Source organism: Nonomuraea sp. NPDC047897, assembly GCF_043204415.1.
In the GTDB taxonomy this organism is placed as follows: domain Bacteria; phylum Actinomycetota; class Actinomycetes; order Streptosporangiales; family Streptosporangiaceae; genus Nonomuraea.
The window spans coordinates 83041-196651 of record NZ_JBIDCC010000012.1 but is presented as its reverse complement, the minus strand read 5'-3'; the positions used below and the strand labels follow the sequence as shown (position 1 = coordinate 196651).

100 protein-coding genes (1 of these 100 cut by a window edge) are annotated in these 113611 nt (G+C 72.4%); 55 read left to right on the top strand and 45 right to left on the bottom strand.

Annotated features, from left to right (window positions below):
• From ACGF0J_RS26655 to ACGF0J_RS26635, 5 genes are all read right to left on the bottom strand, one after another.
• On the bottom strand, positions 1-4246 hold the 5' portion of the coding sequence (locus ACGF0J_RS26655; RefSeq protein ID WP_393149813.1) for a hypothetical protein. It extends 6974 nt beyond the left edge of the window; only the first 4246 of its 11220 coding nucleotides appear in the window; its start codon is at positions 4244-4246; its stop codon lies beyond the left edge, outside the window.
• Positions 4247-4312: 66 nt separating this feature from the next.
• A complete protein-coding gene (locus tag ACGF0J_RS26650) occupies positions 4313-4648 on the bottom strand; it encodes a hypothetical protein (protein ID WP_393149811.1) in 336 nt (111 codons plus the stop codon).
• Positions 4649-4653: 5 nt separating this feature from the next.
• Entirely contained in the window at positions 4654-5055 is a 402-nt protein-coding gene (locus ACGF0J_RS26645) for a YbaB/EbfC family nucleoid-associated protein (RefSeq protein WP_393149809.1), read from the bottom strand.
• Positions 5056-5153: 98 nt separating this feature from the next.
• On the bottom strand, positions 5154-5537 hold the full coding sequence (locus ACGF0J_RS26640) for a hypothetical protein (protein WP_393149807.1): 384 nt from the start codon (positions 5535-5537) through the stop codon (positions 5154-5156).
• On the bottom strand, positions 5534-6418 hold the full coding sequence (locus ACGF0J_RS26635; protein WP_393149805.1) for an SseB family protein: 885 nt from the start codon (positions 6416-6418) through the stop codon (positions 5534-5536). Before ACGF0J_RS26635 ends, ACGF0J_RS26640 begins: the two co-directional genes overlap by 4 nt.
• A 77-nt stretch (positions 6419-6495) precedes the next feature.
• On the opposite strand from ACGF0J_RS26635, the gene ACGF0J_RS26630 reads away from it, so the two are divergent.
• Positions 6496-7161, top strand: coding sequence for a peptidyl-tRNA hydrolase (locus tag ACGF0J_RS26630; RefSeq protein WP_393149803.1), 666 nt, complete (start codon positions 6496-6498; stop codon positions 7159-7161).
• 12 nt (positions 7162-7173) lie between these two features.
• Here the strand turns inward: ACGF0J_RS26630 and ACGF0J_RS26625 are convergent, their stop codons facing one another.
• Positions 7174-7278, bottom strand: coding sequence for a DUF3616 domain-containing protein (locus tag ACGF0J_RS26625; RefSeq protein WP_393149801.1), 105 nt, complete (start codon positions 7276-7278; stop codon positions 7174-7176).
• A 162-nt stretch (positions 7279-7440) separates the two neighbouring features.
• Between ACGF0J_RS26625 and ACGF0J_RS26620 the strand changes: the two genes are divergently transcribed.
• From ACGF0J_RS26620 to ACGF0J_RS26595, 6 genes are all read left to right on the top strand, one after another.
• The gene (locus ACGF0J_RS26620) at positions 7441-8316 is read left to right on the top strand and encodes a hypothetical protein (protein WP_393149799.1); all 876 of its coding nucleotides are present in this window, start codon (positions 7441-7443) and stop codon (positions 8314-8316) included.
• Positions 8317-8351: 35 nt separating this feature from the next.
• Positions 8352-10313: an ATP-dependent zinc metalloprotease FtsH gene (ftsH, locus tag ACGF0J_RS26615; RefSeq protein WP_393149797.1), complete on the top strand. Its 1962-nt coding sequence runs from the start codon at positions 8352-8354 to the stop codon at positions 10311-10313.
• A 142-nt stretch (positions 10314-10455) separates the two neighbouring features.
• Positions 10456-11076 carry a DUF937 domain-containing protein gene (locus tag ACGF0J_RS26610; RefSeq protein ID WP_393149796.1) on the top strand — a complete coding sequence of 207 codons (621 nt, stop codon included), beginning with the start codon at positions 10456-10458 and terminating at the stop codon, positions 11074-11076.
• Between the two features lie 90 nt (positions 11077-11166).
• A complete protein-coding gene (locus ACGF0J_RS26605) occupies positions 11167-11748 on the top strand; it encodes a Maf family protein (protein ID WP_393149794.1) in 582 nt (193 codons plus the stop codon).
• A 10-nt stretch (positions 11749-11758) separates the two neighbouring features.
• Entirely contained in the window at positions 11759-12499 is a 741-nt protein-coding gene (locus tag ACGF0J_RS26600; protein ID WP_393149792.1) for an EI24 domain-containing protein, read from the top strand.
• Positions 12500-12718: 219 nt separating this feature from the next.
• Positions 12719-13939 (top strand): DUF4192 domain-containing protein, encoded by a 1221-nt coding sequence (locus ACGF0J_RS26595; protein ID WP_393149790.1) that lies wholly within the window; start codon positions 12719-12721, stop codon positions 13937-13939.
• Here the strand turns inward: ACGF0J_RS26595 and ACGF0J_RS26590 are convergent.
• Complete coding sequence (locus ACGF0J_RS26590; protein ID WP_393149789.1) at positions 13915-14352, bottom strand: GNAT family N-acetyltransferase; 438 nt, start codon at positions 14350-14352, stop codon at positions 13915-13917. The two genes, ACGF0J_RS26595 and ACGF0J_RS26590, sit on opposite strands and share 25 nt — an antisense overlap.
• Positions 14353-14425: 73 nt before the next feature.
• The gene (locus ACGF0J_RS26585; protein WP_393149787.1) at positions 14426-14770 is read right to left on the bottom strand and encodes a hypothetical protein; all 345 of its coding nucleotides are present in this window, start codon (positions 14768-14770) and stop codon (positions 14426-14428) included.
• A 142-nt stretch (positions 14771-14912) separates the two neighbouring features.
• Between ACGF0J_RS26585 and ACGF0J_RS26580 the strand changes: the two genes are divergently transcribed.
• A complete protein-coding gene (locus ACGF0J_RS26580; protein WP_393149785.1) occupies positions 14913-15500 on the top strand; it encodes a DUF1707 and DUF4870 domain-containing protein in 588 nt (195 codons plus the stop codon).
• 70 nt (positions 15501-15570) lie between these two features.
• Here the strand turns inward: ACGF0J_RS26580 and ACGF0J_RS26575 are convergent, their stop codons facing one another.
• Positions 15571-16197: a septal ring lytic transglycosylase RlpA family protein gene (locus ACGF0J_RS26575; protein WP_393149783.1), complete on the bottom strand. Its 627-nt coding sequence runs from the start codon at positions 16195-16197 to the stop codon at positions 15571-15573.
• A gap of 399 nt (positions 16198-16596) precedes the next feature.
• Here ACGF0J_RS26575 and ACGF0J_RS26570 point away from each other — a divergent pair, with 399 nt between their 5' ends.
• Together ACGF0J_RS26570 and ACGF0J_RS26565 are read left to right on the top strand one after the other, a co-directional pair.
• Positions 16597-16737, top strand: a complete 141-nt coding sequence (locus ACGF0J_RS26570; protein WP_393149781.1) for a hypothetical protein — start codon at positions 16597-16599, stop codon at positions 16735-16737.
• 82 nt (positions 16738-16819) lie between these two features.
• Entirely contained in the window at positions 16820-17083 is a 264-nt protein-coding gene (locus ACGF0J_RS26565) for a hypothetical protein (RefSeq protein WP_393149779.1), read from the top strand.
• 76 nt (positions 17084-17159) lie between these two features.
• Here the strand turns inward: ACGF0J_RS26565 and ACGF0J_RS26560 are convergent, their stop codons facing one another.
• The 3 genes from ACGF0J_RS26560 to ACGF0J_RS26550 form a co-directional block, all read right to left on the bottom strand.
• Complete coding sequence (locus ACGF0J_RS26560) at positions 17160-17495, bottom strand: hypothetical protein (RefSeq protein ID WP_393149777.1); 336 nt, start codon at positions 17493-17495, stop codon at positions 17160-17162.
• Between the two features lie 421 nt (positions 17496-17916).
• A complete protein-coding gene (locus ACGF0J_RS26555) occupies positions 17917-19443 on the bottom strand; it encodes an ATP-dependent DNA ligase (protein ID WP_393149775.1) in 1527 nt (508 codons plus the stop codon).
• A 100-nt stretch (positions 19444-19543) separates the two neighbouring features.
• Positions 19544-19918, bottom strand: a complete 375-nt coding sequence (locus ACGF0J_RS26550) for an FKBP-type peptidyl-prolyl cis-trans isomerase (RefSeq protein ID WP_393149773.1) — start codon at positions 19916-19918, stop codon at positions 19544-19546.
• Positions 19919-19985: 67 nt separating this feature from the next.
• Here ACGF0J_RS26550 and ACGF0J_RS26545 point away from each other — a divergent pair, with 67 nt between their 5' ends.
• The gene (locus tag ACGF0J_RS26545; RefSeq protein WP_393149771.1) at positions 19986-20756 is read left to right on the top strand and encodes an SDR family NAD(P)-dependent oxidoreductase; all 771 of its coding nucleotides are present in this window, start codon (positions 19986-19988) and stop codon (positions 20754-20756) included.
• 62 nt (positions 20757-20818) lie between these two features.
• Here the strand turns inward: ACGF0J_RS26545 and ACGF0J_RS26540 are convergent, their stop codons facing one another.
• On the bottom strand, positions 20819-22258 hold the full coding sequence (locus ACGF0J_RS26540; protein WP_393149769.1) for a GuaB1 family IMP dehydrogenase-related protein: 1440 nt from the start codon (positions 22256-22258) through the stop codon (positions 20819-20821).
• 97 nt (positions 22259-22355) lie between these two features.
• Here ACGF0J_RS26540 and ACGF0J_RS26535 point away from each other — a divergent pair, with 97 nt between their 5' ends.
• On the top strand, positions 22356-22808 hold the full coding sequence (locus ACGF0J_RS26535) for a GyrI-like domain-containing protein (RefSeq protein WP_393149768.1): 453 nt from the start codon (positions 22356-22358) through the stop codon (positions 22806-22808).
• A 174-nt stretch (positions 22809-22982) separates the two neighbouring features.
• Here ACGF0J_RS26535 and ACGF0J_RS26530 read toward each other — a convergent pair whose 3' ends face one another.
• Positions 22983-23537, bottom strand: a complete 555-nt coding sequence (locus ACGF0J_RS26530) for a TetR/AcrR family transcriptional regulator (protein ID WP_393149766.1) — start codon at positions 23535-23537, stop codon at positions 22983-22985.
• Between the two features lie 90 nt (positions 23538-23627).
• On the opposite strand from ACGF0J_RS26530, the gene ACGF0J_RS26525 reads away from it, so the two are divergent.
• Positions 23628-24884 (top strand): FAD-dependent oxidoreductase, encoded by a 1257-nt coding sequence (locus ACGF0J_RS26525; protein ID WP_393149764.1) that lies wholly within the window; start codon positions 23628-23630, stop codon positions 24882-24884.
• On the opposite strand, the gene ACGF0J_RS26520 is transcribed toward ACGF0J_RS26525, so the two are convergent.
• Entirely contained in the window at positions 24837-25958 is a 1122-nt protein-coding gene (locus tag ACGF0J_RS26520; protein ID WP_393149762.1) for a CaiB/BaiF CoA transferase family protein, read from the bottom strand. The two genes, ACGF0J_RS26525 and ACGF0J_RS26520, sit on opposite strands and share 48 nt — an antisense overlap.
• Before the next feature lie 149 nt (positions 25959-26107).
• Between ACGF0J_RS26520 and ACGF0J_RS26515 the strand changes: the two genes are divergently transcribed.
• From ACGF0J_RS26515 to ACGF0J_RS26505, 3 genes are all read left to right on the top strand, one after another.
• Positions 26108-27655 carry a serine/threonine-protein kinase gene (locus ACGF0J_RS26515; protein WP_393149760.1) on the top strand — a complete coding sequence of 516 codons (1548 nt, stop codon included), beginning with the start codon at positions 26108-26110 and terminating at the stop codon, positions 27653-27655.
• A 250-nt stretch (positions 27656-27905) separates the two neighbouring features.
• Positions 27906-29255 (top strand): FAD-binding oxidoreductase, encoded by a 1350-nt coding sequence (locus ACGF0J_RS26510; RefSeq protein ID WP_393149758.1) that lies wholly within the window; start codon positions 27906-27908, stop codon positions 29253-29255.
• A gap of 4 nt (positions 29256-29259) precedes the next feature.
• Positions 29260-30516: a class I SAM-dependent methyltransferase gene (locus ACGF0J_RS26505; RefSeq protein WP_393149756.1), complete on the top strand. Its 1257-nt coding sequence runs from the start codon at positions 29260-29262 to the stop codon at positions 30514-30516.
• Between the two features lie 60 nt (positions 30517-30576).
• On the opposite strand, the gene ACGF0J_RS26500 is transcribed toward ACGF0J_RS26505, so the two are convergent.
• Positions 30577-31023: a MarR family winged helix-turn-helix transcriptional regulator gene (locus tag ACGF0J_RS26500; RefSeq protein WP_393149754.1), complete on the bottom strand. Its 447-nt coding sequence runs from the start codon at positions 31021-31023 to the stop codon at positions 30577-30579.
• 93 nt (positions 31024-31116) lie between these two features.
• Between ACGF0J_RS26500 and ACGF0J_RS26495 the strand changes: the two genes are divergently transcribed.
• On the top strand, positions 31117-31584 hold the full coding sequence (locus ACGF0J_RS26495) for an SgcJ/EcaC family oxidoreductase (protein ID WP_393149752.1): 468 nt from the start codon (positions 31117-31119) through the stop codon (positions 31582-31584).
• On the opposite strand, the gene ACGF0J_RS26490 is transcribed toward ACGF0J_RS26495, so the two are convergent.
• On the bottom strand, positions 31565-33100 hold the full coding sequence (locus tag ACGF0J_RS26490) for a long-chain fatty acid--CoA ligase (protein WP_393149750.1): 1536 nt from the start codon (positions 33098-33100) through the stop codon (positions 31565-31567). The two genes, ACGF0J_RS26495 and ACGF0J_RS26490, sit on opposite strands and share 20 nt — an antisense overlap.
• A gap of 147 nt (positions 33101-33247) precedes the next feature.
• Between ACGF0J_RS26490 and ACGF0J_RS26485 the strand changes: the two genes are divergently transcribed.
• From ACGF0J_RS26485 to ACGF0J_RS26470, 4 genes are all read left to right on the top strand, one after another.
• A complete protein-coding gene (locus ACGF0J_RS26485; protein ID WP_393149748.1) occupies positions 33248-34804 on the top strand; it encodes a GMC family oxidoreductase in 1557 nt (518 codons plus the stop codon).
• 31 nt (positions 34805-34835) lie between these two features.
• Positions 34836-36089, top strand: a complete 1254-nt coding sequence (locus tag ACGF0J_RS26480; RefSeq protein WP_393149746.1) for a cytochrome P450 — start codon at positions 34836-34838, stop codon at positions 36087-36089.
• A gap of 53 nt (positions 36090-36142) precedes the next feature.
• Positions 36143-36982 (top strand): alpha/beta fold hydrolase, encoded by an 840-nt coding sequence (locus tag ACGF0J_RS26475; protein ID WP_393149744.1) that lies wholly within the window; start codon positions 36143-36145, stop codon positions 36980-36982.
• 66 nt (positions 36983-37048) lie between these two features.
• On the top strand, positions 37049-38290 hold the full coding sequence (locus tag ACGF0J_RS26470) for a cytochrome P450 (RefSeq protein ID WP_393149742.1): 1242 nt from the start codon (positions 37049-37051) through the stop codon (positions 38288-38290).
• A gap of 3 nt (positions 38291-38293) precedes the next feature.
• Here the strand turns inward: ACGF0J_RS26470 and ACGF0J_RS26465 are convergent, their stop codons facing one another.
• Complete coding sequence (locus ACGF0J_RS26465; RefSeq protein WP_393149740.1) at positions 38294-39553, bottom strand: hypothetical protein; 1260 nt, start codon at positions 39551-39553, stop codon at positions 38294-38296.
• A 764-nt stretch (positions 39554-40317) separates the two neighbouring features.
• On the opposite strand from ACGF0J_RS26465, the gene leuS reads away from it, so the two are divergent.
• Positions 40318-42801, top strand: a complete 2484-nt coding sequence (leuS, locus tag ACGF0J_RS26460; protein ID WP_393149738.1) for a leucine--tRNA ligase — start codon at positions 40318-40320, stop codon at positions 42799-42801.
• A 27-nt stretch (positions 42802-42828) separates the two neighbouring features.
• Here leuS and ACGF0J_RS26455 read toward each other — a convergent pair whose 3' ends face one another.
• Together ACGF0J_RS26455 and ACGF0J_RS26450 are read right to left on the bottom strand one after the other, a co-directional pair.
• A complete protein-coding gene (locus tag ACGF0J_RS26455; RefSeq protein ID WP_393149736.1) occupies positions 42829-43794 on the bottom strand; it encodes an LLM class F420-dependent oxidoreductase in 966 nt (321 codons plus the stop codon).
• A gap of 46 nt (positions 43795-43840) precedes the next feature.
• A complete protein-coding gene (locus tag ACGF0J_RS26450) occupies positions 43841-44260 on the bottom strand; it encodes a hypothetical protein (RefSeq protein ID WP_393149734.1) in 420 nt (139 codons plus the stop codon).
• Between the two features lie 125 nt (positions 44261-44385).
• On the opposite strand from ACGF0J_RS26450, the gene ACGF0J_RS26445 reads away from it, so the two are divergent.
• Positions 44386-47538: a PDZ domain-containing protein gene (locus ACGF0J_RS26445; RefSeq protein ID WP_393149732.1), complete on the top strand. Its 3153-nt coding sequence runs from the start codon at positions 44386-44388 to the stop codon at positions 47536-47538.
• A 438-nt stretch (positions 47539-47976) separates the two neighbouring features.
• On the top strand, positions 47977-48879 hold the full coding sequence (locus ACGF0J_RS26440; RefSeq protein ID WP_393149730.1) for a GNAT family N-acetyltransferase: 903 nt from the start codon (positions 47977-47979) through the stop codon (positions 48877-48879).
• Positions 48880-48946: 67 nt separating this feature from the next.
• On the opposite strand, the gene ACGF0J_RS26435 is transcribed toward ACGF0J_RS26440, so the two are convergent.
• From ACGF0J_RS26435 to lexA, 3 genes are all read right to left on the bottom strand, one after another.
• Complete coding sequence (locus tag ACGF0J_RS26435) at positions 48947-49513, bottom strand: hemerythrin domain-containing protein (RefSeq protein WP_393149728.1); 567 nt, start codon at positions 49511-49513, stop codon at positions 48947-48949.
• Positions 49514-49998: 485 nt separating this feature from the next.
• On the bottom strand, positions 49999-51102 hold the full coding sequence (locus tag ACGF0J_RS26430; protein WP_393149726.1) for a MalY/PatB family protein: 1104 nt from the start codon (positions 51100-51102) through the stop codon (positions 49999-50001).
• Between the two features lie 159 nt (positions 51103-51261).
• Positions 51262-51969 (bottom strand): transcriptional repressor LexA, encoded by a 708-nt coding sequence (gene lexA, locus ACGF0J_RS26425; RefSeq protein WP_393149724.1) that lies wholly within the window; start codon positions 51967-51969, stop codon positions 51262-51264.
• A gap of 2897 nt (positions 51970-54866) precedes the next feature.
• Between lexA and nrdR the strand changes: the two genes are divergently transcribed.
• Entirely contained in the window at positions 54867-55322 is a 456-nt protein-coding gene (nrdR, locus tag ACGF0J_RS26420; RefSeq protein ID WP_357685486.1) for a transcriptional regulator NrdR, read from the top strand.
• Entirely contained in the window at positions 55319-58138 is a 2820-nt protein-coding gene (locus ACGF0J_RS26415) for a vitamin B12-dependent ribonucleotide reductase (protein ID WP_393149722.1), read from the top strand. Before nrdR ends, ACGF0J_RS26415 begins: the two co-directional genes overlap by 4 nt.
• 262 nt (positions 58139-58400) lie before the next feature.
• Here the strand turns inward: ACGF0J_RS26415 and ACGF0J_RS26410 are convergent, their stop codons facing one another.
• The 3 genes from ACGF0J_RS26410 to ACGF0J_RS26400 form a co-directional block, all read right to left on the bottom strand.
• Positions 58401-59297 (bottom strand): alpha/beta fold hydrolase, encoded by an 897-nt coding sequence (locus ACGF0J_RS26410; RefSeq protein ID WP_393149720.1) that lies wholly within the window; start codon positions 59295-59297, stop codon positions 58401-58403.
• A 4-nt stretch (positions 59298-59301) separates the two neighbouring features.
• The gene (locus ACGF0J_RS26405) at positions 59302-59718 is read right to left on the bottom strand and encodes a VOC family protein (protein ID WP_393149718.1); all 417 of its coding nucleotides are present in this window, start codon (positions 59716-59718) and stop codon (positions 59302-59304) included.
• 108 nt (positions 59719-59826) lie between these two features.
• Positions 59827-60783, bottom strand: a complete 957-nt coding sequence (locus ACGF0J_RS26400; protein WP_393149716.1) for a helix-turn-helix domain-containing protein — start codon at positions 60781-60783, stop codon at positions 59827-59829.
• Positions 60784-60861: 78 nt separating this feature from the next.
• Between ACGF0J_RS26400 and ACGF0J_RS26395 the strand changes: the two genes are divergently transcribed.
• From ACGF0J_RS26395 to ACGF0J_RS26365, 7 genes are read left to right on the top strand one after another with little or no spacing between them, the layout of a single operon-like run.
• On the top strand, positions 60862-61188 hold the full coding sequence (locus ACGF0J_RS26395) for a PadR family transcriptional regulator (protein ID WP_393149714.1): 327 nt from the start codon (positions 60862-60864) through the stop codon (positions 61186-61188).
• The gene (locus ACGF0J_RS26390; protein WP_393149712.1) at positions 61185-62066 is read left to right on the top strand and encodes a hypothetical protein; all 882 of its coding nucleotides are present in this window, start codon (positions 61185-61187) and stop codon (positions 62064-62066) included. Before ACGF0J_RS26395 ends, ACGF0J_RS26390 begins: the two co-directional genes overlap by 4 nt.
• Before the next feature lie 34 nt (positions 62067-62100).
• Positions 62101-62964 (top strand): hypothetical protein, encoded by an 864-nt coding sequence (locus ACGF0J_RS26385; protein WP_393149710.1) that lies wholly within the window; start codon positions 62101-62103, stop codon positions 62962-62964.
• The gene (locus tag ACGF0J_RS26380; RefSeq protein ID WP_393149708.1) at positions 62964-63857 is read left to right on the top strand and encodes a hypothetical protein; all 894 of its coding nucleotides are present in this window, start codon (positions 62964-62966) and stop codon (positions 63855-63857) included. Before ACGF0J_RS26385 ends, ACGF0J_RS26380 begins: the two co-directional genes overlap by 1 nt.
• Before the next feature lie 9 nt (positions 63858-63866).
• Complete coding sequence (locus ACGF0J_RS26375) at positions 63867-65639, top strand: peptidoglycan-binding protein (RefSeq protein WP_393149706.1); 1773 nt, start codon at positions 63867-63869, stop codon at positions 65637-65639.
• The gene (locus tag ACGF0J_RS26370; RefSeq protein ID WP_393149704.1) at positions 65632-66306 is read left to right on the top strand and encodes an ABC transporter ATP-binding protein; all 675 of its coding nucleotides are present in this window, start codon (positions 65632-65634) and stop codon (positions 66304-66306) included. Before ACGF0J_RS26375 ends, ACGF0J_RS26370 begins: the two co-directional genes overlap by 8 nt.
• Before the next feature lie 2 nt (positions 66307-66308).
• Positions 66309-67484: an ABC transporter permease gene (locus ACGF0J_RS26365; RefSeq protein ID WP_393149702.1), complete on the top strand. Its 1176-nt coding sequence runs from the start codon at positions 66309-66311 to the stop codon at positions 67482-67484.
• Between the two features lie 7 nt (positions 67485-67491).
• On the opposite strand, the gene ACGF0J_RS26360 is transcribed toward ACGF0J_RS26365, so the two are convergent.
• Positions 67492-67965 carry a pyridoxamine 5'-phosphate oxidase family protein gene (locus tag ACGF0J_RS26360; protein ID WP_393149700.1) on the bottom strand — a complete coding sequence of 158 codons (474 nt, stop codon included), beginning with the start codon at positions 67963-67965 and terminating at the stop codon, positions 67492-67494.
• Between the two features lie 156 nt (positions 67966-68121).
• Between ACGF0J_RS26360 and ACGF0J_RS26355 the strand changes: the two genes are divergently transcribed.
• Together ACGF0J_RS26355 and ACGF0J_RS26350 are read left to right on the top strand one after the other, a co-directional pair.
• Positions 68122-69219, top strand: a complete 1098-nt coding sequence (locus ACGF0J_RS26355) for a PrsW family intramembrane metalloprotease (RefSeq protein WP_393149698.1) — start codon at positions 68122-68124, stop codon at positions 69217-69219.
• Positions 69220-69298: 79 nt separating this feature from the next.
• Positions 69299-69919 carry a pyridoxamine 5'-phosphate oxidase family protein gene (locus ACGF0J_RS26350; protein WP_393149697.1) on the top strand — a complete coding sequence of 207 codons (621 nt, stop codon included), beginning with the start codon at positions 69299-69301 and terminating at the stop codon, positions 69917-69919.
• 53 nt (positions 69920-69972) lie between these two features.
• Here ACGF0J_RS26350 and ACGF0J_RS26345 read toward each other — a convergent pair whose 3' ends face one another.
• The 3 genes from ACGF0J_RS26345 to ACGF0J_RS26335 form a co-directional block, all read right to left on the bottom strand.
• Positions 69973-70143: a hypothetical protein gene (locus ACGF0J_RS26345; RefSeq protein WP_393149695.1), complete on the bottom strand. Its 171-nt coding sequence runs from the start codon at positions 70141-70143 to the stop codon at positions 69973-69975.
• Between the two features lie 93 nt (positions 70144-70236).
• A complete protein-coding gene (locus ACGF0J_RS26340; protein WP_393149693.1) occupies positions 70237-70683 on the bottom strand; it encodes a carboxymuconolactone decarboxylase family protein in 447 nt (148 codons plus the stop codon).
• A 76-nt stretch (positions 70684-70759) separates the two neighbouring features.
• On the bottom strand, positions 70760-71239 hold the full coding sequence (locus tag ACGF0J_RS26335) for a hypothetical protein (protein WP_393149691.1): 480 nt from the start codon (positions 71237-71239) through the stop codon (positions 70760-70762).
• A gap of 178 nt (positions 71240-71417) precedes the next feature.
• Between ACGF0J_RS26335 and ACGF0J_RS26330 the strand changes: the two genes are divergently transcribed.
• Complete coding sequence (locus ACGF0J_RS26330) at positions 71418-71669, top strand: hypothetical protein (protein ID WP_393149689.1); 252 nt, start codon at positions 71418-71420, stop codon at positions 71667-71669.
• A gap of 3 nt (positions 71670-71672) precedes the next feature.
• On the opposite strand, the gene ACGF0J_RS26325 is transcribed toward ACGF0J_RS26330, so the two are convergent.
• The 5 genes from ACGF0J_RS26325 to ACGF0J_RS26305 all read right to left on the bottom strand — a co-directional run bounded on the left by ACGF0J_RS26325 (position 71673) and on the right by ACGF0J_RS26305 (position 77926).
• Complete coding sequence (locus ACGF0J_RS26325; RefSeq protein WP_393149687.1) at positions 71673-72068, bottom strand: hypothetical protein; 396 nt, start codon at positions 72066-72068, stop codon at positions 71673-71675.
• 13 nt (positions 72069-72081) lie between these two features.
• Complete coding sequence (locus ACGF0J_RS26320) at positions 72082-74169, bottom strand: iron ABC transporter permease (protein WP_393149685.1); 2088 nt, start codon at positions 74167-74169, stop codon at positions 72082-72084.
• The gene (locus ACGF0J_RS26315) at positions 74166-75158 is read right to left on the bottom strand and encodes an ABC transporter substrate-binding protein (protein ID WP_393149683.1); all 993 of its coding nucleotides are present in this window, start codon (positions 75156-75158) and stop codon (positions 74166-74168) included. Before ACGF0J_RS26315 ends, ACGF0J_RS26320 begins: the two co-directional genes overlap by 4 nt.
• A 114-nt stretch (positions 75159-75272) precedes the next feature.
• Complete coding sequence (locus ACGF0J_RS26310) at positions 75273-76181, bottom strand: ABC transporter ATP-binding protein (protein WP_393149681.1); 909 nt, start codon at positions 76179-76181, stop codon at positions 75273-75275.
• A 101-nt stretch (positions 76182-76282) separates the two neighbouring features.
• Positions 76283-77926: a ParB N-terminal domain-containing protein gene (locus ACGF0J_RS26305; protein ID WP_393149679.1), complete on the bottom strand. Its 1644-nt coding sequence runs from the start codon at positions 77924-77926 to the stop codon at positions 76283-76285.
• Positions 77927-78062: 136 nt separating this feature from the next.
• Here ACGF0J_RS26305 and ACGF0J_RS26300 point away from each other — a divergent pair, with 136 nt between their 5' ends.
• The gene (locus ACGF0J_RS26300) at positions 78063-79013 is read left to right on the top strand and encodes a DMT family transporter (protein ID WP_393149677.1); all 951 of its coding nucleotides are present in this window, start codon (positions 78063-78065) and stop codon (positions 79011-79013) included.
• A gap of 83 nt (positions 79014-79096) precedes the next feature.
• On the opposite strand, the gene ACGF0J_RS26295 is transcribed toward ACGF0J_RS26300, so the two are convergent.
• Positions 79097-79987, bottom strand: coding sequence for a DoxX family protein (locus tag ACGF0J_RS26295; protein ID WP_393149675.1), 891 nt, complete (start codon positions 79985-79987; stop codon positions 79097-79099).
• A gap of 35 nt (positions 79988-80022) precedes the next feature.
• Positions 80023-81552: an MFS transporter gene (locus tag ACGF0J_RS26290; RefSeq protein ID WP_393149673.1), complete on the bottom strand. Its 1530-nt coding sequence runs from the start codon at positions 81550-81552 to the stop codon at positions 80023-80025.
• Between the two features lie 258 nt (positions 81553-81810).
• Here ACGF0J_RS26290 and ACGF0J_RS26285 point away from each other — a divergent pair, with 258 nt between their 5' ends.
• The 8 genes from ACGF0J_RS26285 to ACGF0J_RS26250 all read left to right on the top strand — a co-directional run bounded on the left by ACGF0J_RS26285 (position 81811) and on the right by ACGF0J_RS26250 (position 94555).
• Positions 81811-83658, top strand: a complete 1848-nt coding sequence (locus ACGF0J_RS26285) for a hypothetical protein (protein WP_393149671.1) — start codon at positions 81811-81813, stop codon at positions 83656-83658.
• Positions 83659-83750: 92 nt separating this feature from the next.
• The gene (locus ACGF0J_RS26280; RefSeq protein ID WP_393149669.1) at positions 83751-86099 is read left to right on the top strand and encodes an AAA family ATPase; all 2349 of its coding nucleotides are present in this window, start codon (positions 83751-83753) and stop codon (positions 86097-86099) included.
• A 75-nt stretch (positions 86100-86174) separates the two neighbouring features.
• Positions 86175-87161 carry an ABC transporter permease gene (locus ACGF0J_RS26275; protein ID WP_393149667.1) on the top strand — a complete coding sequence of 329 codons (987 nt, stop codon included), beginning with the start codon at positions 86175-86177 and terminating at the stop codon, positions 87159-87161.
• A 7-nt stretch (positions 87162-87168) separates the two neighbouring features.
• On the top strand, positions 87169-88077 hold the full coding sequence (locus ACGF0J_RS26270; protein ID WP_393149665.1) for an ABC transporter permease: 909 nt from the start codon (positions 87169-87171) through the stop codon (positions 88075-88077).
• 25 nt (positions 88078-88102) lie between these two features.
• Complete coding sequence (locus ACGF0J_RS26265; RefSeq protein WP_393149663.1) at positions 88103-90238, top strand: dipeptide ABC transporter ATP-binding protein; 2136 nt, start codon at positions 88103-88105, stop codon at positions 90236-90238.
• Positions 90239-90256: 18 nt separating this feature from the next.
• The gene (locus ACGF0J_RS26260; protein WP_393149661.1) at positions 90257-91951 is read left to right on the top strand and encodes an ABC transporter family substrate-binding protein; all 1695 of its coding nucleotides are present in this window, start codon (positions 90257-90259) and stop codon (positions 91949-91951) included.
• A gap of 41 nt (positions 91952-91992) precedes the next feature.
• On the top strand, positions 91993-93108 hold the full coding sequence (locus ACGF0J_RS26255) for a winged helix DNA-binding domain-containing protein (RefSeq protein WP_393149659.1): 1116 nt from the start codon (positions 91993-91995) through the stop codon (positions 93106-93108).
• 616 nt (positions 93109-93724) lie between these two features.
• Entirely contained in the window at positions 93725-94555 is an 831-nt protein-coding gene (locus ACGF0J_RS26250) for a PhzF family phenazine biosynthesis protein (protein ID WP_393149657.1), read from the top strand.
• A 94-nt stretch (positions 94556-94649) separates the two neighbouring features.
• Here ACGF0J_RS26250 and ACGF0J_RS26245 read toward each other — a convergent pair whose 3' ends face one another.
• Complete coding sequence (locus ACGF0J_RS26245) at positions 94650-95399, bottom strand: LamB/YcsF family protein (protein ID WP_393149655.1); 750 nt, start codon at positions 95397-95399, stop codon at positions 94650-94652.
• Between the two features lie 176 nt (positions 95400-95575).
• Here ACGF0J_RS26245 and ACGF0J_RS26240 point away from each other — a divergent pair, with 176 nt between their 5' ends.
• Positions 95576-96760, top strand: a complete 1185-nt coding sequence (locus tag ACGF0J_RS26240; protein ID WP_393149653.1) for an RNA-guided endonuclease InsQ/TnpB family protein — start codon at positions 95576-95578, stop codon at positions 96758-96760.
• A 157-nt stretch (positions 96761-96917) separates the two neighbouring features.
• Here ACGF0J_RS26240 and ACGF0J_RS26235 read toward each other — a convergent pair whose 3' ends face one another.
• Positions 96918-98432 (bottom strand): hypothetical protein, encoded by a 1515-nt coding sequence (locus ACGF0J_RS26235; protein WP_393149651.1) that lies wholly within the window; start codon positions 98430-98432, stop codon positions 96918-96920.
• A gap of 123 nt (positions 98433-98555) precedes the next feature.
• Positions 98556-98780: a hypothetical protein gene (locus ACGF0J_RS26230; protein ID WP_393149649.1), complete on the bottom strand. Its 225-nt coding sequence runs from the start codon at positions 98778-98780 to the stop codon at positions 98556-98558.
• Between the two features lie 154 nt (positions 98781-98934).
• Here ACGF0J_RS26230 and ACGF0J_RS26225 point away from each other — a divergent pair, with 154 nt between their 5' ends.
• From ACGF0J_RS26225 to ACGF0J_RS26215, 3 genes are all read left to right on the top strand, one after another.
• A complete protein-coding gene (locus ACGF0J_RS26225; protein ID WP_393149647.1) occupies positions 98935-99504 on the top strand; it encodes an HhH-GPD-type base excision DNA repair protein in 570 nt (189 codons plus the stop codon).
• A gap of 194 nt (positions 99505-99698) precedes the next feature.
• Positions 99699-101792 carry a SpoIIE family protein phosphatase gene (locus ACGF0J_RS26220; protein ID WP_393149645.1) on the top strand — a complete coding sequence of 698 codons (2094 nt, stop codon included), beginning with the start codon at positions 99699-99701 and terminating at the stop codon, positions 101790-101792.
• A 242-nt stretch (positions 101793-102034) separates the two neighbouring features.
• On the top strand, positions 102035-103675 hold the full coding sequence (locus tag ACGF0J_RS26215; RefSeq protein WP_393149643.1) for an RNA polymerase sigma factor: 1641 nt from the start codon (positions 102035-102037) through the stop codon (positions 103673-103675).
• A gap of 72 nt (positions 103676-103747) precedes the next feature.
• Here ACGF0J_RS26215 and ACGF0J_RS26210 read toward each other — a convergent pair whose 3' ends face one another.
• Positions 103748-104482 (bottom strand): YaaA family protein, encoded by a 735-nt coding sequence (locus tag ACGF0J_RS26210; protein WP_393149641.1) that lies wholly within the window; start codon positions 104480-104482, stop codon positions 103748-103750.
• 98 nt (positions 104483-104580) lie between these two features.
• Between ACGF0J_RS26210 and ACGF0J_RS26205 the strand changes: the two genes are divergently transcribed.
• Complete coding sequence (locus ACGF0J_RS26205) at positions 104581-105279, top strand: GNAT family N-acetyltransferase (protein ID WP_393149639.1); 699 nt, start codon at positions 104581-104583, stop codon at positions 105277-105279.
• A 285-nt stretch (positions 105280-105564) separates the two neighbouring features.
• On the opposite strand, the gene ACGF0J_RS26200 is transcribed toward ACGF0J_RS26205, so the two are convergent.
• A complete protein-coding gene (locus ACGF0J_RS26200; RefSeq protein ID WP_393149637.1) occupies positions 105565-105795 on the bottom strand; it encodes a hypothetical protein in 231 nt (76 codons plus the stop codon).
• 246 nt (positions 105796-106041) lie between these two features.
• Here ACGF0J_RS26200 and ACGF0J_RS26195 point away from each other — a divergent pair, with 246 nt between their 5' ends.
• Positions 106042-108108, top strand: coding sequence for a type IIA DNA topoisomerase subunit B (locus ACGF0J_RS26195; RefSeq protein ID WP_393149635.1), 2067 nt, complete (start codon positions 106042-106044; stop codon positions 108106-108108).
• Positions 108109-108276: 168 nt separating this feature from the next.
• On the opposite strand, the gene ACGF0J_RS26190 is transcribed toward ACGF0J_RS26195, so the two are convergent.
• Positions 108277-109023: a tyrosine-protein phosphatase gene (locus tag ACGF0J_RS26190; protein ID WP_393149962.1), complete on the bottom strand. Its 747-nt coding sequence runs from the start codon at positions 109021-109023 to the stop codon at positions 108277-108279.
• Positions 109024-109183: 160 nt separating this feature from the next.
• Between ACGF0J_RS26190 and ACGF0J_RS26185 the strand changes: the two genes are divergently transcribed.
• The gene (locus ACGF0J_RS26185) at positions 109184-110371 is read left to right on the top strand and encodes an MFS transporter (protein ID WP_393149633.1); all 1188 of its coding nucleotides are present in this window, start codon (positions 109184-109186) and stop codon (positions 110369-110371) included.
• Positions 110372-110435: 64 nt separating this feature from the next.
• Positions 110436-111413, top strand: a complete 978-nt coding sequence (locus tag ACGF0J_RS26180) for a zinc-binding dehydrogenase (RefSeq protein WP_393149631.1) — start codon at positions 110436-110438, stop codon at positions 111411-111413.
• 48 nt (positions 111414-111461) lie between these two features.
• On the opposite strand, the gene ACGF0J_RS26175 is transcribed toward ACGF0J_RS26180, so the two are convergent.
• Positions 111462-111956: a beta-class carbonic anhydrase gene (locus ACGF0J_RS26175; RefSeq protein ID WP_393149630.1), complete on the bottom strand. Its 495-nt coding sequence runs from the start codon at positions 111954-111956 to the stop codon at positions 111462-111464.
• 139 nt (positions 111957-112095) lie between these two features.
• Between ACGF0J_RS26175 and ACGF0J_RS26170 the strand changes: the two genes are divergently transcribed.
• Positions 112096-112410, top strand: coding sequence for a hypothetical protein (locus ACGF0J_RS26170; RefSeq protein WP_393149629.1), 315 nt, complete (start codon positions 112096-112098; stop codon positions 112408-112410).
• Positions 112411-112465: 55 nt separating this feature from the next.
• Here the strand turns inward: ACGF0J_RS26170 and ACGF0J_RS26165 are convergent, their stop codons facing one another.
• On the bottom strand, positions 112466-113029 hold the full coding sequence (locus tag ACGF0J_RS26165) for a thioredoxin family protein (RefSeq protein ID WP_393149628.1): 564 nt from the start codon (positions 113027-113029) through the stop codon (positions 112466-112468).
• Between the two features lie 67 nt (positions 113030-113096).
• On the opposite strand from ACGF0J_RS26165, the gene ACGF0J_RS26160 reads away from it, so the two are divergent.
• Positions 113097-113465: a VOC family protein gene (locus ACGF0J_RS26160; RefSeq protein WP_393149627.1), complete on the top strand. Its 369-nt coding sequence runs from the start codon at positions 113097-113099 to the stop codon at positions 113463-113465.
• The last annotated feature ends 146 nt before the right edge of the window (positions 113466-113611 follow it).

Sequence of the window (113611 nt, the reverse complement as noted above, 5' to 3'; positions counted from 1 at the left end):
CGTGGTCGCCGTGGCTCACGGTGACCGGGTCGGACCAGTGCGGGTGCTTGGCGGTGCGCACTCGCACCGTCCAGGTCGCCGTCGCGTCGTACAGGACGGACTCGCCGCGGTTGTCCTCCACCCCGCCGGGGAGCGCGAAGTTGCCGGCGCTGCCGGTGAGCGACCGCGACAGGGCCGCGTTGACCGACAGGCCCAGCTCGATGTGCTTGAGGAACTCCTTGGCGGTGCTCTCGGGCAGTGCCTTGACCAGGGTGTGCACCTTGAAGGCGGCGTTGGCGCCCACGTTGTGGTTGGCGGTGGCTCCGACGGTGCGTCCGCCCTGCGGCAGCACGCCGTTCATGATCTCGGAGGCGACCTTGGTCGCGCCCAGCACCTCCACCAGGTCGGAGATCGACAGGCCGACGAGGAGCTCGCCGGGCTTGCCGCGGCCCACCCGCATCAGCGCGCCCTTACCGGCGACGATCCGGCTGAACTCCTCGTGCAGCAGGCGGTCCATCGCGTCCGTGGTGAACGTGTGGTCGATGCCGTGCTGCCACATCAGCTTGTTGACGGTGCGGGTGAGCCGGTTGAGGTGCGGCAGCCGGTCCGCGGGGACGAAGCTGGGCGTGGCCTCCGGCGGGGGCGCCGTCTCCCGCAGCGCCTCCTGGAAGTCGGTCAGCCAGCTCTGCGCCTTGTCGGCCAGCCGGGTCAGCTCGGCGGACGACGGCGACGTGCCCTGCTCCAGCTCGGCCAGCAGATCCTCGTACGCCTCCCGCGCGTGCTGGGCGTACTCGGCCGCCTGCTCGTAGCTCGCGGCGAGGCGGTTGTGCCGCTGAGCCATGACGTCGGCCTTGTCCGCCTCCTTCGTCATCTTCGTGGCCCGCTCCTTCGCGGCGCGGTCACGCTGGCCGGAGTGCTCGTCGCGTGCCTCTCGCGTGTCCTCGGCCCTCTTCGCGGCCGCCTCCGCCGAGGCGCGCTTGTCCTGGGCGCGCTCGGTCAGGCCCGCCTCGGTCGAGGTCAGCGAGTCGATCGTGTGACGAACGTAGGAGATGAGGTCCGACAGCGGGGTTTCGGGCGCGGTCGGCGCGTCGGGCGTGTGGTGCTGCCCGGCCGACCAGGGAGGCAGCGGCGGCGTCTGGCCCCGCTCGCGCAGGTCGGCCATCAGCCGGTTGATCTCGTGGGCCCAGATGTTCCGGTCGTCCATCGTGGTGGCCGCCCGCCAGTTGTCCGACAGCAGGCGGAACTCGTTGAGCCGCGGCAGCACGCACGCGTCCACGCTCGGGCCGGGGGCGTTCCGCGACAGCCAGCTCCGCAGCACGCCCTGCGGCCGTCCGGCGGTCTCGGCCGTCCCGGTCTGGAGGTGGTGGGAGATCTCGTGCAGGACGGCGCGGGTCAGCGACTGGTTCGGGCTGCGCGGCGCGATGCGCATGATGATCGGGTCGGTGGCGGTGCCGGTGCCCCCCGACGAGCGGGCCATGTCGTCCCCGACTGGACCGACCTCGACCCGGTAGTGCAGCGTGCCGTTGTTCCTGGTCTCGACCACCAGCAGGTCGGACGGCCCCGGCCAGGTCAGGTCGAGGACCAGGCCGCCGAAGTGGGTTGGCTTCAGCTCGGCCGTGACCGCCGCGTGCACCTCGGCCACCGTGGCGTCCGGGTGGTGCGCGGGGCGCCGGTGCTGGAACAGCGACTGGGCGATCTGCCCGGCGGTCACGGTGCCCGGCCGGCTCGTCGTCGCGCCGTTCGCGCCCGTGGCAGCCGTGGGGTCAGGTGCCGGTGCGGACAGGTTCGCGAGCCGGTCGGCGATGTGCTGGGCGGCCGTCTCGTAGAAGCCCGGCCGCAGCGCGGCGTCCGGGCCGGGGGCGCGGGCCGCCAGGCCGGCGGCGAGCCGGTCCGCCAGGTCGGAACCGGAGGTGTCCACGTCCAGACCCTCCGCCGCGGCGGCCGGGGCGGCGCCCGAGTCGACGCGGGAAAGCAGGTCGAGCCCCTCCATGGCGCCCTCGGCCGGGGCCCGGCCGGCGGCGACGGCGATCTCGGTGCCCAGCGCGGCGGCGGCCGCGGCGCGCAGCCGCTCGGGGCTCGTGCCGTTCGCCGTCCGGATCATGACGAGGTTCTGCACCCGGCGCATGGCGTCCGGGGAGAGGCTGACGACGCGCCCGCGCGGGTCGGTGATGAGCAGGCCGCCGTCGTCCAGCGTCAGGCCGTGCGGGAAGGCCGTGCGCTGGACCTCGGCGATCGTCCGCTGCGCGATCTGGTTGGCGAGGTCGGAGATGCTCGCCCCGGCTGTGGTGGTGGGCGCGGTCGCCGCCTGGCTGGTCTGAGCGGTCTGGCTCGGCTGGCTGGTCTGGCTCGGCTGGCTGGTCTGGCCGGGCTGACCGGACTGGCCGGTTTGACCGGTCGCCTGGCCAGTCGTCTGTCCGGCCTGCTGGTCGGGCGACGGCGCGGCCGGCTGCTGGGCCGCCGGCTGGGCGGTGGTGTCGGGCGCTCCCTGCGACGGACCCTGGTTCGCGGGCTGGCCGCTCTGCCCCGCCTGACCTGCGCCGGGCGCCTGGCCGGGGTCGGGCGTCTGGGCGGGGTCGGGTGTCTGGGCGGCGGGTGCGGCCGGTCCGGATGGAGGGGTCTGCCCGCTGGGCGCCTGACCGGGCTGTCCCGGCGTGGCGGGCTGTCCCGGCGCGGGGGACTGGCCGGAAGGCGTCTGGGGAGGTTGCTGGTTCCCCTGGCCCGGCTGCGGGCCGGCGGGCGCGGGCTGCTGGCCCCCCTGGAGCGCGCCGGCCGGTGTCTGCGGCGACGCCGGCGCGGACGGCGCGGACGGCGCGGACGGCGCGTTCGGCGCGTTCGGCGTGGTGGAGGGCAGGGTGGAGGTGGCCGCCGCAGGCAGGCTCGGCGCGCCCGGCCGCTGCGGCGCCGCGGGGGACCCCGGCACGGGGCCGGAGGGGGCGGGGGAGCCCGGCATCGGGGACCCCGGCGTCGGGAAGCCGGGGAAGCCGGGGGAGCCGGGGGAACCCGGGGAGCCGGGTGGGGCGGACGGCCCTGGGCCGGGGTCGGTCCTGGTGGACATGGCCTGGTTGACCGCCCGCTCCAGGTCGCTGCGCGCCGCCAGGTCGGTCGCCCGGGCCAGCGCCGCGCCCGGGTCGACCAGCACGGAGCCCACGTCCATGCTGAACGGGCTGATCGATCCGGCTCGACCGAGACCGCCCATGAACCCGCCGAAGGCAGCCTCCGGACTCGGCAGGACGATCCGCTGGTTCACCACCAGCTCGCCGAAGCTGCCGCTGATGGGGGAGACGATCGCGTTGGTCGAGGCGGTGCTGAGCGCCCGTCCCGGGAAGCGCAGGAAGGCGTTGCGCCAACCGGGCGCGTCGCCCGCCCTGCGGTTGAGTCGGCCGATGCCCGGCAGCCGGTTGACGAGGCGGGAGATCCGGTCGGCGACGCGCAGGCCGAGGGCCGCGCCGCCGCCCGCGCTGACCACCGTGACAGCGGTCCTCTTCCAGTCCCACTCGTCGCGGGTGCCCAACTGCCACTGCTTGAACTGGGTGTAGAGGTCGATGAAGCCCTCTTCACCGATCTCCTCGAACAGCTCCCGGCCCAGCGGCGAGGCCGCCACCCGGGCGACCGCGGCGCTGACCGCGCTCAGCGTGGTCGACCGGGCGACCGTCGCGGTGACGAAGCCGCGGCCGGCGTTGATGGCGAGGATCTCGATGATCCTGCTGGTGGCCCGGCGTGCGGCGGCCGCGTACGGGCCGACCAGCCACGCCGTGGAGCCCGCGGAGAAGAACGCGGCCAGCAGTGCGATGAACGCCGCCGTGACGGCCACCCAGAAGGCCACGTTGATCGAGATCTTGGAGTACTGGGTCTCCCGGGCGAAGGCGTCGAACTGCCTGGCGTAGCCGTCGGCCCAGGCGGCCACCCCGCCGGCGCCGGTCTCCATCCCGAACAGCTCGGAGACCCGCTTGAGATGGTCGGGGGTGCCGGGGGCGTCCCAGCCGTGGACGAAGTTGGTGACGGCCTTCTCCGTCGGGTCCAGGGCGTCCAGCAGGGCCAGGACAGTGCGCTCGTGCGGCTTGCTGAGCGCCCACAGCCCGCTCTCACTGGCGTGCGGCCAGGCCTGGCCGGAGGCGAGCAGCGGGATGAGGACGAGGTTCACCCAGTCCGGGAAGGCCTCGGTCTCCCACACCGGCTGGACGTCCGTGGCCGACGTGCCGCCGCTGCCACGAAGTTCCCCGCCTCCGGGGGCGTCCGTGCCGACGCTGCCGTTCCCGTAACCCGCCATGCCACCCCCGCCCCCCTCTCGTCACCGGCCGTCACCCCGCCCCTGCGGGATGGTGTTCGACGGCGGTCAGGCCCCCATGAGAAGTCGTTTGATGCGCTCGGCCTCGAAGTCGTCGGCGGCGACGGAGATGGCGATGGTCTCGCGCATGGTGGGGGCGGCCTCCTCGATGTCGCCGAGGACCCGCCGGGCGACCTGGCACATCTTCAGCGGCCCGCCCTTCTTGAGGAGGGCCTGGTGGAACCTGATGCCCTCGATCCCGCCGCCCCACGGGGCCGCGGCGACGTGCCCCTCGATCTCCGCGGTGGCCTCGTCCCACACCTTCTTCAGGTCGGAGACCATCTCTCCCCACATGGAGATGCCCGTGGCACAGAGCTCCTCGTTGAACCGCACTCCGTCGCGCATCGCGTTCACCTCTCCCCGGTCATACGCTCCGCGAGCTGTCGCATCGCGGTCTCGACGTCTCCGTCGATGTGGGCCGCCATCTGCTCGGGCGGGATCACGGGCTCGAAGATCTCGATGACGCGCTCGCGCGCCTTGGCGGCGGCACGGGCGATGGTCTCCGTGATCGTGTCCGCGAGCTGGCGGGAGTCGGGACGGCGGTAGAGGCGCGGGTCGAGATCAAGCCGGACGAGGTCGCCGCGCGGACCCACGGTGGCCGACACCAGGCCGTCGGGCGAGGTCTCCGTCACCTGGACGGCACGGGCCTTCCTGTGCAGCTCCAGGCCTTCGTCCTGCATGCGCATGAACATCGCGCGCAGCTCGTCCGCGTACGCCTGCATCCCCGCGGCTTCCGGTGATCCGAACTCCAACGCTCCACCCCGACACCAGCAGACACAAATTCCACTTCTACCCCTGATTTTCCAAAAAGTTAACAAACTGCACAAGGGGTAGACGGAAAACGTATACGTCACAAAGGGACGGCATGCTGCCGGAGGGCGGTCACCTCGTGCCGGGGTGCCCGGCCGCGGTGCACGCCGCGCTCCACCCGTTCCAGCCCGAGCCGCCGGGCCACGGTGACCCGTCCGCCCACGTACTCCAGCAGCAGGTCGCCGTCCCGCTCGCCGTACACCTGGAACGGCTCGCCCCGCCACTCGCAGACCGTCGTGACGAAGACCGCCCACTCGCACTCGGCGGCCGGCACGGCCCGGACGAAGCGCCCGGGCTCCACCTCCTCGAACCCCTCGGCGGCCGCCGGGGCGCGCAGGCGCAGCCACAGGCCGTCGTCGCCTGGGTCCGGCGTGGCCTCGTAGTCCACGCCCCGCCAGCGGGCCCGGTACCCGGACCAGGTCACGCGGTCCCCTCGCGTGGCCTGCGCTGCACGAGGAACCATCGTCCGGTGTCGCCGTCGTGGACGGCGCGGCGCATCTCGGCGCCCTCGACCGTGAGCTCCACGATCTGGGCGCCGTGCGTGAGGAGCACACCGTCGACCTTGTACTCGCGGATCACCTGGCTGGGCACCAGGCCGAGGCCGACGAAGGGCGGCTCCTCGACCACCCATCCGGCCACCGCGGCCATGCCCTCCTCGTCCAGCGCCCCGTACGGCGTGCGGTAGAGCGCGGGCCCGGCCGCCCGCCAGCGCAGGATGTTGACCGAACCGTCGGGCGTCACCATCTCCGGCTGCCCCAGGGCACGTGCCAGCAGCGTGGGAGTGGCGATGTGCGCGACGTCCAGCGCGTGGTGGCAGTAGCCCGACACCCGGTTCTCGCCGTCACCGAGCAGCGCGTGCAGATCGGCGGGCCCCAGCAGCTTCTGCACGACCGGCAGGCCGGATGCGGGGTCGAGGACGAGGTCCTGGGCCATGGTGGGGACGGCGAGCCGGGCGAGCGTCCCCGACTCCAGCGGGAAGCCGATCGGCAGGCCGGGGTTGACCGCCAGTCCCCAGTGCGGGTTCGGCCACACCGAGGCGAGCTCGACGAGGGAGCTGACCCGGTAGGTCGCGAATCCGGTGATCGCCCGCATGGCCTCCACCGAGGTGAACGCGGCGACCCAGGTGCGCCCGCCGCTGTCCATGGTCGCCCAGACCGGCTGCTCCCGCCCGGCCGCCGCGGCCTCGGTGACCGGCAGCGCGAAGTCGGCGTCGCGCAGCAGGGCCAGTCCCCGGGCCGGCTCGCCCGCGGTGACGGCGGCGTGCAGCTGCTCCTCAAATGGACTTACCGGCTTCCATCCCCCCATAGAGGCATACTGTAGGTGGGGATCTTCGTCCGCACGGCGGGGGCCCGGCTGCCGGCCATCAGGCATGCTGGGAGCCGATGAACGACACCGAGTTGATGGTCCTGCCCCTGGTGGTGCGGATCGAGAGGAGCGCGCCGCCCGAGCGCACCGACGCGCTGGAGACGGCCGCGATGGCCGTGCTGAGCCTGCTCGACGACCCGGGGGAGTGGGCCGGCGAGGTGCACGCCTGGGAGTCCACGGGGAAGATCCGCAAGGTGGTGCGCCGGGCCAGGGGCGCCGAGTGGCGCCGGGCCATCGCGCTGCCGGGCCGTACCCTCGGGCACCGCACGGCCGAGGTGCGGGTCCATCCGCCCGTGCCGCTCGACGACTGGCCGCGCGACCTCGCGCGGCTGCAGGTGTCGGGCACCGAGCTGGTCGACACCGGCGAGCCGGGCTCGATCACGACGGGAGTGCCCGTGCTGTGGGAGAACCCGAGCCTGGCCATGTCGGCGGGCAAGGCCATGGCCCAGGCCGGGCACGCCGCCCAGCTCGCCTGGTGGGCCAGTGGCCCGGCCGAGCGAGCGGCCTGGCGGTCCGCCGGCCTGGCGGTCCACGTGCGCACCGCGGGCCGGGACGACTTCGCGGCCAAGGTCGCGGCGGGGCTGCCCGTGGTGCGCGACGCCGGCTTCACCGAGATCGAGCCGGGCTCGTGCACGTTCGTGGCCGAGGCGCCCTGGCGGTACGGGCGGCTGGCGCGTTCGTGAGGCCGCGGCCGGTCAGCACAGCACGCGCACCCGGCCGTCCAGGTCCATGCTCGGCCCGGTGAGCAGCAGCAGGTCGTCGCCGCACGGGCACAGCTCCACCTGTTCCACGAGCTTCATGATTGCACTTCGGTTGCTTCATAAGCGGAATGGCTGGATATGTCGTACGCTCCGCTCGTGCTCGATGGGGAAGTTGGGACCGAAGGGGCCCCTGGGAAAGCGACCGTGAGACCGGGGACCCCTGCCTCTCCGCCCAGGCGCTCCCGGATCGGTGATCTGCCGATGCGGGTCATCTACCGGGGGCTGGCCGTGGTCGTGACGGTGGTGGTCGCCGCCGTCGCGCTGGTCTTCGTGCTCCCGCAGGAGCCGGACGAGGTCGCCGCGGGGCCGATCGCCGCGCCATCGACCCCGCCGTCCTCGTCCGGCCCCGACCCCGCAGCCTCGGCCACGCCCTCGCAGGCGGTCGCGGCCACCGCCGCCGCGGCGACCCCGCTCGCCACCTCCCCCGCCACCTCCCCCTCTGCCTCGCCGCACCCCACGGCGTCGGGCCCCGCCTTCTCCGGCAGCGTCGCGTCGGCCACTCCCCGGCCCACGCCCACGCCCGGAGCGTCGCTGGCGCCCGGCTACACGGCCATGGAGGCCCTGTACGCCGACGCCCGGCTGCCCCGGCTGCCGGCGAAGGTCGCGCGCATCCCGTTGCGCGGCCCCGGCAAGCACGTGATCAGGGACAGGCGGAGCGGGCTGGCCGTCCCGCGGCTGGGCCGTCCGTGGAAGACGTACGGGCCGGCCCCGTTCACCAGCAGGCAGGTGCTCCCCAAGACGCGCGGCTCCAAACTGCGCGGCATGGTCGCGACCTGCCCGCTCCCCATCGAGGCGCAGCGGCACCCCCGCGACACGGCGCTGCTGGCGGCCCGCTGGACGCTCAACCACCACCCGAAGGACGCCACGGTCAGGTGGCTGGCCTCACAGCCGGTCAAGGGCGGCTGGATGCTCGCCTACCACGTCACCTACGGCAAGCGCAGCTCGCGGGCGGCGGTGGCCGTGGTCGACGGGGGAATGTCCAAGCCCGGTCTGGCGTTCGTCACTGTGCCCGACGCACAGAAGAAGCGCTGGCGCGACATCACCCGCGTCGTGTCCGGAGTACGTGCCCTAGGGTAGAAGATCATTATTGCGGCGAGGTGGGGAGTGACGCCGTGGAACGCTCGGAAACGCCGCAGCCGCCGGACCGTCGCACCGGGACGCCGAAGGCGCCCGACAACAAGGGCAAGTCCAAGCCGCCGTGGCGGGCCGAAGGCCTCCCCGGCACCCCCGGCGGACGACCCAAGATCAACTGGTGGCGGTTCGCCGCCACCCTTTTCGTGGTGTACGCGGCGTTCTTCCTCGTCTCGTCGTTCACCGACAGCGGACAGGTGGAGACCATCTCCTACACCCAGTTCGTGCAGCAGGTGAACGCCAAGAACGTCAAGGAGATCTACGCCACCGGCCTGTCCGTCGAGGGTGATCTGAGGACGGCGGCCAAGGACCCCGACAGCGGCAACCAGGCGTACACCCAGTTCACCACCGAGATCCCGGCGTTCGCCAACACCGAGCAGCTCTCGCAGCAGCTCCAGACGGCCGGCGTCGACATCAAGGCCGAGCCGATCAGCGGTGGCCGCGGCTTCTTCCTCAACCTGCTGCTGTCGCTGCTGCCCGTGCTGCTGCTCGCCGCGCTGTGGATCTGGATCATGCGCCGCGGCGCCGGCATGATGGGCGGCGGCGGGCTGGGCGGGCTCGGCAAGTCCAAGTCCGCCAAGCCGGTCGAGGCGGCCAAGGTGCGGGTCACGTTCGAGGACGTGGCGGGCATCGACGAGGTCGAGAACGAGCTGGTCGAGATCGTCGACTACCTCAAGGACCCCGGCAAGTACCGCCGACTCGGCGCGAAGCTGCCCAAGGGCGTGCTGCTCGCCGGCCCGCCCGGCACCGGCAAGACGCTGCTCGCGAGGGCCGTCGCCGGTGAGGCGAAGGTGCCGTTCTTCTCGGCGAGCGCGTCGGAGTTCATCGAGATGATCGTCGGCGTGGGCGCCTCGCGGGTGCGCGACCTGTTCGAGGAGGCGCGCAAGGTGGCGCCGTCCATCGTCTTCATCGACGAGATCGACGCGATCGGCCGCGCGCGGGGCGGAGCGGGCGGCATCGGCGGCCACGACGAGCGCGAGCAGACGCTCAACCAGATCCTCACCGAGATGGACGGCTTCTCCGGAGCCGAGGGCGTCATCGTCATCGGGGCCACCAACCGGCCCGAGGTCCTCGACCCGGCCCTGCTGCGGCCAGGCCGGTTCGACCGCACGGTCCAGGTCGGCCTGCCCGACGCCGCCGGCCGCATCGCGATCCTCGGGGTGCACACCCGCGGCGTGCCGATGGACGAAGCGGTCAGCCTTGAGCAGATCGCCCGCACCACGCCCGGCATGACCGGCGCCGACCTCGCCAACCTCGTCAACGAGGCGGCGCTGCTCGCCGCCAAGCGCGGCAAGGAGAAGGTCACCGGCGTCGACTTCGCCGACGCGCTGGAGAAGCTGCAGCTCGGTGCCGCCCGCAGCATCGTGATGCCGGAGGAGGAGCGCAGGCGCACCGCCTTCCACGAGGCGGGCCACGCGCTGCTCGGCATGCTGCAGCCCGGCGCCGACCCGGTCAGGAAGATTTCGATCATCCCCCGCGGCCGGGCGCTCGGCGTCACGCTGTCCACCCCCGACAGCGACCGCTACGCCTACGACGAGCAGTACCTCCGCGGGCGCATCGCCGGGGCGCTCGGCGGGATGGCGGCCGAGGAGGTGGTGTTCGGCGTGATCACCACCGGCGCGGAGAGCGACCTCGAACAGGTGACCATGATCGCCCGCGGCATGGTGGGCCGCTGGGGCATGTCGCAGAAGGTCGGCCCGCTGACCATCCTGCCGTCCGACGGTCAGCAGCCGCAGGCCTCGCCCGCCACGCTGGCGCTGGTGGACGAGGAGGCGCGGCGGATCGTGGACGAGTGCTACGAACGGGCGCTCCAGGTGCTGCGCGACAACCGCGACAAGCTGGAGGCGATCGTCGAGGCGCTGCTGCAGCACGAGACCCTCGACGAGGCCGACGCCTACGCGGCGGCGGGGCTGGCGCGGGGGAGCGTCCCGGTCGGCGCCTAGGACGGGCTCCGGTCCGAAGCTCAGGTCGTTGAGTCGGGGAGTACGCCCGGGGCCGGGTGCCGGCTTTCCCGAGAATTAGCGGAAATAGGGATATAGAGGGATTTAGCGGTGGGAAGTGCCCCGGAGAGGAGAGGGGGCTCCCATGACACTGCACGAGGAGCTTCTCGCCCGGCTCGGCGACCCCGGCATGGAACAGATCGCCGGGATGCTCGGCACCGACCAGCCCACCGCGCGGACCGTGCTGCAGACGGTCTCCGGCACCATCGTCGGCGGCCTCGCCCGCAACGCCGGCGACCTCGACGGCGCGGAGGCGCTGCGCGCCGCGCTGGACGACCACGCCGACGCCGACCCCTTCAACGGCGACGTCGCCTCCCTCATGCGCGACGGCCAGAACATTCTCGGCCACGTCCTCGGCGGCCGCGGCATGGAACAGGCCACGACCGTGGTCTCCCGACTGGCCGGCGTCGACCCCGCCGCCGTCATGAAGATCCTCCCCCTGACCGCCCCCATGGTCATGACACTCCTGGCGACCCAGGCCGGCGATCACGACATGGACGCCGAGGAGGTCGCCGCCCTCCTCGCCCGGGAGTCCACGGCCCTGCCCGACGACGTGCGCGCCGTGGTGGCCGATCTGCTGGCCGACATCTACGGCCCGACCGGGTACCAGCACGGCTACGGCGACCCCTTCCCCGCCGGCCCCAGCCCGTACGGCGAGGTCCTCCCCGGCGCGACAGGCGGCTACGGCGACCCGCTGGCGCCGTGACGCCCCGCCTCCGCGTGAGGTGAGTCGGCCCGCCGGCGCCGCGGCGGTGGCCCCAGCGGCGGCGCCGGTGGTGACCGGTAAGCTGGGACGGTGATCGTTCTGGCCTCAGCCTCGCCCGCCCGTCTCGCCCTCCTGCGCAGCGCCGGCCTCGACCCCAAGGTGATCGTCAGCGGGGTCGACGAGGACGCCTACTCCGCCCATTCACCGGCCGCGCTCAGCCTCGTGCTGGCGAAGGCCAAGGCGGCGGCGGTCGCGAGCGGCCTGGAGGAGGGGCTGGTCATCGGCTGCGACTCCATCCTGGAGCTGGACGGGCGCCCGTACGGCAAGCCCGCCGACAAGGACGAGGTCGTCGAACGGTGGCGCATCATGCGAGGCCGCACGGGCCGCCTGGTCACCGGCCACTGCGTCGTCGACGTGGCGGCCGGCCGGCAGGTCGCCGAGGTGGCCACCACCGTGATCCGGTTCGGCCGGCCGGCCGACGAGGAGATCACCGCCTACGCCGACACGGGCGAGCCGCTCGGGTTGGCCGGCGCGTTCAGCATCGAGGGGCGCGGCGGGTGGTTCGTGGAGAGCATCGAGGGTGACCACGGCAACGTCCTGGGCATCTCCCTGCCGCTCGTCCGTCACCTGTTCGAGGAGCTCGGCTACGCGGTGACGTCGTTCTGGCGCTAGCCTGCCGGGCATGCGATCAGTGCGTGACTTCCTGGCGGGCGTGGGCTTCTTCTTCCAGGGGATGAGATGGGTGGCCGCGAACGGTCGCTGGTGGCTGTTCGGGCTGATCCCGGCGGTGATCGCTTTCGCGATCTACGCCGCCGTGCTGATCTACCTGGGGACGAACGCGCTGTCGCTCGCGGAGACGTTCACGCCGTTCGCCGACACGTGGGCGTGGCGCGAGGCGTTCCGGGTGATGCTGGCGATCGCGCTCTTCCTGGGCGGGCTGGCGCTGGCCGTGGTGACGTTCACGGCCGTGACGCTGGCCATCGGCGACCCGTTCTACGAGAAGCTCTCCGGGGCGGTGGACCCGCTGCCCGGTGAGACGGACGAGCCGTGGTGGCGCTCGCTGCCGCGGTCCGTCAAGGACAGCCTGGTGACGCTCGGCTACGTGCTGCTGTTCACGGTTCCGCTGTTCGCGCTGGGCTTCGTGCCCGTGGTGGGGCAGACGGTGGTGCCGGTGCTGGGGGCGGCGGTCTCCGGCTTCTTCCTCACCGTGGAGCTGACGACCCTGTCCCTCGAACGGCGGGGCATGGCCCGCAAGCAGCGCTTCGCCCTGCTCCGGGGGAACAAGTCGACGGCGCTCGGGTTCGGGGTGGGGGTGTTCCTGCTGTTCCTGGTGCCGCTGGTCTCGGTCGTGCTGATGCCGGCGGCGGTGGCGGGCGCCGCCCTCATGGTCCGCGACCGCCTCTCCCCCCACCCCGCCGGCTGATCACCCTCGCGGCGGAACCATGCCGGAGTGACCCGCGCCCGAAGCACGTGCCGACCTCCGTACGGGCTCCGCGGCTTCGGGGTCGAACGCCTGCGGGACCTGACGGCTTCCGCGAAACATGAGCCGCTTCTCCACAGCCTGGCAGCTGTCACTGCGCATCATCCCCAGAACCGCGTTCGACCCCACGGGGCCGCCCCCGGCACCGGCACTCTCATGCCCATGACGACCGACACGACCGACCCCGTCCTGACGCTGGCCACTCCCGCCGACATCCTCGCCGCCGTGCCCTACCTGGTGGGCTTCCACCCGACCGACAGTCTCATCGTCGTCGGCATCGCCGGCGACGGCCGGGTCCAACTGGCGGTCAGGTGGAGTCTCCCGTTCCCCGCCGGCACACTCGCGCCCCTGGGCCCGCTGCTCGCGCGGGAGGGGGTCACGCGGATCGTGGTCGTCGGCTACGGTCCCGGTGGGCAGGTCACGCCCGCGGTGGACGAGGCGCGGGCCGTAGCGGCCAAGTCCCGCGTGCGGGTCGAGGAGGCGCTGCGCGCCCACGAGGGCCGCTACTGGTCCTACATCTGCGACCGCTCCGGCTGCTGCCCGCCGCAGGGCACCTCGTACGACACCTTCGCCGGCCGGGTCGCGGCCGAGGCGACGGTCCGCGGCATGGTGGCGTTGCCCGACCGCCGGGCTCTCGAACGCACCCTGGCCCCCCTCACGGGCCCCGTCCGGATGGCGATGCGCCGTGCCACTGTCGAGGCCGTCGCCGAGGTGCGCACGCGACTGGCGGATGTCGGGCGCTCAGGCGCCGGTGCCGACCGGTTCGCCGGGGAGTTCGTCGGCCGCGGTCTCGTCCGCGTCCGAGCCGCCCTGGCCGCCCACGCCGAGGGTGGGCGGATCGACGACGTCGAGGCGGCTCGTCTCGGTCTCGACCTGGCGGTGATCCGTGTCCGTGACGAAGCCTGGACCCTCATGGACGACTCGCACGCCGGCCTGTGGAAGGACCTCATGCGCCGGCTGGAGCCCCGCTTCACCCCACCCGCCGCGACGCTGTTCGCCATGGCCGCCTGGCGCGGCGGCGACAGCACCCAGGCCACGATCGCACTCGAACGCGTCCTGGCCATCGACCCGGCCTACTCCATGGCCAACCTGCTCATGCACGCGCTGCAGAGCCTGCTCTCGCCCAGCACGCTCCGCGGCCGACTGCCGACCCCCGCCGAGCTCGACACGGCCATGGGCGCTCCCCACGCCGGCTGGCTGCCACCCCTGCTCGCCCTCCTCGACGAGGAGCCCCATGCCGATCCGGCCGCCTGCTCCCACGCGTCCAGCTGGGCCGGGCCCAGCCGACGCGGAGGGTCAACGGACAACGACACACCCGCCAGGCCGGCCATCGCACCCGAGCCGGCGCCCACGCGACCTCATGCCGGCAGCGCCTTCTCGTAGCAGCGGCTCAAGGGGTCGTGCACGTACTTGCCGTACGGCTCCACACGGGTGTAGTCGCACTTCTCGTACAGTGCGATGGCCTCGGGCTGCCGTGCGCCGGTCGCCAGCCGCAGCCGGTGGTAGCCCTGCTCGCGAGCCAGTTCCTCCAGCGCGCGCAGCAGCGAACGTGCTATGCCGCGCCCCCGGTGGCCCGGCACGACGTACATCCGCTTCAACTCGCCGGTGCGGTCGTCCATGCGCTGGACGGCACCGCAGCCGACCGCCTGGCCCTCGACGGCGGCGACCAGAAACCGTGCGCCGTCGCTGACCTGCGATCGTCCTTCGGGCCCGTAGCGGGCCACCAGTTCCCCGAACGCCGCGTCGAGCAGGACGCCGAGGTCGCGGTCGGTACGCAGTCGTTCTTCGATGACCATGTGGTCATGTTAGGGAGGCCGTGTCCTGCCGCGTCCTGTTGCGTCCTCCCGCCGCCGACGGTCCGCCGGTGGGTCAGAGGTGGTCGCCTTCGCGGCGGCGGCGCTCGTTGTAGGCACGCATCCGCGGGGGATAGCCGGTGAGCTGGACATCGTACACGGGGAGGGCGAGGTCGCGGGCCACCTTGTGGATCACCGCCGGGGAACCGACCCGGCGCCGGGTCCACTCCCCGTCGTCGGCGACCGCGACGGCGGTCGTGTCGGTCGCGAACGTCTCCGGTTCCACATAGAACTCGACGCCACGCCGCGATCGGGCGAAGGCGATGAGCGCTTCGATGTCGGCGTCGGTGGCCTCACGGTCGAATTTCGCGATCTTAGGACCGCGTAGACGTCGGATGCCGTAGCGGTCTCGCCATCTCATGAATCCTTTTTATACCGTCAAACGCTTGAGTGCGCCCGGGGTTGATCTAGGGGACACATCCGGGATCCTCCGGATGTCCATAAAGCCGAGGTTGGGAGCAGTATGAAAGGGACCGCCCGATCCAAGGAGAGGCATGGGTGTTATGGCTGGGGTATCCACACCCGCGGGCCCGGGACAGGTGCCGCCGGCTCACCTGCGTGTCACCAACCAGGACCGCGAGCACGTCGTCGAGCACGTCAAGGCAGCCTACGCGGAGGGACGCTTCGACAAGTTCGAGTTCGACGAGCGGCTGGAGCGCGCGATGACCGCGCGCACGCACGGTGACCTGGTGCCGATCATGACGGAGCTGTACGGCACGCAGGCGGTGCCGGTGCACCGGCCCGACCCGGTGCCGCCGAGGCGGCCGGAGGCGCCGCCGGAGAGCGGCGAACGGATCGGCGCGTCCGCGGCCCACCTGCTGGCGGCCGTGGGCTTCCCGATCGCCGGCCCGCTGATCCTGATGCTGACCGGCGGCAAGACCTCCCCGTACATCCGCCGGCACGCCGTCGAGGCGCTCAACTTCCAGCTCACGATGCTGGCGGCGACGATCCTGCTGCCGCTCACCGTGATCGGCATCCTGCTGCTCCCGGTGATCTGGGTGGGGGGATTCGTGCTGTCCATCGCGGGGGGCGTCTCGGCGCTCTCGGAGAGCCCGTTCCGCTATCCGCTGACGTTCCGCATGGTGAAGTAGTCACGCCATCGGCATGCGGCGGTTGCCGGAAGCCGAGCCTGCCCGACATCGGCCGATCTGGTAGCTCCCGTCAGCGCCCGAGGACCTCGTACCTGACCGTCATGACGCCCGCGCCGGTGTTGCCGATCGAGGAGAAGGCCGCTTCCGACAGGTCGAGGCAGCGTCCGCCCACGAACGGCCCGCGGTCGTTGATGCGGACGGTCACCGAGTCGCCGTTGGCGGGATTGGTCACGCGGACCTTGCTGCCGAACGGCAGGGTCTTGTGGGCGGCGGTCAGCGCCGACGGGTTGAAGCGCTCGCCGTTGGCCGTCATCTGGCCCTCGTTGTAGAACGACGCGCCGCAACGGCCCTGCGCGAGCACGCGGGCTCGGGGCTTGGCCGCCTGCTTCTCGGTCTTGACCGTCTCGCTCTTGTTCCCGGCGGAGGCCTTGGGGGCCGAGCCGGAGAGCGGCTTGGTGGCGTTCGCGGACAGCCGGGCGGGCTTGGCGCCGTTCGGGGAGGAGGTCTCGACCGGAGCGGTGGCGGACGGCTTGGTGGTGGTGGGGGCCGCTGACGGTTGGGGCCGGGAGGCGGACGTGCCGGGGGACACGGCTAGAGGCGGGAGCCCGGCGGCGGCGGTGCCCTGGGAGGTGTCGTCGTTGCCGACGGCAGCCCAGGCGGTGGTGGAGGCGGCGATGACGGCAGCCCCCGCGGCCACGGCGGCCCAACGGCGCTTACCCGGTGCCGTCGCGCGGGCGACGGGGCTCTGCGTGGACGTGTCGGTACGCGAGTGCTGGCCCAAGGAAAACCACGGTCCTAGCTAGGGGACAGGACTTCAGAACGACCGGGGCGAGGAGGAACGGACGCCCACCAGCCGGTCCGAGCGGGACGGAGCCCGCGACGGGGAAGAACATATGCGACAAACCGCTAGTAAAGGCAAGATAACACAACATTCAGTGGTGTATCTCACTTTGGTAACGGGATCTTCCTCGCCGCAGCCATAAGCCGCCTCGCCCGCTCCACCCTTGGTCACGTTCGGGCCGGTGGCCGGGGTTCGCAGTCGGCGGGCCAAGCGCTCTGCCGGTCGAGCCTCTGGCGGCCCGAAGGGGCGAACTGCATGCGCCCTGGATCGCTGGACGCCGCGGTGGACGAGTCCTTCGAGTCGCGGACGTCCTTCGGGTCGCGGACGGCGGCGGGGTGCTCGACGGCCTGCGGGCCCGGCTGCCCTGGGCCGCCGCAGGATCTCGACCGGCGTTGACAGATCTTGGTGAAGATCCGTAGCGTGTCGGGCAAAGGCCGAAATGTGGGGCACATCCGGATGCCCTGCAGAAAGGAACAGCGTGCGACGCAGACTGACGCAAGCAGCCTCAACGCTCCTGGCAACGGCATTCCTGACGGCGGGCGGAGCTTTCCTTGTGACCGCTTCCGCGCAAGCCGAATCAACGCGGCAGACCCACGCCGCGGCAGGCTGGTCACCGTACAAGAATTACGCCACCTATGCGGCCTGTCAGCGCGAGGGAGGCGAGCTGCTGAACGCTGGCATCATCAAGGATTATGAATGCTCGTGGGACAGTCCGTACTGGCTGCTGAGCGTTTACAGATAATCGCCCGCAATTGATCGAGGGTGGCAGATCGGTGATCTGCCACCCTCGATCGACCTAGGTTACCGCATGTTCTCGGCTATTCGATGCGAACGCGAAGCAGCCAGAACGGGCTGTCGTACACGCACTCATAGGCTATGACGACGCCGCCGCCGAGCATTTCCCGGCCCTGTTGACGGCAGGCCTCGTAAGTCGCGTAGTTCTTGTAGTCCACCCAGACCGCGGCGGGGGCCGCAGCTTCTGCCCGGTGCGTGGTTTCGGCTTGCGCGGAAGCGGCTGTGAGGAAGGTTCCTCCCGCTGTCAGGAATACTGCTGCCAGGAGTGTCGAAGCGGCTTGCGCCAGTCTACGTCGCACGCTTTTCCTTTCCGCAGGACGCATTTCGCCCTTTCCTGACACGTTACGGATCTTCGTCAAAGCGTGTCAATACTGAAATCGGGTTTCCCGTATTAGGGGAAAGGTGCGCCAGCCGCCGAGGGTGGGGTCGGGTGCGACGCGGCGACGCCGCGATGGACCACGCGACACGGATCTGGCCTCGGGGGCGACGGAGCGGCCCGCAGCGCTCAGGCCTGTCGTACGTCGACGGTGCGTTCACCCGCACCCCGTCGGGTGGGAGAGCGGCGGGAGCAGCGGCAGGGAGGGAAGCTCTTGCCGTCCTCGCAGGTGCGCGTCGTCGCCGAGCACTCCCTCACAGGGACGGGCCACCATGCGGCACCACGCTCGGATGGAGAGCAGGCTCGACGTAGGGGCGGTCGAGCACGACCATGAGCGACTCGACAAGCGCGGCTGACCTGGGCGTTCGCCGCGGCGGTTCGTCCGCGACGCCGGCCGGGAAGGCTCACAGCATCAGCGAGCGTACGGTCTGCACCGTGTCGGCGTCCTCGGCCCGTTTGTCCGGCCGGTATCGCAGCACGCGGGCGAACCGCAGCACCATGCCGCCGGGATAGCGGGGCGAGCGCTGCACCCCGTCGAAGGCGATCTCCACGACCAGCTCCGGCCGCACCGTGACCGTCCACGCGTCGGTCGGCCCGTCGGCCAGCTCCAGGAACCGCTCGGTCTGCCAGGCCAGCAGCTCGTCCGTCAGGCCCTTGAATGTCTTGCCCAGCATGACGAACCCGCCCCCCTCGGGGTCGCGGGCGCCGAGGTGGAGGTTGGACAGCCTGCCCTCGCGCCGCCCGTGGCCCCACTCGGCCGCCAGGACGACCAGGTCGAGCGTGTGCCGGGGCTTGACCTTCACCCAGCCGGCCCCCCTGCGGCCCGCGGCGTACGGCGAGGACAGCGACTTGACGACCAGCCCCTCGTGCCCGGCCTTGACCACGTCGGTGAAGAACGTCTCCGCCTCGGCCACGTCGCCCGTGACCAGGTGTGGCGTGAGCAGCTCCGGGGGCACCGTGCGGCCGAGGACCCGCTGCCGCTCCTCGTACGGCAGGTCGAGCAGGTCGGCCCCGCCGACCCGCAGCGCGTCGAAGAAGAACACGCTCAGCGGCGTCCGCTCCCGCAGCCGCGCGACGTCGAGCTTGCTGCTCACCCGGCTCGCCGTCACCTGGAACGGGTGCGGCCGCCCGTCGGGACGCAGCGCGATCACCTCGCCGTCGAGGACGAGGTCGGCGGACGGCAGGCCCAGCACCGCCTCCACCAGCTCCGGCACCTGTGAGGTGATGTCGTCGAGGGTGCGGGTGAAGACCCTGACCTCGTCGTCGGCGCGGTGCGCCTGCACCCGGATGCCGTCGAGCTTCCACTCCAGGGCGGCCGGGACGCCCGCCTTGTCGAGCGCGGCGGCGACGTTGGGCGCGCTGCCGGCCAGCATGGGCGAGACCGCCCGCCCCACCTCCAGCGTGAACGCCCGCAGCGCCGTCACTCCGCCCGCGAGCGCGGCCGCGCCCACCGCGGGCAGCCAGCCGCGCAGGGTGAGTGCCCGCCGGACGTCGGCCGCCGGAGCGCCGGACGCCTTCGCCACGGCCTCGATCATCACCCCGTCGAGCGCGCCCTGGCGCAGCTCCCCGCCGAGCAGCCGCAGCATGAACGCCTGCTCCTGGCTGGTCAAACCGGCGAACAGCTCGCCCACCAGCGCCCTGCGCGCAGCCTGTGAACCCTGCCCGGACACGGCCTTGATCGCGGTCAGCCGCGCGTCGACCTCGGTCAGCGTGGCCATGGCGGCCAGCCTGGGTTGCGGCAGGTCCTGGAGGCTGCGCCAGCCGACGCCGATCTGACGCTGGGGCAGCTCACCGGAGAGGTAGGCGATGGCGATCTCCGCCTCGCCGGCGCTCACCCGGCCGAGCAGCTCGGCCAGATGGCCGATCTTGCCCAGACGGGCCGGCGTGCGCGTCACCGCCTCGGACGCCCGGACCACCTCGATCAGTAGCACACCGCCTATGGTGCCTCAAGACGCCGACATTTCCCCACTTGGAGGTCGTCCGGGCCGTGGGGCGGGGCCGCGAAGGACCCCGCCCCGACGTGCACGCGGGTCAGCGGACGGCCAGCAGGTCGACGACGAAGATCAGCGTCTCGCCCGGCTTGATGGCGGCCCCGGCGCCCCGGTTGCCGTAGCCCAGGTGGGGCGGGATGACCAGCTTGCGCCGGCCGCCGACCTTCATGCCGGCGACGCCGCGGTCCCAGCCGGCGATGACGCGCCCGCCGCCGAGCGGGAAGTCGAACGCCTGGCCGCGGTTCCACGACGCGTCGAACTCCTCCCCGGTCGAGAAGGCGACGCCCACGTAGTGGACGCTGACCTGGTGGCCCGGCTTGGCCTCGGGGCCGTCACCCTCCACGATGTCGACGATCTCCAGATCGGCGGGCGGGTTGCCCTCCGGAAAGTCGATTTCCGGCTTCTCGAGTGCCACGAAACGCTCCTGTTGACGATGACTGCGAACCCGACGACTCTATGCGGTCGGGATAGGGTCGTCGGTCGTGGCGGCCATTTCTCCCGACGGGATCCTGCTCACCGGGCGCGTCGCGGTGGTCACCGGGGCGGCGCGGGGCCTGGGACACGCCATCGCCGCGGCGTTCGCCGACTTCGGCGCCCACGTGGCGGTCTGCGACCGCGACACGCCGCCCGGTGACATAGGGGCCGAGCCGGCGATGACGCTTGACGTGCGCGACCAGGTGGCCGTGGGGGTGTTCGCCGAGGCCGTCCGTGAGCGGTGGGGCCGGGTGGACGTCCTGGTCAACAACGCGGGCGGGACGTTCTGCGCGGCGTTCGCCGACACCTCCGTCCGGGGCGAGCGCACCCTGGTGGAGGAGAACTTCACCCAGGTCACCGGCATGATCCGGCACCTGCTGCCGCTGATGGGCGAGGGCGCGTCGATCATCAACGTGACCTCCAGCGAGGCGCACCAGGCGGCGCCCGGGTTCGCGGTCTACGCGGCGATGAAGGCGGCGCTGGAGAGCCTGACCAGGTCGCTGGCGCTGGAGCTCGCTCCGCGCGGCATCCGGGTCAACGCCATCGCCCCGGACGCCCTGCCCACCGAGGGCGAACTGCAGATGCGCGAACTCGTACAGGAGGGGACGCTGCCGTACGAGCCGGTGCGGCTGCCGCCCCTCGGCCGGTTGGGCGAGCCGTCCGACGCGGCGCGGGCCGCGCTGTTCCTGGCCGGGGACTTGGCGCGGTTCGTCACCGGGACGACGGTGCACGTCGACGGGGGCATCCACGCCGCGGGCGGCTGGCGCCGCACCCCGTAGCCCGACGGCTGCCGCGTCTTTGACAGGCGGGCGGGACGGGGTGAGCCGTCCCGCCCGGCGCGTCACCAGCTCTGGTGCAGCGGCATGCCCTCGGCGTAGCCGGACGAGCCCTGGATGCCGATCACGGCGCGGTCGTGGAACTCCTCCAGCGTGGTGGCCCCGGCGTAGGTGCACGCCGACCGAAGTCCCGCCACGATGGCGTCGATCTGGTCCTCCACGCTCGGCCGGCGCGGGTCCAGGTACATGCGCGAGGTCGAGATGCCCTCCTCGAACAGCGCCTTCCTGGCCCGTTCGAACGCGCTGTCCTCGGCCGTGCGCAGCCGCACCGCGCGGGCCGAGGCCATGCCGAAGTTCTCCTTGTAGCGGCGGCCGTCGGCGTCGGTTCGGGTGTCGCCGGGCGACTCGTACGTCCCGGCGAACCAGGACCCGATCATCACGTTGGCCGCACCGGCCGCCAGGGCCAGGGCGACGTCACGCGGGTGGCGCACGCCGCCGTCGGCCCACACGTGCCGCCCGAGCCGCCGAGCCTCGACCGAGCACTCCAGCACGGCGGAGAACTGCGGCCGGCCCACGCCGGTCATCATCCGCGTGGTGCACATGGCGCCCGGCCCGACGCCGACCTTGAGGATGTCGGCTCCGGCGTCCACCAGGTCGCGCACGCCGCCCGCCGTCACCACGTTGCCGGCCGCGACGGGCACCGGCGGGTCGAGCGCCTTCACGGCGCGCAGCGCGGTGATCATCTTGTCCTGGTGGCCGTGGGCGGTGTCGACGACCAGGCAGTCGATCCCGGCGTCCAGCAGGTCCTTGGCCTTGGCGGCGACGTCGCCGTTGACGCCCACCGCGGCGGCGACGCGCAGCCTGCCGCCGGAGTCGATCGCCGGCCGGTAGAGCGTGGCGCGCAGCGCCCCGGTGCGGGTGAGGATGCCGACCAGGCGGCCCTCGCCGTCCACGATGGGCGCCAGCCGGTGCCGGCCCTCGTGCAGCCGGTCGAAGGCCACCCGCGGCTCCAGCCCGGCGGGCAGCGTCAGCAGCCCGCTCGACATCACCTGCGAGAGCTGGGTGTACATGTCGACGCCCTCGCAGTCCGCCTCGGTCACCACGCCGACCGGCCGGTTGTCCCAGTCGACGACGATGACGGCGCCGTGCGCGCGCTTGGGCAGCAGGTGCAGCGCCTCGCCGACGGTCTCGTGCGGGGTCAGGGTGAGCGGTGTGTCGTGGATGAGGTCGCGTTCCTTCACCCACTTGACCACGTCGGCGACCACGTCGAGGGGGATGTCCTGGGGGATCACGGCGATGCCGCCACGACGCGCCACCGTCTCGGCCATCCTGCGGCCGGCGACGGCGGTCATGTTGGCCACGACGATGGGGATGGTGGTGCCCGTGCCGTCGCGCGTCGACAGGTCGACGGAGAGGCGGGAACCGACCGAGGAACGCGACGGGACCATGAAGACGTCGCTGTAGGTCAGGTCGTGATGCGGCTGGAGGCCGTTGAGAAACTCCACGTTCGTCCATCTTATGCGGTGACAGGTTCATCGTGGGTTTCCCCCTTTCGCGGGGGCTTATGATCTGCCGGGGACAGTCAAGGGGGATGGAGGGCCTGTGGAGATCACAGACCGTGATGAGCTGACCGTCGTCGGGTTCGTCGTCCGCACCACGAACGCCGACGAGCTCGACCCGGCGCGGGCCAGGCTTCCGGCGCTGTGGCAGCGGGCGGGGGCGCCCGGGGCGTTCGCGCACGTGCCGGGACGGATGGACGAGCACCTGTACGCGGTGCTCACCGACTACGAGAGCGACCACTACGGCGCCTACACGCAGATCGTGGGCATCGGCGTGCGCACGGCGCCGCGCCTGCCGGAGGGGATGGTGGCCGTGCGCGTGCCCGCCGCCAAGGCGTTCCGGGTGGCGGCCCGCGGTCCGATGCCGCAGGCGATCGTGGAGGCGTGGCAGCAGGTGTGGAAGCACACCGAGTCGGGCGGCGCGCCGCCGCGGGCGTTCACCACGGACCTGGAGGTGCACCACCCCGACGGAGTGGACCTCTACATCGCCGTCTGACGGCCCGCGCTCCGGCCCGCGCTCCGGCCCGCGCTCCGGCCCGCGCTCCGGCCCGCGCTCCGGCCCGCGCTCCGGCCCGCGCTCCGGCCCGCGCTGTCGGACGGGGCGCCCGCGTGCCAGTGTCGGGACGGCGTGCGGGCGTGACAGGCCGCCGAAAGGGCGTGTGGGCCGCCGTCAGGACGGCGTGCCCGGGCCGAGCGCGGCCGCCGCCGCCTCGACCGCCGCGCCCTTGACCTGCTCCAGCGGCAGGTGCGCGTACTCGACGGTACAGTCGGACATCCCGCCGAGCGCCACCGTGGCCCGTATGTGCTGGGTCGCCGAGACCTCGGGCCCCAGCAGCAGCACGATGAGCCGCCGCCGCCAGTCGAACATGCGCTCCGCCAGGTTCAGCTCGGCCAGCGTCGACAGGTCGCGCACCACCATGACGGTCACGTCCCGGTGCCGCCACATCAGCTCGAAGTAGTCCTCCAGCAGCCGCCGCCGCCCGGCCGCGTCGTGCTCCGGTGTCCTCTCACGCGCGGCGACGAACCGTTCCAGGTCGTCCACCATCGGCTGGACGATGCTCCGTACCAGGTCCTCGCGCGAGGCGAAGTGGTAGTAGAGCGCGGGCTTGGTGATGCCGAGCCGCTCTGAGATCTGGCGCAGGCTGGTGTCGCGCACGCCCTGCGAGGCGAACAGCTCGCGTGCCACGGCCTGGATGCGCGCCCGGGTGTCGCTCTGCCTCGCCATGCTGAACAGCGTATCCCTTACCTATCGTTAAGTAAGCCCTTGCGGTGGCGCCGCCCGGCGACTTACCATCCGTTAAGTAAGGAGGTAGGCATGCACGTACTGATCTCCGGCGCCGGCATCGCCGGACCCACCCTCGCGTACTGGCTCGTCCGGCACGGCTTCGACGTGACGGTGGTGGAGCGCGCCCCGGCGCTGCGTGAGGCCGGCGGGCACGCGGTCGACCTCTTCAGGCCCGCCATGGACATCGTGGAACGGATGGGGTTGCTCGGCCCCGTCACGGCCCGCCGGACCGGCACCGACCGGCTGAGCATGTTCGTGCCGGGCCGCTCCCGTCCCGTGGAGCTGGAGACGCGCCGGATCGTCGCGGCGGTCTCCGACCGGCACGTCGAGATCATGCGCGACGACCTCGGCAAGGTCCTCCACGACGCCACGCGCGACGACGTCGAGTACGTCTTCGCCGACTCCGTCGCCGCCATCGGGCAGGACGGCGAGGTGCGGTTCGACAGCGGGCGGACCCGCCGGTTCGACCTGGTGATCGGCGCGGACGGACTGCACTCGAACGTCCGCCGCCTCGTCTTCGGCCCCGAGTCCCGCTTCGCCACCTGGATCGGCGCCTACCTCGCCGTCGCCTCCGTTCCCAACCACCTGGGTCTGGACGGCCGTATGGAGGGCCTGCTGGACGTCGACCGGCTGGCGGCCGCGTACGGCGCGGCCGGGCTGACCGACGCGCGGGCCCTGTTCCTGTTCAGGACCCCGGAGCCGCTGGACTATCACCACCGCGACACGGCGCGGCAGAAGGAGCTGCTGCGCGAGCACTTCGCCGGCCTCGGCTGGGAGACGGCCCGCCTGCTGGACGAGGCCGACCGCGCCCGGGCCTTCTACTTCGACTCGATCACCCAGCTCCGCCTGGACACCTGGTCACGCGGGCGGGTGAGCCTGGTCGGCGACGCCGGGTACTGCCCGGGGCCCGCCGTCGGCGGCAGCACCAGCCTGGCCGTCGTCGGCGCGTACGTGCTCGCCGGCGAACTGGCCCTGGCGGGCGGCGACCACGAGCCGGCCTTTCCCGCCTACGAGGCGGAGCTCGGCGACTACGTACGGCGCAGCCGCGCCTTCGCGCTGGCCGCCGCCCGGCGCCTGGTGCCGCGGTCCCGGCTCGACCTGTGGGGACTGGTGCAGGCGGTGCGGCTCCTCGGCGTCCTGCCCACGGCTGTCACGCGGGCGGCGAGCAGGTTCGGCGGCGGGACGCGCCTGCACGACTCGTTCCGCCCGAAGGACTACCCGGCGCTCCTGCGATCCGCGTCAGGCCAGCACGCCCTGGGCGCGGAGCTTCGCGGCGACCTCTGCTGACAGGCCCCAGGCGGACAGGTCGTCCAGCCGGGTGGCGGGGGCGAGCCCGGCGGCGGGGGCGCCGAGCAGGCGCGGCGCCGGGCGCGGCTGGGTGACGCCGCCGACCTCGACGAACGTGCCGCGCGCCACGTTGTGCGGGTGCCGGGCGGCCTCGGGCATCGACAGCACCGGCGCGACGCACGCGTCCGAGCCCTCGAACACCGCCTCCCACTCCGCCCGCGTCCGCGACCGGAACGCCTCGGCCAGGCGGGCCCGCAGTGCCGGCCACTGGGTCCGGTCGGCGCGGTCGGGCAGGTCGGTCAGCCCCATGCGGCCGACCATCTCGTCCCAGAACCGCGGCTCCAGCGGACCCACCGCCACGTGGAGCCCGTCGGCCGTCTCGTAGGTGTCGTACATCGGCGCGCCCGTGTCGAGCAGGTTGGTGCCGCGCGGTCCCCAGAAGCCGCTCTGCACCCCGTGCGCGAACATCGCGAACAGCAGGGCCGACCCGTCGACCATGGCGGCGTCGATCACCCGCCCGCGGCCGGTCCGCTCCCGCTCGATCAGGGCGAGCAGGACGCCGTAGGCCAGCATGAGGCCGCCGCCGGCGAAGTCGCCGAGGATGTTGATCGGCGGCGTGGGCGGCTCGCCCGCGCGGCCCAGCAGCGACAGCACGCCGGAGACGGCGATGTAGTCGATGTCGTGCCCCGCGTGCGGGGCCAGCGGGCCGTCCTGCCCCCACCCGGTCATCCGGCCGTAGACGAGCCGCTCGTTCACCGCGTGCAGGTCGTCCGGGCCGATGCCGAGCCGCTCGGCGACGCCCGGCCGGAACACCTCGATGACCACGTCGGCGTGGGCGGCCAGCTCCTTGAACGCCGTCACGCCCTCCGGCGCCTTCAGGTCCAGGCCGACCGTGCGCTTGCCGCGGTCCATCACGTCGGTGCGGGGCCGGTCGGACACCGCGGAGACGCGGTCCACCCGCAGCACCTCGGCGCCGTGGTCGGCGAGCATCATGCCCGCGAACGGCCCCGGCGCGAGCCCGGCGAGCTCCAGCACCCGTACCCCGGCGAGCGGGCCCTGGGGGGTTCCGGTCATGGATCTCTCCTCACGTGCGAGCCGTCGGCGCCGCCCCCAGTAGAACAACATTCGGTGAACTGTGGCAAGCCGCCTTCCCGACGACCCCGCGAACCAAGGTCATGTATGGGAAACTTGCCCACTGATCGGGTGGTCTACAGGGGTAGGACATGGTTTCGGAAAGCACGCCGCTGATCGCCGGGCGTTACCAGTTACTCCGTGAGCTGGGGCGTGGCGGCATGGGAGTGGTCTGGGAAGGCCGCGACACGCTGCTCAACCGGCAGATCGCGATCAAGGAAGTGCTGTTGCCCGACGGGCTGCCACGCGCGGACCAGGAGCGCGTGCTCCTGCGGACCGCTCGCGAGGCCAGGACGGCCGCCAAGCTCAACCACCCGTCGGTCGTCGCCGTCTACGACGTGGTGGAGGCGGACGGCCGCCCCTGGATCATCATGGAACTGGTGCGCCACCCCTCCGTCGAGGAGGTCGTCGCCACCACGGGGGCCCTGCCCATCCGGCAGGCGGCCGACGTCGGCAGGCAGGTGCTGTCCGCGCTGCGCGCCGCCCACCAGGCCGGCATCCTGCACCGCGACGTCAAGCCGAGCAACATCCTGCTCTCCGACGAGGGCAGGGCGGTGCTGACCGACTTCGGCATCGCCACGGCCGAAGGTGACTCCTCGCTCACCAGCACCGGCATGGTCACCGGGTCGCCGAGCTTCCTGGCGCCCGAACGGGTGCGCGCCGCCGAGGCCGGACCGGCCTCCGACCTGTGGTCCCTGGGCGCCACCCTGTTCGCCACGCTGGTCGGCCGCTCGCCGTTCGACCGCGGCGAGCCGATGGCCACGCTGAACGCCCTGCTCAACGAGGAACCGGACTACCGCCGCATCCCCCCGGTGATGCATCCGGTGCTCAAGGGCCTGCTGCGCAAGGAGCCGGAGGACCGGCTCACCGCCGAGGAGACCGACCGGCTGCTCGCCGAGATCGTCGCCTCCCGGCCGGCCGTCAACGACCTGGACGTGGCCGAGCCCAGGCCCTCGCGCGGCCGGGGCCGGACCCTCGTCGCCGCCGCCGCGGCGGCCGTGCTCATGCTCGCCGGCGGCACGTTCGCCTACTTCGAGCTGACGCCGCCCGCCGAGGGCAGCTCCGGCGTCGCCACGCGCGCCGCCGCCAGCAGCCCGTTGCCCGGCACGCCCGTCCCCTCCACCGCCGCGCCGACGCCGTCGGCCGCCGCCACCCCGTCGGCCACGCCGACGCCGAGCACCCAGGAGCCGGCCGTACGGGCGTGGAAGTCGCGCGACGGCTGGTCCATCGCCCGCCCCACGACCTGGCGCGGGGCCCGCAGCGAGGCCTACACCGAGTGGACGCGGCGCGGCGGGCGGGCGCACCTCGGCGTCCGGGCCGTCTACGTCGCCCGCGACCCGTACCAGCTCCTGCGCGACTCCGAGGACGAGCTGCGGCGCGCCGCGCCGGACCTGCGCGTGGTCGGTCGCCGGGCGGTCGCGCACCAGGGCGCCAAGGCCGTGGAATGGGAGTTCGCCTACACCGCGGGCGAAGGGCTGGCGCCGTGGGCCCGGCAGGGGGAAAGGTACCGGGAGGTGCGCCGCGTGGTCGTCGCCGACGACGCCGCCTACGTCCTGTCGTGGACGATGCCCGAGCCGCAGTGGGGCCGTACCAGGGGCCTGATGCGGCAGGTGATCGCCAGCTTCACCGTGGGCGCGTGACGCCCCAGGCGGTCCCCGCGCCGTGCCCGCCCCGTCGGGGGCGGGCGGTCGTAGCGGACAGCCCTGGCCAGGTTTCGCCACGAATTGAAGGTAGATTTCCGGATACGCCCGCCATTTAGCCGTTCACCTGGCACGATGAACAGTTTTCGTGTCTTTAACGACCCCGGTCTGTTCGATGTCGGCCCAGGGAGATACTTTCTTACGGACGATCTCTACCGGCTCAAGGGGGTGCGTTGAGGTGACGACGACGATGTCGACACACCGACGGGCAGTAGAGCAGATCCGCCAGTCCTACGCGGAGATCCCCGGCGGCGCCGCGCCCCGGCTCGCCAAGGCCACGTCCAACCTCTTCCGGTTCCGTGACCAGGGCCGCACCGCCAAGCTGTCGGCCAGGGATCTCGACGAGGTCATCAGCGTGGACCCGGTGACGATGACGGCCGAGGTCCAGGGCATGACGACCTACGAGCACCTCGTCGACGCCACCCTGCCGCACGGCCTCATGCCCTTCGTGGTGCCCCAGCTCAAGACCATCACGCTGGGCGGCGCCGTCACCGGCCTCGGCATCGAGTCCACCAGCTTCCGCGACGGCCTGCCGCACGAGTCGGTCGAGGAGCTCGAGATCCTCACCGGTGACGGGCGCGTCGTCGTGGCCCGCGACGACAACGAGCACCGCGAGCTGTTCCGCGCCTTCCCCAACTCCTACGGCACGCTCGGCTACGCCCTGCGCATCAGGATCAGGCTCAGGCCGGTCCAGCCGTACGTCAGGCTCACCCACATCCCGTTCTCCGACGCCGGCAAGTGCATGATCGCCCTGCAGGAGATCTGCGAGCGCATGGAGCACGACGGGGAGCGCGTCGACTTCGTCGACGGCGTGTTCTTCGGCCCGCAGGAGATGTACGTGACGGTCGGCCGCTTCGCCGAGCGCGCGCCCTACGTCTCCGACTACACCGGGATGCGGATCTACTACCAGTCGATCAGGAAGCGGCACCGCGACTGGCTGACGGTCCGCGACTACCTGTGGCGCTGGGACACCGACTGGTTCTGGTGCTCGCGCGCCTTCGGCGTGCAGCAGCCCGTGGTGCGCTCGCTCATGCCGCGTCGCTGGATGCGCTCCGACGTCTACCGCAGGCTGGTGGCGCTGGACCGCAGGTTCGGGGTGACGGCGCGGGCCGACCGGTGGGCCGGCCGGCCCGTGCAGGAGTCGGTCATCCAGGACGTCGAGACGCCGGTCGAGCGGGGGGCCGAGTTCCTCGAGTTCTTCCACGACAAGGTCGGCATGACGCCGGTGTGGATGTGCCCGCTGCGGTCGTCCTCCACCTGGCCGCTCTACCCGCTGGAGCCGGGCCGGCTGTACGTCAACTTCGGGTTCTGGGGCATGGTGCCGCTGCCTCGGGGGCAGTTCGACGGCTACTACAACGGGCTCATCGAGAACACCGTCCACGAGCTCGACGGGCACAAGTCCCTCTACTCCACCTCCTTCTACGCCCGAGAGCAGTTCTGGCGCCTCTACAACGGCGATGCTTACTGGCCGGTCAAGCGGGAATACGATCCGGACGGGCGCCTGCTGGACCTGTACGACAAGTGTGTGCGGGGAAGGTGAGCAGATGCTGGCATCCATCTTCGAGAAGATCGTCGGCCCCGAGGCGAACATCGCCTTCCAGGCCTACGACGGCAGCAAGGCGGGGCCCGACGGGGCGGACGTCACCCTGGAGGTGAAGTCCCCCATCGCGGTCGCCTACCTGGCCCAGGCTCCGGGCGAGCTCGGCCTGGCCAGGGCGTACGTGGCGGGGCACATCGACGTCCACGGCGACCTCTACACGCTGCTCGACCGCATGTGGACCATCACCACCCACGACCTGACGGCGGCCGGGAAGCTCGCCGCTGTCCGGTCGCTCGGCCTCAAGCCGCTGCTCATGCGGGTGCCGCCGCCCCCCCAGGAGGTGCGGCGCGGCGCGCTGGCCCGGCTCGGCCAGCGCCACGCCAAACAGCGTGACGCCGAGGCCATCCACCATCACTACGACGTCTCCAACCGCTTCTACGAGTGGGTGCTCGGCCCGTCCATGGCCTACACGTGCGCGGTCTTCCCCTCCGAGACCGCGACGTTGGAGGAGGCGCAGTACGCCAAGTTCGACCTGGTGGCGCGCAAGCTCGGCCTCAAGCCCGGCATGCGGCTGCTCGACGTGGGCTGCGGCTGGGGCGGCATGGCCGTGCACGCGGCCCGGCACTACGGCGTCCAGGTCCTCGGCGTGACCCTCAGCAGGCAGCAGGCCGAGTGGGCGCAGCGGGCCATCGCCGACGCCGGGCTGCGGGACCTGGCCGAGGTCCGCCACATGGACTACCGCGACGTGACCGAGAGCGGGTTCGACGCGGTCAGCTCCATCGGCCTGACCGAACACATCGGCAAGGCCAACCTGCCGTCCTACTTCTCCTTCCTGTACGACAAGCTCAAGCCCGGCGGGCGGCTGCTCAACCACTGCATCACCCGGCCGACCGGCACCGAGAAGACCTTCAACAAGGGCGGCTTCATCAACCGCTACGTCTTCCCCGACGGGGAGCTGGAGTCGGTCGGTCACCTGATCAGGCGAATGGAGGACATCGGCTTCGAGATCCGCCACGAGGAGAACCTGCGCGAGCACTACGCCAGGACGCTGCGTCACTGGTGCGACAACCTCGACGCCACGTGGACCGAGGCCGTCCAGGAGGTCGGCATGGGCACCGCCCGGGTGTGGGCCCTGTACATGGCCGGCTGCATCGTCGGTTTCGAGCGCAACAAGGTGCAGCTCCACCAGGTGCTCGGGGTCAAGCTCGACGACGCCGGCGGCTCCGGCGTCCCGCTCCGCCCGGCCCGCGACTGGCCCTGATCGGCGTACGGCTCCGGCGCGCCCCCGCCGGAGCCGGGGATCCGCGTCGGCGGGTGGGCGTCAGCCCTGCCGGGCGCGGGCCAGCTCGTCGGTGGCCTCGCGGTAGGCCGTGGCGGCCCGGCCGAAGTAGTCGAACAGCGTGGCCAGTTCCTCCTCCGAGTAGCTCCCCAGCAGTTCGCCGATCCGCCGCCTGGTTCCGGTCAGCACCTTGTCCAGGCTCTCCGGCTGCCCGGTGGCCTCAACGATCACCTTGCGCCGGTCGGCCGGGTCCGGCACGCGGCGGACGTGCCCGCCCTTCTCCAGCCGGTCGATGAGCCGCGTCGTCGCGCCGGTGGTCAGGCCCGTGCGCGCGGCCAGCTCGCCGGAGGTCAGCGGGCCCGCCAGGTCGAGCAGGTTGAGCGCGTAGTAGTCGGTGGCGTTGAGCCCGGCGGCCTCGGCGGTGGTCAGGCTGTTGAGCACCATCGCGCTCAGGTAGCGGCGGAAGACCTCGGTCGGCGGCGTTGACACCCGAATTCCTCTTCTCTAATCTAATATCTGCAACAGTGCAGATAAATCCTCGACACAGATACTGTGTCGAGCAAGCTATCAGAGGGGTGCCCCATGACCCAGCCCGCCGAGAAGGCCGTCCGCGAGCTGTTCGCCGACCTGCGCGACGCCTGGGACCGCGGTGACGGCGACGCCTACGGCGCCTGCTTCACCGAGGACGCCACCTACACGACCTTCGTCGGCACCGTCTACCGCGGCCGCGCCGACATCGCCGCCGGGCACCGGGCGCTGTTCGGCGCGTTCCTCAAGGGCACCCGCATGTACGAGCGGATCGACGAGATCCGCTTCCTCGGACCTGGCGTGGCCGTCGTGGTGGGCAGGGGAGAGGTGGCCAAGAAGCGGCCGCGCGAGCTGGGCAAGGCGCAGACCTACACCCTCGTCCGCGAGGCCGACGGCCGCTGGCGCGTCGCCGCCTTCCACAACACCAAGCGCAGAAGCCTGATGGAGGCCGTCTCCTTCACGCTCCTGCCCGCCAGCAGGCCCCGGAGCGCCGCCCCCGGCGCTAGCGCAGCTCGCGCTTGAGGATCTTGCCGGTGGCGGTCATCGGCAGCGCGTCACGGAACTCCACGATCCGCGGATACTTGTACGCCGCCATGTTCTCCCGGCACCAGACGATCAGCTCCTCCTCGGTGACCGCCGAGCCGGGGGTGCGGATGACGTACGCCTTGACCTCCTCGCCGTGGGAGTCGTGCGGCACGCCGACGACGGCGGCGAGCGAGACCGCCTCGTGCGTCATGAGCACCTCCTCCAGCTCGCGCGGATAGACGTTGAACCCGCCACGGATGATCATGTCCTTGGCCCGGTCGATGATCGCGTAGTAGCCGTCGGCGTCGCGGGTGGCGACGTCACCGGTGCGGAACCAGCCGTCGCGCATGACCTCCGCCGTGGCCTCGGGCCGGTTGTAGTAGCCCTTCATGATGTTGTGGCCGCGGATCGCGATCTCGCCCGGCCCCTCGCCCTCGACCGTCTTCCATCCGCCGTCGATCAGCTTCATCTCCACGCCCCAGATGGGCGTGCCGATCGTGCCGGGCTTGGCGGGCCGGCCGGGCTGGTTGAAGCTCGCCACCGGCGAGGTCTCCGACAGGCCGTACCCCTCCAGGATGCCGACGCCGAAGGTGCGCTCGAAGTCCTTGAGCACCTCCACCGGAGAGGAGGCGCCGCCCGCCACGGCCACCTTCAGCGAGTCCGGCGCCTCGCCGCCCTCGGCCTGGATCCTGGTCAGCAGGCCCCAGTACATGGTGGGCACCCCGGCGAAGAACGTGACGCCCTCCTTGCGCATCAGCGCCAGGGCGTCGCCCGGCTCGAAGCGCGGCATCAGCACGACGGTGGCGCCCCTGCGGAAGCCGGTGTTCATGATGACCGTCTGCCCGAAGGAGTGGAACAGCGGCAGCACCGCCATGAACACGTCGCCGTCCGGGGCCGAAGGGAACATCTCATCGCAGACCAGGACGTTCATCAGCATGTTCTGGTGGCTCAGCTCGGCGCCCTTCGGCTGGCCCGTGGTGCCGGAGGTGTAGAGGATCACCGCGGTGTCCTCGGCCGAGGTCTGCACCGTCTCGAACTCCGACGGCACCCCGCCGAGCGCCGCCCAGATCGACTCGCCGTACTCCGACTCGGTGGCCAGCGGCGTGGCGGGCAGCACGACGAACTGCTCGCAGCCCTCGGCCGCCTCGAAGCCCGCCCGGCCCCGCTCGCCCAGCGGCAGCTCCGGCGTGCCCTCGAAGCAGAACAGCGCCTTGGCCTCGCAGTCGTCGAGGTGGTAGGCGATCTCCCGGCTCTGCAGCAGCACGTTCAGCGGCACGACCGTCGCGCCGGCCTTGAGGATGCCGTAGTAGACGAACGGGAAGTACGGCAGGTTGGGGCAGGCCAGCGCGACCTTGTCGCCCCTGCCGATGCCGCGCGAGACGAGCAGGTTGGCCACCTGGGACGCCATGGTGTCGATCATGGAGTACGGCAGCCGCATGTCCCCGAAGACCACGGCCGTGCCGTCGGGGTTGTTGCGGGCGCTGTCCTCCAGGACCACAGACAGGTTGAGCATCGACGCCTTCCTCCCTCTTCGCGGCTTGCGCGCTATCCTCGCAGCGCACCCTACCGGCCGGTACGTGACGTGGGCCACACATGGTTATGGACGAGCCTGTCCGCCTGGAGTAAGCAGGTACCACGTCGCTCATCCCTGGAGGAGTTCATGGAGTACGACTACGTGGTCGTCGGCGCGGGGTCGGCCGGTTGCGTGCTGGCCAACCGGCTGTCGGCCGATCCCGGGGTGTCGGTGGCGCTGGTCGAGGCGGGTGGCCGCGACGACAAGCTGGAGATCCGCATGCCCGCGGGGTTCGCCAAGCTGTTCAAGACCGCCTACGACTGGAACTACACGACGGCCAAGCAGCCCGAGATGTCCGGCCGGGAGCTCTACTGGCCGCGGGGCCGGGTGGTCGGCGGCTCGTCGTCGATCAACGCCCAGATGTGGGTGCGCGGCCACCGGCTCGACTACGACCAGTGGGGGGTGCCCGGCTGGTCGTACGACGAGGTGCTGCCGTACTTCAAGCGGGCCGAGCGCCGGGTCGGCAGCAACCGGGGCGGCGTGTACGGCGAGGCCGGCCCGCTGTACGTCTCCGAGCTGCGCAGCCCCAACATCACCACCGCCGCGTTCCTGCGCGCCTGCGCCGAGCTGGGCCTGCGCCGCCTGGACGAGCTGAACGGCCCCTCCAACGAGGGTTACAGCCCGACCCCCGTCAACCAGAACCGCGGCCGCCGGTGGAGCGCCGCCGACGCCTACCTGCGTCCCGCGCTCAAACGGTCCAACCTCACGGTGATCACCAGCGCGACCGTGGACCGGGTGGTCTTCGACGGCGCCCGCGCCACCGGCATCGAGCACAGCGGCGGCGCCCAGATCAGGGCCAGGCGCGAGGTCATCCTGGCGGCGGGCGCCATCGGCTCGCCGCACCTGCTCATGCGGTCCGGCGTGGGCGCCGCCGACGAGCTGCGCGACGCCGGGGTCCCGCTCGTCCGCGCGCTGCCGGAGGTCGGCAAGAACCTGCAGGACCACCTGTCCTCCGGGGTGTTCGTCCAGTGCCGGCAGCCGGTCACGCTGACCAAGGCCGAGTCCGTCAGCAACCTGCTGCGCTACATCGTGCTGCGCTCCGGCATGCTCACCACGAACGTGGGCGAGGCGGTCGCCTTCGTGCGGACCTCGCCGGTGGAGCCCGCGCCCGACATCGAGCTGATCTTCGCTCCCGGCCCGTTCATCGACCACGGCCTCACCCCGCCGACCGGCCACGGGCTGACCGTCGGCGTGATCCTGCTGCAGCCGGAGAGCCGCGGCAGGGTCGGGCTCAACGGCCGCGACGTGGTGATCGACCCGGCCTACCTGTCGCGGGAGGCCGACGTCCGGCGGCTGGTCGCCGGGCTGAAGACGGCCAGGCAGATCTTCGCCACCGCCGCCATGAAGCCGTACGCGGGCGGGCCGATGGCGCCCTACGCGGGGCAGGAGAGCGACGAGGAGCTGGCCCAGTGGGTGCGCGAGCGCGGCGAGACCCTCTACCACCCGGTGGGCACCTGCCGCATGGGCGCCGACGCGGAGTCGGTGGTGGACCCCGAGCTGCGGGTGCGCGGCGTCGAGGGGCTGCGGGTCGTCGACGTGTCGGTCATGCCGACACCGAATCGCGGGCACACCCACGCGCCTGCCATCATGATCGGCGAGAAGGGCGCGGACCTGATCCTGGGCGGGGGACGCGGGCGCCCTTGACGCAAGTGATCACTTGCAGAAAGCTGTTCGCATGACGCTCTACGCCGACCTGGAGATGTCGCGGCTCGACTTCTGGGGGCTGCCGCAGGCCGCGCGGATGGAGGCCTTCCGGCGCCTGCGGCGGCTCGACCGGCCGGTGTTCGTGCCGGAGCTGGCGGTGCCGTTCATCAAGGCGGGGCCCGGCTACTACGCGCTCGTCCGGCACGCCGACGTCCTGCAGGCCAGCCGCGACGCCGAGGTCTTCAGCAGCGAGCCGTGCGCCAACAGCATCCCCGACATGCCGCGCTGGCTCGCCGTCTACTTCGGTTCCATGATCAACATGGACGACCCGAAGCACGCCAGGCTGCGGCGGATCGTCTCGCGGGCGTTCACCCCGCGCGTGCTGGCGAAGATGGAGACCGACCTGGCCGTGGCCGCCACCGAAATCGTGGACCGGGCGATCGAGGAGGGGCCGCAGGACTTCGTCACCCAGATCGCCGCCCGCCTCCCGGTGCGCGTCATCTGCGACATGATGGGCATCCCGCCCGACCACCACGACTTCGTGCTGCGCCGGACCAACATCATCCTCGGCAGCGTCGATCCCGAGTACACCGGCATCGGCGTCGAGCTGAGCCGCCTCAACACGGCCCGCGGGCTGGTCAGGCTGCTGCGGGCCGGCCGCCAGCTCAGCCGCCTGGCCGCGCGGCTGGGCAAGGAGCGCCGCCGCCGGCCGACGGGCGACCTGGTCAGCCTGCTCGTCAACGGCGAGGAACGGCTCACCGCCCAGGAGCTCGGCTCGTTCTTCATCCTGCTCGTCGTGGCGGGCAGCGAGACGACCCGCAACGCCATCTCTCACGGGCTCAAGCTGTTCACCGACCATCCCGCCCAGCGCCGCCTGCTGCTGGACAACTTCGAGGGGCTCATCGGCAAGGCCTGCGACGAGATCATCCGCTACTCCACGCCGGTGATCCAGTTCCGCCGCACGGTCACGCGCGAGCACGAGATGAACGGCATGACCTACCGCAAGGGCGACAAGGTGCTGCTGTTCTACAACTCCGCCAACCGCGACGAGGCGGTCTTCACCGACCCCGACGTCTTCGACATCACCCGCGACCCCAACCCGCACGTCGGCTTCGGCGGCCCGGGCCCGCACCACTGCCTCGGCGCGCACCTGGCCCGCAGGGAGATGACCGTGATGTTCCGCGAGCTGTTCACCCGGCTGCCGGGCATCAAGGCCGTGGGCGAGCCCGACTACCTGCTGTCCAACTTCATCAACGGCGTCAAGCACCTGCGCTACACGTACTGACCCCGCTCCGGACCCCGCTGCCGGGCCGGGCCGGGGTGCTAGGTTACGCAGCCATGGAGATCAGGACTATCCACGCCAACGGTGTGGAGTTCGCGTATCTGGCCGTAGGGGAGGGGCCGCTGGCCCTGTGCCTGCACGGCTTCCCCGACACGGCGCACACCTGGCGGCACCTGATGCCCGAGCTGGCCGCGCGCGGCTACCGCGCCGTCGCCCCCTTCACCCGCGGGTACGCGCCGACCGAGATCCCCGCCGACGGCGCCTACGAGGGCGCCGCGCTGGTGGCGGACGTGCTCGCCCTGCACGAGGAGCTCGGCGGCGACGGCGACGCGGTCATCGTCGGCCACGACTGGGGAGCCTTCCCCGTGTACGCCACGGCCGGACGCTTCCGGCGGGCGGTCGCCATGGCCGTGCCGCCCGCGGGCGCCCTGCTGCCCGGCTTCCTGGAGTACGAGCAGCTCAAACGGTCGTTCTACGTGTTCCTGTTCCAGACCTCGCTGGCCGAGATGGCGGCGTCCGCGCCCGGCTTCCTGGAGGGCCTGTGGCGGGACTGGTCGCCTGGCTACGACGCCGGCCAGGACATCGAGTTCGTCCGGCGGAGCATCGGCCGGCCCGCGAACCTGGCGGCGGCGATCGGCTACTACCGCGCCATGCTCGGCACCACCCCGCCGTCCGGCCGTCACCCGGAGCCGGACCCCGCGCTCACCGGTCCGGTCCTCTACCTGCACGGAGAGCAGGACGGCTGCCTCGCGCCCGGCGTCGCCGAGGGTGTGCTCGACCATCTGCCCGACGGGTCCCGCGCCGAGCGGGTGCCCGGCGCGGGGCACTTCCTGCACCTCGAACGGCCGGAGGAGGTCAACCGGCTGGTGCTCGACTGGCTCGGCCCGGCCCGCTGACGCACCCACGTACGGCGTACGTCGTAACCATTGACGCGGAAGGGTCCTTCTCCGAATGATGGCCTCATGAGCGCCGTCGACTTCGATCTGTCCGAGAGCGTCTTCTGGGCCAGGCCCATGGCCGAGCGGGAGGAGGCGTTCGACCGGCTGCGCGCCCTGGACGAGCCGGCCTTCTTCGAGGAGATGGAAGTCTCCTTCGCCCCGAAGGGGCCGGGCTACTACGCGCTGGTCAAGCACGCCGACATCGTCGAGGCCAGCCGCAACCCCGAGGTCTTCTGCTCGGGCGGTGGCGGCGCGACGAACATCCCCGACATGCCGGCGGAGTTCGCCGAGTACTTCGGCTCCATGATCAACATGGATGACCCGCGCCACGCCCGCCTGCGCCGGATCGTCTCGCGGGCCTTCACCCCGAAGATGGTCAAGCAGTTCGAGGCCGACGTGGAGACGGCGGCGGCGAAGATCGTGGACGACCTGCTCGCCCAGGGCCCCGGCGGCGACTTCGTCACCGACGTGGCCGCCCGGCTGCCCTTGAAGATCATCTGCGACATGATGGGCATCCCGGAGAGCGACTACCGGTTCGTCTTCGACCGCTCCAACGTCATCCTCGGCGGCTTCGACCCCGAGTACACCGGCGGCGACATGACCACCGTCGCCGAGCGACTGCTCACCGCCGGGATGGAGCTCCAGCAGCTCGTGCAGGACCTGGCCGCCTACCGCGCCGAGCACCCCACCGGCGACCTGACGTCCTCGCTGGTCAACGCCAACATCGACGGCGAGCGGCTGACCATGCAGGAGCTCGGCTCGTTCTTCATCCTGCTCGTGGTCGCGGGCAACGAGACCACCCGCAACGCGATCTCGTACGGGCTGCGCCTGCTCACCAAGAACCCCGACCAGCGCGCCCGGTGGCTGCGGGACATCGACGGCCACGCGCCCCGCGCGGTGGAGGAGATCGTCCGGCTCGCCTCACCGGTGAACTTCATGCGCCGCAAGGTGACCCGCGACTTCGAGATGAACGGCCACCTGTACCCGAAGGGCCACAAGGTCGTGCTGTTCTACTGGGCGGCCAACCGCGACCCCGAGGTGTTCGACGACCCCTACCGGTTCGACATCACCCGCGACCCCAACCCGCACGTCGGTTTCGGCGGGCCGGGTCCGCACTTCTGCCTGGGCGCCCACCTGGCGCGCCGCGAGATCACGCTCATGTTCAGCGAGCTGCTGCGCCGGGTCCCGCAGATCGAGGGCGGCCGGCCCGACCGCCTCCACAGCAGCTTCATCAACGGCATCAAGCACATGGAGTGCTCGTTCTGACCCCTACGGGTTCGCCGAGGTGACCTTGAGCTGCCGGACCACCGTGTTGACGTCCGGCAGCAACTGGCGCGCGGTGGACGGGACCGACATGTAGACGATCGCCGGGACGTCGTTGCCGGTGTTGACGGCGGCCGTGACGATGGTCGCCCGCTGCGTGGCGGAGGTCAGCGAGTAGGCGATGAGCTGGCCGGAGGCCGTCCCGACCTTCAGCGGCTGCTGGGCGATCTTGCGGACCTTGTTGTCCGGCGGGAAGAACTTCTTGCGCGCGTTCACCACGACGGCCTTGATCGCCGGCTCCAGGTCGGTGTCCGAGGTGTGGAAGGCGGCCATCCGCTCCGGCAGCGGACCGGTCATGACCTGGGCGTAGACGCCCGGGCCCGTCTGGACGTACTGGCGGGTGGCGAAGCCGTACGTGCCCTGCACGGTCGGACGCTGGTCGAGCTGCCAGGTGCCGCCCAGGCGGGGCACGGTGACCCTCGCCTGCTGGTCCTGCACCACGCCGACGACCGGGGCGGCCTTGCCGCGATACCTCGGCAGCGACGGGATCGAACCGGCGCGCCTCGTGGGGGTTCCGGAGGTCTTCGGCGTGGCCGGTGGCGAGGCGGCGGCGGCCTTGGGGTCCTCGCCGGCCAGCGGGCCCGCCAGGAACGCCCAGCCGAGCGCCGCCACCAGTGCGATCGCCACGGACCCCGCCAGCGCGTAGATCCAGATGGGCCGGCCCTGCTCCTCCAGTTGCTCGGGCTCGTCCATGGCCTCGTAGTTGTCGCCGAAGACGGTGTTCCAGAGCTCCTGCTGGCGCTCCGGCGGCGGGGTGCGCGAGCCGCTGATCTGCCCGGCCGTGACGAACGGGCGGTCGGGGTCGGACGGGTCGCGGCTCAGGTTCGCGCCCGGCCTGGCGGGGTCGTGGAACTGGCCGTCGCCGGGCGGGGCGGCGTGCCCGGAGCCGCCGGCCACGCGCTCGTCGCCGGGGTGCGCCCGGCCGCGCGGCACGGCCCGCTCGTCGAGCGGCGTGCCACCGCCCTGCCGGGGATCCGGCTCGGCGCCCGGCCCCCGGCCGTGGGGGTCCTCCGGCACGCCGCCCGGGCTCCCCCCGTACGGGCCCTGCTGCGCGGCGCCGGCGGCGGGCGGGGCGTACGCGGCCGTGCGCTCCATCGGGTCGGCGGGGACGGGGGCGGGCTGGGCGTCGGTGCGCGGCCACGGGGCGGGTGAGCTGAGGTTGGACCACGCGCCCGCCGACGGCTGGGCCTCCTGCCAGGCAGGCACGGGAGCCTGATGGGCGGTCGGCGGGTCGTCGGCGGGCGCCTGCGGCCAGGACGGATGCGACCCCGACCCCGGCCGCCCGGGCGCCGCCTGCGCGGAGGGCCCGGCCGGCGGGGTCGAGGGCCGGTCCGAGGACTGGTCCGAGGACTGGGGGGCCGATCGGCGGGCGGACGACGCCACCGTGACATCCGGCCAGGACGGCTGCGCGGAAGGTTCGGGCCACGACGTGGGAACGTCCTGGCGGCCGCTCTCGGGCCAGGACGTGGGGACCTCGCGCCGGGAAGCCTCCTGCGGAGGCACCTCGGGCCAGGATGGTGGGGGGTGCGGTGCTCCGGAATGCTCCGTTGCCATGGCTCCCGTACCTCCTGGTGGTGTTATGTCCTCGTTTGGCGCATGGCGCATGATCTCATGGGATTTTCCAGGAGACTCAGCGCGTTCCGCAGCGAAACGAGCGAAGCCGTAGGGATCTGTGGGCGGGTCCTGCATGGGCAGGCCGGCCGCGGATCCGTCGTACTCCGCCCGAGGTCTCACGAGGTCGAGGGTAATCTAATGGGACATATGAGGTCACAACGGATAGATCACCATCGGGTATCGCGTAACTGACGTGCCTCTGGTGCGGTCCTGCCTGCCTGGAGTATCGGCAATCCCCTGAAGAGGTGCGCTAGGCTTGACCTATGCGTGCCGCGACCCTGCTTCTTAGCGAGCCGCGACGGCCCTAGGTCTCGCCGTCGCGGCTGCCCCTCGTCCTGCGCACGAGGGGTTTTCTTATGGGTCCGAGTCGAGCCAGAAGGACAATCGCCGTGAGTGAGTACGATCCGCAGGCGCTGCAGGCCAAGTGGCGGCAGCGATGGGAGGAAGTGGACCCGTTCCGGGCGGGTGAGGACGCCGCCGACCCCCGGGAGCGGCGTTACATGCTCGACATGTTCCCCTACCCCTCCGGCGACCTCCACATGGGGCACGGCGAGGTCTTCGCGATCGGCGACGTCGTCGCGCGCTACTGGTTCCAGCGCGGCTACAACGTGCTGCACCCCATCGGCTGGGACTCCTTCGGCCTGCCCGCCGAGAACGCCGCGATCAAGCGCAACGCGCACCCGGCCGAGTGGACCTACGCCAACATCGAGACCCAGGCGCACTCCTTCAAGCGCTACGGGATCTCCTTCGACTGGTCGCGCCGCCTGCACACCAGCGACGCCGACTACTACCGGTGGAACCAGTGGCTGTTCAACCGGTTCTTCGAGCGGGGCCTGGCCTACCGCAAGGGCGGCCTGGTCAACTGGTGTCCCAACGACCAGACGGTGCTGGCCAACGAGCAGGTCGTGGCCGGCCGCTGCGAGCGCTGCGGCGCCGACGTCATCCGCCGCGAGCTGACGCAGTGGTACTTCAAGATCACTGATTACGCGCAGCGGCTGCTGGACGACATGGGCCAGCTGGAGGGCGGCTGGCCCGAGCGCGTGCTCACCATGCAGCGCAACTGGATCGGCCGCTCCGAGGGCGCCGACGTGCTGTTCGAGATCGAGGGGCGCGAGGAGCCGGTCCACGTCTACACCACGCGGCCCGACACCCTGTTCGGCGCCACGTTCTTCGTGGTCGCCGTGGACGCGCCGCTGGCCGACGAGATCGTCACCGACGAGCAGCGCGAGGCGTTCGAGGCCTACCGCGCCGAGGTCGCCAAGCTGAGCGACATCGAGCGGCTGTCCACCGACAAGGAGAAGACCGGCGTCTTCCTGGGCCGCTACGCGATCAACCCGGTCAACGGCGAGCGCATCCCGGTCTGGGCCGCCGACTACGTGCTGTCCGACTACGGCCACGGCGCCATCATGGCGGTGCCCGCCCACGACCAGCGCGACCTCGACTTCGCGCTGAAGTTCGGGCTGCCGGTCAAGGTCGTCGTCCACACCGGCCTGGCCGACCCGGGCGAGACCGGCGAGGCCACGCCGGGCGAGGGCACCCTGGTCAACTCCGGCCCGCTCGACGGGCTGAGCAAGGTCGAGGCCATCCGCAGGATCATCGAGATCCTGGAGGCCGACGGCAAGGGCACCGCCTCGGTCAACTTCCGGCTGCGCGACTGGCTGCTGTCCCGCCAGCGGTTCTGGGGCACGCCGATCCCGATCATCCACTGCCTCGACTGCGGCGAGGTGCCCGTCCCCGACGACCAGTTGCCCGTCACGCTGCCCGACCTGCGCGGCGAGGCGCTGGCGCCCAAGGGGATCTCCCCGCTGGCCGGCGCCACCGACTGGGTCAACGTCGAGTGCCCCAAGTGCGGTGGTCCCGCCATGCGCGACACCGACACGATGGACACCTTCGTCGACTCGTCCTGGTACTACCTGCGCTACTGCTCGCCCGGCTACACCGAAGGCCCGTTCGACGTCGAGCAGGTCCGCAAGTGGGGTCCGGTCGACCAGTACGTCGGCGGCGTGGAGCACGCGGTGCTGCACCTGCTGTACTCCAGGTTCTTCACCAAGGTCCTGCACGACATGGGCATGGTCGACTTCACCGAGCCGTTCCTGCGCCTGCTCAACCAGGGTCAGGTCATCAACGGCGGCAAGGCCATGTCCAAGTCCCTGGGCAACGGCGTCGACCTGGGCCAGCAGATCGACGCCTACGGCGTCGACGCGGTCCGGCTGACCATGGTCTTCGCCGGGCCGCCGGAGGACGACATCGACTGGGCCGACGTCTCGCCGGCCGCGTCGCAGAAGTTCCTGGCCCGCGCCTTCCGCGTGATGGACGAGGTGAGCAGCGCGCCGGGCGTCCCGTTCGACGGCGGCGACCTGGAGCTGCGCAAGTTCACCCACCGCACGGTCGACGAGGTCACCCGGCTGGTCGAGTCGCACCGCTTCAACGTCGCGGTGGCGCGCATGATGGAGCTGACCTCGGCCGCCCGCAAGGCCATCGACTCCGGGCCCGGCGCCGCCGACCCCGCGGTGCGGGAGGCCGCCGAGGCGCTGGCCGTCATGCTGTCGCTGGTCGCCCCCTACACGGCGGAGGAGGGCTGGGAGCGGCTGGGCCGCACCGGCTCGGTGTCGCACGCCGGCTGGCCCGTCGCCGATCCCGCCCTGCTGGTGCAGGGGTCGGTGACCTGCGTCGTCCAGGTGGCCGGCAAGGTCCGCGACCGCCTGGAGGTGCCGCCTACCATCGCCGAGGACGAGCTGCGGGCCCTGGCCCTGGCCTCCGACAAGATCACGCCCTACCTCTCGGGCGAGCCGCGCAAGGTCATCGTGCGGGTGCCCAAGCTGGTCAACATCGTCCCCTGACGAGGCGTCGCCCGCGCTCCCCGACGGCTACAGCTCGCGGAGCGCGGGCAGCAGTTCCTTGCCCGCCCAGTCGAAGAACGGCTCCTGTTGGTCGTGCCCGACCTGCACGAGCGCGAGGTGCGTATGCCCCGCCTCGACGTACGCGCGCACCGCCTCGACCACCGCGCCGACGTCGTCGCCGCACGGCACGCTGGAGGCGACGTCCTCCGGCCGCACGGTCTGCGTGGCGGCGGCGAAGTTCACCGGGCCCGGCAGCTCCGCCATGACCTTCCAGCCCGACGTCGCCCACCGCCACAGTCGGTGGGCCCGCTCCTTGGCGGCCTCGGCGTCGGCGTCGTACGACACGGCGAGCTGGCCGTACACCGGCTTGCCCGAGCCGCCGGCGGCGCCGAACCGCTCGACCACCTCAGGAGCCGGTTCGGTGGAGATCAGCAGGTCGCCGTACTCGGCGGCGACGCGGGCCGACCTCGGGCCCGAGGCGGCCACGCCGATCGGGACCGGCTCCTCCGGCAGGTCCCACAGCTTGGCCGAGTCGAGATCGAAGTACTCGCCCTGGGAGGTGACGTAGCCGCCCTCGAACAGCTCCCTGATGATCTGCAGCGCCTCCCGGAACATCCGGTGCCGCGTGTCCGCGCTCGGCCAGCCCTCGCCGATGACGTGCTCGTTCAGGTTCTCGCCCGCGCCGAGGCCGAGCGTGAACCGCCCGCCGCTCAGCACGCCCATGGTGGCGGCCTTCTGGGCGACGACGGCCGGGTGGTAGCGCATGATCGGGCACGTCACGTACGTCATGAGCGGCAGCCGCTCGGTGGCCTGCGCCACCGCGCCGAGCACGGACCACGCGTACGCGGAGTGCCCCTGCTCCTCCAGCCACGGGAAGTAGTGATCGGAGATGACCGCGTAGTCGAAGCCGGTCCGCTCGGCCGTGACGGCGTCCTCGACGAGCTGACGCACCGGTGTCTGCTCGCACATCAAGGTGTATCCGATTTGTACCATGATGGCGGGCTACCCAGCAGAGCGCCGGACTAGCGTCAGGGACCTGTCAGCGGTGGAGCAGCTCGTCCAGCACCAGCCCGAGCCCGATGCCGAGCAGCCAGACGTCCTTGGCGAGCTGGATGCCCTGCGGCGACGGCCGCAGGCTGCTCTCCTGCCGCATGCCCGGCGTCTTCAGGTACAGGCCGAGCAGCCCGCCCGCGAACCCGGTCAGCGCGGCTCCCGCCAGCAGCGACGGCACCGCCGGGACGAGCAGCGCCACCCCCATCGCGATCTCCGCCTTCGACAGCAGCCGGGTGAAGACCTCGGGATCCTGCTTCCGCAGGAACGGATACGTGCCGACGGCCATGCCGTGCAGGCCTTGCGCGGTGTCCCGGTCGGCGTTGTGCTTGGACAACCCCGAACTCAGGAAGAAGGCGCCGGCCGCCACGCGGGGCGGCATCTGGTGTGCCTGGGCGAACATCCTCATGATCCCTCGCAGTGTGCTCTGGTGCGACGTCACCCCTGCCCAGGCGTCCTGCGCCCATCCCCGGCCGGCCACCAGGGCACGACAAAGTTACGCCCGCCCACGATCGACGGCATTAGTGTTCACGTGTGACTACTGGCGCATACCTGAGATATCCGCATCTGCACGGTGATCTGGTCACCTTCGTCGCCGACGACGACGTCTGGCTGGCCCCGCTGGCGGGAGGCAGGGCCTGGCGGTTCACCGCCGACCGCGTCCCCGTGTCGTACCCGAGATTCTCACCCGACGGCACCCGCATCGCGTGGACCAGTCACCGCGAGGAGGCGCCCGAGGTGTTCGCCGCCGAGATCGACGGCCCCGAGGGCGATCGGCTCACCCACTGGGGCAACGCGATGACGGGCACCCGAGGGTGGACCGCCGACGGCGACGTGCTGGCGGTCACCTCCTTCGGCCAGGGCGGACGCAGCCGGATGTGGGCCCACGCGGTCCCGCTCGACGGCGGACCGGCCAGGCGCCTGCCGTACGGCTGGGTCAGCGAGGCCGTGACCAGCGGCGACAGGGTCGCCACCGTCTCGGCCCTGTGGCGCGAGCCGTCGCAGTGGAAGCGCTACCGCGGCGGCACCGCGGGCAAGATCTGGGTGGACGCCCAGGGCGACGGCGCGTTCACCCGGCTGTTCGCCGACAGCGCGGCGCAGCACTGGTCCGTCATGTGGGTGGGGGAGCGGCTGGCGTTCCTGGCCGACACCGACGGCGTCGGGAACGTCTACTCGTCCCTGCCCGACGGCTCGGACCTGCGACGGCACACCTCCCACGACCAGTTCTACGCCCGCCACGCCTCGACCGACGGGCAGCGGGTGGTCTACAGCCACGCCGGCGACCTGTGGCTGCTCGACGGCCTGGACGCCGAGCCGTACAAGCTGGACATCACGCTCAGCGGGCCGCGCCCGGCCCGCGCCCGGCGCCCGGCGCCGGCCCGCGTCGGCGGCTTCTCGCCGGACGCGACCGGACGGGCGAGCGCAGTCGAGATCCGCGGCACCGCCCACTGGGTGACCCACCGTGACGGTCCCGCCGGCACGCTGCGGGCCCAGCCGGGCGTCCGGGTACGCCTGCCGCGCGTGCTCGGCCGTGACGGGCAGGCCGTCTGGGTCTCCGACGCCTCCGGCGAGGACGGGCTGGAGGTCGGCACGCCCGGCGGCGACATCCGCACCCTGGCCGCGGGCGAGCTGGGCCGGGTGCTCGACCTCGCCGCCGCGCCCGACGCCAAGCACGTGGCCGTGGCCACCCACGACGGGCGGCTGCTGCTCGTCGACGTCGAGTCCGGGCAGAGCAGGGAGCTCGACCGCACCACGCACGGCGACATCAGCGGGCTGACGTTCTCCCCGGACTCGGCCTGGCTGGCCTGGGTGCACCCGCACCAGAGCCCCCTGTCACAGATCAGGATGGGCCGCGTCGACGGCACGTCCGTCATCGACGTGACCCCGGTGCGCTTCTCCGACTACGACCCCGTCTTCACCCGGGACGGCAAGCACCTGGCCTTCCTGTCGGTGCGGACGTTCGACCCGGTGTACGACGCGCACGTGTTCGACCTGGCCTTCCCCTCCGGGTGCCGGCCGTACCTGGTGCCCCTGCTGGCGACGACGCCCTCGCCGTTCGACCCGAGTCTGCAGGGCCGCGGCTTCAACGGCGAAGACGACAAGCCCGGCAAGGACGACAAACCAGGCAAGGACGACACGCCGCCGCGGACGGAGGTCGATCCGGACGGGCTCGCCTCCCGCGTCGTGCCCGTGCCCGTGCCCGCCGGCCGCTACGACAACCTGCGCACCGCCAAGGACGCGCTGCTCTGGCTGCGGCTCCCGCTGACCGGCCAGCTCGGCGACGGCACCGAGAACACCGGCGAGGTCGTGCTCGAACGCTACGACCTCAAGAAGCGCTGCAAGGTGGAGCTCGGCAGGGAACTGCGGGCGTTCGAGGTGAGCGGCGACGGCACCCGCCTCGTCCTCAACGGCAAGAACGGCCTGCAGACCCGCTCGGCCGGCGAGGGCGAGGAGGTCGTCACCATCGACCTCGACCGCGTGTCGGTGCAGCTCGACCCCGTCGCCGAGTGGCGGCAGGGCTACCTGGAGGCCGGCCGTCTCATGCGCGACCACTTCTGGCGGGCCGACATGAACGGCGTCGACTGGCAGCGCGCGCTCGACCGCTACCTGCCGCTGGTCGACCGGATCGGCGCCTACTCCGAACTGATCGACCTGCTGTGGGAGGTGCAGGGCGAGCTCGGCACCTCCCACGCCTACGCCCGCGCCAACGGCATGCCGGCCGACCCGCGCCGCCGCCAGGGCCTCCTCGGCGCCGACCTGACCCGCGACGACGACGGCACGTGGCGGGTGACCCGCATCCTGCCGGGGGAGACGTCCGACCACGACGCCCGCTCGCCGCTCCTCGCCCCCGGCGTCGCCGTACGGGAGGGCGACGCGATCGTCGCCGTCGGCGGGCGGCCCGTCGACCCCGTGCGCGGCCCGCTCCCGCTGCTGGCAGGCACCGCGGGGCGGCCCACCGAGCTGACGGTACGGCCCGCCTCCGGAGGCGATCCGCGCCGCGTCGTCGTCACCCCCGTCGACGACGAGACCACGCTGCGCTACCACGACTGGGTGGAGGGCCGCCGGGCCTACGTCCGCGAGGCGTCGAACGGCCGCCTCGGCTACCTGCACGTCCCCGACATGGTGGCCTCCGGCTGGGCGCAGTTCCACCGCGACCTGCGGACCGAGATGGCCCGCGAAGGGCTCGTCGTGGACGTCCGCGAGAACGGCGGCGGCCACACCTCCGAGCTGGTGCTGGAGAAGCTGTCGCGCAGGGTCACCGGCTGGGCGCACGCCCGCGGCTACGAGCCCACCCGCTACCCCGACGACTCGCCGCGCGGGCCCATCGTGGCCGTCGCCGACGAGTTCGCCGGGTCCGACGGCGACATCGTCAGCGCCGGCATCAAGAACCGCGCCCTCGGCCCGCTCGTCGGCACCCGGACGTGGGGCGGCGTGATCGGCATCGACTCGCGCTACTCGCTGGTGGACGGCACCGTGGTGACCCAGCCGCGCTACTCGTTCTGGCTCGAAGGGCCGGGATGGGCCGTGGAGAACCACGGCGTGGACCCGGACGTGGAGGTCGTCATGACACCGCAGGACCGGGTGGCGGGGCGTGACCCCCAACTGGAGAAGGCGGTCGAGCTGGCGCTGGCCGCCCTGGAGGAACGCCCGGCGGCGACCCCGCCGGCCCTGCCCCCGCTTCCGTAGCGGCCCCGCCAGGAGACACTCCCCCCACCAGACCGGCCTCGGGGAACATCGGCACAGCGGTTGACGCCAAGCCGGTGATCATGGACTTGGGGCCGGTCACGGACGGGCCTACCGAGTCTCGGCCTTCGGGTGGGGTCGGGCCTGGAGCCGTTCGCAGCAATCGAGCTGCGGGTCCTCGGCCCGGCGGACTCGTACGGGTCAGGGCCGCAGCGTTCCGGTGTGTCGCAGGCCCCGTATCGGCGGGTCGAGATGTGGTGCGTGCGGCAGGCCGAACGCTGTTGCCGGTCATTCGAGCACGCTGCTAGGCTCCGCTCGCGTCCTCGACCGCGAAAGGGGGGTGGGAACCGTGAGCCAGCTGACTCTCATGTGCTCCCACCCCGTTCTGAGGACGCCGAGGATCTGAAGGGGAGCGCGCCGCTACCCGGAAGGACCCCTCACGTGACCGATCTGGTCATCCGCCCCCTCGTCACGGGCGAGGAAGCACTTTTCGACTCCCTGCCCGATCCCGGCCTGGTCGGCTTCGCCGCCTTCGGCGACACCTACAGCGAGATGGCCGCCGCCGGTGAGTACCGCCCTGAGTGGACCTGGGTGGCCCTGCGAGACGGCGTCGTCGTCGCGCGAGCAGCCTGGTGGGCCGGGCCAGAAGACGACAAACCGGTCGCTCTGGACTGGTTCGACTTCACGGACGCCAATGCGGCCGTCCAACTGCTCCGCGCCTCACCGCTGCAGGCCGAGTACTCACTCAAGCTGCCGCCCGGCTGGCGCGACGTCCCCGCAGTCCGGGAGCAGGCCCAGGCCCGGATCGACGCGGCCATCGCCGCAGGAATGTCGCCTCTGGCCGAGCGGTACCGCTACCGCTGGACGCCGGACTGCGGCGTGCCCGCGCGCCCCGGCCGCCTCGAATTCCGTCCCGAGCCCGACGACGCGGCGATCCTCGACGTCTTCCGTCGTATTCACCAGGGCAGTCTCGACGCCCATGCGCGCCGCACCGTCGCCGCATCCGGGCTGGAGGCGGCCGCGCAGGAAGAACTGGATTACCTGCGCTGGTTGCCGAGCCCGCGCGAGTGGTGGCGGCTTGCCTACACCCCTGCCGGGGAACTCGTCGGCCTCAGCGTCCCCGCCCGCAACTATGGAGACCCTGTCATCGGCTACATCGGCGTCGTACCCGAGCACCGCGGCCACGGATACGCCTACGACCTGCTCGTCGAGGCCACTCACAAGCTCGCTGACGAGGGCGTGGACCGCATCGTCGCCGGGACTGACCAGACCAACGTTCCGGTGGCCGCCCACTTCGCGAGGGTCGGCTACCCCATCGCCCAGGAACGCGTCGACCTGATCTGACGCAGAGACAGGAATCGGTGTGGGACTCGGGGTGTGACAACCGAGCCCCACACTTCGCTCCTGCGACTCAGTCGCGACCCCGGCCCGAGAGCGCGTCGCGGATGCGGTCCACGAGACCCGTTCCGGGTCCGAGGAGCTTGTTGGCGGGCGGGGTGTCCGGCGCGGAGGGATGCGGCCGGGTCGGCGCCACCTTCTTCGCCCGCTCCACCTTGGCGCCCAGTTCGGTGAGCTCCTCCGCGGTGCAGGCCGCCCGCAGTCGCGGGAACAGGTCGTTCTCCTCGTCCTGGATGTGGTGGCGGATCTGCCGCATCAGCTCCTCCAGGGTGGGCCAGAACTCGGCGTCGCCCGGCTCCAGGGCCTCAAGCCGCTTCATCGTCTCCTCGGCCTCGGCGTGCTCGGCGATCTCGTGGTCGGCCTCCTTGTCGCCGCCGGGCACGTGCTTGCGCACCGCGGGGTACAGGAACTGTTCCTCGGCCACCGAGTGGCGGACCAGCTCGATGACGACCTGCTCGGCCAGCGTCTTGGGTCGCTCCCCGATGGCGCCGACCATCGTCTCCAGTTCGGAGAACATCTGCTCGACCTCACGGTGGTCGGTCACCAAAACCTCGATCACGTCCCGCTGCTGCTCGCCCATGTCCCATCCCTTCCTCGACCGGATGCCGGGCCTCGTCGCCAGGGCCCGGCCTGTGCTGCTCCGGCATCTGCTTTCCGCACAGGGAGGGTGAAAACCAGGACCACCACACGCGCCGCCCGCCCGCCCAACTGCCGGTCGGGCCGTCGGGCCGTTCGATCGTCCGGATATCGGGCCTGCCTGACTGCCGGGCCCGCGCCGACCTCCTCGTGTCGGGCCTGCCTGACTGCCGGGGCCGCGCCGACCTCCTCGTGTCGGGCCTGCCTGACTACCGGCCCGCCCGACGTCCTCGTGTCGGGCCTGCCTGACTGCCGGGCCCGCGCCGACCTCCTCGTGTCGGGCCTGCCTGACTACCGGCCCGCCCGACGTCCTCGTGTCGGGCCTGCCCGACTGCCGGGGCCGTCTGACCTCCTCTTGTCGCGCTGCCCGACCTCACCGTCGGGCGGCCGACGGCGGAGTTGGGCCGCCCGACGTCGGGCTGTCCGACCTCACGGCCAGAGGCGGTCCAGGATCTCGGTGAGGATCTCTTCGGTGGTGGCGAAGTTGAGCCGTACGTGCTGCTCGCCGCCAGGACCGAATGCGGCGCCGTCGCTCAGCAGGACCTTGGCCTCCCGCTCCAGCACTTCGGCCATCCCCGGCCGGCCGTAGTCGAGCCAGGCCAGGTAGGTCGCCTGCGGCATCCGGTAGCCGACCGTCTCGGGCACCCGGGCGGCGATCGTCTTGCGGTTGCGGTCGAGCACGGCCCGGGTCTCCTCCAGCCAGGCGTCTCCGTGCCGCCAGGCCGCGACTGTCGCCTCCACCCCGAACAGGTTGGCCGAGCCGTAGATGAACGGCGGCTGCGCGTCCAGCCTCCTGCGCAGCTCCGGCACGCCGACGTGGGCGACCGAACACCGGATGCCGCCGAGGTTGAACGCCTTCGTGGCGGAGGTGAGCGTGACCGTCCGCTCGGGCAGGAGGGTCGCGAACGGGATGTGCTCGTGCGGCGCGTACGCGAGGTCGGCGTGAATCTCGTCGGCGATCACCAGCAGGTCGTGCCGTTCGGCGTGCTCGGCCAGCTCTTCGAGCTCCTGCCGGGTGAACACGCGGCCGGTGGGGTTGTGCGGGTTGACCACCAGCAGGACCCGGCACCCCGACAGGTCGGGCACCTCGAAACGCCACGAGTCGCCGTCGGGGTGGAACTGGACGGGCCGCAGCGGGCGTTCCATGTCCTCCAACGTGGTCAGGAAGGGGTGGTAGGCGGGAGTGTGGACCGCCACGCCGTCACCGGGCCGCGTCCAGATGTGCAGGAGCACCTGGAGCGCCTGGTTGATGTCGGAGTACGTGCGTACGTGCTCCGGTGCGGGCCGCCAGCCGTAGCGGGTGGTCATACGTTCGGCGAACGCCTCGGCCAGTGGGCCGCCCTGGGGGGCGTCGAGCCAGGCCGGATAGCCCAGGTCACCTTCGGCGCGACGCTTGAGTGCCTCGACGACCGCGGGTGCGGTGGGCAGGTCCATGTCGGCCACCCAGGCCGGAATCACTCCCGGGCCGGCCTTGGCCCACTTCAACCCGTCATGTGCGGTTTTGATGTCATTCAGGTAACTGGCGTCCTTCACCACATCAGTCTAGATGTGGGACCTTCCACGGCCTGGGCCGCACGTGACGGCCGATTGACCGGGGGACGGCACCCGGGCCCGCCGGCCTGGCTCGGGTCGCCTCCTGCCGGCGGAGACCGAAGCACGTGCCGCCACCGGCCGGTCGGGCAGGGCATCCGGTCAGAGGCGTCGCAGCACCGCCACCACCTTGCCGAGGACACTCGCCTCGTCACCGGGGATCGGGTCGTAGTTGGGGTTGTGCGGGACCAGCCAGACGTGGCCGTCCTTGCGCTTGAACGTCTTGACCGTGGCCTCGCCGTCGATCATGGCGGCCACGATGTCGCCGCTCTCCGCGACCGGCTGCTGGCGGACGACGACCCAGTCGCCGTCGGCGATGGCGGCCTCGATCATGGAGTCACCGGTGACCTGCAGGAGGAAGAGGGTGCCCTCGCCGACGAGCTGCTTGGGCAGGGCGAAGACGTCCTCGACGCTCTCCTCGGCGAGGATCGGGCCACCGGCGGCGATCCGGCCGACCAGCGGAACATAGGCGGCCGTCGGCCGGTTGACCGTGGATTCCTCGCTGCCGGCGTCGGGGTCGACCCAGAGCACGGGCTCGCCGGGGAGGCGAACCTCCAGGGCGCGGGGCCGGTGCGGATCGCGGCGCAGGTAGCCCTTGCGCTGCAACGCCGTCAACTGGTGCGACACGCTGGACGTGCTCGTGAGCTGCACGGCCTCGCCGATCTCACGCATGGACGGCGGATATCCGCGCTGCTGCACCGAGTCGCGAATCACTTCGAGAATCTTGCGCTGCCTGGGAGTCAGGCCCAGGGAGTCGCGCCGGCGCACCGCGAGGTCGGTGACCCCGTTTGCGTCATCTCGCTCGCTCATGCTCTCCTCCTCGCCAGCCGGGTCGCCGCAACCGGCGCACCTCCCGGTCCGTGGTCTTCGTGTCGCACACAGCGACCGTATCTCTGTTGAAGATCATCTTCAAACAATTGTTCGAGTCTTCCTCGAAATTGTCGCCAGTGTGGTGTACAACATCGTACGGGAGTTCGATCGACACCGTGTTCGATTTGCTGATCATAATCAGAGCTTTTTCTCGGGCCGCGACGGTGTGGGAGGTCAATCGTGCGAGCGATCTCAGCCACTGACCTGACCGACGGCACCAGACGACCGGGCCTGGTCATGGGTGCTGTCCGGCCCTGTTCCGGTTCCGCGAGGGGCGGGCCCGAAACGGAGCAGAGCATGCGCAGTGCCGTTCGCATGACGATTTCGCCCGATGTCGACGTTCGCGGGTGGGTGTGATGTCGAGACGCGATGCGACGTTCTGCGGCGGTCGCGGTCATGGGGCGGGTGGCCCGGTCCGGCGAAAGGCGGGCGTTTCGCGGCCTTGGGTCATTTCCGGGCGAGGAAGCGGGTCGCCCGCCAGACCCCCGACGGCAGGAGGGTGCGAAGTCCGTTCGTGACGCCCATACGGCCCGATGCGGTCGGAAGACGATGGGAGAGCGCGGCCGGCGCGGGATGGGGAGTTTCGGGCGGGCCACGTCGAGGGGTGGAGTTCTGATGCGGGAGGACGGGCCGCGGCGCGGCGGCATGTCATCAGGTGGGGCGAAACTGCCGGAAGGGGGAGCCGGCCCCGTGCGGGGACAGAGCCGGATGGACGGCCCCGAGCCGAACGGCCGACCGGTGGGTCGCTGTGGTGCCGTGGAGGAGGAGCGCGGTGCCTCGCAGGGTTCCGGGCGGCGCGACGGCGGCTCGCCCGCGCGGGAGTGGGCAGCCGGCACGCCCCCGCACTCGTCCGGCGGCGCGGGGGGCGGGGGCCGCTCCGCGGCGGGCCGGCGGCCACGGCTCTGGCTCGTGCCGCCACCGAGGGGCGGGGCCGACTCCGACGACTTCCAGTCCGGTGGTTCCGGCGATTCCGCCGGCACGGACCGGGACCCCGGGAAGCCCGCCGCGCGGGGCAGCGACGTCCGAGGCCCCGCCCGGCCGGAACCCCGTGCGAGAGAGACTTCCGGAGCCTGCCGGGAGGTGGACGCGGACGCGCGGCCGGACGATGTGACGCGGGGTGTTGTGCGGTCCGGTGGGGGTGGGGATAAGGCTGCAGGGCCGGACGGCGTGGACAGCAGGGGCGTCGCACCATCGGCTCTTGGGAGGGAAGACGCGGTGCCGGCGGTTCCTGGGGTGCCCTACCCCGCCGGCTCCGGTCAGCAGGAGCGGCGGGCCGTGCGAGGGGGTGGCGAGGTGGGCGACCGGGCGCCGGCCGTCCGTGGGGTGCGCGACCTCGCCCGGCGGGAACGTCGCGAACCTCCTGACGTCACGCCGGGACGAAGGAGCAGGTACGCCGTCACTCCAGGGCGGCGAGGCGAGGGCCCCGTTCCGCCTGGCCGGAAGGGACTGACGGATCACTCACCGGCCCGCAGGACGCCGGCAACCGGGCGCGGGGCAGGACAGGAGCCGCAGCGGTGGAGCGGCCGGGGGAGGCCGAGCGAGGCCGGGTGGCAGGACGAGGAGAGCCGAGCCGGTGAGGCGGCCGCTCGCCGGGGTCGCGTCGGCCCTTCCCGTGGTGAGGCGCGGCCGGGCGAGGAACGGAAGCTCCTTCGGGCGGGGGCCGGAGAGTCCGGCGGAGGCGAAAGGCGGGGTGTGAGGGGTAGTCACCTCGCCGTGGTGCCGGGTGGCGGGGGCGGTTCCGCCGGGCGCAGGGCAGGTGTCGGGTCGCCGCCCGAAACGCGGCGTGAACGGCCTTTGTCGCCACAAGCGGGGAAAGGCCGGATGGCGTCCCCCACTGCGGGGCGGCGTGGGCGGGCGGTGCCCACTGGAGGGCAGCGTGGCGGGCGGGCGGTGTCGTCAGGAGGGCGCCGTGGGCGGGTCGTGCAGCCGCCCGTACGTCTGACGCGGCGGGGACGGGCGGCGGTGCTGCTCTGTATGGTGCTGCTTTCGCTTGGCGGGTTCTGGCTGGGGACGAGGACAGCCGGTCATGCGGACGTCCGTCCTGGGCTGCCGGGGCCGGCAGCGGTCGAAGCGGGATCATCGCGCGGGGCCGACGCCGCCCGCGCCGGTGAGCCGGGCTCGTCGCCGTGCACCGCGGCTACTTCGAGGAGTTTGCGGCCCGGTGCCCGGCTGGATCCGGGGGACGACGCCGCGCGCGGGCACCTCACTGGTTGAGGCGCGCCCGCCGATCGGGGGACCGCCCGCTGCCGCGATGCCCCGTTGGTTGGTGGGGTGCGCGTAGCCGGAGTGTCGCGCCGCTTCGGTTGGTGGGTGAAACGCGCTGTGGTGGTGTCGCGCCGCTTCGGTTGGTGGGTGAAACGCGCTGTGGTGGTGTCGCGCCGTTTCGGTTCTGGTGGGGTGCGCTGTGGTGGTGTCGCGCCGCTTCGGTTGGTGGGTGGAAACGCGGTGTGGTGGTGTCGCGCCGTGGCGGTTGGGGTGGAACACGGTGGTGTTGCGCCGCGTCGGTTACGAGGTGGCGCCTTGGTGGCGTGAGGTGCTCGGGGCGGACGGGTCAGGTGGCCTCGGAAGTGGGCAGAAGGCGCATCCTCGGGCGACACGCCGGGATGCCGGGGTGGCGGCCGCGCTGATCAGCTACTTCCGCGGCGCGGGCCCGGCCAACTTGCGTTCATGGTCGCTCGCTTCTACGGTTGGACCACAACATCTAGTAGTTACACCGATGTAGTTCACCACACCTTGTGTTTCCGTGACCGCCCCATGGGGAGCCGTGGGGCGTGCGCGAGCGTCCCGTGACGGGGATCGCGCGCCTGTGGTGACCGCCGGTCAAGGAGGCGAAAAGCGTGCATTGTCCGTTCTGTCGCCATCCTGACACCAGGGTCATCGACAGTCGCTCGACGGACGACGGTGCCGCCATCCGGCGTCGCCGCACCTGCCCCGAATGCGGACGCAGGTTCACCACCCAGGAGACCGTACTCCTGATGGTGAGCAAGCGCAGCGGCGTGACGGAGCCGTTCTCGCGGGACAAGGTGGTCGCAGGCGTGCGCCGGGCCTGCCAGGGCAGGCCGGTCAGTGAGGACTCACTGGCCCAGCTCGGCCAGCGGGTCGAGGAGGCCATCCGGGCCAAGGGCGCGGCGGAGATCCCGTCCAACGAGGTGGGGCTGGCGATCCTCGGGCCGCTGCGGGAGCTGGACGAGGTCGCCTACCTGCGGTTCGCATCGGTATATCGCGGTTTCGAGAGCCTGGCGGACTTCGAGGCCGAGATCGAACAGTTGAAGGCGGAGAAGGGGGAGTCATGACGGAGACGGCCAGCGGTTCGGTCGCGCGCGGCGGCAGTGGAGGCAAGCGCCCGCGCAAGGGGCTGAAGATGAAGCGGATCTTCACCACGCCCGGTGTGCACCCGTATGACGAGATCACATGGGAGCGCCGCGACGTCGTCATGACCAACTGGCGCGACGGCTCGGTCAACTTCGAGCAGCGGGGCGTCGAGTTCCCCGAGTTCTGGTCGGTGAACGCGGCCAACATCGTGACGACCAAGTACTTCCGCGGCGCGGTGGGCACGCCCCAGCGTGAGTGGAGCCTGAAGCAGCTGGTCGACCGGGTCGTCGGCGTCTACACGCGCACGGCCGTCGAGCACGGCTACTTCGCGGGCGAGGAGGACGCCGAGATCTTCGACCACGAGCTGAAGTACGCCCTGGTGCACCAGGTCTTCGCTTTCAACTCGCCGGTCTGGTTCAACGTGGGCACCCAGTCGCCGCAGCAGGTCAGCGCCTGCTTCATCCTCTCGGTGGACGACCAGATGGAGTCGATCCTCGAGTGGTACAAGGAAGAGGGTGTGATCTTCAAGGGCGGGTCGGGCTCCGGCGTCAACCTGTCGCGCATCCGCTCGTCCAAGGAACTGCTGTCCAGCGGGGGCACCGCCAGCGGTCCGGTGTCGTTCATGCGCGGCGCCGACGCCAGCGCGGGCACCATCAAGTCCGGCGGCGCCACCCGCCGGGCCGCCAAGATGGTCGTCCTCGACGTCGACCACCCCGACATCGAGGAGTTCATCGAGACCAAGGCGCGCGAGGAGGACAAGGTCCGCGCGCTGCGCGACGCCGGGTTCGACATGGACCTCGGTGGCAAGGACATCGTCTCGGTGCAGTACCAGAACGCCAACAACTCGGTCCGCGTCTCCGACGAGTTCATGCGCGCCGTGGAGAAGGGCGACCGGTTCGGCCTGCGCGCCCGCCTCACCGGCGAGGTGATCGAGACGGTCGACGCGCGCGACCTGTTCCGCAAGATGGCCAAGGCGGCCTGGGAGTGCGCCGACCCGGGCGTCCAGTACGACGACACGATCAACGACTGGCACACCACGCCGGAGACCGGCCGGATCACGGCCAGCAACCCGTGCTCCGAGTACGTGCACCTCGACAACTCCTCCTGCAACCTGGCCAGCATCAACCTGCTGAAGTTCCTGAAGGACGACAACACCTTCGACATCGCGAACTTCGTCAAGCTGACCGAGCTGATCATCACCGCGATGGATGTGTCGATCACGTTCGCCGACTTCCCGACCGAGAAGATCGGCGAGACCACCCGCGCCTACCGGCAGCTCGGCATCGGCTACGCCAACCTCGGCGCGCTGCTCATGGCCACCGGCCACGCCTACGACTCCGACGGTGGCCGGGCGGTGGCCGGGGCCATCACCTCGCTGATGACGGGCGTGTCCTACCGGCGCAGCGCGGAGCTGGCCGGGGCGGTCGGCCCGTACGACGGCTACGCCCGCAACGCCGAGCCGCACAAGCGGGTCATGCGCAAGCACGCCGCGGCCAACGACAACCTGCGGACGATCGGCTCCATGGACTCCAAGATCCACTCGGAGGCGTCGCGCCAGTGGTCGGAGTGCCTCAAGCTGGGCGAGAAGAACGGCTACCGCAACGCGCAGGCGTCGCTGCTCGCCCCGACCGGCACCATCGGCCTGATGATGGACTGCGACACCACCGGCATCGAGCCCGACCTGGCGCTGGTGAAGTTCAAGAAGCTGGTGGGCGGCGGCTCGATGCAGATCGTCAACCAGACGATCCCGCGTGCGCTCAAGCAGCTCGGCTACCAGCAGGAGCAGATCGAGGCCATCGTCGAGTACATCGCCGAGCACGGCCACGTCATCGACGCTCCGGGGCTGCGCCAGGAGCACTACGAGGTGTTCGACTGCGCGATGGGCGAGCGGGCCATCGCCCCGATGGGTCACGTGCGGATGATGGCCGCCACGCAGCCGTTCCTGTCGGGCGCCATCTCCAAGACGGTCAATCTGCCCGAGTCGGCCACGATCGACGACATCGAACAGGTCTACCTGGAGGGCTGGCGGCTCGGCCTGAAGGCGCTGGCCGTCTACCGCGACAACTGCAAGGTCGGGCAGCCGCTGTCGGCCGGCGGCAAGAAGGACGAGGCCAAGGACGCCAAGCCGGCCGAGCCCGAGGTCAAGGTCATCGAGGTCAACCGCCCGACCCGGCGGCGGATGCCCAACCAGCGTCCGAGCACGACCACCCGGTTCACCGTCGGCGGCGCCAAGGGCTACATGACGGCCTCCTCCTACCCCGACGACGGGCTGGGCGAGGTCTTCCTGAAGATGTCCAAGCAGGGCTCGACGCTCGCGGGCGTCATGGACGCCTTCTCGGTGGCGATCTCCATCGGCCTGCAGTACGGGGTGCCGCTGGAGACGTACATGAGCAAGTTCGTCAACATGCGCTTCGAGCCGGCCGGGATGACCGACGACCCGGACATCCGGATGGCCACCTCGGTCATGGACTACATCTTCCGGCGCCTTGCGCTCGACCACCTGCCGTACGAGGAGCGGGCCGCGCTCGGCATCTTCTCGGCGGCGGAGCGGGCGGCGCAGCAGCGCGGCGAGGACCCGGCCGCCCTGCAGGAGACGGTCGACAGGGAGGCGCTCGCGCAGTCGGCGCCGATCGAGGAGAAGCCCGAGCCGCAGCGCTCGGCCAAGGAGCTGACGCTGGAGAGCCACCAGCGCTTCACGGCCGACGCGCCGCTCTGCATGACCTGCGGCACCAAGATGCGTCCGGCGGGTAGCTGCTACGTCTGCGAGGGCTGCGGTTCCACCAGCGGCTGCAGCTAGCTCCCGGGGCATCCGCACCTGACCGGGGCATCCGCCCCTGACGGGGGCTCGGCGCTGCGGCTGAAGTCCGGCTGATGCCGGGTCCGCGAAGAGGTCCGACCTTCCGGTCGGGCCTCTTTCGCTCCGGGAGAGGCGAACCCGTGGCCTCCTGGAGGCAGGACAGGCGCGCGTCGAGGTCACGGGCGCGGGCGGTGCGGCAGCTTTGGCATGGGCCCGTGTCCTGTGATCACGGGCTCATGAGCCGATCGCGAGGTCCGTCGCCCTATCCGGCGACGAAGAACTCCAGGAGCTCCGGCGCGAGCGACCGTGCCGCCACGGCGTGGGTCTGGCCGGCGAGGACGCGATGGCCCGCGCCGGGCACGGCGGCGGCGACCGCCCGCCCCGCGTCGCGCATCCAGGCCGGGCTGTCGGCGCCGTTCAGCACGAGGGTGGGGAGTCTGAGCGAGGTGAGCAGCTCGGTGGGGAGGGCGTTGCCCGGCCCCATGACCGCGGCCTCGTAGGCGAGCGTGTGGGCGAGCGCCTCCAGCTCGGGCCAGGAGGGGGCGGTGCGCATGGCGGTCACCGCGTCGGCCGGGACCTCGGCGGCCGCCACCATGAACAGCTCGACCGCGTCCCCGCGCCGGCCCTGCCGCACCAGGCTCTCCAGCGTCGCGGCGAAGCCGGTGGGCAGGCTCGGCGCGCCGGCGCCGACGTGGTACGGGGGTTCCCACAGGGCGAGCTTGGCGACGGCCGGGTCGCGGGCGGCGGCGGCCAGCGCCAGCGCGGCGCCGGACGACCCGCCGAACAGCATCACCGGCCCGCCGGGCGGCCGATCAGCCGGCCCATCGGACGCCCCATCAACCGGCCCGCCGGACGGCCCATCGGAGGGCCCGCCGGAGGAGCCGCCCGAAGCAGCCAGGGCGACGAGAGCCGCGAGATCCTCGACCTCCCGCTCGGCGCTGTGGGGCGGAGTGTCGCCGCTGCCGCCCCGGCCGCGGCGGTCGTAGTTGTAGACCGTGAACCACGGCGACAGCGTGACCGCCACCTCCCGCAGGGTCGGGTGGTCCTTGCCGGTGAAGGCGCCGTGCACGAGGACGAGGGCCGGCCCGGCACCGGACCGGTGGAACGCGATCGGGGTGCCGTCGGCCGAGGTCACCTCGCCGGCCAGGAGCGTGTTCATGCCGTCAGCTCGCCGGGGGCACCAGGCACAGGGCCGACCACTGGTGGCCGTCGGGGTCGGTGAAGCCGCGCTGGTAGCGCATGCCGTCGTTCAGCGGCTCGCCCACGGGGGTGGCGCCGGCCGCGAGGGCCTGGTCGGCCAGTTCGTCCACCTCCTGCGGGGTGTCGAGCCCCAGGACGAGGATCACCTCGGTGCTCTTGCCCGGGTCGGCGACCTCCGCCCGCGCGTACGAGGCGAAGGTCGGCTGGGCGAGCAGCATGACCTGGGTCCGCTCGCTGATGACCACGGAGGCCATGTCGTCGGTCGCGCCGAAGAACGGGAACCCGAGCGCGGTGAAGAACGCCTTGGACCTGGTGAGGTCGGACACCGGCAGGTTGACGAACAGCGTGGCGGAGCGGGGGGCGGGCTGGGTGCCGGACATCGGGGGCTCCTCTTGCGGAGTGGGGGATGCGTACGTCTTCAGTGTGCTGTCCGGCGCGCGGCCGGGCTTGTGTTCCCGTGCCGCGCGGTTGACGATCCGTGCCAGGTGTCAGAGCCGGGCGCGACGGTACTCGGCGGGCGGCATCCCGTACGCCTGTTTGAACACCCGGCTGAAGTGGGCCGGATCGGGCAGGCCCCAGCGGGCGGCCACGCCGCCCACGGGCACGTCGCGCAGGGCGGGGTCGGCGAGGTCGCGGCGGCAGCGCTCCAGGCGGCGGTGCCGGATCCACGCGGCCACGGTGTTGCCGCGGTCCTCGAACAGCCGGTGGAGCTGGCGGGGTGAGACGTGGCAGGCGGCCGCGACGGTGCGGGGGCCGAGGCCGGGGTCGGCGAGGTGCGCCTCGATGAAGGCGTCCACGCGCAGGGACAGCGTCCGCACCCGCGACTCCTCGGGCAGGGCGCCGGCCCGCTCGGCCCGTTCGGCGATGACGGTGGCGAGCAGGTCCATGACGACGGTGGACAGCCGGGCGGCGCTGGCGGGCGGGTAGGTGTCGAGGTCGAGGGTCACCCGGCGCAGCAGGGGCGCGGCCAGCGCGGCGGTGCCGTCGTCCGTGGCGATCGGCTCCGCGGTGAGGCGGGCGACGGACTCGTACGGCAGCGGCAGGGCCTCGCGGGGCAGGCTGAACACGGCCAGGTCCACGCCCGCGGTGTAGCCCAGCCGGTAGGGCCGGGCGAAGTCGTAGAGGGTGAACTCGCCCGGCCGCAGCCTGGTGGACCTGCCGTCCTGCTCGACGACGGGGCCGCCGGCCAGCGCGAGAACCATCCGGTAGAGCTCGCCGCCGCCTCGGCGGATCAGGCCGGGGGTGCGGTGGACGCTGTGGGGTGTGGAGGTGCGCACCCTGCCGACGCCGACGGGGCCGAGCAGCCCGGCGTCGATCTCGCCGCGCAGCGGCGCGTCGGGGTCGATGCGGATGTCGAGCGGGCCGAGCGTGTCGCACACGATGCCGCGCCAGGCCTCGTGGCGCCGGGCGGGCGGCACGTCGTCGGTGCGGATCAGGACGGACATCTCTCGCCCTCCGTCGGCTGGTTGCCCGCCATGGTAGTCCCGCTGCCGCGTGGCGCGGGGCGTGTTATGTTCGGCGGCATGCCCAGGGGGACCGGTGAAGTCAGCGAGCCCATGTTCTACGTGCTCACCGCACTGCTCGACGGGCCGTTGCACGGCCACGCGATCATGAAGGTGGTGGGGGAGCTTTCGGGCCGGCGGGTGAACCCGTCCGTGGGCACCCTTTACGGCCTGCTGGAGCGGCTCAGCGACCGGGGGCTCATCGTGGTGGACCGGGAGGAGACGGTCGCGGGCCGCAACCGCCGCTACTTCCGGCTGGCCGAGGAGGGGCGCGCGGTGCTGGAGGCGGAGGCGTTGCGCATGCAGCGGGCCGCCGCCCTGGTCATCGACCGCCCCGCCACGGCGTGACGCCGCTCGAACGCCGCTACCGGTGGCTGCTGTTGGCCTATCCGCGCGCCTACCGGTCCGCCCACGGCGAGGAGCTGCTGGGTGTTCTGCTCGACTGCGCCGAGCCGGGCCGTACGGTGCCGGAGGCGCGGCAGGCGGCCGGGCTCGTCGGCGGTGGGCTGTGCGAGCGGGTGCGGCACGCGGCGCGGGGCGACGCCTGGCGGGACGGCCTGCATCTGGGCGTGACCGCCGTGATGGCCGCGCAGCTCGCTGTGCTGTTGCCGTATGCCGGGACGATTCCCGTGTGGGCGTTGGCGTCCGCGTTGGGGTTGCTGGCCCTCCTGCGCGGCCGCGTGTGGGCGGCGCTGGCCGGGGCGGCGCTGAGCGGGACGAAGGCCATGATGATCGCCACGGCGTGGCAGCCGGTGGACGTGACTCTGCTGCCGGTCTATCCGGGGTTCCTCGCCGACCGGCCGCTGTTCGCGGCGAGCGGGCCGGCGGCCGTCGCGGTGGGGTACGCGGTGGTGTGCTGCGGCCTGCTGGTGCTGGCGGCCGGGGATCGGCCGCGGCCCCGGTCCTGGTGGTGGACGGCGGCGGTGCCGGTGGCGGCGTGGGCGGGGCCCGCCTGGATGCCGGACGGGCCGGCGCCCGCGATCGGTCTGACCAGGCTGGTGCTGGAGGTGGCGGTGCTGTGCCTGGCGGTGTGGGCGGCGCGCCAGGCCCGTGACGGGCGCTGGGCGCTGGCCGCGTCGCTCTACCTGCTGGTGGTCTCGGTCCAGCTCGGGGAGCACCTCGCGGGCCTGACGCGCCAGCATCTGGCCTACTGGGGGCTGCTGGCGGTGCTGACGGCCGCCGCGGCGTTCGTGCCGGGGGACCATCGCCGCGCCGTCCTGGATTGACCATACTCCGTTAAACGGAGTATTGTCCTCTGCCATGCCCAGACGATCACTAGGGGCCGCGGCCCTGCTCGGCGTGCTCGCGGGATGCGGGACGAGCGCGGCGACGCCGCCCTCGCCCGCGCCCGCGCCCGCGAAGGACACGGCCCGCCAGATCCAGGCGGCGCTCGCGGACTGCATGAAGGGCCGGGGCTTCACGTACGTCCCGTTCGTGGCGCCCCCGCTCGAGTTCAGCGACGAGCAGAAGAAGGCGCACAACGGCGACTACGCGGCGATGAAGGCGGAGCGTTCGAAGCAGGGCTTCGGCGTCTTCTACAACCTCGTTCACCCGCGCCGGCCCAAGGACCTCGACGACCCCGGAGCCAACCCGAACTGGGAGATCAGGAGGGACCTCTCGCCCGCCCAGCAGGAGGCCTACGACGAGGCGGAGCAGTCCTGCCAGTCGGGGGCGATCACCAAGGTCACCGGCAAGGTCGTGAAGTCCGAGGAGGACCGCTTCGCGCAGATCAACCGGCTCATCGACCAGACCGTGCAGCGTGAGCTCGACGGTGACCCCGAGCTCGTCGGCCTCGCCTCGACCATGGCCGACTGCCTCTCCGGCAAGGGGCACCGGACGACCTCGGCCAAGCCGACTGCCATGAACCTGTGGGGGTGGAAGCTGTTCACCGCCCAGAAGGACGAGATCGCCAAGAACGACGACATCCCGGACACGGGCCTGCCCGCGGGTCAGTACTACGAGCCGACCCGGATGAGTCCCGCGGAGGCGCGCCGGCACCTGGATCGGGAGATCAAGGTCGCCCTGGACGACCTGGAGTGCGGCAAGGACTTCCACGCGGCGTACCAGCCGAGGTTCCGTCAGATCGAGCAGCGGGTCAGCGAGCAGTTCGGGGTGACGGGCTGATGACCATGCGATCGGCGCCCGTGGGCGTGGCGCTCGCCCTGGCACTCGGGGGGTGCGGGACGAGCACGGCCACGCGGCCTCCGTCCACGTCCACGTCCACACCCACATCCACATCCACGTCCACCCCGCGACACGACCGCGAGCACGAGGTGCAGGTGCTCAAGGCCGACTGCATGAAGGGCAAGGGCTTCAGATACGTCCCGTTCGTCTACCCGGACACCCCGTCGTCTGAAACGGACTGGCCACTGCGGTCCGGCGACCACGAGGCCGAGAAGGCGTTCCGGACGAAGTACGGGTTCGGCATCTCCTCCATCCTCGTCTACCGCGACGAGATGCCGGGAAGCGGCCCCCTGCCCGACAATCCCAACGACGCCATCAGGAACGACCTGTCGGACGCCCAGCAGAAGGCGTACGCGAAGGCCTCCAACGCTTGTGAGTCCCAGGCCATCAAGAAGGTCACCGGCATGGACGTCACCGACGCCCATGACCACAGCTCGAAGGTCAACGTGCTGATCAACCGGCAGCTGCGCAGCGAGATCGACGGGGACCCCGAACTGGTGCGGCTGGCCTCCGCGATGGCCGACTGCATGGTGACCAAGGGCCACCGGATGACCTCGACCAAGCCGCTGGACGTCGCCAAGTGGGGCGGCGCGGTGATCGGGCGGGAGCTGCACGAGCTGGCGCGCAGGGACGACACGTCGATCCCCCCGTACGACCCTGAGAACGACTCCGGCTACCTCCCGAAACTCTCGCCCGCCGAGGCCCGCCGCGTCCTGGACAGGGAGATCCGGCTGGCGCTGGACGACCTGGAGTGCGGCAAGGACTTCTACCGCCTCTACCGGCCGAAGGCCGACAAGGTCGTGGCCGAGGTCGACGAGCGATACGGCCTGTAGCCGACGGTCATGAGATCCCCTCGAAAGGTCCTGCTCGTCATGCTCGCCGGCGTCCTCCTGATCGCGGGCGCCGGTTGGGCCGTCAGCACCCGCCTGCGCTCACCGGCCGACGAGGCCGCGCTGCGCAGGCCGCCGAAACCGTCGCTGGTCACGGCACCCGTCGAGCGCGTCAAGCTGACCAGCACCGTCGTCGTCAGCGGCACTCTGGAGTACGGCTCCCCCCTCGCGGTCACGCTGGCCGGTGTCGTCGGCGGGCAGGACACGCTGCAACGGGCCACCCGGGCGCCGCGTCCCGGCCGGCTCGCCGAGGGCGGCCTGCTCATGGAGGTCAACGGCCGCCCCGTGTTCGTCCTCACCGGCAAGGTGCCGATGCACCGCACGATCGTCCCCGGCGCCGAGGGGGCCGACGTGCGGCAGCTCCAGCGGGCGCTGCGCCGGCTCGGTCACCGGCCGCCCGTCACCGGGGTGTTCGACCGGGCGACCGTCGCCGCCGTCACCCGCTTCTACGCCCGAAAGGGGTACACCGCCCAGCAGCCGACCCTGGAGGCCCGGCAGCAGCGCGAGACGCTGCGCAAGGCCGTACGGACCGCGCGCGAGACGCTCGCGGCCGAACGTCAGGCGCTCGACGCCGGCCGGGACGTGCTGCCGCTGAAGATCAAGGTGAGCAATGCCAAGGCGGACCTGAAGGCGGCCGAGCGCGCGCTCGACCGGGCCGGGCGGCGGCTCACCCCGGAGGAGGAGGCGAGGCGGGACGCCGCCGAGGCCGCCGTGCGCGCCGCCGAGGAGAAGCTCCTGGAAGCCGAACAGGCGCTCGCCGAGGCCACGAGACCCACCACCGCCCCTACCGCGCCCACGACCGCGCCCACGACCGTGCCCACGAGCACGGCCCCCGGGCCGGGACCCGCGCCCACGCCGCCCGCCGACACCCGGCTGCTCGAACTGCGGGTCGCCAACGCCCAGGCGGAGCTGGACGCCGCGCGGGCGGCGCTCGACCGGCTGGACCGCGAGGCCGGCGAGGCCAGGACCGGGCGGCTGGAGGAACTGCGCAAGACCGTCCGCGACAGGAAGGAGGCCCTGCGGACCGCCGAGCAGGCACTGCGCCAGGCCCGGCAACTCTCACCGGCGCGGCTCAAGGTGGCCGGCGCGAAGGCGGACCTGGCAGCCGCGGGGGCGCTGCTCGCCGAGTTCGAGCGTACGTACGGCACCACCATCCCGCCCGGTGAGATCGTCTTCCTGCCCAAGCTGCCCGCCCGCCTGCACGAGACCCGGGTCAAGGCCGGTGAGACCGTCGAGCAGGCGGTCGCCACCGTGACCAGCTCGTCGTTCGTCGTCGCGGGCGCCGTCGAGGCCGCCGACGCCGACCTGCTCAAGGAGGGCATGCAGGCGGTCATCGAGACCGAGACCGGCAGGACGTATCCCGCCACGCTGACCGCCATCGGGCAGCGGGCGGCCGGCCTGACCGCCGGGCGGAAGGGCGGCGACGACCAGGCGGCCGGCTCCGAACCCGTCCTCATCACCCCCTCCTCGACGGCCGGGCTGAAGCGCTGGTCCGGGAAGACGGTCACGGCCCGCGTGACGGTGGGCGCCACCGGCGCGCAGGTGCTGGCCGTCCCGTCGGCCGCCGTGGTGACCGCCGCGGACGGCCGGCCACGGGTGCAGGTCGAGGTGGCGCCGGACCGGGTCAAGGAGGTCGAGGTGCGCACCGGGCTCACCGCGGACGGCAAGGTCGAGGTGACCGGCGACCTGCGCGCCGGCGACCGGGTGGTGGTGGGCGGTGCCTGAGCCGGTCATCGAGCTGGCGGGGATCGGCCGCGACTACCCCGCCGACCCGCCCGTCCGTGCCCTGTCGGACGTCAGCCTGAGCGTCGGCCGGGCCGACTACCTGGCCGTCGCCGGCCCGTCCGGCTCCGGCAAGTCGACCCTGCTCAACGTGCTCGGCCTGCTCGACCGGCCGTCCACGGGCAGCTACCGGCTCGACGGCATCGAGACGACGACGCTCGCCGACGGCGCGCGGACCAGGCTGCGCGGCCGGCGCATCGGGTTCGTGTTCCAGGCGTTCCACCTGCTGCCGCACCGCAGCGTGGTGGAGAACGTGATGCTCGCCGAGTTGTACGGCGGGCACTCCCGGCGCGGACGGCGCGAACGCGCCCTGGCCGCGCTGGAGCGGGTAGGGCTCGGGCACCGCGCCGGATTCCCGCCCGACCGGCTGTCCGGCGGCGAGCGGCAGCGCGCCGCGATCGCCCGCGCGCTGCTCGGCGGCCCGTCCCTGCTGCTGTGCGACGAGCCCACCGGCAACCTCGACAGCCGCAACACCGCGGGCGTCCTCGACCTGTTCGACGAGCTGCGCGCACAGGGCCTGACCATCGTCGTCATCACGCACGAGACCGAGGTCGGCGAGCGGGCCGCGCGCCGGGCCAGGATCGTCGACGGCGTGCTGACGGAGGAGTGACCATGGACGTGCGCGACCTCGCCGGCGAGGCGCTCGCCGGGATGCTGGCCAGGCCGGTCCGGACGGCGCTCACCACGCTCGGGACGGTGCTCGGCATCACGACGCTCGTGGTCACGCTCGGCGTGGCGGCCACCGCGGGCAACCAGATCGTCGGCAGGTTCGACGAGCTGACCGCCACGGCCGTCACCGTGGACGTGCCCGAGCACGACTCGCCGCTCGTCGCCTGGGACGCCGTCGACCAGGTCACGCGGCTGCGCGGCGTGGCGTCCGCGGCGGCCCTGGCCGAGAGCGAGGGGGGCGCGAACATCCCCGTGCGCGCCAACCGGCTGGTCGACCCGACCCGGGCCACCGGGCGGACGCTCACCGTGGTGGCCGTGACGCCGGGGCTGCCGCTGGCGGCGCGCGGGCGCATGGTGCGGGGTCGCTTCTTCGACCAGGGGCATGTGGAACGGCGGGAACGGGTCGTGGTGCTCGGCGAGCAGGCGGCCCGGCTGCTCGGCGTCACCCGGCTCGACCGGTCGCCCGCCGTGTTCATCGGCGAGCAGCCCTACACGGTCATCGGTGTCCTGGGCGACCTGCGCCGCGAGCGGAACCTGAGCAGCGCCGTGCTCATCCCGCCCACCATCGGCCGCAGGTTCGGGCTGCGCGACGTCACCCGGGTGCTGGTCAACACCCGGCTCGGCGCCGCCGAGCTGATCGCCGGGCAGGCGCCCGCCGCGCTCAGCCCGGGCAACCCGAACCTGCTCCAGGTCACCGCGCCGGCCACGCCGACCCGGGCGCGGGACGCCGTGCAGGGCGACGTCAACGCCCTGTTCCTGGTCCTCGGGCTGGTCTCGCTGGTGGTCGGCGCCGTCGGCATTGCCAACGTCACGCTCGTCACGGTGATGGAGCGCCGGTCCGAGATCGGGCTGCGCCGGGCGCTGGGCGCGGCCCGCCGGCACATCGCGGGCCAGTTCCTGCTGGAGTCGACGCTGGTCGGGCTGACCGGCGGGGTGATCGGCGCCAGTCTGGGGGTGGCGGCGATCGTCGCGATCTCGGCCGCCCGGCAGTGGACGCCCGTGCTGGACGTGCGGCTGGCTGCGGCGGCGCCGCTGGCCGGAGCCGTGGTGGGGTTGCTGGCCGGGCTGTACCCGGCCCTGCGCGCCGCCCGCATGGAACCGGTGGAGGCGCTGCGCTGAGCGGCTCTCAGCGGCGGGCCTCCGCCGGGACCCGGGTCCCGTACAGCCGCGTCACCCGCAGCCTGATCACCATGCGCCGGTCGGCGACCATCCGCCGCAGGTACGCCGCCTCCTCCGCCGCGTCGCGGGGCTCCGGCCGCAGGGCCAGCAGCTCCCGGCCCACCTCGTCGCCCGGCTCGGCGCTCACCGGTGACAGCTCCGCCAGGCCCTCGGCCACCGCGAACGCCCCGAAGTCGTCGCTGGCCACGTAGAGGGCGCCGCGCGGGTCGTCGTGCAGCCGGTCCACCTTGAGCCGGTCGGCGGTCGTCGAGATCCGGACCACCCGCTGCGCGGCATCCCAGGCGTAGCGGACCGTGGACACGTGGGGGCGGCCCCCGCCCGCGGCGGTCGCCAGGGCGCCGAACCGCTGGCTGCTCAGCAGTCCCGACAGTTGCGCGTCACCGAGAGGCGCGAGACCCTGTGCGTGGCTTTCGTCCGGCATGGGTGAATTTCCTCCCTGTTTAGGGGAACTGTACCGGCGTTCCGCACGAACGCACGGGTGGATCGAGGCCCCGCAAGCGGCCGTCAAGCGTCCGTAGACAGCATCCGTAGAGAGGGGCGGATCCATAGTGGGAGGCCCACCGAGAAAGGCGTGACGATGACGGTCCACCTCCGGCCCGCGCTGCCGATCCACCGGCCCAGCAAGGCACTGCTGGTCGGCCTGGTGATCTCCAGCCTGGTGGCCGTCGTCGTGCTCGGCGTCTTCATGAAGGGCGGCGGGCCCGTCGGCTTCGGCCTGTCGCTGCTGCTGGCCGTCGCGCCGTTACCCGTGCTGCTCGCCGCGGTGCTCTCCCTCGACCGGCTGGAGCCCGAGCCGCGCCTGCACCTGGCGTTCGCCTTCGCGTGGGGCGCGGGCGTGGCGGTGGTGCTGGCGATCGGGCTCACGCTGGCCGGCCAGGCGCTCTTCGCCCGGGCCGGGTACGGCTCGCAGGTCGTCGACGCGGTGGGGACCGTGTTCCTGGCTCCGGTGATCGAGGAGGCGCTCAAGGGATCGGCCTTACTGCTGCTCCTGCGCCGCAGGCGGGAGATCGACGGGCTCACCGACGGCATCGTGTACGCCTCCCTGGCCGGACTCGGCTTCGCGGCGGTGGAGAACGTCGGCTACTACCTCAGCGCGTACATGCAGGCCGGGATGGACGCGACCCTGCAGCTCTTCGTGATCCGCGGGCTCGTCGACCCGCTCGGCCACCCGGTCTACACCTCGATGATCGGCCTCGGCGTCGCCTACGCGCTGACCCGGCGCGGTCCCGCACGGCTGGCCATGATCCCGCTCGGCTACCTCGCGGCGGTCGTCCTGCACGGGCTGTGGAACGGCGGCGCCTCGATGCGGTCGCTGCCCTGGCTCGGCGGGGCCTACCTGGTGATCATGATGGCGCTGGTGCTGCTCGTCGTGGTGACGGTCCGCGAGCGCCGCCAGCTCGTCGCCCGGATGGGCGCCTACCTGCCCTGGTACCAGTCGACCGGCCTGGTCACACAGCAGGACATCACGATGCTCAGCTCGCTGCCCGGCCGCAGCCGCGCCCGCAGGTGGGCGAGGGGCCGGGGGCTGGGCCGGGCGATGGGCGACTACCAGCAGGCGGCGACCGAGCTGACACTGCTCCACCTGCGGGCCGAGCGCGAGGGCGTCGATCCGGACCGGTTCGCCGCCGAACGCGACGCGCTGCTCGACGTCATGGCGCGCGCCCGCCGCTGGTAGCCCGCACGCCTTCGACGACCCCGCCGCGGGCCGGGCCCGCCCTCCTGACAGGATGTGCCCGACTTCGAAGGGAGATCGCATGAGCTGGGTGGAAATCGGGTCCGAGGCGGAGTTGCGTGAGCTGCTGGGGGAGGTCATGCCGCGCGTGGCCGGCAAGGAACGGCCCCGCCTGCACGAGCGCGACCGGCAGTGGCTCGCCGCCTCGCCGTTCTGCCTGATCGCCACCTCCGACGCGGAGGGCAACTGCGACGTCTCGCCCAAGGGCGACCCCGCCGGCTTCACCCACGTCATCGACGACACCACGATCGCCGTTCCCGACCGGCCCGGCAACCGCCGGGCCGACGGCTTCCGCAACGTCCTCGCCAACCCGCGCGTCGGGCTGCTGTACCTGATCCCGGGCCGCAACGAGACCCTGCGGATCAACGGGCGCGCCCGGCTGCTGCGCGACGCCCCGTTCTTCGACGAGATGGTCGTCAAGGGCCACCGCCCCCGCCTCGCGCTCGTCGTGGAGATCGACCAGATCTTCTACCACTGCGCCAAGGCGTTCATGCGCTCCTCGCTGTGGCGGCCTGACCGGTGGGGCCCGGACCCGTTGCCGTCGCACGCGGTGCTGGTCAAGGAGGTGCAGCGGGTCGAGGAGTCGGTCGAGGACCTGGAGCGGTACTACGGCGAGTCCTATGCCCGGCGGCTCTACGGCTGAGCCGTGGACACGCGACGGCCCGCGCCCCCGGAAGGGACGCGGGCCGTCGGTCGTCAGGCCGCGGGAGTGGGCCCGCCGGGAAAGTGGATCACGTTGCGGCCGGTGTAGGCGCGCAGGTCGACGACCTTGGGATCGGGGGGTGCGGGCCTGCGGCGATCGGCGGAACGGATGTCGCGGACCTTGTGCCTGACGACATGCGGTGACACCACCGCCAGCCTCTTCATTGGATCCCCCCGTGATGTTGCTGTTACCAAATCTATCTACAGAAACATCTGTAAGGCCAGTGTAAGAAGAGACTCGGCGGGGCGTCCCGCCCGCTACGCGCCTGCGGGCGTCTGGCGGGTCGGGACGGCGATCCGGTTCCAGGCGTTGATCATGGCGATCGCGACGACGAGCGTGGCGAGCTGCTCCTCGTCGTAGTGCCCGGCCGCCTCCTGCCAGACCTCGTCGGGCACGGCCACGCGGTCGGCCAGCCTGGTCGCCTCCTCCGCCAGCGCCAGCGCCGCCCGCTCGGCCGGCGTGTAGCAGGCCGCCTCCCGCCAGGCGGCCACCGACCAGATCCGCTGGTCGCTCTCGCCGTTCTGCTTCAGGTCACGGCTGTGCATGTCCACGCAGAACGCGCAGCCGTTGATCTGGCTGACCCGCAGCTTGAGCAGCTCGATCGTGCTGTGCGGCACGCCGCTGCGGGCCACGAAGCCCTCCACGGCGAGGAAGGACTTGAACGCCTCGGGGGCCAGTTTCGCCACGTTGAGCCGCGGGCTCATCGCGAACCTCCTTGAGTCGGGAGTGTCGTACCGAACCAAGGACGGGACAGCCCCGCCGGATGTGACAGCCCGGGCGCTAACCCCGGCAGTTGCCCCAGGAGGTGCGGCCGCCCCACGCCGTGACCCGGTTGTCCGGGTCGCGGGTCCAGCCCTCGTACGTGACGCACTTCCAGCTTCCGTCGACGTGGCCGGTCTCGGCGTAGTAGCGGTAGCGCTGCACGTCCTCCGACCTGCCGCCGCCCTTGACCACGAGCCGCGCGCCGGTGACCGTGCGCTCGCCGGCCCACCGCGTCTTGATCGCGGCCACGCAGTTCTCGCCGCTGCGCTTGCTGTACATCAGGTAGACGTGCCCGTACACCGTGCCGCTGGGCGTCCGCATCGCCCGGTGGCCGTCCTGGACGCGGTGGAATCCCTTGCCGCAGACCTGCTCCGGGGTGTGGCGAGCGGCAGTGGCGGTGGCGGGTGCAGCGGCGTGGGCGGTGGCGTGGGCGGCGGCCGGGGCGGCGGCGATCCCGCCGGCGGCCAGGGCGGCCGCGATGAGCGTGCGTGTGAGCACGGTGCTCCCTTCGTCGGATGGCATCGTCGATCTTTACCATGGCCTGACGATCACGTGAGGCTATTTGGTGAAATATCGGCGGTGTGGGAGCCCTGGCCCGAATATGGGCATCCGTTGGGAAAACCCGGGCGGGCGGCCGGGTATGGCACCGGCGAACCCGCAGCCCGAGGAGATCATCATGGCCGTCTGCGAAACCTGTGGCAACGACTACGACATGTCGTTCGAAGTGCACGCGCAGGGCGCGGTGCACACCTTCGACTCCTTCCAGTGCGCGATCCAGGCCATGGCGCCCATCTGCGAGCACTGCGGCACCAAGCTGATCGGGCACGGCGTCCAGTCGGGCGAGCACTGGTACTGCTGCGCCCACTGCGCCCGCCAGGAGGGCAACGACGGCATCGTCGACCGCGTCATGGCCGGGATGGCGGGCTGACGGTCAGCCCGCCTCCTCACCGGCCAGCCGGTCACGGGCCCACGCCAGCGCGGCGTCCTGGTCCACCGTACCCAGCACGGTGAGCCCGCCGGGGCCGGGATTGCGCACGAGGTCGGCCAGCGACACCGTGGGCACGACGCTGGCCAGGCCCACGCACCGCTCGGCGATCAGCGCGGCGTGCTCCGCCCAGAAGCCGTGCAGGATCTCGGTGGCGCCCTTCTCCGGGGCTCCCCGCTCCCGCTGGTCCACGACCACCGCGAAGCGCCTGCCCTCGCCCTCCGAACGGGCCAGCGCCTCAGACAGGCCGTCGCGCAGCTCGGCCGCGTCCTGGACGCTGAGCCGGCCGTCCTGGCGCGCCCGGACGAGCGGCCAGTCGGCGAAATCGACCAGATTGCCCATGCTCTCGTTCCTCTCAGAAGTGGGCCGTGGCGCGGGAGCGCCACAGCAACCAGACGAAGTACGGGGTGCCGACCAGGGCGGTGACCAGGCCCGCCGGGATCTGGGCGGGGGCGATGACGGTCCGGCCCAGCGTGTCGGCGATGCTGACCAGCAGCGCGCCGAGGAGCGCCGCGAGCGGCAGCACGCGGGCGTGCGCGCCTCCGGCCAGGGCGCGGGCCGCGTGCGGCGCGACCAGCCCGACGAAGCCGACGACGCCGACGGCGGAGACCGCCGTGGCGGTCAGCACCACCGCGCCGCCGAGCGCGGCCAGCCGTACCGGCTCCAGCGGGACGCCGAGGATGCGGGGCGAGTCCTCGTCGAGCGTCAGCAGGTCCAGGTCGCGGCGCAGCCAGGCCAGCAGCGGGACGGCGACGAGCAGCGCCAGCGCGACCGGGACGAGCTGGACCGGCACCCGGCCGTAGGTCGAGCCGGACAGCCAGGTGAGCGCCTTGGCGGTGTTCCACGGGTCGGACCGCACGATGATCAGCACGGTGATCGCGGTGGCCGCCGCCTGCACGCTGACGCCGATCAGCACGAGCCGGTCCGAGCTCAGCCCGCCCCGCCAGGACAGCCCGTACACCAGCCCGAACGCCACCAGCGCGCCGGCTCCCGCCGCGGCCGACATCGGCCAGATCCCGGCCAGCGGCACGGCGGTGAGCAGCGTGATCGCGCCGACGCCGGCGCCGGCGGTCACTCCGAGGACACCCGGCTCGGCCAGCGGGTTCCGGCACACCGCCTGCACGGCGGTGCCTGCCACGGCGAGCGCGGCCCCGGCCAGCACCGCTGCCAGGACGCGCGGGTAGCGCTGGTCGAGCACGTACGTGAGCGCCCGCCCGGTGCGCCCCTGCAGCCAGTTGGCGAGGTCGCCGGTGAGCAGCCAGGTGTCGCCGCCGAGCATCCCGAGGACGATCGCGCCCGCCAGCAGCGCCGCGCACAGCGCCAGCATGACCGCGAACCCGGTGCGCGACCGGGCGGCGACGGTGCGCACCGCGGGTGGCCGCCGGGCCGGGCCCGCGTCGCGGTAGCGGCGGGCCAGCCACACCATCGCCACGGCACCCAACACGGTGGTCACCACGCCCGGCGGCACCTCCACCCCGGCCTGCCCGCCGAGCGCGGCGCGCAGCACGATGTCGGCGCCCAGCACGATCAGCACGCCGGCCAGCGCCGACAGCGGCAGCAGCAGCCGATGGCGCCGCAGACCGAGCGCCGAGCCGGGCAGCAGCCGGACGACCACGGGCGCGCACAGCCCGACGAAGCCGATCGGCCCGGCGACGGTCACCGCGGCGGCCGAGGCCAGCACCGCCAGCAGGGTCGCCCACAGGCGCAGCCGCCGCACGTTCACACCCAGCACCGAGGCGGTGTCGTCGCCCAGGCCGAGGATGTCCAGCCGCGGCCCGGCCAGCATCGACGCCAGCAGCACCAGCGCGATCACCGGGCCCAGCTGGGTGACGGCCGTCAGGTCGGTGTGCGTGAGCGAGCCGCTGCCCCAGGCGTACAGCCCGGTCGTCTGCTCCTCGAAGAGGATCATCAGCAGGTTGGTCAGCGCGGCGAACGCCAGCGCGGTGGCCGAGCCGGCCAGGATGAGCCGGGTCGTGCCCGCCCGGCCGCCCGCCGACAGCGCCAGCACCAGGCCGGCCGCCGCGAGCCCGCCCAGGAAGGCCAGCCCGCCCGCCATCGGCAGCGGCAGCGCCAGGCCGAACGCCGCCGCGGCGACCACCGCCAGGTAGGCGCCGGAGCTGACGGCGAGCGTGTCGGGCGAGGCCATCGGGTTGCGGGCGATCGACTGCAGCAGCGCGCCCGCCACGCCCAGCGCCACCCCGACCGCGACGCCGGCCAGCAGCCGGGGCAGCCGGGAGGCGACGAGGACCCGGGCCGCCTCCTGGTCGTCGCCGCCGAAAGCCAGCCCGAGCAGGTCGAGCGCGCCGATCGACGAGGTGCCCTGCGTGAGGTGGACCGCCGCGATCAGGACGGTCACCGCGGCGGCGATCGCGAAGACCCCGGCGGCCCCGAGCCGCCGCAGCGGGGTGAGCGGGGGCGCCGGGGTCAGCAACGGAGTGCTCAAGCGGTGTACGCCTTCACCAGAGCCTCGGCGTACTGGGCGCACGACAGCGGGCCGCCGAAGGTCCAGATGCCCGGAGGCAGCTCGTTGACCTGCTGCTTCTGCACGAACGGCAACGACTTCCAGATCGCGTTGGTGGCCAGGCCGTCGGCGAAGACGTCGACGCCGTCGGAGGCGTTGTAGAAGAAGCGGATGCCGGGGTCCTTCAGCGCGGTGAGGCCCTCCACGTCGGTGGTGCCGAGCCCCCAGGCCGGATCGACCTTGCCGGTCCAGGCGTTCTTCAGGCCGAGCTGCTCCGCGACGTCGGAGACCAGCGAGCCCTTGCCGAACAGGCGGATCGAGATCGTGCTGCCCTCCTTCCAACCGTCGGCCATCACGAACGGCTTGCCGGCGGCCCCGGCGGCGGCGAGCTTCTGCCTCCCGTCGGCCAGCGCGGCGTCGAGGTCGGCGAACAGCTTGTCGGCCTCGGCGGTCTTGCCCACGGCCGTCGCGATCATCTTCAGGTCGTCGCGCATGCGCTGCATGTTGCCGCTCGCGTCACTGCCCTTGGCCACGATGACCGGGACGATCTTTTCGAGCTGGCCGACCAGCGGCGAGTCACGCTCGTCCTCCATGACGATCAGGTCGGGCTGGAGGGCGGCGATGGAGTCGACGCTCGGCTCCTGCCGGGTGCCCACGTCCTTGACGGAGGCGTCCAGCTTGGCGGCGGTGACCCAGGTGCCGTAGCCCTTGACGTCGGCGACGCCGACCGGCATGACACCGAGACTGACCAGCGCCTCGGCCTCGCCCCACTCCAGGGCGATCACCTTCGTGGCCGGGCGGTCGAGCTTGACCTGCTTGCCCCGGGCGTCAGTCACGGTGATCGGGCCGGCGGGGGAGCCGCTCGCCGTGCCGGCGGCGGCCGGCTGCGCGGCGGGGGTCTCGGTGGTGCCGCAGGCGGCCAGGGCCAGCACGGCGATCAGGCCGGTGAGGGTGCGGCGGAGGAGGGGCATGGTGATTCCTGTCGTGTTCGTGCGGGACATGCTGTCCTGGTGGGGCGCGGGTTCCGGCTGCGCTTGAGGGCTGTGCGAGCGCCGACTGTGCGAGCGCCGACTGTGCGGTGCTGGTTATGCGGGTGCCGGTTGGGCGGCTGCCGAGGCCGCGGCTGCCGGGTGTGCGGCCGGGTGTGCGGGTGCCGAGGCCGCGGGTTCGGCGATCGCGGGCCTTTCACGGGTGGGTTCGGTGTGCCGGCCGATGGGCCGCGTGCGCACCACACCCGTCCGGGGGTCCCGCGTCGCCTCGATGCGGATCCCGTACGTGCCGGTGAGCAGGGCCTCGGTGAGGACCTCCGCGGGCGGGCCCTCGGCGCGGACGCGCCCCTGGCAGAGCAGCACCACCTGGTCGGCGATCTCGGCGGCCTGGTTGAGGTCGTGCAGCACCACCCCGACGGCCACGTCGTGCAGATCGGCCAGGTCGCGCACGAGCTCCAGCAGCTCCACCTGGTAGCGCAGGTCGAGGAACGTGGTCGGCTCGTCCAGCAGCAGCACGCCCGTGTCCTGCGCCAGGCAGGTGGCCAGCCAGACGCGCTGCAGCTCGCCGCCGGACAGCTCGTCGACCGGCCGTCCGGCCATGGCCGCGACGCCGGTCAGCTCCATCGCCCTGGCGATCGCCGCCGCGCCGTCCGGGTCGCCCGCACGCCACCGGCCCCGGTACGGGTGCCGGCCGTAGCCGACGACGTCCTGCACGCGGACGCCGCCCGGCGTGGGACGGCTCTGGGCGAGCAGGGTGACCCGCCGGGCGAAGTCGCGGGGCGCCAGGTCCAGCGCGGAGGCGCCGTCGTCCAGCGTCACCGTGCCCGTCTCGGGCCGGTGCAGCCGGGCCAGGGCGCGCAGCAGGGTGGACTTGCCGCTGCCGTTCGGGCCGACGAGCGCCGTCACCTGGCCGGGGCGCAGGACGATGCGGCCGTCCTCCACCACGGTGGCCCCGTGGTAGCCCAGGCGGAGGCCGGCGCCGCGCAAAGAGATCCTCTCGGTCACGTCGCTTAGGTTAGGCTAACCTTGCCGTCCGATCAATATGTCGGAATAGGTGCTTTTGGTCACTTAGGTGTGGATCGGTCGCCGGAGACGACCGCCGGCGCTCAACCGCCGTTCGAGCGTCGCCGGCCGCGCTCGGCCATCCAGTCCGGCAGCATCTCCTTGTTCAGGTCCCAGCCCATGCGCACGTCCTTGATAGTCCTGTACCCCATGAAGGGGAGCTCGACCTCCTTGAACGGGATCTCGTCCAGCACCCCCTCCGCCGCGCGCAGCCGGTGATTGCCGTCGACGACGAACGTCCTGCCCTCGTCGTGCACCACGAAGACGGGGCGGCCCACCCATCCCTTCGTCGCCATGCTCTCCCTGAGCTGGGCCACCCTCTTCTGCCCGTACTCGCCCGCGGGCGGGTCGGCCGGCTCCAGGTCGTACGGGGAGGCGTTCCCGGCGCTCGGCGGCGGCGTCTTCGCGACGACCGGCGGCGCCTCCTGGGCGGCCTCGTGAACCGGCTCCCGGGCGCTGGTCGATGCGGACGCGGGCGTGTCGTGAGCCGTCTTCGGGGCGACGGGTGATGCGGCCACCGGCGTGTCCGGAGCCGTCTTCGGGGTGACGGGTGGCGTGGCCGCCGGCGTGTCGTGAGCTGTCTTCGGGGTGACGGGTGGCGCGGGCGCCGGCGGGTCCTGGGCCGCCGTCCTCGGCGTGTCCGGGCGCGCTCCCTTCGCCCGCGCCTGCGTGGCGGTCCGCCGGGCCGCCACGGTGACGCGCGGGCCTCGGGCGTCGAGGACGCGGCGCAGGCGGGTCGCCACGCCGCGGGTCACGGCGTTGCCGAGGAACTGTTCGAGCCGGCGCCGGAAGACCGCCACGAAGCGCCGGGCTACGGAACGCAGACCGGCGATCACCATCCGCACGTGCAGCGCGGCGGCTCCGCCGCCGACGGCGGCTGCGATCGCGCCCCAGACCAGAGCGGCGGCCACGAGGCCCGCCAGCACGATCAGGAACCGCTTGGCGCCCGCGACGAAACCGGCGGCCAGGTCGTGGACGTCGGCCAGGACGGCCAGGACGGTGGCGAGGCTGGACAGGTGTCCGGAGTCGTCGCCCTCGTGGTGGTAGTCGGCCCAGAACACGGTGACGTCGTCGATGGACTCTCCCGCGTTGTTCGCCCTGGCGTGTCCGATGGCGTGGTGGGCGGCGGGGATGACCTCCGTGGCGAGGACGCGGGCGCAGGTGCGGTAGGCCGCGGCGCACGCGCGCAACGCTCCCTCGTCCTGGGTGAACCACGGCACGCCCAGCATCCCGAAGGCGGTCTCCAGACCGGGCGGGAGCATCAGGCCCTGCTCCGCCGGCGGCGCCGGAGCGGGCGCAGCGGCCCAGCGCCCCCCGGCCGGCGCGTCGCCGGCCGGGCCGGCTTCCAGGCCGGTGTCCGGCCGGGACGTCGCGCCCGCGGCCGGATGCGCGACGCCGGCCGACGCGAGCACGGCGGCCATCGCGGACTCGCGGGCGGTGGCGTGCAGGCCGGCCATCGTCCGCAGACCCGCACTGCTCGCCCCGAGATTGCCGTTCAGGTGACGGCAGGCCTCGCCGAGCAACTCGTTGACGCGATCCATGGCCACGCTGACGACGCCGATTCCCCAGGGTGAGCGCGCGCCGCCGCCGGTGACCGCCAGCAACGCCTCGGTATGCCGCCTGAACAGCTCGGCGGCGTCCCGCAGGTCCCGCGCGGCACGGAGCAATGACGCCTCATGGATCCTCATCTCCGATCTCACCGGCACATCATCCGGTACGGACGTCAGACCACGCAGGTATGCGGCCGAAAACTACGAAATATCCGGCAGACCTTGTCGGTGGCAGCCGCTACGCTCCGAGAGGCTCATCAAGAGGAGGCGTGGAGTGCTGACCAGGGCTGTGGGACGGTGGCTGCCGGGGTTCGTGGCGCTCGCCGCGATCTGGGGCAACAGCTTCTTCTTCATCAAGATCGCCGTGAGCGAGCTGGAGCCGCTGCAGGTGTCGTTCGGACGGATGGCGGTGGGGGCGCTCACCCTCCTCGTCGCCCTAGCGATCGGCCGCAAGGCGCTCCCGCGCGACCCCCGCCTGTGGGGACACTTCCAGGTCGCCTCCGTGGTGCTCACCACGCTCCCCTTCACCCTCTTCGCCTATGGCGAGCAGTACGTCTCCTCGGTCGTCGCGGCCATCTGGAACGCCACCACCCCGCTGTGCACCCTCGCCTTCACCCTGCTGCTGCGCACCGAGAGGGCCACCCCCAGCCGGATGGCGGGGCTTGGACTGGGATTCGCGGGCGTCATGGTGGTGCTGGGCGTGTGGCAGCCGCTGGGCGGCGGGCAGCTCGCCGGCAGCCTGGCCTGCTTCGCCGCCGCGATGTGCTACGGCGTCGGCGGCGCCTATCTGGGCCGGTTCGTCACCGGGCGGCGGAGCGAACCCGCCGTGGTGCTGGCCACCGGCCAGCTCCTGAGCGGCACGGCGCAGCTCGCGGTCGTGACGCTGCTCGCCGGCGTGCCGCTGGTGGACACCGGCGCCTCGGCCGCCGTCTGGTGGAGCATGCTGGCCCTCGGCGGGCTCGGCACCGGCCTGGCATACCTCCTGCTCTACTGGGTGCAGGTGCGGGCCGGGGTGACGATGACGTCCACGGTGACCTACCTGCTGCCGGTGTTCGCGGCGATCTCCGGCGTGCTGGTGCTGGGGGAGACGCTGTCGTGGAACCAGCCGGTGGGCGCCGTGGTCATCCTGGCCGCCATCGCCCTCACCCAGGGACTGCCGTTCCGGCGCCGCCGCGTGGGTGAGGCGGCGCCGGTGACGGACAAGGCGCCTGCAAGCCGCGAGTGAGCTCTCCGCCCTGCGCGACGCCCTGTCCCGACACCCTGGTCCCGGGACCTGGAGCACGGGTTCGGCGCCGGGCCCGGTGACGCTCAGCCGCCGGAGGAGGTCCGGCGGCCGCGCGGCTGTGGCTTCTTGCGACCGGCCACCAGCGTGTCGCCGGGCACGGAGGGGACGGGGCCGTCGCCCGGGGCGGGTTCGGCGTCCACGGCGGCTTGCGGGGCCGTGTCCGCCATGCGATCCGCCAGATCGTCCTCCGGGGCTTCGGCGGGCGCGCCGCCCACCGCGCGGTCGCCTACTGCGGGGTCGACTCCTGTGCGGTCCCCTACTGCGGGGTCGCCCGCTGCGGGGTCGCCCGTCCCGCGGTCAGCAGTCCGTCGGTCGTCCGTCGAGCCCGGCTCCGCCGCCGTCTCACTCGCCGCGCCGCCCGCCGTGCCTCCGCCGGCCATGCCCGCGACCGTCGCGTACGGAGCGGTGCCGCGCCGCGCGGTGGCGCCGGAGCCGGACGGGCCGGGCGGGTCAGGGTCGCGCAGCGAGGCGAGCACCTGGTCGGCCTCCGAGTCGGCGGCGAACTCGCTGGCGGCGGCCGACTCCCTGCGTCTGATCACCACCATGTGGTCCACCGACACGCGTCCCGCCCCCACCACGGCCAGCAGCAGCGCCGCCACGCCGAGCAGGACGAGCTCGTTCAGACTGATGGGGTTGAGCGGCGGCGCCACCACGAAGACCGCCAGCGACTCGGCGAACAGCAGCAGCCCCACCACCGGCACGATGAGCCCGGCGATCAGCAGCGCCCCGCCGATCAGCTCGGCCAGCATGGTCACGGTCGCCCAGGCCCGGGGCGCCGGGGCGCCCTGCGCCAGGAAGCCGGCGCCCGTGGAGTTGAGGCCCTCCTCCAGCTTGTGCCAGCCGTTGGCGAAGGCGATGCCGCCGACGCCGAGGCGGGCGACTAACGCGGCGATGTCACGCAGGGCCTGTTTCACGGTAGATCTCTGCCCGGAGCGGGTCACGGCACACCTCAATCACGGCGCAGCAGCACGGTCACGGCGATGGCGGTCAGGCTGAGCAGGACGACGCTCACGACCACGGTCGTGTGCAGGGCGTTGACGAATGCCCACCGGGCCGCGGACAGCAGCGCGTCGCCGGTGCTGCCGCCCACCTCGCCGGCCACGTGGGCGGCGCCGGCGAGCGACTGCCGGGCCTGGTCCATGCCGCCCTCGGGCACGCCGGGGACGGCCTCCAGCGCGGGCGCGTAGACGATGGTGGTGATCGTGCCGAGCACGGCGACCCCCAGCCCGGCGCCGAGCTCGTACGCGGTCTCCTCGATGGCGGCCGCGCCGCCCGCCTGGGACTCGGGGCAGGCGGACATGATGGTGTCGGACGCGGCGAGCAGCGCCACCTGGACCCCGAATCCGATGCCCACGAAGCAGACCGCGAGCATCACCGGATGCCCTTCCACACCCCAACCCAGCGTCGGGGTCAGGGACAACGCCACCAGGCCGAGCCCGCCGCTCATGGTGCCTCGCAGGCCGAGGTGCGGCAGGATGTGGGCGGCGGCCAGCCCGCCGGCGACCGCCGACAGGACGAGCGGCAGCATGCGGACCGCGGCGCGCACCGGGCTGTCGCCGAGCACGAGCTGGAGATACTGCGCCAGCATGAGCTGCAGCCCCACCAGTGCGAACACGCCGAGCAGCACCCCGGCCACGCCGGTGGTGAACCCCCGGTTCCTGAACAGGCCCACCTCCAGCAGCGGCGTCGTCAGCCGCTTCTGCCGCCGGACGAACCACACCAGCAGCGCCACCCCGCCCGCGAAGATCGCCAGCGCGGCGCCGAGAGGCATCAGGCTGCCCGATCCGGCCTCCTTGAGCCCGAACGCCAGAGCCAGGATGCCCAGCACGGACAGCACCGCGCTCAGCCCGTCCCAGGTGTGCCCGGCGCGGCCGCGCGAGTCCGGCAGCAGCCGGACGGCGGCGGGCAGCAGCACGAGCAGGATCGGCACGTTGACGAGGAACACCGCGCCCCACCAGACGCCCACCAGGACCCCGCCGACCAACGGACCGACCGCGGCGCCCGCGGCGGCGACCGCGCTCCAGACGCCCAGCGCGATGGCCCGCTCCCGGCGGTCGGTGAAGACCTGCCGGATCAGCGACAGCGTGGCCGGCATGATCATGGCTCCACCCACGCCGAGCAGCGCCCGGGACAGGATGAGGGCGAGCGGGGTGGGGGAGAAGGCCGCTGCGGCCGAGGCGACCCCGAACAGCACGAACCCGGCCAGCACCAACCGTTTTCGCCCGTACCGGTCGCCCAGCGCCCCGAACATGATCAGCAGCGGCGCCACGACGAGCGAGTAGACGTCGATGATCCACAGAAGCTGCACCGCCGAGGGCTCCAGCGCCGAGGTGAGCGCGGGCACGGCGATGTGCAGGACGGTGGCGTCGACGGTGATCAGCAGCAGGCTCAGGCAGAGCACCAGGAGGATCGCCCAGCGGTTGTGCTGCGGCTGCCGGGCCGTACGCCGGACGGCGGGCGCGGCGTTCGTGACGGTCATGGGCCTCCTTGCGGGCCTGTCCGGTCACAACGGGCCCGCACGTGCTGGTGCTCGCCGCCGCCACGGAACCCGCCGGCTCGTGCCTCGCTCTCCGCTCTCGGGCTCTCCGGCTCCGGCCTGCGTGGCAGCTTAGGCCATGGCATGCACTTGGTATAGCGGTATCGACGCATCCAAGGTCCCCACCCGTACCTCTCTAGAGAGATACAGCCCTATGTCGGGATCTGTTCAAGGTTCACCCACCGGCCGACGATGGGCAGCGTGGGGATAGCTCGAAATGGTAGCAAAAGCGACGAAAATGCGGACAAATCCTCACGAGACTGGTGTGGGGAGGCCGTCGCCCGCCTCCACGCCGAACGGCCCGAGGACGCGCTGACCGCGGCCCGCGCCGCCGCCGGCCTCGACCCGGCGGGCGAGTGGCCGCACCGTCTCACCGGGCTCGCCCTCGAACGGCTCGGCCGCGACCGCGACGCCCTCCCACCGGCCCGGCAGGCGGTCCGGCTGGCGCCCGGCTCCTGGGCCGCCCGGCTGGGGCTGGCCACGGTGCTCAGCCACCTGCCCGGACACTGGGACGAGGCCGCCGGCCAGGCCGCGCTGGCCCGCCGATACGCCCCGGCCCGCCCCGAACCCCTCGTCCTGGAAGGCGACCTGGCCCTGCAACGCGGCGAGCACGCCCGCGCCGAAGCCGCCTACCGGACCGCCCTCGCCCTCGATCCCGGCCACCTCCAGGCCCGCGTCAACCTCGGCCTCGCGCTGCTGCGCTGGGACCCGCCCCACGCCCACCACGACCCGGCCTGGCCGATCGGCCCGCGCGAGACCGGCCGCGCCAGACGGGCGCTGGAGGTGTGGTCGCGCCAGGCCCGCCTCCTCGTGGCGCTCGCCACGACCGCGGCCGCGACGCTCGCGTCGGCCTTCGACCTGGGCGGCCCGGCGCTGCTGGGCGGGTTCGCCGCGCTCGCCGCCCTCGTGCCGCTCACGCTCCGGCAGGCGCGCCGGGTGCGGATCGGCGGGTGGCTACCCGCGATGCTCGCCCGTGATCCGTGGCTCGCCACCGCGGTGCTGTCGGCCGTGGTGTCGGTGGCGGCGTTCGCCGGGTGGCTCGCACTGGCCCTGCTCCCCGGCACGGCCATCTCGTCCTGGTGGCCGGTGTGGGCCGGGCTGGCGGCGATCGCGGTGCTGAGCTGGCCGGCGCACGCCGCCCTGCGCCTGCTCGCCCTGACCTGGCGCGGCCACCCCCTCCAGGCCATCGCCCACTTCACCGCCGCCGCCGGCGTGCGGGGGAGCGGGGCAGGCGCGCGGGTGGCCCGGCGGAACGCGGGCGTGGCGCTGTGGATCCTCGCCGGCCGCACCTGGTCGGTGCTCGCCGCCCTGTCCGGCACCGCGTTCGCCGCCGCACCGCGGGCCGCCCCGGTCGCCGCCGCCGCCGGAGCCCTCGCCGCCGCGGCGCCGTACCCGCTGCTCCGCGCCTACTGCCGCGTCCGCCGCGCCCTGGGCGGGAGCGGTCCCCGGCGGCGCGACGATCCATGGCCGGCCGCCGCCGTCGTGCTGCTCGTGCTCGCCGCGGCCGGCTGCGCGGCGGGCGGCGCGCTGGGCGCGGCCTGGGCGTGGTGGGCCGGGCCCGGCGCGCTCGCGGCCGTGGCGGCGCTGCTCGCGCTGCTGTCCGCGCGCGCCTGGTGGCGCGGCGCTCCCGGCCCCTGGCGGACCTCGCTGCGGCGGTGCGACCTGCCCGCCGGCACCGACCCGTCCGTGCCGCTGCACCCCCGCGTGCGGCGGGCCTTCGCCTACGCCAGGACCGCCGTGCTGGCGTTCGGCGACCCGCACGGCCCCCGGCTGGTGGGCGCGGCCACCTCGGTCGGCCCGTCCGGCGACCTGAGGGTGGTCGTCGAGGACGAGGCGTGGCAGGCGGTGGAGGCGGACCCCCGGGTGGCGGTGTTCGCCGCCGATCCGGACCGCGGGCGGCGCTGGGTGGAGGTGCGCGGCATCGCCGTCGCCGGACCGGGCAGCCTGCGTGTCACGCCCGAACAGGTGCTGGTGGGAGAGTTCCCGGGGCGGCACCAGCGCCACCAGCGCGACCCCCGGCGTCAGCGGGGCCCGCGCGGCGCGGAGTAGCGGGGCCCCGGCCGTCACCGTCACCTGGCGTGTCAGGTCCGCCCAATCGGCGGCCCGGTGCGGTATAACCGGGGTCGGACCGGGGAGGCGTGATGCGGGAGTCCGACAGGACCCAGGCCGCGGGGCGGGCCGCGGCGAGGGATCTGTTCGAGAGGGTACGGCTGCGCTATTTCGGCCTCCCCCCGGCCGTCCGGAGGGTGCTGTACGCCGCGGTGCTCATCGGCTCCGTGGGCCTTGCGGCCGCGCTCGGCTGGGACCTGTGGCAGACCTTCCTCGTCACGCTCATCGCGCTCGGGTTCGCCGCGCTCACCCTGCGCTTCCCGCGCGCCGCCGCCACCGCCCTGGTGGTCGGCGGCTGGGCGGCGCTGGTGCCGCTGCTCGGCGTCCTGTTCCCGGCGCGGTCGCCGGCCCCGACGCTGCTGCTCGTGCTCGCCCTCCCGGTCGCCGCCGCGGCCCACCTGATCCGCTGGGTCGCGCCGTGGCTGACCGCGCTGCTCGCCCTGGTCCCCGCCGCGCTGCTGGCCGCCGCGGTGTCGCCCGTCTCCGACGGCGTCGCCGTCTGGGTCGCGTACGGCGCAGCCGCCGCCGTGCTGCTCTACCGCTTCGTGCTGGCCCGCCGCGCCAGGGCAGAGCTGGCCACGCGTGAGCAGGAGCAGTTGCGCGTCCGCGTCCGCGAGGGCAGACCCGAGGCGCAGCCCGACAAGGCCGCCGCGCCGCCCAGCATCTCCGTCGAGGAGGCGCTGGGCGAGCTGGAGAGCATGATCGGCCTCGCGCCGGTCAAGGAGCAGGTCCGCTCGATCGCCGCCTCCATCGAGGCGTCCCGGCTGCGTGCCGAGGCCGGCTACACCTCCGGCCGGCCCACCCGCCACTTCGTGTTCGTCGGCCCGCCGGGCACCGGCAAGACCAGCGTCGCCCGCACCCTCGCCAAGATCTTTTACGCGTTCGGCCTGCTGGAGACCCCGTACGTGGTGGAGGCCCAGCGGGCCGACCTGGTGGGCGAGTTCCTCGGCGCGACCGCGATCAAGACGAACGAGCTGGTGGACCGGGCGCTCGGCGGCGTGCTGTTCATCGACGAGGCGTACGGGCTGGTCAACTCCTCCGACGGCCAGCCCGACCGGTTCGGCGCCGAGGCCGTGCAGACGCTGCTCAAACGGGCCGAGGACGACCGCGACCGGCTGATCATCATCCTGGCCGGCTACGAGCAGGAGATGACCTCCTTCCTCGCCTCCAACCCGGGCCTGGCCAGCAGGTTCGCCACCAGGGTGCGTTTCCCCAGCTACTCGCCCGCCGAGCTGGCCGAGATCACCGGCCTGCTGCAGCGCCGCCGCGGCGACACCATGTCCGCCGAGACCAGGGCCGCGCTGCTCGGCCTGTTCGAGGACGTGCAGCGCCGTGGCCTGGTCGACGAGCTGGGCAACGCCCGCTTCGTCCGCAGCCTCGTCGAGGCCGCGGCGCAGGCCCGCGACGTACGCGTGGTGGGCGCGGGCGGCACGCCGACCACCGTGGAACTGGTCACCACGACCACGCCCGACGTGACCAAGGCGTTCGGCGAGCTGACCGCCCGCTTCCGCGGCTACGAGGCCACGCCCACCCTGGAGGAGGCGCTCGCCGACCTCGACCGCATGGCCGGGCTCGCCCCCGTCAAACGGCAGGTCCACGCCATCGCCGCGCAACTCCAGGTGGCCCGGATGCGTCAGGAGCGCGGCCTGCCGACGCCGCAGCAGATGCGCCACTTCGTGTTCGCCGGCCCGCCCGGCACGGGCAAGACCACCGTCGCCCGCGTGGTCGGCCGTGTCTTCGCCGCGCTCGGCCTGCTCGCCCGGCCCGACGTGGTGGAGGCGCAGCGGGCCGATCTGGTCGGCCAGCACCTCGGCGCGACCGCGATCAAGACGAACGAGCTGGTGGACCGGGCGCTCGGCGGCGTGCTGTTCGTGGACGAGGCCTACAGCCTGGTCAACCCCGGCTACTCCGGCGGCGACGCGTTCGGCGCCGAGGCCGTGCAGACGCTGCTCAAACGGGCCGAGGACGACCGCGACCGGCTCGTCATCGTGCTGGCCGGCTACCAACGTGAGATGGACGCCTTCCTGGCCACCAATCCCGGCCTGGCCAGCCGGTTCAACCAGCGGGTGGCCTTCCCCAGCTACACCCCCGCCGAGCTGTCGGAGATCGCCGTGCTGCTGGCCGACAAGGCGGGCGACCGCTTCGACGAGGCTGCGCTGCGCGATCTGGACGAGGTCTTCACCTGGGTCTGCGAGGAACGGCTGATCGACGGGCTGGGCAACGGCCGCTTCGCCCGGTCGCTGTTCGAGCGGGCCGCCATGCGCCGCGACGTGCGCCTGGCCGCCCTGGCCGCGCGGGGCGGCTCGGCCACCTCGGCGGAGCTGACGACGATCACCAGCGACGACGTGCGCACCGCGGTGGACGAACTCTCCGGACGTTGACCCCGCACTTGCGTGCACCCTCCCCCGCGCATGGTGTAGCTATATGACTACGCACCGTGCGCGGGAGGGGGGACGATGGCGGGGTTCCTGGCCCGCAGGCTGCTCAACTACCTCGTGCTCGTCGCCGTCGCCGCCAGCCTCGCCTACCTGCTGGCCGCCGCCGCCCTCGACCCGCGCTCCAACTACGCCGACCGGACCCCCAAGCCGCCGGCGGCGGTGGTCGACGCCCAGCTCTCCGCGCTCAACCTGAACGACCGCACCCCGCTGATCCAGCGTTACGCCACGTGGGCGGCCGGGGTGCTGCACGGCGACTTCGGCAGGAGCGTGACGGGCTCACCGGTCGGCGACGACCTCAGGCGACGGGCCGGGGTGACGTTCCGCCTGGTGCTGCTCGGGCTGGTCTTCGGCAGCCTGGCCGGGGTGGCCGTCGGCGCGCTGGCCGCGATCGGCCAGTACGGCTGGTTCGACCGGCTGTCGGCCGGCCTGTCGTTCGCGGTGCTGGCGGTGCCCGTGGTCGTGCTGGCCAACATGCTCATCCTGGCCGGCACCTGGGCCAACGAGCGTCTCTTCGGCCACCAGGTCTTCCTGGTCAGCGGCGAATACAGCGACGGGCTCGACGCCGGGCCCTGGGGGCGGGCGGTCGACCGGCTGCAGCACCTGGTGCTGCCCACGGTGTCACTGTCGCTCGGCCTGGTCGCGGTGTTCAGCCGCTACCAGCGCAACATGATGCTCGACGTGCTCGGCGCCGACTTCGTCCGCACCGCCAGGGCCAAGGGGCTCAGCCGGCGTGCCGCGCTCACCCGGCACGCGCTGCGCACGGCGCTGATCCCGGTCGTCACCTACTTCGCGTTCACGTTCGGTGTCCTGCTCACCGGCGCCACCTTCACCGAGAAGATCTTCGGCTGGCACGGGCTCGGCGAGCAGCTGATCGACTCGATCTTCACCAACGACGTCAACACGGTGGCCGCCATCTCCGTCCTCGCCGCGGTCGCGGTGCTGTGCGCGTCACTGGCCGCCGACCTGCTGCACGTCGCGCTCGACCCGCGGGTGAGGGCCGGGTGAGCGCCGGATGACGCTGTCGGAGGAGGAGCTGGCCGAGGACCTGACCGGCGGTCCCGAGCCGCGGCCCCCCTCCAGAGGCAGGGTGGTGGCCAGGCGCTTCCTGGCCACCCCGCGCGGGCGCGCCGGCCTGACCCTGCTCGGCCTGCTCTTCCTGCTCGCCTTCGCCGGCCCGCTGGTCAGCCCGTGGTCCTACACCGACCGTGACTTCACCGCGTTCCTGCAGCCGCCGTCGGCCGCCCACTGGCTCGGCACCCTGCAGACCGGGGCCGACGTCCTCGCCGTGACGCTGCGCGGCATGCAGAAGTCGCTCGTCGTCGGCCTGCTCGCGGCGCTGGTGTCCACCGCGCTGGCCGCCCTTGTGGGAGCCTTCGCCGGCTACTTCCTCGGCTGGACCGACCGGGCGCTGACCTGGCTGACCGACCTGCTGCTGGTGCTGCCCGCGTTCCTCATCCTGGCCATCATGTCGCCGATGTTCGGGTCGGGGACGTGGGTGCTGTTCGTGGCCATGCTGGCGCTGTTCCTGTGGATGGTCACCTCCAAGATCGTCAGGGGGATGACGGTCTCGCTGAAGCGGCGCGAGTTCATCCAGGCCGCCCGCTTCATCGGCGTACCACCGATCACGATCATCTTCAGGCACGTGCTGCCCAACCTGTCGTCGCTGCTCATCGTCGACGCCACCCTCAACGTCAGCGCGGCCATCCTCACCGAGACGTCCCTGTCCTACTTCGGGTTCGGCATCCAACCGCCCGACGTGTCGTTCGGCACGCTGATCGCCGACGGCGCCAGGACCGCCGTCTACGCCCCGTGGACGTTCTGGTTCGTCGCCGGGCTGCTGGTGGCGACCGTGCTCGCGGTCAACCTCGTCGGCGACGCCCTGCGCGACGCGTTCGACCCGGCCGCGGCGAGGCCGCGATGACGACCGCGCCCGCGGCGAGGCCGCGATGACGACCGCGCCCGCCGCCCGGCCCGTCCGGACCGCGCCCGTCCTGGAAGTGCGCGACCTCAACGTCTGGTTCGGCGACGTGCACGCCGTCCGCGGGGTCGGCTACGAGGTGCGGCCCGGGGAGGTCCTCGGCATCGTCGGCGAGTCCGGCTCCGGCAAGTCGGTCACCTCCGCCGCCGTGATGGGCCTGCTGCCGCGCGGCGCCCGCGTCACCGGCTCGGTGCGGCTGCACGGCCGGGAGCTGATCGGCGCGCGCGAGAGGGAGCTGACCGCGCTGCGCGGCCGGGCCATGTCGATGGTCTTCCAGGACCCGCTGTCCGCCCTGACCCCCGTCTACCGGGTGGGCGACCAGATCGCCGAGGCCGTACGCGTCCACCAGCGGGTCACCCGGGAGCAGGCTCTGGTCAGAGCCGTCGCCCTGCTCGACCTGGTCGGCATCCCCAACCCGGCGCAGCGGGCGCTCGCCTTCCCGCACGAGTTCTCCGGCGGCATGCGGCAGCGCGTCGTGATCGCCATGGCCATCGCCAACGACCCCGACGTGATCATCTGCGACGAGCCGACGACCGCCCTCGACGTGACCGTCCAGGCACAGGTCCTGGACGTGCTGAAGACGGCGCAGCGCGAGACCGGCGCCGCGATCGTCATGATCACCCATGATCTGGGGGTGGTGGCCGGGTTCGCCGACCGGGTGATGGTCATGTACGCGGGCCGCCCGGTCGAGGTGGGCGACGTGGACGACGTCTACCACCGGCCGAGCATGCCGTACACGGTGGGGCTGCTCGGATCGATTCCGCGGGTCGACCGCGACGGGCGGCGGCCGCTGACGCCGATCGAGGGGAGCCCGCCCGCGCCCGCCGCGCTGCCATCCGGTTGCCCGTTCGCGCCGCGTTGCGCGCTGCGGACACCGGTCTGCGACGAGGCGGAGCCGCCGCTGTTCGACGTCGGCCCCGGGCATCGGGCCGCCTGCGTCCGCTGGGAGGACGCCGGCCCGCCTCCGGCCGTGGCCCCCGGCGTGACCCGCGCCCCGGTCACCCGGACCCGGCCCGCCGAGCCGGTGCTGCAGGTCGAAGGGCTGGTCAAGCACTACCCGCTGCTGAAGGGGACGCTGTTCAGACGCCGGGTCGGCACCGTGGAGGCCGTGGCGGGCGTCAGCTTCGACGTGCGCCGGGGCGAGACGCTCGGCCTGGTCGGCGAGTCGGGCTGCGGCAAGACGACGACACTCATGGAGATCCTGGAGCTCGCCGAGCCGCAGCAGGGCCGCATCGTGGTGCTCGGCCGCGACACGGCCCGTCTCGGCAGGGCCGAGCGCAAGGCGATCCGGCGCGACATGCAGGTGGTCTTCCAGGATCCGCTGGCCTCGCTCGACCCGCGCATGACCGTCCACGACATCCTCGCCGAGCCGCTGCGCACCCACGGCGCGGGCGACCCGGCCCGGCGCGTGCGCGAACTGCTCGACCTGGTGGGACTGGCGCCCGAGCACGCCGGGCGCTACCCGCAGGACTTCTCCGGCGGCCAGCGCCAGCGCGTCGGCATCGCCCGCGCGCTGGCGCTGGAGCCGCGGCTGCTGGTGCTGGACGAGCCGGTCTCCGCGCTCGACGTGTCGATCCAGGCCGGGGTGATCAACCTACTGGCGGGGTTGAAGGCTCGGCTCGGCCTGTCCTACCTGTTCGTGGCGCACGACCTCGCGGTGGTGCGCCACATCGCCGACCGGGTGGCCGTCATGTACCTCGGCCGCATCGCCGAGATCGGGGCCGTCGAGGCGGTCTACGACGCGCCCGCCCACCCGTACACGCAGGCGCTGCTGTCGGCCGTCCCGCTGCCCGACCCGGTCCGCGAGCGCACCCGCGCGCGGATCCTGCTCGAAGGCGACCTCCCGAGCCCGGCGCACCCGCCGTCGGGCTGCCGCTTCCGCACCCGATGCCCGATGTTCCGTTCGGAGCTGACCGACGACGAGCGGGCCCGGTGCGTCACCGCCGAGCCCGTCGTGCGGCCGCTCACCGGCCGCGCCGGCGGTGACGGTCCCGGTGGTGACGGTCCCGGTGGTGACGGTCCCGGCTGGGACGGTTCCGGCGGGCACGGTGACGATGACCACGGCGTCGCCTGCCATTTCGCGCGGCGGCTCGACGTCGTCTAGACCAGGAAGGTCGCTTACATGAGAGCAACACGACTCGCCACCGCCATGATGGTGGCGGTGGCCGTCGCCGGCCCGCTGGCCGGCTGCGGCGGTCAGGGCGGCCCGGGTGGCGTGCCCGGCGACGACGGCGGCCGGGCCGTCAAGGCGTACGACATCAACCCGCAGCCGCGCGAGAAGGTCAAGGACGGCGGCACGCTGCGCTGGGGCGTCAACGAGTTCCCCGCCCAGTGGAACCGCAACCACGTCGACGGCAACCTCGCCGTCGCCGCGATGATCACCAACGCGCTGCTGCCGTCGCCGTTCCTGTCCGACCAGACGGCGGAGATCACGCCCAACCCCGACTACCTGCTCAGCGCCGAGGTCACCCGCCACAAGCCCGAGCAGGTGGTCACCTACCGGCTCAACCCCAAGGCCAGATGGTCGGACGGCAAGCCGATCACCTGGGCCGACTACGATGCCCAGTGGCGGGCGCTCAACGGCGACGATCCCGCCTTCCACATCGTGTCGTCCACCGGCTACCAGGACATCGAGAAGGTGGCCAGGGGACGGGACGACCATGAGGTGGTGGTGACCTTCGCCCGGCCGTTCGGCGACTGGCAGTCGCTGTTCGGGCCGCTGCTGCCCGCCTCGGTCAACCGGACGCCCGAGGCGTTCAACACGGCCTGGCTCAACCGCATCCCGGTGACGGCCGGGCCGTTCCGGTTCAAGGCGTTCGACCAGACGGCCAAGACCGTCACGCTGGTGCGCGACGAGCAGTGGTGGGGTGAGCGGGCCAAGCTCGACCAGATCGTCTACCGCGCCTCCGAGCAGGACTCGCTGATCGGCGCGTTCGGCAACGGCGAGCTGGACATCGCCGACATCGGCCCCTCCGCCCCCGACTACGCCCGCGCCCGCTCCACCCCCGACGCCCAGGTGCGCCAGGCGGCAGGGCCCGACTTCCGGCACTTCACCCTCAACGGCTCCGCCGAGCTGCTGCGCGACGTGCGGGTGCGCCAGGCGGTCCAGCTCGGCATCGACCGGCAGGCCATCGCCCGATCCGATCTCCAGGGCCTCGACTGGCCCACCACGCCGCTGAACAACCACTTCTTCATGAACACCCAGGACGGCTACCAGGACAACGCCGGCGACCTCGGCGGCCACGACCCGCTACGGGCCGGGAGGCTGCTGGACGAGGCCGGCTGGAAGCCGGTCGGCGCCGTGCGGCAGAAGGACGGCAAACCGCTGGCCCTGCGGTTCGTGGTGCCGTCGGGCGTGCAGATCAGCAAGTCGGAGGCGGAGCTGGCGCAGACCATGCTCGGGCAGATCGGCGTCAAGGTCACCATCCAGGCGGTCCCGGGCGACGACTTCTTCACCAAGTACGTCATCCCCGGCAACTTCGACCTCACGGCCTTCTCGTACATCGGCACGCCGTTCCCGGTGTCGAGCAGCTACGGCATCTACGCCGACAGCCCCGACGGCACCACGTGGAACGCCAACTTCGGCCGCACCGGCTCCAAGGCCATCGACGACGCGATGAACAAGGCCGCCCGGACGCTCGACCCGGCGCGGGCCCGGGAGGCCGCCAACGCGGCCGACCGGCTGATCTGGCAGGAGGTCAACGTGCTGCCCCTCTACCAGCGGCCGCAGAACGTCGCCGTCCGCGCGACGCTGGCCAACGTCGGCGCCCGGGGCTTCTACGACCTGCGCTACGAGGACATCGGCTTCACCGCCTGACCGCCCGCCGAACTGTCGGCCGGGTCCGGTACAAGTGGACGGTGACACTTTCCCTGACCTGGCCGCAGATTCTGACATGGCGGCTGTCCCGCCAGTTCGTGGCGGGCCCCGGCGGTGCCGGCGCGGTGGCGATCGCCCGCCGGCTGTGCGGGGTGCAGACCCAGGTGGCCTCCTCGGCCCAGCTCGCTGTGGCGCTCAGGAGCGCCCGGCAGGCGGCCGGCGAGATCGACGCGGCGCTGTGGGAGCACCGCACGCTCGCCAAGACGTGGGTCATGCGCGGCACCCTGCATCTCGTCCCCGCCGATGAGCTGCCCGCCTACTGCTCGGCCCTGTCCACGCTGCGCTTCTGGGAGAAAGGCTCCTGGCAGCGCGGCCACGGCGTCACCGCCGCCGAGATCGACGCCGTCATCGACGCCGTCCCGCAGGCTCTGGGTGAGCACCCGCTGACCCGCGAGGAGCTGGTCGACGCCGTCGTCGAGGTCACCGGCGACGCCCACCTGCGCGAGGCGCTCACCTCCGGCTGGGGCGCGCTGCTCAAGCCGCTCAGCCGGCTGGGCGAGCTGTGCTACGGCCCGCCGCGTGACGGCAGGGTGACGTTCACCGCGCCGCGGCGCTGGCTGCCCGCCTGGCCCGCCGAGCCGCCGCCCCAGGAGGAGGCCGGGGTCGCGCTGGCCCGTGCCTTCCTCGGCGCCCACGGCCCGGCCACGCCCGAGATGTTCGACGCGTGGCTGTTCGGCGGGGTGGCGCGCAAGGCCGTCCTCAGGGCGTGGTTCCGCGACCTCGCGCCCGAGGTGACCGAGGTGACGACCGCCGACGGCCACACGCTGCTCGCCCTGACCGAGCACCTCGACGACCTCGCCGCCACCCGACCGGGCGGCGAGGTGCACCTGCTGCCCGGCTTCGACCCCTACATCCTGGGCGCGCCCCGCAGCCTGGAGCCGCTCGTCCCGGCCGAGGCCAAGGCGCGGGTCAGCCGCCAGGCGGGCTGGATCTCCCCGGTCGTCCTGCATGACGGCCGGGTCGCCGGTGTCTGGGAGCCGAAGGACGGCCGGGCCGTCGTGGAGTTGTTCGAGCCGGTGCCGCAGGCCGCGCTCGACGCGGCCGTCGCCCGGGTGGAGGCCCTCCTCGCCCCGCAGAGCCGAGGGAGTGAGTCCTAGCCTGCTCGCCGATCACACCTCGGGAAGGGACGGGTCGGGTTCCCAGGGGTTCGGTGCGGTGACGGACCAGCGCTCGTGGTCGCGCCAGGCCCCGTCGATGTAGAGGTAGGCGGGCGACGGCCCCGGATGATCGAGTTGATGTTGACCGTTCCGGCGGCTGCGCCGGTCTCCCGCACCCGGATCAGAAAGCCCAGGTTGGTGCCGTCGTCGAAGCGGCGCATCCAGACCCGGAACTCCTCCGCGGTCGCGGGCAGTTGCATTCACGGCAGGTGCAGCTCGGTGCTGGCCCGCACGAGCGAGCAGAACTCGTCCTGGTCGGAGAGGGTGAGCGGGCTCAGTTCGACCCGTGATGGCTTTTCGGACATGGGGCAAACGTTAGGGCGTGTGGTGAGCAGTGGATCGCTCGCGTGCGGAACGGCACCCCGAGCCGACACCGCACGCCCAGCCGGAATTGGACCGAGGCAAGGACCAATTTCGGCGGATTGGCTCTGGGAGAGCGCGGCCCCCGGCGGTTGGATGGCGCTGTACGCGTCCACGAGGAGGAGATGACGGCGATCCCCCTGGCACCACCACGACGACTGTCCCCAGACCGGCACGACTCACAGGAGCCTCACCCATGTCCCGCCCCTTCGCCCAGGTCGACGTCTTCACCGCCGTCCCCTACCTCGGCAACCCGCTCGCCGTCGTCCTCGACGGCCAAGGACTGACCACGGCGCAAATGCAGCGCTTCGCCCACTGGACCAACCTGTCGGAGACCACGTTCCTGCTGCCGCCGTCCGATCCGGAGGCCGACTACCAGGTGCGGATCTTCACCGGTTCCAGCGAGTTGCCGTTCGCCGGGCACCCCACGCTCGGCACCTGCCACGCTTGGCTGCAGGCCGGTGGCGTCCCCAGAACCCCTGGCGAGATCGTCCAGCAGTGCGGCGCCGGGCTGGTGCGGGTGCGCAGGTCGGGAGACGGCCTCGCGTTCGCCGCGCCGCCGCTGCTGCGGTCGGGGCCGGTCGACGAAGCGCTCGCCGGGCACATCGCCGGGCTGCTCGGCATCGGCCGCGAGGAGATCGTCGACCTGGAGTGGGCGGACAACGGGCCCGGCTGGGTGGCGGTGCTGCTCCGCGACGCCGAGGCGGTGCTCGCGCTGCGGCCCGGCCGGGTCGACCTCGACCTCGGCGTGGTGGGCCCCCACCCGCCGGGCTCCCCCCACGCGTTCGAGCTGCGCGCCTTCTGCCCGTCCGAGGCCGGCACGGTTGAGGACCCCGTCACGGGCAGCCTCAACGCCTCGGTCGCCCAGTGGCTGCTGCGCACCGGCCGCGCCGCCGCTCCTTACGTGGCGGCGCAGGGCACCGCGCTCGGACGGGCCGGGCGCGTGCACGTCTCCACCGACGACGGCGGCGACGTGTGGGTCGGCGGCTCCTGCGTCACCTGCGTCACCGGCCAGGTCGAGCTGTGACCGGCCGCTGAGCGGCGACCGGCACGTCTCGCGCGACGCTCACGGGCGCGCAGGCCCCCGCCGGGGCACTCACCCGCCGGGAAGGGCCGTCATGTCACGCGAATGATTGCAGGACCACCCCGGCCTCCAGCAGGCTGTCACGCACGGCCCGGGCCAGCCGCACCGCGCCGGGCGTGTCGCCGTGCACGCAGATCGACCGCGCCCCCACGGTCACCGCCGTGCCCTCGACCGACGTCACCAGCCCGTCCACGGCCATGCGCACCGCGCGCTCCACCACCGTCCGCTCGTCGTGGATCACCGCGTCCGGCTCGCGGCGCGGTACCAGCGTGCCCGCGGACGTGTAGGCCCGGTCGGCGAACGCCTCGGCCACGGCGGGCACTCCCGCGGCCGCCGCGACGGCGTGGACGACCGACACGGGCAGCGTCAGCACCGGCAGCGACGGGTCGTAGTCGGCCACGGCGTCGATCAGCGCCGCCGCCTGCTCCTCGTCGCGGCAGACCCGGTTGTACAGCGCGCCGTGCGGTTTGACGTACGACACCCGGCCGCCCATCGCCCGGGCGATGCCGTCGAGCGCCGCGAGCTGGTAGAGCACCTCGGCGCACAGCTCCTCGGGTTCCAGGTCCATCTCGCGCCGCCCGAAGTGGGCCAGGTCGCGGTAGGACACCTGCGCCCCGATCGACACGCCCCGGTCCACGGCCGCCGCGCAGGTGCGCCTGATGGTCACCGGGTCGCCTGCGTGGAACCCGCAGGCCACGTTGGCGCTCGTGACGATGTCGAGCAGCGCGAGGTCGTCGCCGAGCCGCCAGATGCCGAAGCCTTCGCCCAGGTCGGCGTTCAGGTCCATCAGAGCCTCCCGAGGGGACCGGCGGCTTCAGCCGTCGGGGGAATCGGGAGCGGGAGGGCCGTCAAGGCCCGAGCGTGCCGTGACCTGTCAGGTCTGCGGATCACGGGTCTCCTTCCGGGTTTTGTCGGTGCCTGCCGGTACCGTGGTCGCGTCGTTACCGAGCGTGGGAGGTGGGTGTGCGCAGGTCGTTCAAGTTTCTGCTGCGTCCCACCAGCAGGCAGGCCGCCGCGCTGGCCGCTTGCCTGGAGGATCACCGGCAGTTGTACAACGCCGCTCTGGAGCACCGGCGCACCGCCTACGCCAGGGCCGGGGTGAGTGTCCGCTATGGCGATCAGTCGGCGGAGTTGAAGCACGTCCGCGCCGACGATGGAGAGGGTCAGGGTCGGTGGTCGTTCTCTTCCCAGCAGGCCACGCTGCGACGGCTGGACAGGGCGTTCCGGGCGTTCTTCGACCGGGTCAAGGCCGGGCGCGCGCCGGGGTTCCCGCGTTTCAAGGGGCGGGGCTGGTTCGACACGGTGGAATGGCCGAAGGACGGTGACGGCTGCCGGTGGGACTCCCAGCCCGAGCATCCGGCCGCCACGTTCGTGCGCCTGCAGGGCGTCGGCCACGTCCGGGTGCACCAGCACCGGGCCGTGAAGGGCCGGGTGAAGACGATCAGCGTCAAGCGTGAAGGCCGCCGCTGGTACGTGGTGCTGTCGTGCGACGACGTGCCCGCGCAGCCGCTGCCCGCCACGGGCGTGGTCGCGGGGATCGACCTGGGTGTCGCCTCGCTGGTCACGACCAGCGACGGCCACCATATCGACAACCGGCGGCACCTGGCCGCCTGCGCCGGCCGTCTGGCGTCGGCCCAGCGAGAACTGGCCCGCAAGAAGCGGGGGTCCAAGCGCCGCCGTAAGGTCGTGGCCCGTGTCGCCGCGTTGCACGCCAAGGTGCGGCGGCAGCGGGTGGACGGCGCGCACAAGGCCGCCTTGGCGCTGGTCCGTGGCTGCGACGTGATCGTGCACGAGGACCTGCGGATCGCGAACATGACCCGTTCGGCGTCCGGCACGATCGAGGCGCCCGGCCGTAACGTCGCCGCTAAATCCGGGCTCAACCGTTCGATTCTCGACGCGGGTTGGGGGGTGTTCCTGACGATCCTCGCGCACAAGGCTGAAAGCGCCGGTCGAGAGCTGATCGCAGTCGATCCCCGCAACACCTCCCGCACCTGCTCGCGCTGCGGGCACGTGGCGAAGGAGAACCGCCGCACCCAGGCCGCGTTCGCCTGTACGGCGTGCGGGCACACCGCGCACGCCGACGTGAACGCGGCGACCAACATCTTGAGGGCAGGGCTTGCCCTTCGCCAGGCTGCCCAAGCGGCTTAGCGAGAAGCCGCTTCCTTCAGGGAGCGGAGGAGTCACGGACCCCATCATCGCGCGCCGGCCGGCGCGGCGCGCGGCGGACGGCATCCGGGTCTGCGTGCCGCCCACGCCAGGTGACGACCCGCCGCGAGCCGGGTGCCCGTCGCCATCGAACGGGATTCTAGATCCCGTCGGGGATGTCGGCGATGTCGTCCAGGGCGGCGGCCAGCTCGTCGGGGTCGTCGCCGATGCGCTCGGCGATCTCGATGAGCACGTGGAGCACGTCGTGGCGGTCGTGGCCCAGGTCGAGCAGCCGCTGTGCCGCCTCCCACAGCTGTGGAGGATCGCCCTCCCACAGCCGGGTGGCGATCTCCTCGTGCCAGGCCAGGTGCTCCTCGTCGACCGGGCCGACGTGGTCCATCTCCAGCAGCGTGCGCCGGTCGGCCTCGTCGGCTGGGTTGAGGTCGTCGAGGGTGACGCCGTTGTGCACGCCCTGCAGGAACGGGAACGCGAACACCCGCCTGGCCAGCGCCGACAGGTCGCCGTCGGGCAGCAGCCGCTCCAGCAGCGGCCGGTCGAGCCCGAACGAGGTCGGGTCGCGGTAGGCCTCGGGGAACTTGCCGATCGCCTCCCAGACGGCGTCCAGCGTGGCCTTCAGCCCGCGTTCGGGCAGGCCGGTGCGCACCGCCGCGAACCGCACCCACGCCGCGAGCACGTGCGGCATGGCCTCCTGCTCGGCCGTGGTCAGCATGACCTTGCGCGGCAGCCAGTCGAGCAGGAACGTCTCGCACTTGGTCGGGCTGACCCGCAGGGGCCGGCTGAAGTCCTGCTCGCAGCCGTAGTCGATGATGTGGTCGGCGCAGCGGGAGGCGGCGGACGGGTCGGACAGGTGCTCGGCGGCGTCGGAGGCGAGGAACTCGGCGGCCAGCATGGCGCGCCGCTCGCGGCTGTAGGGCGCCTCGATGTGGAGCGGGGCCGGGCGCTTGCGGCCCGGCGGCAGCGCCTTGAGCCGCGCCCGGGCGAAGGCGTGGTAGGCGCTGTAGCTCTCGCTGACCGGGGGCGGGGTCTTCGGCTCGCCCGTCGCCTTCATCGCCGACTCCAGCAGCGCCCTGGCCTGCTGGGGCTCGATCTCCTCGAACAGCAGCATCGGGTTGCCCGCCGCCTCGGCGCGGGCCTGTTCGAGAAGTTTGTCCACGTGGGAGGAGACCCAGGCGTCGCGCGCCATGCCCGACATGTTGTGGTCGACGACCATGACCAGCGCGTGCGGCTCGCGGCCCGGCCCGGCCGGTTCGGGGCGCGCCCGCTCGCCCTCGCCGAAGCGGTAGGCGAACGTGCAGATGACGGTGTCCTGGTCGCCGTAGGCGTCACGGGAGACGTAGCAGCCGGTCGGCTTGACCGCGCCCACCCGGTCGGCCCAGCCCGGCCTCGCCACGCCCGACTCCATCATCGCCAGCGCCGCGCCCTCGGCCTTGGCGCCCTGGCGCGCCGTGCCGAGGTAGGCCAGGCAGATGAGCAGCGTCAGCGACGCCGGCGTGCCCGCCTTGGCCGCGTAGTCGACCAGCCCCTCGCCGAGCACCTGCTCGACGTCGCCGCCCCGGACCCTCCGACCCCACCAGGCGCCGATCATGTCGGATACCATCAACTCCGCGTCAAGGGGGCTGCGCACGGCGAGCAGCTCGCGTGCCGCCTGCACCATTTCCTTGAACACTTCGTCCGGTGGAGTGCTCTCCCTGGGATCTCGTCGGTGTCGGCGCACGCCCTCACTCTCTCGCATTCCAGGCGCAAACGGTGCGTAGAACGCGGCCCGGTGACCTCGATGTTATCGGGGAGGCCGGGGCGGCGGGGCGGAGTTGACGATCGCGAGCAGGTGCTCGCGGGCGATGCGTTCCACGATCTCCGGTGTCGCCGAGATCCCGAGGTGCTGCGCGCAGGCGCACACGTCGGCGACGCAGCGGTCGATCGTGTCCACGGGCACGGTCAGGAACTCCTCGGCCAGCCTGAGACTGACCGGCTCCCTGAGGAAGCGAGTGGCCAGAGCGAGCATAGGTGTCAGATTCCTCTGGATGCCCAGGGGCAAACCCCTAGGAATGGACGCAGGGCGACTTGCGCTCCCATTCCATCTTTTCTCGGGCCCGTGTCAAGCCTCCACTACGCCTGTGTTCGCTTCTCGGCAACTCCTTTCGTGCGAAGCTGTTCCCATGCGCATCCAGCTCGCCCAGCGGACGGAGGCCGACGACCTGCTCGGCCGCAGTCCGCTCGCCCTCCTCGTCGGCATGCTGCTCGACCAGCAGATCCCGATGGAGCAGGCGTTCGCCGGGCCCTACACGATCTCCCAGCGCCTCGGCCGCGACCTCACCGCCGAGGAGGTCGCCTCCTACGACCCCGAGGCGTTCGCGGCGCTGCTGGCCGAGAAACCCGCCGTGCACCGCTACCCATCGTCGATGGCCGCCAGGGTCCAGCAGCTCGCCGCCTACCTCGTCGAACACCACGCGGGCCGGCCGGAGCGCATCTGGACCGAGGCCGCCGACGGCAAAGATCTTCTCCGCAGGCTGCAGGCGCTTCCTGGTTACGGCAAGCAGAAAGCCCAGATATTTTTGGCATTGCTCGGCAAGCAACTAGGCGTCCGGCCGCCAGGATGGCGCGAGGCGGCGGGGCCGTACGGCGAGGAGGGGTCCTTCCGGTCGGTGGCGGATGTGGTCGACGCCGACACGCTGGGTCGCGTACGGGCCGCCAAACAGGAGTCCAAGCGGGCGGCCAAGGCCAAGTAGCCTGATCTTGCTGCGCAACGTGGAGCGATTTTGACAGGATGCGTTGATGGTATGGCTGCCGGGACTTCCGTCCGCGCATGCCCATCGCCGATGATGTACTGCAGGATCCGGTCGCCCGGAGCCGCGCTACGCCGATACACAGTTATGGAGATGTGCCGCGTGGGAGACCCTGGCACGCGACGGAGGTGCCGAGCATGAGCGCCGAGACCTCCGTTCCCCGTCCCCGGGAGTCGGATGTGGACATCTCGGACTCCGCCCTGTTCAAGGGCCTGCTTTCCGAGGCGCAGTTCGCCTTCGCCTTCCTCGAGCCCGACGGCCGCCTCCAGCGGGTCAACGACGTGTTCAGCGACGTCGTCGGCGTGCCGGCCGAGCGGCTGGCCGGCCGGACCCCGGCCGAGGCCCTCGCCGCCGACCTCGCGCCGGTCGTCGTCCACGCGGTGCAGGGCGTCGTCGAGAGCGACGCGCCGGTCACCGAGAGCCGGGTACGGGTGCGCACGCCCGAGGGCGAGACCCGCCACTGGTCGCTGTCGTTCTCACCGGTCCACGACGACGCGGGCGAGCTGCGGGCCGTGGCGCTCATCGGCATGGACGTGACCGAGAGCCGCCAGACCGAGGAGGACCTCCGGCGCAGCGAGGAGCGCTACCGCTCGCTGGTCGAGGCGCAGTCGCAGCTCGTCTGGATCACCTCGCCCACGGGCACGGTGGTCGAGGACGCGCCGCAGTGGCGCGCCATCACCGGCCAGGGTCTGGAGGAGTACCTCGCGCACGGCTGGCTCGACGTGGTGCACCCGGAGGAGCGCCAGCAGACCGAGGAGGCCTGGAAGGAGGCGCTGCGCGGCCGCACCATGTTCGAGTGGAACTACCGGGTGCGCACCCGGGCCAGCGGCTACCGCCACTTCGAGGTGCGCGCCGTGCCGATCATCCGGCACGGCCGGGTGGTCGAGTGGGTCGGCGCCAACACCGACGTCACGCCGCAGCGTGAGGCCGAGGAGATGCGCGGCAGGCTGACCGACCAGCTCGGCGCCGCGGCGCTGCGCACGGCGCGCCTGCAGGGCGCAACGGCGATGCTGGCCGAGGCGCTCACGGTCGAGCAGGTGGTGCAGGTCATCATCGACGTGGGCCGCACCGCGCTGGCCGCCGACCGTTCGGCGGTCGCGCTGCTCGACACCGACCGGGCCGCGCTCAAGCTGATCAACGGCGAGGGCGTCCCCGAGGCGTCCGGCACGACCGGCGAGGAGATCCCGCTCTCCCACTCCAGCGTGATGACCATGGCGGTCAACAGCCGGCGGCCGGTGTTCGCCGAGTCGCCCGAGAGCCTGAAGTCGCAGCTGCTGGAGGCGGGCGGCGACGAGCGGGTGCTGGCCAACTACCTCAGCAGCAGCGACGAGCGAGCCTGGGTGGGCCTGCCGTTGCTGGCCGCGGGCCGGGCGCTCGGCGCGCTGCGCTTCTCGTTCACCCGGCCGCAGAAGATCTCCCAGGAGGACGGCGTCTTCCTGGAGGCGCTGGCCGGTCAGTGCGCGCTGGCGGTCGAGCGCGCCACCCTGTTCGAGCGTGAGCACCGCACCGCCGAGACGTTGCAGCGCAGCCTGCTGCCCGACCGCCTTCCGGTGGTCAAGGGTCTGGAGCTGGCCCAGCGGTTCCGTTCCGGCAGCCGCCACGTGCAGGTCGGTGGCGACTGGTACGACGCCTTCGTGCTCCAGGACGGCCGGGTCGCGGCCGTGGTCGGCGACGTCATGGGCAAGGGCGTCAAGGCCGCCGCGGGCATGGGCCGCATCCGCAACGCCATGCGGGCGCTGGCGCTGACCAACCCGCCGCCCGCGGCGGTGCTGACCGGCCTCGACCGGGTCTTCGACGCCACCGAGGAGGAGGAGCAGGTCACCACCCTCGCCTACATGGTCGTCGAGCCCGTCACCGGTGAGGGCACGCTGGCGCTCGCCGGTCATCCGCCACCCGTGCTGGTCTCCCCGCAGGGCACGGCCGTGCTGTGCGACGCGCAGCCCGGCACGCCGCTGGGCTGGCCGACGAGCCGCCGGCAGTTCAGGTTCGTGGTGCCGCCGGGCCACACCGCGGTGCTCTACTCCGACGGTCTGGTGGAGAACCGCAAGCGTGGACTGGACGCGGGACTCGCGGAGATTTGCAGTGTTGTGACCGAAGCGCCGCCCGAGGTCGTCAGAAGTCCCCATATGCTGCTGGACTTCCTGGTTGACCGGATGTTGTCGGGATATGAACAAGATGATGACGTTACCGCCCTGGCCATCCACGTGCCGCCCGCCACGAAGAGTGACTGAATGAAACAGTCATAAGGGTTGCTTTCGGGTATCAGTGGCGCGCTTACGTACGCACTACTGTCTGGGTCGGCCTAGGGTGGAGGTCAACCGCCGGGAGGTGGCCGTATGGAGTGCGTGGTCGTGCCACAATGCTGGGCAGGTCCGTCGCGGTCCGCACGGCCTCACCGATCTCCGAGAGAGGCATCAGCCCCCCAGCGGGCATCTGGGTCCATTGTCGCCACGCGTTCGTTCGAGAGGTGTTCGTGTCGCCTGCAAGTTCGACTCGCTCGAAGCCACAAGAGCTGAACGAGCCCGTCATTCAGCGACTGCTCGAGCGTGGGCGCTCGCAGGGTTTCCTCGAGTCCGAGGATGTCCGCCAGGCTTTTGAAGAGGCGGACATCCCCATGTCGCACGCCGCCGCATTCCTGCGGAACCTCAGCAAAGAGGGCGTGACCGTGGTGGTGACCGCCGCGGATTCGGCTGCGCCGAAGAAGTCTCGTGGTCCAGCAAAGCGCCGCACCGCCGCCCCCGTCAAGACCAAGGCCGCAGCGGCCGCCAAGGAGCAGAAGCCCGAGACCGTGACCGCGGTCGTGGGCGCCACCGAGGACGAGCCCGCTGCCAAGAAGCCGGCCCCCCCGAAGAAGGCCGCCCCGGCGGCCAAGAAGGCGGCGCCGCCCGCCAAGAAGGCCAAGCCTGAGACCGCTGGGCCTGCCGAGACCAAGCCGAAGCCCGTCGACGGCGTGGACGACGACGAGGACATCGAGCTCGACGGCGACGTGGAGCTGGAGGACCTCGAGGACATCGCCATCGACGACGAGGAGATCGCCGCCGAGGCCGAGACCGAGTCCGAGTCCGACGACGAGTCCGACGACGAGCCCAAGGCCGCCGACGTGGCCGCCACCGTCGCCACCCAGAAGAGCGAGGACGAGGTCCTCATCCTGTCCGACGACGACGATGACGCCCCGGTCGCGCAGGTCGCCGCCGCCGGCGCCACCGCCGACCCGGTCAAGGACTACCTCAAGCAGATCGGCAAGGTCCCCCTGCTCAACGCCGAGCAGGAGGTCGAGCTGGCCAAGCGCATCGAGGCGGGCCTGTTCGCCGAGGAGCAGCTCGGCAGCTCCGAGGCCGACGGCCTTCCGGTCGACGTCCGGGCCGAGCTGGAGTGGATCGCCGAGGACGGCCGCCGGGCCAAGAACCACCTCCTGGAGGCCAACCTCCGCCTGGTGGTCTCGCTGGCCAAGCGCTACACCGGCCGCGGCATGCTGTTCCTGGACCTGATCCAGGAGGGCAACCTCGGTCTGATCCGCGCGGTCGAGAAGTTCGACTACACCAAGGGCTACAAGTTCTCCACCTACGCCACGTGGTGGATCCGGCAGGCGATCACCCGCGCCATGGCCGACCAGGCGCGGACCATCCGCATCCCGGTCCACATGGTCGAAGTGATCAACAAGCTGGCCCGGGTCCAGCGGCAGATGCTGCAGGACCTCGGCCGCGAGCCCACGCCCGAGGAGCTGGCCCGCGAGCTGGACATGACGCCCGAGAAGGTCGTCGAGGTCCAGAAGTACGGCCGCGAGCCCATCTCGCTGCACACCCCCCTCGGTGAGGAGGGCGACAGCGAGTTCGGCGACCTCATCGAGGACTCCGAGGCCATCGTCCCGGCCGACGCCGTCAGCTTCACGCTGCTGCAGGAGCAGCTGCACTCCGTTCTCGACACGTTGTCGGAGCGAGAGGCGGGCGTCGTGTCCATGCGGTTCGGCCTCACCGACGGTCAGCCCAAGACGCTCGACGAGATCGGCAAGGTCTACGGGGTGACGCGCGAGCGCATCCGGCAGATCGAGTCGAAGACGATGTCCAAGCTGCGCCACCCGTCCAGGTCCCAGGTGCTGCGCGACTACCTCGACTGACCTTCCCGCACGACGCCCGAGCCCCGCCCTGCCTCGCAGGCGCGGGGCTCCCGCGTCTGCGGGGCCGCTCGTTCACAGCCGGATGTCGAGCGTCCACGGGCGGGCCGGCCGGGTGGGGGCGGTCAGTCCCACCAGGTAGCCCAGCGTGTCCAGGGTCTTGGCCAGCTCGTCGGGGGAGGCGGGGTCGCCGCCGGACTCCAGCAGGGCCCTGGCGACCTCACCGCGGGTGGCCTTGGCCATGTGGCTGACGACCTTGCCGTCCTTGAACACCCGTACCGCCACCGACCGGTCACCCGGCTGCCAGGCCCCGGCGTACGTGGCCGACCGCAGGTCCACCACCAGCCCCGCGAGCGGATCGAGCTGTTTCGTCACCAGCGGGCGCCAGAAGGCGGCCAGCCCGCCGAGCGGGGGCAGGCTGACGCCCATGGACAGCCGGTACGGGGGCACCCGGTCGGTGATCCGGAGCACGCCCCACAGCCCCGAGAAGACGAGCACCGACTCCTCCGCCCGCCGCCTGGCCTCGCCGTCCAGGGTGCCGAGACCGAGGTTGTCGTACAGGACGCCGGTGTAAAGCTCGGCGGCGGGCAACGTGGCGGCCGTCCGGAGCGCCAGGTTCTTGGTGAGCTCGCCGGCCAGCCCCGGCGTCAGGCCCAGCACGTCAAGTGCGTCACGCCGCCGCGACGCCTTGGCGAGCGCGGTGAGCACCCGCCCCCGCGGCCGGTCGAGAGCCGGGAAGGAGAGGTCGCCCAGGGGAGGGCCGCTGCCTTCGGACGCCTTGCCCTCCGACGGTGGCAACAGAATCAACACGACACCATTGTCCCAGGCCAGCCCGTCGCACGCGCCACGGGCGCCCGTCGGCGGGGCCGCACCCGACACGCCCGGGCGGGGTGGCTAGGCTCCTCCGGGTGAACGTCGACCTCCTTGTCCACGAGGCCTGGCCCGCGTACGAGCAGCAGCGGCACGGCGGCTGGATCCTCCGGTACGCCGGCGGGGTGACCAAACGGGCCAACTCGGTCCTCACGCTGGACCTGCCCGCCGACCTGGACGCGGCCGTCGGCGCCGCCGAGGACTTCTACGCCGCCCGAGGCCGGCCCTGCGTCTTCTCGGTGGGGCCGCGGGCCGCGCCGGAGCTGGACGCCGCGCTGGAGGCGCGCGGGTACGCGCTGGTCGATCCCACTGTCGTCATGGTCGGCCCCGGCGGCCTGGCCGAGCCGGGGCACCGCGTGCGCGTCGAGGACCACCCGTGGCCGGCGTGGCTGCGGACGTGGTGGGCCGTGGACGGGAGGTACGGCAGCGGGCTGGAGGAGGCCGAGCGCATCTGCACCGGCGTGCCCGCCTGGTACGCCGCGGTGGAGGAGGACGGCGTGCCGCTGGCCGTCGGACGCGGCGTGCCGCAGGGCGACACGCTGGGCGTCTACTGCATGGCGACCCTGCCCCGGGCTCGCCGCCGCGGCCTGGCCCGCAGCGTCCTGCGCGCCCTGGCCCGGCACGGCGGCACCCGCTCGGCCTACCTCGTGACCACCGCGGCCAACGTGGCCGCACAGGCCCTGTACGGGAGCGAGGGGTTCGAGCTCCAGGGGGGCTACCACTATCGGTCCCGCTGACCCCGCCGGACGGAACCCGTGACCTGCTCGGCCAAGGCCGGTCGCCGGTGGCGAGGGGCGCGCCGGTCGCCACCGGCGCTCACGCCGCGCCGGTCGCCGCGGAGTGAGGCCCGCGCCCGGCCGCCGCGCGCGGGCAGGCCGCCGTGCGTGCCCGCTGGAACGCGCACGGCGGGTGCCGGTAGTACCGGGCCGGGGCCAGGGACGCCGAACGGCGGTCTCGGCTTGCCGGGACCGCCGTTCCACGCTTGTGCGCTATGTGGTTATCTCATCACGACCAGCGCCGTGTCAGCGCTCGTCGTTGCGGGTCATCGAAGGGGTTTCGCTGAGCCGAGCCGACTCGTCCAGGATGTCGGCGCCCTTTTCGCGCAGTGCTGCGATGTGCTGACGCCCGTGGTGGGCGCAGAACAGCAGCTCCCCACCCACGGGCAGGGTCGCGCGAATGTAGGCCTGGGCGCCGCAACGGTCGCAGCGGTCGAGGGCCGTCAGCGGCTTAACGGGGGCGAGAGCTCCAGTCACGTATCGCCTTTCGGGTCACCCCCGCCGAAGCGAGGATCTGGCGTCAGTCACTTGAGACAACATCTAACCGGACCAGGACGTTCCCAACCGCCCCCTCGCTACGCCGAGAGCAGAATGTGTCCGAAAGTAATGGCGGACAGCCGCCCGGTAACGGCAAACGTGGCGGCATGGCAAGCTTGTACGCGCGCGTAGGGGAAGAACGGTAAGCTACGCACTGGTGTTCGAGGCTAGACCAGAGGAGCTGGAGTGACGCTAGTCGAGGCGGGTTACACGGCTCGTCACCTGTCGGTGCTGGAGGGCCTGGAAGCGGTCCGCAAGCGCCCCGGCATGTACATCGGGTCCACCGACAGTCGTGGGCTCATGCACTGCCTCTGGGAGATCGTGGACAACGGCGTCGACGAGGCGCTCGCGGGTCACTGCGACCGCATCGAGGTCGAGCTGTACGCCGACGGGTCCATCGAGGTGCGCGACAACGGCCGCGGCATCCCGGTCGACGTCGAGCCCAAGAGCGGCCTGGCCGGTGTCGAGCTCGTCTACACCAAGCTCCACGCGGGCGGCAAGTTCGGCGGCGGCTCCTACGGCGCGTCCGGTGGCCTGCACGGCGTCGGCGCCTCCGTGGTCAACGCCCTGTCGGCCCGCCTCGACGTCGAGGTCGACCGAGACGGGCGGGTGCACGAGATCAGCTTCCGTCGCGGCGTCCCCGGCGTGTTCGACGGCGACGGGCCGACGGCGAAGTTCCGCAAGAAGTCGGGGCTGCGCGAGGGCGGCAGGCTGGCCGCCGACGTCACAGGCACCCGCGTCCGGTTCTGGGCCGACAAACAGATCTTCCTGCCCGACGCCGAGGTGTCGCTCGACGAGATCCACGTCAGGCTGCGGCAGACCGCCTTCCTGGTCCCCGGCCTCACGCTCGTGGTCGTCGACAGCCGGCACGAGGAGCGCCTCACGGAGGAGTTCCGCTTCGACGGCGGCATCTCCGAGTTCACCGACTTCCTGGCCCGCGACGAAGCCGTCTGCGACGTGCTGCGGCTGCAGGGCGTCGGCCACTTCCACGAGACCGTGCCCATCCTCGACGACCAGGGCCACATGACGCCCACCGAGGTGCAGCGCGAGCTGACCGTCGACGTGGCGGTGCGCTGGGGCAAGGGCTACGAGTCGACCGTCCGCTCGTTCGTCAACGTCATCGCCACCCCCAAGGGCGGCACCCACCTGACGGGTTTCGAGCGCGGCCTGGTCCGCACGCTCAACGAGCAGTTGCGCGAGACCCGCCTGCTCAAGAACGGCGACGACCCGGTCACCAAGGAGGACATCCACGAGGGCCTGACCGCCGTGGTGACCGTCCGGGTGCCCGAGCCGCAGTTCGAGGGCCAGACCAAGGAGGTGCTCGGCACCTCCGCGGCCACCCGCATCGTCTCCCACGTCGTCAGCCGTGAGCTCAAGGAGCTGTTCGCCAACCCGCCGCGTGGCTTCAAGCAGCCGATGCGCGCCGTGCTGGAGAAGATCGTCGCCGCCGCCAAGGCACGCATCGCCGCCCGCGAGCACCGCGACAACCAGCGCCGCAAGAGCGCCCTCGAAAACTCGGCGCTGCCGGCCAAGCTCGTCGACTGCCGCAGCGACGACGTCGACCGCAGCGAGCTGTTCATCGTCGAGGGAGACTCGGCGCTGGGCACGGCCAAGCTGGCCCGCGACTCGGAGTTCCAGGCGCTGCTGCCGATCCGCGGCAAGATCCTCAACGTCCAGAAGGCGTCGATGAGCGACATGCTCAAGAACGCCGAGTGCGCCGCCATCATCCAGGTCGTCGGCGCCGGGTCCGGCCGCTCGTTCGACATCGACGCCGCCCGCTACGGCAAGGTCATCCTCATGGCCGACGCCGACGTCGACGGCGCCCACATCCGGTGCCTGCTGTTAACGCTGTTCCACCGCTACATGCGGCCCATGGTCGAGGCCGGTCGTGTCTTCGCCGCCGTCCCGCCCCTGCACCGCATCGAGCTCACCAACCCGGGCCGCGGCAAGGACAAGTACATCTACTGCTACTCCGACGCGGAGCTGCAGCGGGTGCTTCGCGACCTCGAACGGCGCGGCAAGCGCTGGAAGGACCCGGTGCAGCGCTACAAGGGTCTGGGCGAGATGGACGCCGACCAACTGGCCGAGACCACCATGGACCCGCGCCACCGCATCCTGCGCCGTGTCCGCATCGAGGACGCCGAGGGTGCGGAGAGCATCTTCAGCCTGCTGATGGGCAGCGACGTGGCGCCGCGCCGCGAGTTCATCGTCAACAGCGCGGCCGAGGTGGACCGCGACCACATCGACGCCTGACCCGGCGGGCCGGCCGCCGCCGGTGCGCCCGGTCATGGTCGTGGCCTGGCCGCCGCCGCTGCGCCCGGTCATGGTGGCGTGCCCCCTGCGTCGCCGGGACGGGCCGGGGTTCCTGGCTGCGCTCCCAGGGCGAGCCGAACGCGCGGCGTGGGGCCGTACCCGGTGTGGTCAGCCGGGGGTGGCGGTCGGGTCGTCGGTGAGGAGCGCGGCGCGGAGCCGGAGGACCAGGTCGTCGTCCACGCCCAGCACGTCGGCGGCGTAGCCCCGTACGGACCCGTGGCGGGACGTCAGGTCGGCGAGGAACAGCCGCATGACCTCCGCCGGAGCCCGGCCGTACCCGGGCCAGCGCAGCACGCGTGACGGGTGCGCGGCCCGCCAGTCGGCGACCAGCCGGTCCGTGGCCAGCCCGGTCAGCGCGAAGTCCTCGACGATCTGGTCCTCCGGCACCCCGGCCAGCGACAGGACGAGGGCGGCCAGAATCCCGGTGCGGTCCTTGCCCGAGGCGCAGTGGAACACCAGCGGACCGTCTCCGGCGGCGATGACCTCCAGTGCCTGCCGCAGTTCGCCGGCTCCGTCCGCGGCCACCTCGGCGTACCGGTCGGCGAGATACCGCCACGGGTCGACGTCCGGATCGATCTCCGCCTGGTCGTAGGGCCGGTGCTCGACGCTCAGGTTGACGTACGCCATCCCCTGCCGCTCCGGCACCCGTCCTTTGGCCGCTATCTCCCAGGGGTAGCGCAGGTCGATCACCGTGCGCACCCCGAGCCCCAGGAAGCGGTCCCAGTCGTCGCCGTCCAGCTTGGCCAGCGAGTCGGACCGGTAGAGGCGCTTCCATCGCACCATGCGGCCGTCACCGGCGAGATATCCGCCCAGATCGCGGAAATTGTGCAGGCGCTGGAACGCGACATGTCTCATCACGCCGGACACCTTACCGGCGGGATCACGCAGTGGTCCGAAACATGCCAGCCCCTCCGGGCGGGGCCCTGCTTGGCTGGTGCGCATCCCCACGAAGCACGCATCCATCCCCCCGCCCACGGCGCGCCGCCGTGCCCGCGATCCCGCTGAACGAGGAACCATGCCAAGCCCCACGACCACGACCACCCGCCCCACGCCCGCCGGCTGGCCGGCTGTGGTGTCGCTGACCCTGGGCATCTTCACCATCGTCACCAGCGAGATCCTGCCGATCGGCCTGCTGACGTCCATCGGCGGCGAGTTCGGCGTGTCCGACGGCACGGCCGGCCTGACGATGGCCATGCCGGGCATCGTCGCCGCGGTCGCCGCTCCGGTCGTCACCGTCACCACCGCCCGCCTCGACCGCCGCCTCATGCTGTGCGTCCTCATGGCGGTGCTCGCCGTGTCGAACCTGCTGGCGGCCACCGCGCCCGCCTACGGGGTCATGCTGGTCTCGCGGGTGCTGCTGGGGCTCGTCATCGGCGGGTTCTGGTCCATCGGCGCGGGACTGGCGGCACGCCTGGTGCCGCCGCGGTCGGTCGGCGCGGCCACCACGCTGATCTTCTCGGCGGTGCCGCTCGGGTCGGTGCTGGGCGTGCCCGCCGGTACCTTCATCGGGCATCTGGCCGGCTGGCGGGCCGCGTTCGTCGTGCTCGGCGGCATGTCGCTGCTCGTGCTGGCCGCCCTGCCGGCGCTGATGCCGTCGCTGCCCGCCGTCCAGACCACCCGCCTCGCCGTGCTGCGCGGCCTGCTGCGCCTGCCCGGGGTGCGGATCGCGCTGCTGGCCACGTTCCTCGTCGTGCTGGCGCACTTCGGCGCGTACACCTACGTCACGCCCCTCCTGCAGCAGGTCACGCGGGTCGGCCCGGCCGCGGTCAGCTCGTTCCTGCTGGCGTACGGCTTCGCGGGCGTCGCCGGGAACTTCCTGGCCGGCGCGGTCATCGCGCGCAGCCTGCGGACCGCGTTCGCCGGTGCCGGCGTGCTGATCGCGGCCGCCACGCTCCTGCTGCCCGTGGCGGGCACCGCGGCCGCGGGGGCGCTCGGGCTGCTGCTGGTGTGGGGACTGGCCTACGGGGCGGTGCCGGTCTGCTCGCAGACGTGGTTCGCCCGGTCGGCGCCGCACGCGCCGGAGGCGGCCACGGTCGTGTTCACCTCGTCGTTCCAGGCGACCTTCGCGCTGGGGGCGTTCCTCGGCGGGGTCGTCGTCGACGCGGCGTCCGTCTCGGCCGTCATGGTGTGCGGCGGCGTGGTCGCCGCCGTGATGGCGGTGTCGCTGTGGGCGCTCAGCGGGCGGGGGGACGGCACGGGTTGACCTCAAGCCCGGTTGAGGGAGCAGGCTCGAAGGGTCGAACCAGCCCTCGAACCTGGAGCACACCATGTACGCCGTCGTCCTGCACTCCTTCGGTCCCGCCGAGAACCTGCGCTACGAAACCGTCCCCGACCCCGTGCCCGGACCGGGGGAGGTGCGCATCGCGGTCAGGGCGGCCGGCGTGCACCTGGTGGAGACGATGATGCGGTCGGGGCTCGAAAGCGACTCCCTGCCGCCGCTGCCCGGGCTGCCGTCCGTCTTCGGCGGGGAGGTGGCGGGCACGGTGGACGCCGTGGGCTCCGGGGTGGACCCGTCCTGGGTCGGGCGGGACGTCGTGACCTCGGGCGGCCGGCCCGGCGGGTACGCCGAACTGGCCGTGGCCGACGTGGCGTCCCTGCACCCGATGCCCGGCGGGCTCTCGCACGAGACGGCTGTCGCCATGGTCGTGACCGGCACCACCGCGCTGCGGTTCCTCGCCGTCGCCCGGCTCACCACCGATGATGTCGTCCTGATCACCTCGGCCGCGGGCGGGATCGGGCGGCTGCTCGTGCAGGACGCCCGGAACGTCGGCGCCACCGTGATCGGCGCGGCGGGCGGCCCCGACAAGGTGGCGGCCGTCGCCGGACTCGGCGCGGACCTCGCCGTCGACTACGACCAGCCCGGCTGGGACAGGACCGTCGCCGAGTGGCTGGACGGCCGCCCGCTCACGGCGGTCCTCGACGGGGTCGGCGGCGACAAGGCGAAGGCGGCGTTCGGGCTCCTCGGCCGCGGTGGCCGGTACCTGACCATCGGCAACGCCTCCCAGCAGGACTTCTGGCCCGACCCCGAGACGCTGGCCGACCGGGAGGTCGCCGCGGTCAACGCCCTGCTGCACCTGCTGGGCAACCCGCAGGACGCGCCCGAGTTCGAGGCGCGGGCACTCGCGGCGGCCGCCGGGGGACGGCTGGTCCCGGCCGTGCAGGCGTTTCCGCTGTCGCAGGCGGCCGCCGCGCACGCCGCCCTCGAAAGCAGGCGTACCACCGGCAAGGTCGTCCTCGTCCCGTAGGACGACCCTGGGGACGGGACGGGGCCGTTGCGGGCCGGTGAGGGGCGGCTAGAGCGCCACCGGCAGCAGCCGCCCGGTGCGCACGTCGTAGATGGCTCCGCCCACCGGCAGGTCCTTCGGCAGGAACGGGCTCGTGCGGATCCGCGTGAGGTCGTGGCGCAGCGCCGCGTCCTGGTCGGGCACCGTGTGGAACTCCAGGCTGCGGGTGTCCACCCCGCGCAACTGGGTGAGGTCGTGGACGTCGGCGTCGGTGACCTTGGCCATGCCGCAGTCGGTGTGCGGCATGACCAGCACCCGTTCGACGCCCAGCAGGTAGACGGCGAGGACGAGAGTGCGCAGGACGTCGTCGGTCACCCGGGCGCCGGCATTGCGCAGGATCTTGGCGTCGCCGGACGACAGGCCGAGCAGCCCCAGGGGGTCGATGCGAGAGTCCATGCAGGTCACCACGGCCAGACCGCGGGCCGCGCGGCCGGTGAGGCCCGAAGAGGCGAACTCCCGGGCATAGTCCGCGTTGGCGGCTAGAACGTCGTCGAACTCACTCATGGCGTAGATACTCCCGCATACCCGTTTCGTGGAAGTTTCCGGGGTGGCCGACAGGCGGGACTTGGCCAACGTCCCACGATCACCGCGCACGATGCGTGATGATGTCGTAGCCCAGTGTAGGTGATCGAAGAAGGTTGTCGTGAGTAGGTCCGAATCGCTCGCCGCGTATCTCCGCGCCCAAGCCCGGCGCCGTCTCGACCGCGTGGAGTCCAACGACGGCGGGCGCAACGCCCGCACGGCCCTGGCCCTGCTCGATGCCGCGCTCTGCGCCGACGGGCTCACGGACGACGACGCGCTCATCCGGATGCTCGAAGAGGCGGGCTGCTTCGGTCCGCAGGGGTGCGGCGACTTCGATCCGGGCCCCGAGGGAGCCCGGCTCATCCGCGACTGGCAGGGCGCCGAGCCGTACGAGCTGCTGCTCGCGCTGCCCGGCGCCATGACGACCACCGCGTAGCGCCGCCGTAGCGCCGCCGTGGCTCAGGCCGCGCTCAGGCCGGGCTCAGCCGGGCTCAGGCCGGGGCGTTGCCGGGCTTCCACTTGATGCCGCAGCCGATCGACGGCCGCTGGTCCGCGCCGACCGGCTCGCCCGCCAGTAGGGCGTCGATCGCGGCCCGCAGCGTGGCGCCCGTGACCGGGACGTCGTTGCCGGGCCGTGAGTCGTCGAACTGTCCCCGGTAGACCAGCCGCAGCTCCCCGTCGTACAGGAAGAAGTCGGGCGTGCAGGCCGCCCGGTAGGACTTGGCCACCTCCTGCGTCTCGTCGAGCAGGTACGGGAAGGCGAAACCCGCCCGGGCGGCCTGCTCGGCCAGGTGTGTGGCGTCGTCGTCGGGGTACGTGACGCTGTCGTTGCTGCAGATGGCGACGACCGACAGCCGGGAGCCGTAGCCGGTGGCCAGGGCGCCCAAGGCCGTCTCGATGTGGCGGACGTAGGGACAGTGGTTCGACAGGAAGGTCACGAGCGTGGCGGGAGAACCCTTGAAGTCGTCGAGCGCCACGCTGCCGCCGTTGACGGCGGTCAGGTCGAAGGCGGGCGCCGGTGTGCCGAGCGGGACCATGAACGAGTTGGCAGCCATGCTCCCATTGTCCATGCCCCCATTGTCGTCGGTCGGGGCCGGTGAACCGTATGTGGAGGTATAGCTGGTGAAGGGCATCGCGGAATACCACTCGACCGTGCTCGACTGCGCCGACCCGCGCGAGCTGGGCAGGTTCTACGCCGAGCTGCTCGGGTGGGACACCGTGTCGAACAGGGACGAATGGGTGTCGGTGAGCGACGGCGGCTCGTCCAAGCTGGCGTTCCAGAAAGTGGAGGACTACCGGCCGCCGGTCTGGCCGCGCTCTGAGCGGCCCCAGCAGGTCCACCTCGACCTGCTGATCGACGACATGGACCAGGCGGAGAAGGCGGTGCTGGAGATCGGCGCCACCAAGCACGAGCACCAGCCGAGCCAGGACGACGAGTTCCGCGTCTTCCTCGACCCGGCCGGTCATCCGTTCTGCCTCTGCCGGCGTTAGGCGGCCCGGACCCGGGGGGGGCGGGGGGGGGGGGGGGGGGGGGGGGGGGGCCGCGGCCGGGGGGGCGGGGGGGGGGGGCGGGGCGCACGGCGGGCGCCCGCCCGCCCGCGGCGCGGGCGCGGGCGGGCGGGGGGGCGGGCGGCGCG

Excerpts from the sequence above, each read along its gene's own strand:
- ACGF0J_RS26410 (WP_393149720.1), bottom strand. The coding sequence starts at position 59,297 with ATGAACACGCTCCTGGCCGGCGAGGTGACCTCGGCCGACGGCACCCCG.
- ACGF0J_RS26230 (WP_393149649.1), bottom strand. The coding sequence starts at position 98,780 with ATGCTCGCTCTGGCCACTCGCTTCCTCAGGGAGCCGGTCAGTCTCAGG.
- ACGF0J_RS26380 (WP_393149708.1), top strand. The coding sequence starts at position 62,964 with ATGACCATGCGATCGGCGCCCGTGGGCGTGGCGCTCGCCCTGGCACTC.
- ACGF0J_RS26490 (WP_393149750.1), bottom strand. The coding sequence starts at position 33,100 with ATGCTCAACCTGTCTGTGGTCCTGGAGGACAGCGCCCGCAACAACCCC.
- ACGF0J_RS26165 (WP_393149628.1), bottom strand. The coding sequence starts at position 113,029 with ATGGCTGCCAACTCGTTCATGGTCCCGCTCGGCACACCGGCGCCCGCC.
- ACGF0J_RS26520 (WP_393149762.1), bottom strand. The coding sequence starts at position 25,958 with ATGACCGGAACCCCCCAGGGCCCGCTCGCCGGGGTACGGGTGCTGGAG.
- ACGF0J_RS26590 (WP_393149789.1), bottom strand. The coding sequence starts at position 14,352 with ATGGTCATCGAAGAACGACTGCGTACCGACCGCGACCTCGGCGTCCTG.
- ACGF0J_RS26630 (WP_393149803.1), top strand. The coding sequence starts at position 6,496 with ATGAACGACACCGAGTTGATGGTCCTGCCCCTGGTGGTGCGGATCGAG.
- ACGF0J_RS26515 (WP_393149760.1), top strand. The coding sequence starts at position 26,108 with ATGGTTTCGGAAAGCACGCCGCTGATCGCCGGGCGTTACCAGTTACTC.
- ACGF0J_RS26510 (WP_393149758.1), top strand. The coding sequence starts at position 27,906 with ATGTCGACACACCGACGGGCAGTAGAGCAGATCCGCCAGTCCTACGCG.
- ACGF0J_RS26525 (WP_393149764.1), top strand. The coding sequence starts at position 23,628 with ATGCACGTACTGATCTCCGGCGCCGGCATCGCCGGACCCACCCTCGCG.
- ACGF0J_RS26290 (WP_393149673.1), bottom strand. The coding sequence starts at position 81,552 with ATGACCGTCACGAACGCCGCGCCCGCCGTCCGGCGTACGGCCCGGCAG.
- ACGF0J_RS26365 (WP_393149702.1), top strand. The coding sequence starts at position 66,309 with ATGGACGTGCGCGACCTCGCCGGCGAGGCGCTCGCCGGGATGCTGGCC.
- ACGF0J_RS26600 (WP_393149792.1), top strand. The coding sequence starts at position 11,759 with ATGCGATCAGTGCGTGACTTCCTGGCGGGCGTGGGCTTCTTCTTCCAG.
- lexA (WP_393149724.1), bottom strand. The coding sequence starts at position 51,969 with ATGAGCGAGCGAGATGACGCAAACGGGGTCACCGACCTCGCGGTGCGC.
- ACGF0J_RS26610 (WP_393149796.1), top strand. The coding sequence starts at position 10,456 with ATGACACTGCACGAGGAGCTTCTCGCCCGGCTCGGCGACCCCGGCATG.
- ACGF0J_RS26450 (WP_393149734.1), bottom strand. The coding sequence starts at position 44,260 with ATGAGGATGTTCGCCCAGGCACACCAGATGCCGCCCCGCGTGGCGGCC.
- ACGF0J_RS26395 (WP_393149714.1), top strand. The coding sequence starts at position 60,862 with ATGCCCAGGGGGACCGGTGAAGTCAGCGAGCCCATGTTCTACGTGCTC.
- ACGF0J_RS26650 (WP_393149811.1), bottom strand. The coding sequence starts at position 4,648 with ATGCGCGACGGAGTGCGGTTCAACGAGGAGCTCTGTGCCACGGGCATC.
- ACGF0J_RS26480 (WP_393149746.1), top strand. The coding sequence starts at position 34,836 with ATGACGCTCTACGCCGACCTGGAGATGTCGCGGCTCGACTTCTGGGGG.
- ACGF0J_RS26180 (WP_393149631.1), top strand. The coding sequence starts at position 110,436 with ATGTACGCCGTCGTCCTGCACTCCTTCGGTCCCGCCGAGAACCTGCGC.
- ACGF0J_RS26265 (WP_393149663.1), top strand. The coding sequence starts at position 88,103 with ATGACGACCGCGCCCGCCGCCCGGCCCGTCCGGACCGCGCCCGTCCTG.
- ACGF0J_RS26175 (WP_393149630.1), bottom strand. The coding sequence starts at position 111,956 with ATGAGTGAGTTCGACGACGTTCTAGCCGCCAACGCGGACTATGCCCGG.
- ACGF0J_RS26375 (WP_393149706.1), top strand. The coding sequence starts at position 63,867 with ATGAGATCCCCTCGAAAGGTCCTGCTCGTCATGCTCGCCGGCGTCCTC.
- ACGF0J_RS26185 (WP_393149633.1), top strand. The coding sequence starts at position 109,184 with ATGCCAAGCCCCACGACCACGACCACCCGCCCCACGCCCGCCGGCTGG.
- ACGF0J_RS26280 (WP_393149669.1), top strand. The coding sequence starts at position 83,751 with ATGCGGGAGTCCGACAGGACCCAGGCCGCGGGGCGGGCCGCGGCGAGG.
- ACGF0J_RS26355 (WP_393149698.1), top strand. The coding sequence starts at position 68,122 with ATGACGGTCCACCTCCGGCCCGCGCTGCCGATCCACCGGCCCAGCAAG.
- ACGF0J_RS26305 (WP_393149679.1), bottom strand. The coding sequence starts at position 77,926 with ATGAGGATCCATGAGGCGTCATTGCTCCGTGCCGCGCGGGACCTGCGG.
- ACGF0J_RS26190 (WP_393149962.1), bottom strand. The coding sequence starts at position 109,023 with ATGAGACATGTCGCGTTCCAGCGCCTGCACAATTTCCGCGATCTGGGC.
- ACGF0J_RS26325 (WP_393149687.1), bottom strand. The coding sequence starts at position 72,068 with ATGGGCAATCTGGTCGATTTCGCCGACTGGCCGCTCGTCCGGGCGCGC.
- leuS (WP_393149738.1), top strand. The coding sequence starts at position 40,318 with ATGGGTCCGAGTCGAGCCAGAAGGACAATCGCCGTGAGTGAGTACGAT.
- ACGF0J_RS26470 (WP_393149742.1), top strand. The coding sequence starts at position 37,049 with ATGAGCGCCGTCGACTTCGATCTGTCCGAGAGCGTCTTCTGGGCCAGG.
- ACGF0J_RS26350 (WP_393149697.1), top strand. The coding sequence starts at position 69,299 with ATGAGCTGGGTGGAAATCGGGTCCGAGGCGGAGTTGCGTGAGCTGCTG.
- ACGF0J_RS26485 (WP_393149748.1), top strand. The coding sequence starts at position 33,248 with ATGGAGTACGACTACGTGGTCGTCGGCGCGGGGTCGGCCGGTTGCGTG.
- ACGF0J_RS26505 (WP_393149756.1), top strand. The coding sequence starts at position 29,260 with ATGCTGGCATCCATCTTCGAGAAGATCGTCGGCCCCGAGGCGAACATC.
- ACGF0J_RS26585 (WP_393149787.1), bottom strand. The coding sequence starts at position 14,770 with ATGAGATGGCGAGACCGCTACGGCATCCGACGTCTACGCGGTCCTAAG.
- ACGF0J_RS26250 (WP_393149657.1), top strand. The coding sequence starts at position 93,725 with ATGTCCCGCCCCTTCGCCCAGGTCGACGTCTTCACCGCCGTCCCCTAC.
- ACGF0J_RS26455 (WP_393149736.1), bottom strand. The coding sequence starts at position 43,794 with ATGGTACAAATCGGATACACCTTGATGTGCGAGCAGACACCGGTGCGT.
- ACGF0J_RS26570 (WP_393149781.1), top strand. The coding sequence starts at position 16,597 with ATGCGCCCTGGATCGCTGGACGCCGCGGTGGACGAGTCCTTCGAGTCG.
- ACGF0J_RS26495 (WP_393149752.1), top strand. The coding sequence starts at position 31,117 with ATGACCCAGCCCGCCGAGAAGGCCGTCCGCGAGCTGTTCGCCGACCTG.
- ACGF0J_RS26245 (WP_393149655.1), bottom strand. The coding sequence starts at position 95,399 with ATGGACCTGAACGCCGACCTGGGCGAAGGCTTCGGCATCTGGCGGCTC.
- ACGF0J_RS26400 (WP_393149716.1), bottom strand. The coding sequence starts at position 60,783 with ATGTCCGTCCTGATCCGCACCGACGACGTGCCGCCCGCCCGGCGCCAC.
- ACGF0J_RS26235 (WP_393149651.1), bottom strand. The coding sequence starts at position 98,432 with ATGGTGCAGGCGGCACGCGAGCTGCTCGCCGTGCGCAGCCCCCTTGAC.
- ACGF0J_RS26405 (WP_393149718.1), bottom strand. The coding sequence starts at position 59,718 with ATGTCCGGCACCCAGCCCGCCCCCCGCTCCGCCACGCTGTTCGTCAAC.
- ACGF0J_RS26330 (WP_393149689.1), top strand. The coding sequence starts at position 71,418 with ATGGCCGTCTGCGAAACCTGTGGCAACGACTACGACATGTCGTTCGAA.
- ACGF0J_RS26220 (WP_393149645.1), top strand. The coding sequence starts at position 99,699 with ATGAGCGCCGAGACCTCCGTTCCCCGTCCCCGGGAGTCGGATGTGGAC.
- ACGF0J_RS26260 (WP_393149661.1), top strand. The coding sequence starts at position 90,257 with ATGAGAGCAACACGACTCGCCACCGCCATGATGGTGGCGGTGGCCGTC.
- ACGF0J_RS26595 (WP_393149790.1), top strand. The coding sequence starts at position 12,719 with ATGACGACCGACACGACCGACCCCGTCCTGACGCTGGCCACTCCCGCC.
- ACGF0J_RS26620 (WP_393149799.1), top strand. The coding sequence starts at position 7,441 with ATGCGGGTCATCTACCGGGGGCTGGCCGTGGTCGTGACGGTGGTGGTC.
- ACGF0J_RS26475 (WP_393149744.1), top strand. The coding sequence starts at position 36,143 with ATGGAGATCAGGACTATCCACGCCAACGGTGTGGAGTTCGCGTATCTG.
- ACGF0J_RS26415 (WP_393149722.1), top strand. The coding sequence starts at position 55,319 with ATGACGGAGACGGCCAGCGGTTCGGTCGCGCGCGGCGGCAGTGGAGGC.
- ACGF0J_RS26385 (WP_393149710.1), top strand. The coding sequence starts at position 62,101 with ATGCCCAGACGATCACTAGGGGCCGCGGCCCTGCTCGGCGTGCTCGCG.
- ACGF0J_RS26225 (WP_393149647.1), top strand. The coding sequence starts at position 98,935 with ATGCGCATCCAGCTCGCCCAGCGGACGGAGGCCGACGACCTGCTCGGC.
- ACGF0J_RS26635 (WP_393149805.1), bottom strand. The coding sequence starts at position 6,418 with ATGGGGGGATGGAAGCCGGTAAGTCCATTTGAGGAGCAGCTGCACGCC.
- ACGF0J_RS26340 (WP_393149693.1), bottom strand. The coding sequence starts at position 70,683 with ATGAGCCCGCGGCTCAACGTGGCGAAACTGGCCCCCGAGGCGTTCAAG.
- ACGF0J_RS26360 (WP_393149700.1), bottom strand. The coding sequence starts at position 67,965 with ATGCCGGACGAAAGCCACGCACAGGGTCTCGCGCCTCTCGGTGACGCG.
- ACGF0J_RS26270 (WP_393149665.1), top strand. The coding sequence starts at position 87,169 with ATGACGCTGTCGGAGGAGGAGCTGGCCGAGGACCTGACCGGCGGTCCC.
- ACGF0J_RS26580 (WP_393149785.1), top strand. The coding sequence starts at position 14,913 with ATGGCTGGGGTATCCACACCCGCGGGCCCGGGACAGGTGCCGCCGGCT.
- ACGF0J_RS26530 (WP_393149766.1), bottom strand. The coding sequence starts at position 23,537 with ATGGCGAGGCAGAGCGACACCCGGGCGCGCATCCAGGCCGTGGCACGC.
- ACGF0J_RS26315 (WP_393149683.1), bottom strand. The coding sequence starts at position 75,158 with ATGCCCCTCCTCCGCCGCACCCTCACCGGCCTGATCGCCGTGCTGGCC.
- ACGF0J_RS26625 (WP_393149801.1), bottom strand. The coding sequence starts at position 7,278 with ATGAAGCTCGTGGAACAGGTGGAGCTGTGCCCGTGCGGCGACGACCTG.
- ACGF0J_RS26275 (WP_393149667.1), top strand. The coding sequence starts at position 86,175 with ATGGCGGGGTTCCTGGCCCGCAGGCTGCTCAACTACCTCGTGCTCGTC.
- ACGF0J_RS26435 (WP_393149728.1), bottom strand. The coding sequence starts at position 49,513 with ATGGGCGAGCAGCAGCGGGACGTGATCGAGGTTTTGGTGACCGACCAC.
- ACGF0J_RS26345 (WP_393149695.1), bottom strand. The coding sequence starts at position 70,143 with ATGAAGAGGCTGGCGGTGGTGTCACCGCATGTCGTCAGGCACAAGGTC.